A 115,343-nucleotide genomic window follows, 5' to 3' on the forward strand; every position below is an offset into this window, starting at 1 on the left:
GCCGGGCCGTCGCCGCGTGCGAGGCGTTCGCGCCGGAGTACTCGTCCGGGTGCGCGGCGACCTCGGCGCGCACCACGTCGAGCGGGTTCACCCTGTGGATGTCGTCGCCCGGCGCGGTGACCCCCTTGACCGTCTCGGTGTCGGCCTCGCCGTAGTCGAGGGCGGGCGTCGACGCGGGAGGCAGCTCCGGCCAGAGCCTGGCCGGGCCGACGGCGGTGGGCGTCTCACCCGCGGCGCGCAGGGCACCGGAGTCGCCACAGCCGGCCAGGACCGCCACCAGCGCGGCGGCGAGGGCGGCGAGCGTGAGGCGGCTGGGCCGAGTGGGGGTCACTGCTCTCCTGCGTGCGGGCCCGCCTCGGTCCGGGGCCGGGGACGGCTCGGTGCGCGAGGCCGGCGTGAAACCGACGGAACCGACGCGCTACACCTTATTCGTACGGAAGTCCTTTTTGTTCGCGAGCGGACCGCCGACCGGACTCCTGTGTTCCGCCGACCGCACCCCACCGTTCCGCCGACCGCACCCCACCGTTCCGGCGACCGCACCCCACCGTTTTCGCCGGCCGGGAGCCTGCCGTTTCGCCGACCGGACTCCCTCGGTTCCGCCGCTGCTCCTGCTGCTCCTCCGTCCCCGCTGGCACGCCCGCCGGTGCCTCCGCTACTCCGCCAGTTCCTCCAGCAGCCGGGCGGTGGGGAGCCCGGCCCGCAGGTACTCCACGAACAGTTCGTTGTGCAGGGCCCACGGCGAACGGCGGCTCCGGATCAGCCGTATCGCCTCGTCGGAGCTGTGCCCCGCGAGGACCAGCGCGTGCGCCACGACGAGCCCGGAGCGGTTGTAGCCGTGGTAGCAGCGGACCAGGACCCGGCGTCCGTCCTCCAGCGCGTCGTCCGCGGCCCGCGCGAGACGGATCACGCCCGCCAGCTGCGTGCCGTCCAGGGGGCCGTCCGGGATCGGCCACACATGGTGCTCGACGCCCGGGTCCGGACCGTGCCCCGGTAGCCGCAGCAGCGTCAGGACCAGGTCGAACTCGTCGTGCACGACGGCGAATTCCGGCTCCCCGGAGCGCCCCGCGAAGGCGTGCCCGCCCATCCACAGGCCGGGCACGATCTCGCTCCACGGGTTCTGCGGAGCGGGTACATCGGGTTGCTTTCTGCGAGTCCGCAACGGCGCCTCCCACAACTCCCCCAACTGCTCACAAAGGTAACCGGGTTCTTGCCCCTGGAGCACCCCGCCTGTTCCCATGGTCATGGGGTGATGGTGCATGAACGGACTGCGGGTCGTACCGGCCTGGCGCCACGGACAGGAGCGCCTCTACGTGTGCCTGACCGACGGGAGGAACGTCGCCTGGTACGACCGTGACACGGCCCGGGTCAACCTGCTCAGCGAGGCCCGGCGGGAGGACGTGCTCGACACGCTCGCCCCGTTTCTCACCGGCCCTGTGACCGTGGGGCCGCCCCCGGTCCCCACCCCGGCGGAGCTGGCCCGCCTCGCCCTCCACCCGGACGACGACCTCGCGCCCAACCGGCCCGGCGAGGCACTGGTCGTCGCCCTCGACCGGGACCCGGGGCCGGCCCACCGGCTGCGGCCCGACCCGCGGCGCCGCGCGCTCGCCGCCGAGCAGGCCGTCGGCGACGCCCTCGACCGGCTGGAGGGGGCGGGCTGGCACACCGTGCACTCGGTTCCCCTGCCCGGCGGTGACCGTATCCACCACCTGGTCATCGGTCCCGGGGGCCTCTTCTCGGTCCGTGCCCTGTACGCCCGCAAGCAGCGGGTCCTCGTCACCGACCCCATGGTCACGGTCGGCCGCCGCGAGCCGCGCCCACTGATCCGGCAGGTCCGCGCCGACGCCGGCCGGGCCTCGTACGCGCTGACCGCCGAGGTCCGGCCCGTCCTGGCCCTGGCCGGGGCCGCCGCCCTCGATGTCCTCTCGCCGCTCCGTGAGCTGCGCGTGCTGCAGGACACCGAGCTGTCCTCGCTGGCCCGGCTGGGCGGCGTCCTGAAGCCGGCGGACGTGGAGGCACTCCACGCGATGGCCCGCGACCGGCAGACGTGGCTGAGGGTGTGAGGCCCCCGCCGCCCGCCGCCCGCCGCTCGTCGCGCGTCCCGGTACGGCCGGGTCACGGGTGCACGACCGCCGGGGTCACGGGCGCTCGACGGTCGGGGCACGGGCGCTCGACGGTCGGTGTCGCGTCCGTACGCCACATCCGCACGTGACGCCAAATCCGTCCGTACGGTCACATCCGTCCGTACGCCACATCCGCACGTGACGTCACATCCGTCCGTACGCCACATCCGCACGTGACGTCACATCCGCACGTGACGTCACATCCGTCCGTACGGTCACATCCGTACGTGACGCTCGATGTCCTCCTCGAACTCGGTGAGGGCCTGCGCGGTGAGGGTCGGGCGGGTGTCGGCGACCGCCGCCAGGTAGTCCTCGGTTCCGGCCGGTGTGCCCCGGCGGTCGGTGATCTCGCGCTCGAACGCGGCCTGGGCACCCTTGCGGGCGGCGAACTCGATGTCGGCGGGCGTGAACATCTCACTCGCCGCCACCAGCCGGTGCAGCTCGACCCGGTCGGCGGCGGGCCCGAGATAGCGCCGCCAGATGGCTTCCCGGGCGGCCGGATCGGGAGGGCCGACCGGGATGACGTAGTCGAACCGCCCGGGCCGCAGGAACGCCGGATCCAGTGAGCGCACGGAGTTCGTGGCGCAGATCAGCAGCCGCTCGTCGTGGTCGCGGAAGCCGGGGATCAGTTTGAGCAGCTCGTTGGTGACACCGTGGCCGGGGTCGACGGCCAGACCGGACCGGGCGCCGGCGATCTCCTCGACCTCGTCGATGAACAGCACCACCGTCTCCAGTTCCGCCAGCTCGGCGAAGGTGTCCCGCAGCGACGCGGCGAGCCCCTCGGCGCCCGCGGCCAGCCGGGACGGGAAGAGCTCCACGAACGGCCACTCCAGCCGGGAGGCGACCGCCTTCGCGAAGCTGGTCTTCCCGGTGCCCGGAGGCCCGAAGAGGATGACCGCCTTCGGCGGCGCCACCCCGTACCGCTCGGCCAGCGCGGGCTCGGCCAGCGGCAGCACGATCCGCCGCTCGATGGCGTCCTTCTCCCGTTCCATCCCGGCGAGTGCGTGCCAGAGTCCCTGCGGCTGCAGCCTCCCGCCGAGTTCCGCGAGCAGACCCGCCTCGCCCGCGCCGAGATGCTCGACCTTCTCGTAGAAGACCAGCCCGGTGCGCACCCGGTAGCCGGAGTTCTCCAGCGCCGTCGTCCCGGTGGCCCCCGGGGCGAGCAGCGCCCCGATCCGCCGTACGTCCTGGGTCCGCAGCCGCCGTTCGAGTTCGCCGATCAGGGCGCTGCCGATGCCCCGGTCGCGCCACGCGGCGGAGAGCGCCACCAACGTGATCCAGGCCCGATCACCCCGGGCCTGTGCCACCGCCATGCCCACCACCATGTCGTTCCCGGCCACGGCGACCACGGCCGGGCCACCGCCCCGGGCCGCCGCCATGACCTCGGAGACCGGGAACACGGTGGCGGCGTCGTCCGCCTGCCTGTTCTGGTCCCACATCTGGATCGCCTGGTCGAGATCATCGTCGTGGAAGTCCCGCAGTCGCCACGTCGGCATCATCGCCACCTCGCCGGCAGGCCGCCACCACCCCTGGTGGCGCGTGGCCACACACCCTGCGCTGCCTTGTCCCGTCCCGCCTTGTCCCGCCCTGTCCTGCCCTGCTGTTTCACCCCTGCCCCCGTGACTCGTTGCAGTTCATTGTCCGCGCGGGCCGGACGCCCGGCGACCCGAGGCCCGGCAGTCCGAGGCCTGGCGACCCGAGGCCCGGCGACCCGAGGCCCGACGCCCGGCGGCCCGAGTCTCGGTGTCCCGGGCCGTCGACCCGTCGACCCGGCGACCAACGGGGCCTACGGGCCGATGGCGGTTCGACAGGACGCGCGAGCCGGTGGGCACCGCGCGCCATGAACGGCGTCCGGCGTCCGGCGTCCGGCGTCCGTCGCTCACGGCAAGCGGTGCGCGCGGCCCCGATCCAGCAACGGCGCCAGCAGATCGCCGTACCGCTCCAGCCGCGGCGCGATGTCCCAGGCGTGGAAGACGAGCCGCCCCGGCTCGTCGCAGTCCGCGACCTCGTCCCAGGTGACGGGCGCGGAGACGGTGGGCGTGGCCCGGGCCCGCAGGGTGTACGGCGTCGCCGTGGTCTTGCGCGCGGCGTTCTGGCTGTGGTCGACGAAGACCTTTCCCGGCCGCAGGCTCTTCGTCATCCGGTGCGTGACGAGGCCCGGCAGCGCGCGCTCCGCCTCTACGGCGAGCTCCTTCGCGTACGCGCTGACGTCCTCGGACGCCACCGGCACCAGCGCCGCCAGCAGGTGCAGCCCCTTCGAGCCGGACGTCTTCGCGTACGCGGCGATGTCGTCCGCCGCCAGCCGCTCCCGCAGCCACAGGGCGACCTGGCAGCACTCGACGACCGTCGCGGGCGCGCCGGGGTCGAGGTCGAACACCAGCCGGTCCGCCTGGCCGGGCGCGTCCGCCCGCCACTGCGGTGTGTGGAACTCGGTGACGAGGTTCGCGGCCCACATGAGCGAGGCGAGGTCCTGGATCAGGACCATACGGGCGGGTCCCTCCGTCCGGGGGACCTCGGCGGTCCGGACCCAGTCGGGGGTGCCGGGCGGCACGTTCTTGCTGAAGAAGACCTGGCCGTCCGGTCCGTCGGGATAGCGCAGGAAGGAGACCGGCCGGTCGTGGAGGTGCGCCAGCAGGGGGGCCGCGGCCGTCGCGCAGTAGTGCAGGACCTCGCCCTTCGTGAAGCCGGTCGCCGGGTAGACGACCTTCTCCAGGTTGGTGAGCGCGAGCCGCCGTCCCTCCACCTCGGTGATCGGCGTCATGGGTCGAGCGTCGCACGAAAACGTGGGCGAGGCGCTCGACCGCCCGCCTGCGGATGTGCTGTCGCGAACACGCGTCTAGCCTGACTTGCAACCGCACCTCTCGAATTCCGTGTCGGACCTCTCGCCTCTCCCCTCCGTGTCAGGAAGGTGCTGCACGTGCGATCCATCTGGAACGGCGCCATCTCCTTCGGGCTGGTCAGTATCCCGATCAAGCTCGTGAACGCGACGGAGAGCCACTCGATCTCCTTCCGCCAGATCCACCTCGAGGACGGTGGCCGGATCCGGTACCGGAAGTTCTGCGAACTGGAGGACCGCGAGGTCACCTCCGGTGAGATCGGCAAGGCGTACGAGGACGGCGACGGCTCGCTCATCCCGATCACGGACGAGGACCTGGCCGCACTGCCGCTGCCGACCGCCAGGACGATCGAGATCGTGGCCTTCGTGCCGGCCGACCGGATCGACCCGCTGCAGATGGACACGGCCTACTACCTGTCCGCGAACGGCGTCCCCGCCACCAAGCCGTACATCCTGCTGCGCGAGGCACTCAAGCGCAGCCGGAAGGTCGCCGTCGCGAAGTTCGCGCTGCGTGGGAGGGAGCGGCTCGGGATGCTGCGGGTGGTGGACGACGTCATCGCCATGCACGGGCTGCTCTGGCCGGACGAGATCCGCGGTACGGACGAGGTGGCCCCGGACGCGAGCGTGACCGTCCGTGACCAGGAGCTCGACCTGGCGGACGCCCTCATGGACACCCTCGGCGAGGTCGACCTCGCGGACCTGCACGACGACTACCGCGAAGCCGTGGAGGAGCTGATCGCCGCCAAGGCCTCCGGCGAACAGATGCCGGCCGCGCCCACCGGGGAGAAGGCGGGCGGCAAGGTGCTCGACCTGATGGCCGCCCTGGAGAAGAGCGTGCGCGCGGCCAAGGAGTCCCGCGGCGAGGAGCCGGACGGGTCGACCGGCGGGAAGGCCGAGGAGCGGACCGGTGGGAAGGCCGAGGAGACCGGCGGGACCGCCGAGGTCACCCCGCTCCCGGCCCGCAGGTCTGCCCGTACGGCGCCGAAGGCGGTCGGGGGGAAGAAGTCCACGTCGACCGCGAAGAAGACGGCGGCGAAGAAGGCGGCGACGAAGAAGACCACGGCGAAGCAGTCCTCCGGGTCCACCGCCCGGACGGCGACGAAGTCGACGGCCCAGGGGTCCGCCAAGGGCGCGGCCAAGAAGACGGCGGCCAAGAAGAACACCGCGACCGCGAAGAAGGCGACCCCGCGCAAGCGTGCCTCGGCCTGAGCCACGGCGGGACCGCGAGCCGCCGGTAGGCCCGCCCGTACGCCCGTACGCCCGTACGCCCGTACGCCCGTACGCCCGCAGGCCCGTACGCCCGTACGCCCGCAGGCCCGTACGCCCGCAGGCCCGTGGGCCGGTCACCCCGTCCGGCGAAACGCCAACACCGCGTTGTGGCCGCCGAATCCGAACGAGTTGCTGAGGGCGAGGTCGCCGGACGCGGGGAGCGGGCGGGGGCTCTTGGTCACCAGGTCCAGGTCGATGGCGTCGTCCTGGACGTCGCAGCCGATGGTGGGCGGGATGAGGCCGTGATGGAGGGTGAGCACCGTGGCGACGGCCTCCACACCGCCCGCGGCTCCCTGAAGGTGGCCGAGATGCCCCTTGAGCGCGGTGACGGGCACCCGCCCGCCGAGCACGGTACGCAGCGCGCCCGCCTCGGCGAGGTCGCCGTCGACGGTGGCGGTGGCATGCGCGTTGACGTGGACGACGTCGACGACGTGGGCGCCCGCGTCCTGGACGGCCCGGCGCAGCGCCAGTGCCACGCCGCTGCCGGACGGGTCGGGCGCGGCCATGTGGTGGGCGTCCGCGGACAGGCCCCAGCCGGCGGCCTCGCAGTAGACGCGCGCCGCGCGTGCCCGGGCGTGCTCCTCGGCCTCCAGGAGCAGGAACCCGGCGCCCTCGCCGTTCACGAAGCCGTCGCGGTCGCCGGCGAACGGCCGGGAGGGGCTGGTGGATCCGACCGGGTGGGCGGACAGCGCGCGCATCGCGGCGAAGGAGGCCATGATCGCCGGGGTGACCACCGCCTCGGCGCCCCCGGCGAGGGCGACGTCGACCCGCCCGTACCGGATGCGGTCGATGGCCTGCCCGATGGCCTCGGTGCCGGAGGCGCACGCGCTCGTCACGGTGCGGGCCTCGCCGGTGATGCGCAGGACCAGCGACACCTGCGACGCGGCCTGCGAGGGCACTGTCATCGGCGTGGTCAGCGGGGAGACCGCGCGCGGTCCGCGGTCGCGCAGCCTCCGGTCGCCGCCGACCAGGACGGAGGCGTCGCCGAGGATGGCGCCGACCGAGACGCCGACCCGCTCGGGCGCGAGCCCGCTCTCCCTCGTGCCCGCCGGGTCGAATCCGGCGTCCTGCCAGGCCTCGCGGGCGGCGAGCACCGCGAACTGGGCGGACCGGTTCATCCGCCGTGCCTGCGGCCGGGGCAGCAGTCCGACGGGGTCCACGGGCACGGTCCCCGCGATCCGCACCGGCAGTCCGGCGAACTCCTCGCTCTCCAACTCCCGTATCCCGCAACGGCCTTCTATCAGCCCCTGCCACAGTTCCCCGACCCCGACACCGAGGGGCGTCACGGCGCCGAGCCCGGTGACGACGACCCGGCGCGGCGCACGGACCTCGGCGGAAAGGCGCGGACGCGGGTGATGACGTACGACGTGTCCCTGCCGGACGGCTCGCGCGGCCCGCTCCCGCAACTCCGCGTCCGTGACGGGCTCCTGGGCCCTGCTGTCCAGGTCCCGGTACCACCGGCCCCACCTACGGGTGTACGACTCCTCGACGGCGTCGGGGTCCACGACGCGCAGCGAACCGACGCGGTCCCCGTCCCGGAATTCCACCTCGTGGAGGTCGGACGAAATGATCTCGGGAATTGCCGCCACGTCCATCCGGCGGCACCCGACGGTAACTCGGTGACTCCGCTCGAACACCGCGTCGTGATCTTTCCCGCCGAGTGGCGGCCGCAATGTCAGTCGAATGGTGTGCGGGGTCTCGGGCAACGTGTGCATCACCACGGACCAGGTGTTCTCCGCCACGTCCTGCGCCGAGAGGGCGAGAAGATCACCGGGGACCACTTCGGCAACGGTGACGGCGTGCGGCTGTACGGGAACGTCGGATGAGTTGTGCATATGAGCGATTGCTTCCTGTGGGGCTTTCCGTCATCAACTGTCCGCGAAGAAGTACGGATTGCCTAGATGCGTGCACCATTTACGTGGGCAACGCCGCCGAAAGCAATTGAGCCCTCTCAACGCGGCCAATGATCGGGTGACGTCGAGGAGATAGGCAACGCACGAGGATTTCGTGCCGTCGGGGAAGGTGCCCGAAGTCTCAACCCATGGGCGCAGAGGCCGCGTTGGCCCCCGTTCTGCCGCACTCGACTGCCTCACGCCTTCGCCGGGCGGGTCACCCTGTTCATCGTCACCCGCGGGGGTGACCGCCGCCGCGAAATCCCGCCGCACCACGGTCGGCGTCCACCTCACCGACGACGTGCAATGCCCTCCGAGGCGACGCTCACCCCTGCCAGAGGAACTCGTGCGCCATCGCGATCATGGCCCGTGCCGCAGCGCGGGGCGCGCGTCCGGACGGAGCGGCCAGGGAGAACTGCCACTCCAGGTCGGCGTCGTCGACGGTCAGCGTGGCGACGTCCTCTCCCTTGCCGAGGGCGACCCGTGGCAGCAGCGCCACGCCCAGGCCGTTGCGGACGTAGGCCACGCCCGTGGTGAGGTCGGTGATCTCGATGGCGACGCGATGGGGAACGGAGGCAGCGGCGAAGGCCCGGTCGGCCACGGTCCGGTTGCTGTAGCCCGCGGGGAAGTCGACGAAGTCCAGGCCGGCCAGTTCGGCGATCGACACGGTGCGGCGTTCCGCGAGCGGATGCGTGGCAGGCACGACGAGGTCGAGCACCGAGGTGGCGAGGTCGGTCAGCGTGATGCCTGCCGGGCGCGGTCCGGGCCCCGAAACGAAGGCGAGGTCGAGCCGCCGCTCGAGGAGGGCTTCGACCAGGCCCTGGGAGCCGGAGGGGGCGGCGCTGGTCTGGAGGAACACGCCGGGATGACGTCGGTGGAAGTCACCGAGGAACACGGGAAGGTCGATGAGCCCGACCGTGGCTATCGCGCCCAGCCGCAGGGTGCCGCGCAGTCCGCCGCGGACCTCGCCCACCGCGTCCGCGGCCTCCCGGGCGGCGTCCAGAGCGGCATGGGCGCGCGGCAGCAGGGCAGCACCGGCATCGGTGAGCAGCACGCCTTTGCGGGTGCGTTCCAGCAGCGGCGTGCGGAGTTCTCGCTCGAGGGTCTTGATCGTGGTGGAGACCGCGGACTGGACGACGTGCAGCCGTGCGGCGGCACGGGTGAAGTTCGCTTCCTCGGCGACGGCGACGAAGTACTCGAGCTGGCGCAGTTCCACCCTCCGAGTATCCCTCAGCGAGCCCTCGAGGTATCTCTCGGCGAGATGGCGGCGGTCTCCGACTTTCGTTGGACAGTGCCCGTTGCGTCCAGCAATTCTGTTAGAAGTTCAACCGATGACGTTCAACCGATGACGTTCAACCGAAACAGGAGGATGAAATGACCTACAAGACGCCACCGACATATCTGGGAAGCGGCGACCCGGCGCGACAGCGCAAGGACTACTACCCCCCTTGGCTGGACAATCTCGCCGACGATGTGACGCTGGAGGCCGGGGTCTTCAGGGGTACCATCCACGGGGCCAAGGACGTCTTCGCGATTCTGTCCTATGCGCGCACTCTGTATGACTTCCAGGACTTCATCTACATCGGAAAGTACGGAGAGAACGGCTTCGTCGAGGACTACGCGGCGACGGTGGACGGCAGGCCGATCGGCAACATCGCCGTCGTCTACTTCAAGGAAGAGGGGAAGACGCAGCATCTCGTGATGAACCACCGTCCGCTGCAGATGCTCAACTACTTCTCCCGCAAGCTGGGCGAACACTTCGCCGGGACAGAGTACGCACGGTACGTCGCCGACCCGTCGGATGCCGACCGCGACTGACCGGACTCCCACTCATTTCTGCCGCGATCAGGAGGAAACATGTCGCGCAACCAGGAAATCGTGGACGCTTGCCGGCGAGCATATTCCGGATTCGAGGAGAACGACTCCTCGGACCTGGTGGCCCTCATGTCGCCCGAGGTGGTATTCGACTTCCCCACCTCCCTGCCATACGGCGGGACATTCCATGGGCCCGAGGGGTTTCTCGCCTTCTACCGGGACATCTACGATCACTACTACGAGACCTTCAACTACGACGCACACACAGTGCTCGACGCCGGGTCGCACGTGGTCGTTCCCGTCAGGGCCAGGGCGGAGGCGAAGACCGGCCGCACCATGGAGAACGAACACTGCCTGCTGTTCACCGTGAACGACGGGCTGATCGTCGCGGCCCGACTGTACGCGGACACCGCCAAGGGGCGTGACTCGATCGACGGCCTCCAGGTGGCACCCCGGGCCTCTTGAGCCCCGCACCGGCGCAGCGGGCATTCCCACCTCGCGGAATTACCCGCCACCGGGAATTTTCCCGGGACCGGGCGTACCGATCCCGAAATGACAGATTCATCATCCGAAATTAGAGTAGTGCGCCCGCGGCGAGCGGTCCTGATCGCGGACCTGTGGGCTCGCTGTTTTGTCCAGAACGCCCGCCGCCGAGTTCGTCGGGCACTGAGAGGCGAAAGGTCACTCATGCCTCAATCCATGCGCGCGCTCGTAGCCGGAAAGATCGGCGAGCCCGTCGATGTACTGCGGCTGGAATCCCGGCCTGTTCCCACGCCGGAAGCCGGTCAGGCGTTGATCCGGGTGACGGCGACTCCGATTCACGCCAGCGATCTGCACGTGCTGCGCGGCCGCTACGGTTTCTCCCCCGAGTTTCCCACGGTCGGCGGTCACATGGAATGCGTGGGCCGTATCGAGGCCCTGGGTCCGGATACCGAGGGGCTGAAGATCGGAGAGCGCGTGGTCGCCGTCGCGGTCCCGGCGGTACCCGGGCCGCCGGTGTCCGGCACTTGGCAGGAATACCTCGTCGCCGATAAACGACGGCTCCTGCCGATCCCCGACAGCCTGAGCGACTCCGACGCCTGCCAACTCGCCGTCAACCCGTTGACCGCGCTGCTCCTCGTGACGCGCGAACTCGACGTAAAGCCAGGTGAATGGCTGTTGCAGACGGCCGCGGGCTCCACCGTCGGCCGGCTCGTCATTCAGCTGGCCAGGCATCTGGGTATGCGCACGATCAATGTCGTGCGGCGGCGCGAGGCCGTCGAGGAGATCAAGGCGCTCGGCGGTGACGAGGTCATCTGCACCGAGGACGAGGACCTGTTGAAGCGAGTGGCGGAGATCGCGGGACCGGTCGGCGTGCGCAAGGCCACCGACTGCGTCGCGGGCCACGTCGGTGCCCAGGTGTCCCAAGCACTGGCCCCGGGAGGAGAGGTCGTGGTCTACGGCGCGCTCTCCACGCATCGGCAGACCGACCCGGCAGCGCTGACGATCCCGCTGCAGGCACGTTCGGTCATCTACGAGACCAAGACGGTCCGTGGCTTCTGGCTGAACCGCTGGTTCGGCACGGCCTCACCCGAGGACGCATTGCGCGCGCTGTCCGAGGTCCTCGGTCTCGTCACCGACGGAGTGCTGAGCATCCCCCAGGGCCGGCCGTACCCGCTCGAACGCTTCCCGGAGGCCCTCGCGTTCGCCGAAACCCCCGCACATGGCGCCAAGCCGTTCTTCGTCTTCAACACCGAGAGATAGGACGCGGCCCTGCCGGTGCCGATGCCGGTGCCGGCAGCGGTGGCGGTGTCGTCGGTGGCGGTGGCGGTGGCGTCGGCGGCGGGGCTGGGGGTCCGCCAAGGCCCGGGCCGCCGACACCCCGGCCAGACCACACCGCCCGGTCAGCCGACAAGGAGGGGGCATCGAGCCGACATCCGCATCAGGTTCGGCTCGTCCAACGGGTCGCTTCGATCGACTCGTCAGATCCGCTCCCACCAGAAGGAGCCGGCCCCGCCAGGAAGGCTGCAAGCAGGAAGGCTGCAAGATGGCTGACAAGACGAAACCGATGTACCTGGGCGCGGCGACCCGGCCCGACAGCGCACGGACTACTACCCCTCCTGGCTGGACGACTTCGCCGACGACATGACGATTGGAGGGCTCGGTCCTGAACGGGGTCGTAGGCGGGGCCGAGGACGTCCGCACGGTGCTGTCCTATGCGCGCACCCTGTACGACCTTCGCCACTCCGCTCTGTCGACACGGCTCAACGCGGGGGTCGACCCGACCGAGGTCGCCGAACGGGCGGGCAACAGTGTCGAGATCCTGTTGGGCCGCTACGCCAAGCGCATTGACGGGCGGCAGGAGATCGCCAACCGGAGATCGAGGAACTGTTGCGCGAGTACGAGTGAGGCCGGAAGGTGTGCCTTGTCGCTGGCCCGCATCCCTGTCAGGCTCCTGAGCGCGCTTTCAGGGACTGGCGGAAGTCGAGGTACGAGAGCGCTATGACCAGAAGCGGAACAATAATCCATAGCAGGGCGTAGCGGAGCCGGCCTTCGGTCAGAGCAGCGACAAGAACCACTGCGAAGGCGCTTCCGACGAAGCCGAAGAACTGCCGGTAGGAGCGGAAACCACCGACCATGGCCGCGTGGCTTGCGGCGGGATCGTCTTCTTCGGCGAACGCGGTACGCATGGGGTGGCTGTCGTCCTCACGCCTGGCTCGCTGCCAGGCGAAGAACCAGCGTCCGAGCGCGTAGAGGACGAACGTTCCCAGAAAGATCCACCACTCGGTGGCATTGTCGGGCAATGAGCGCGCCAGTGTCATGGACGCCGGATTCCCCAGGCTCGGGGGAGTAGACGGTTCCGCGTTCGCGCTGGAGCCGACGCTGCGGGCTCCTCTTGGACAATCGGGCAGTTGACCAGGGAAGTTGCTCCAAGATCCTTTCCCCGAGTAGTCCACAGACGCCGACACGGGGCCGCTCAGGGCGGCATTCGGCTGCACATGGCTGTAGATACGCGAAGACCCCGGCCTCAGCGTTTCCGCTGGTGACGGGGTCTTTGGGCACCTCATAAGGGGTGCCCCCGGCAGGATTCGAACCTGCGCACACGGCTCCGGAGGGCCCTTCAGGCTTCGGTAAAGACGCTGGTCACACGGACGAAACCAGTGGGTCGAGTTCGCGCCGTCCACGGATGGTCCACGGCCTGGCGTCGCTAGCTGCGCCAGGCCGTGCGCTCAACCACGGTTCTTCTCAGAGGAGGAACCAGTAGTTCCCGCCCGCGACACCGACGGCCGCCGCCAGGAGCATGAGGAAGGCCGGCGACACCGACAGAGAAACGGACAGGTCGAAATGCTTGCCGACGGAAACGCGAACATGCCGGAGGGTGGCAGCCTGGCGAGCCGGGGCCTGCAGACCGGCCTGGCTGTTCTGGCTCGCGTTGACGGACGTGTCATGCTGGTCGTTCATAGGTAACCCCCTTCGCGGTGGGGCGTCGCCGCTCTCGCGGCCTACGAACCTGATGTCGGCGACGCCCCCGCCCACCCCGCCTGCTTGTGCAGAAGAGGACAAAAAGGGGCCCCACTCCGGTAAGCCGGAGTGGGGCCCCTCAATGCTACTGAGACGGTAGCGAGTTACCGAGAAGTAGGTCAACTCGCCGTACTTCCGCCGAAGTTGCTGACCCCCACCTGCAACGGCACGGCCTCTGCGGCGACGCAAAAGCCGGGAACTCCACTCTCCCGTAGGGCCTGAGCGAAGGCGATTGCGGTGAGGTTCCTGCAGTGCGTGGAGGACAGGTTGGGGCGGTCAGGCGATAACGCGGGAGCGGCGACGCAGTAGCGCCAGGACTACGACGGCCGCGAAAGTCATCCACGCTTTGCCGAGGATTTGCCCAGGAAGGTAATTGAAGGAGCCGAAAGCAAGGTGGAGGAACAAGAGACTGTCGGCCAGAAGTCCGACGGCGTTCGAGGCCAGTATCGCGACCAGTAGTCCTCGCTTGCGCAAGGGCTCGTAGACGACGAAGTCCATGGTTTCAGCGACGGCGAAGGCGACCGCTGACGCGGTGGCGAGGCTGGGGTCAGCGAGAAGGTAGGAGAGGACCGTGCCGATGGCTATGGCGGCGAGGACGGCGCCTCGGCCGACCGCCTCCCGTGCAAGGTCGCGCAGTACAAGCGCCAGGCCGACGAGGTAGACGCCGGCTGGCGCGACGTAACCGAAGCCGACGGGTACCGCGCCGAAATGAGTGACGGCCAAGTTGGCGGCCGGAATAGTAGCGATGTAAGCGATGAGTGTGGCAATACCGGCAGGAGCGGGAGACTTCACGATCTACTTTCTGTCTCGGTAGTGGGGTGGTGCGCTCGGCTCCAGCGGGGAACGGGCGGTGGGGCGAACGTGCAGACAGCACAGCACACGGCACTGACATGCCTAAGGCGTCGGTCCGTGCTGCGGTGCTGGGGCAAGTGCCTGATTCCGGCGGTGCAAGGTCCGCGTGGGGCAGGCGGCGATGCCGCGCTGAGGGGCTCGGGTGGGTCCCTCTACGGCGGGCGCGCCAGACAGGGGGCGGGTGCCGGGCCGCTGTAAGGATTGCCGGGCGCGTGCGTAACCGCCAGTGGGGGCGTCCCACGGGCTCGGGTGGAACCAGGCGCCTTGCCGACGCAGGCGCGGCGCGGGAAGGGGGATGGCACCCCCCTTCCCGTCCTGGGGCGCGTGCGTGGGTTCAGCCAGAGAAGGTCAGGCTGGCAATGGCGTCGTGGCTATGAATGCTTTCCAGATTCTTCGCCCTGATCACATGCTTTAGACCCTTTTCACGGCATACCAGGCTTATGTCGCGGATGATGTCTTCGACGAAAACGGGATGGTCGTAAGCCTGCATAGTGACGACGCGTTCGTCGGGCCGCTTGATGAGGGGCAGGACGGGGGCAGAACCGGAACTGCGCAGCAGATCGACGATTTCGTGGATCGCCAGGGGGTAGGGCGCGTCGGCGGTCCCAGTGACCGTGAGGGTGACTTCGCTGCGTTGGTTGTGGGCCCCGTAGTCGGAGATGGCCTTCGAACACGGGCACAGGCTGGTGACGTCGGTGGTCACTGTGGTCGCGATGGTGCAGGTGTCGGCTGTGATGCGGCCGGCGATGGTGACGTCGTGGGTTTGCCACGACTGCCGCTGACTTGCGGGTGCGGTCACGGCCGTGGCGACGGGTAGAGACAGAGCGATGGCCAAGGTCGGGGCTTCGAGCAGAGCGAGCCCTCGTTTGAGGGCGATGGGCAACTCCTGCGGGGCGAGGGTGGCCACCTCCTCGTGCACCAGGGCGATCATGCGGCTCATGTGGGTGCCGCGCCGGTCGGCCTGCAGGCCGACGGTGACGCTGATGTCGGCGATACCGTGCTGGCGCGTGTGGCCGTCATCGAACGTGACGGGATAGCGCAGGCCGCTGATCCCTACTTCGTCGATGGCTACGCCGCGATGGTCGACCTCGTTTTGGATGTCGTGCATCCTGCTACTCGCCTCGGTAGGTGCAACCGGAGGTGCAGGTCTCGCGCACGGTGATCGCCGACAGAGCAGGGAGTTCTGCGGTCATCCGGTCCCAGATCCAGCGGGCCAGGTTCTCGCTGGTGGGGTTTTCCAGACCGTCGATGTCGTTCAGGTAGTAATGGTCGAGTTGTGCATCAATCGGCTTAAAAGCCTGCTTGATGTCGCCGAAGTCCATCACCCAGCCCGCTTCCGGATCGACGGGTGCCTCCACGTGCACGGTGACCTTGTAAGAGTGGCCGTGCAGTCGGGCGCACTTGTGGCCCTCGGGCACGCGCGGCAGGCGGTGGGCTGCTTCGAAGGTGAACTCGCGAAAGATTTCCATTACTGAATTCCCAGATACTTGTGCGTCTGGAGAGAGAGTGTCCAGCGCGGGTTCTTCATGCAGTACTCGACAGCGGCGCGGGTGTGGTCCTCGCGGTGGGCGTCATCCAGCGGTTGTAGTCGGAAGTGCTGGAAGTCGAGCCCTTCGAACTGGGCCGGGTCGCCGCCGGCCTGGGGGTAGACCAGTTTCAGTTCATCCCCGCTGGTCAAGATCAGGTCGGAGCCGATCTTGGGGCTGACGCACAGCCAGTCGATGCCGTGGGGAGCCGGCCGGGTGCCATTGGTTTCCACCGCTACTTCGAAGCCACGGCCGTGCAGGGCGGCGATGGCGTCCTCGTCCAACTGCAGCAGGGGCTCGCCGCCGGTACACACCACGAACCGGTGGGCACGATCGGTGCTGGGCCAGGCGGCCTCGACGGCATCGGCGAGATCCTCCGCAGTGCCGAACCGGCCGCCACCTTCTCCGTCGGTGCCGACGAAGTCGGTGTCGCAGAACTGGCAGATGGCGCGGGAGCGGTCTGCTTCCCGGCCCGTCCACAGGTTGCAGCGGGAAAAGCGGCAGAAGACCGCCGGGCGGCCGGCGTGACTGCCCTCTCCCTGCAGGGTGTAGAAAATCTCTTTGATCAGATAGGTCATGTTCAGGCGCTCTGGTACCGGACAGGGTCGGTGACGCCGGCTTCGGCGAAGCCCTTCAGGCGCAGCAGGCACGTGTCGCACTTACCGCAGGCCTGACCCTGGTCATCGGGGTCGTAGCAGGAGGAGGTGAGGGAGTAGTCCACGCCCAGGCGCAAGCCTTCGCGCACGATGTCGGCCTTGGACATGGCGATCAGGGGGGAGTGCAGCGTCATCCGGGAGGTGCCCTCCACGCCCGCCCGGGTCGCCAGGTTCGCCATGGTGGCAAAGGCGTCCATGTACTCGGGGCGGCAGTCGGGGTAGCCGCTGTAGTCCACGGCGGTGACTCCGGTGAAGATGTCGCTGGCGCCTACGGTCTCGGCGAAAGCCAGTGCGAACGACAGGAAGATCGTGTTGCGGGCCGGCACGTAGGTGATCGGCACCCCGCCGTCCTCGACGTCATCCAGCGACTCGTGCTTGGGAACCTCGATGTCGGCGGTCAGGGCAGAGCCACCGAAGACCCGCAGATCGATGTCGGCGATGACGTGCCGGGCCACCCCCTGGACCTCGGCAACGCGCTTGGCGGCTTCCAGTTCGATGCTGTGCCGCTGGCCATAGCGGAAGCTGAGCGCATAGGGAGTGAACCCCTGGTCCTTGGCGATGGCCAGCACCGTGGTCGAGTCCAGGCCGCCGCTCAGCAACACGATCGCGGGACGGTCCATGCTGTCACTCCCTTATCCGAAGTCCAGTTGCCTCAGTCGAGGCAGACGCAGCCTACCCCTCTAACTAGCGGCTACAGTAATCACAACAACAAACGAGTTACCGGAACCCAGGGGTCTAGCCGCAGTGAACGAGTTGCCGATCGTGGTCACCTGCACGGACCGGAAAGCGTCCCCTCCCACGGCAGACCTGCAGGCCCGCACCCTGATGGCTGCCGACCTGCCCCAGCGGGCCGAGGAGTGGGCGCACCGACTGCACACCACGCCGAGCAGGCATACGGCGCTGGAGGACCTGTACCGGGGAGACCAGTGGAAACGCGCCCTCGCGCTCACCCGCGCTGCATCCCAAGCAGGCTTCACCCCCCGCCTGTATGCAGCCTCCGCAGGCCTGGGCCTACGTCCAGTCTCCAGCCCCGCCCCCTCCTACGCCGCGACTTTCCTGCCCCGGCACGCAGATTCCGTGGCTTCCTCCAACGCCCAGACCTCCCAGTGGTGGGATCATCTGCAACGCTTGGACGGCACCCGCGACCTGCCCCAGATCGCCGGCGCCGCAGGACGCGCCCTCGTCGTGCTGTCCGCGCCCTATGCCCAGGCCATGCACCACGACCTGCTCGCCCTCGCTGATACCGCCACCGACGTCGTCCTGATCGGTGGCGCCACCGACATCGAGGGCATACGGCGCGTGCCCGCCAACGCCGGCCTGCGCCACGCCCTGGGCGGCACCCTGACCAGCCTCAACGTGCGCATGGCCGCCTCCTGGCTCGAGCACTGCACACCCGGACGCCTCACCGACCCCTCCGCCCAGCTGCGCTGGGAGGACTGGGCTGCCCAGACTGCCCGGCCTGAGCGCTACGACCGCAGACCGGTTACGGACGAGACCGTCATCGCCTTCATCGAAAAGGCGAAGGTCGCCTATCCCGGCGCTTCCCGTACCGGCCTGCTGCGCCGGTTTCGAGACGAGGGGATGGCCTGCGAACAAAAGCGTTTCGCAGGCCTGTACGAATCAACGATTGGCCGCTGATGACTTCCATCGTGCTGAAACGCCGAGCCCTGCGGATCGAGCAGCACCCCACGATCCCGCTGTACGTGTTCACGTTGGCGGCAGAAGAGGTCCATCAGGTCGCCGATGTCGCCCGGATCTCCCGCGACGAGGCCGGTAAGCTCATCGGCTACCAGCGCCCCGAGAAGAAGCAGCACGTACGGCAGATCCTGGAATACCTCGACAGCGACGAGGTCCTCTTCCCCAACGGTCTGATCATGGCTCTGCCCGCCAGTGTGCGCTTCAAATCGAGCCCCGGCCCCAGCAGCAGCGACGGCCTGTGCACCTCCGGCACGTTGGAGATCACGCTGCCAGATTCTCCCGATGCCCCCCGGCCTGCCTGGATTGTCGACGGCCAGCAGCGCAGCCTCGCTCTGGCTCGCACCCGCAATACCCGCCTGGCCGTCACCATCGCCGGCTTCGTCGCCGAGGACCTCGAAACCCAGCGGGACCAGTTCCTGCGGGTGAACACGGTCTCCCCTCTGCCGACCAACCTGGTCACCGAACTCCTCCCCGAGGTCGGCACCGCGCTGCCCACCAAGCTCTCCGCCCGTAAACTCCCCGCCGTCCTGGTCGAAGCCCTCAACCACGACAAGGACTCACCGTTTTGCGGACTGGTGCGCCGTCCCTCCACCACCGCCGAGCAAAAAGCCGACGCTGTCGTCACTGACAACAGTCTCACCACGGCTATCCAGGAGGCCCTCAACTCTCCGTCGGGCGCCTTCTTCCCCTATAAAAACCTCTCCAACAACACCGTCGACACCGCTACTATCCGCCAGATTCTCGTCACCTACTGGACCGCGGTACGCGACACCTTTCCTGACGCCTGGGGCCTGCCGCCCACACAAAGCCGCCTCATGCACGGTGTGGGCATCCGTTCCATGGGACGCCTGATGGACCGCGTGATGATGGCCATAGACCCCGCCTCCCCCCGCGCACTGCAGCAGGCACGCGACGAACTTGCCCTGATCGCCCCGCATTGCTATTGGACCAAGGGGCGCTGGCCCGACCTGAACATCCCCTGGAACGAACTCCAGAACAATCCGCGTCACATCAGCACCCTGTCGAACTACCTCCTCCGTATCTATGTGCAGGAAAAGGCAAAAGCCGCGTGAAATTCTATTTCCCTGACAGCCAGGACCTGGTGAGCCCCACCTATGACTTCGTCAACGACGAGTACTCGCCTTACCGAGTCCGTCAGCGCGACGACGTCTACGCCCACCAGGCCGTGACGCCGATCCCGTATGACGGGATCCTTGTCAGCAAGGCTGTTGTCGACGGATCCATGAAGGGTGCAGGGAAATACTCCACTCCGCAACGCGAGCGGCTTTACCGCCTGGGTGTGCGGAACTTCTTCCGCCTTCCCAAAACCTGCTCCACCATCGGTGACTGTGGCGCCTTCAACTACATTGACGAAGAACGTCCTCCGTACGAGGTCGATGAAGTCATCGATTTCTACGGCCGTTGCGGATTCGACGCCGGCATCAGCATCGACCACATCATCTTCGGCTACATCCCTCAAGAATCTGATACAGAACCAGAACCGGCCTGGCTGGAACGCCAGCAGATCTCCCTGGAGCTCGCCGAGAACTTTCTCGCCGCGACCAAAAAGAACGACGCCCGCTTCGAACCTGTTGGCGCCGCCCAGGGATGGGGGCCGGACAGTTACGCCCACTCCGTCGCGCAACTGCAGAAAATGGGATACCGGCGTATCGCTCTCGGAGGCATGGTCCCTCTCAAGTCCCACGAGATCCTGGCCTGCCTGCGAGCCATCGACGAAGTGCGCAATCACGACACCGAACTACACCTGCTCGGCATCAACCGCGTTGACAGCATGGAGCAGTTCGCCCGCCACGGCGTGACCAGTTTCGACAGCACTTCCGTCTTCCGCCAGGCCTTCATGGACGACCGCAACAACTACCACACCGCCACCAGTGCCTACACCGCCATCAGAGTTCCCCAGGTCGACGGCAACCCCGCACTCAAACGCCTCATCCTCTCCGGAAGCGTCTCCCAGGCCGAGGCCATCACCGCAGAACGGGCCTGCCTGCGCGCCCTGCGGGAATTCGACCGTGAGGAAACCTCCCTCGAGGACGTCCTGACCGCACTCCAGGCGTACGAGTCCCTCGTACTCGGCCCGAAGAAGAAGAGCTATCTCGAACTCTACGAGCGCACCCTCAGCGACGCGCCCTGGCGCGCCTGCCCCTGCGCCCTGTGCGAGAAGCATGGCATCGAGATTGCCATATTCCGCGGAAGCGAACGCAACAAGCGCCGAGGATTCCATAATCTGACCGTACTCGAGGCCAAGATGCGCTCCCTAACCTTCGGGTAACCCCCTACTTTTCGTCTTTTTGATATGTCTGGAGAGGCAATGGCCGACCGTTACGAACTCAGGCTCCCGGCGCTTGAAGTGCGCCAGGGTGACAGAAGGATCTACTGCTTCGCCGTTGACGGCAAGAAACTCCACAGCTTCGCCGCCGTCTCCCGCGTCCGACGCGACGACGACAGCAATCTCCAGGGCTACCAGCGCCCCGAGGTCCTCAGCCACATCCGCGGCATCCGTCGCTACCTCGAGTCCGACAACGCCATGCTTCCCAACGCCCTGGTGCTGGCATTCGACGAGAACGTCCGCTTCGAGACCGGAGCGCGGCGCAAGGACGGAGTCGACTACTCCGTCCCTGGCGAACTGGTCATCCCCGTCGACGAATCTCTTCCCGACGAGGACAAGCCTGCCCTGATCGTCGACGGCCAGCAGCGCAGCGCCGCCATCCGCGACGCTGATCTGGTCGAATTCCCTGTCGCCGCCGTTGGGTTTATCGCCGACAACCACGACGACCAGCGCTCCCAGTTCATCCTGGTCAACTCCACCAAGCCGCTGCCCAAGGGCCTCATCCACGAACTCCTGCCCGAAACCAGTGGCCACCTCCCGCCCACCTACGCCCGCAAGCGCCTGCCCGCCCAGTTGATGACCCGCCTCAACACCGACGGTCAGGGCCCTTTCTACGGCCGCATCGCCAGCCCGACCTCACCCGACGGCAACATCAAAGACACGGCCGTCCTGCGCATGCTGGAGCACAGCCTCTTCGAGGGCGCCCTCTACCAGTACCGCAACCCCGAAGATGGCTCCGGCGACGTCGACCGCATGCTGCTGCACCTGCGCTCCTTCTGGACCATGGTCAAGGACACCTTCAGTGACGCCTGGAAACTGCCGCCCCGCCAGTCCCGCCTCACCCACGGTGCCGGCATCCAGGCCATGGGCTTCGTCATGGACAGCCTCACCGACGGCATGCAAGCCAAAGAGGTCGACTGCGACGCCGTACGCAACGCTGTTTTGGGTTTGATGCCGGTCACCGCCTGGACCTCGGGCATGTGGCGCTTCCCCGACGGAGAACAGCGCCGCTGGAACGGCCTGCAGAACACTCCCAGCGACATCCGCCTCCTGACCGACCTGCTCGTCCGCGCCGTACACAGCTGACCTGACCGTTCGCGGGCCCGACTCTGGGGCACCGCGAAGGACGGCAATTCGCCCGCTACCGGTATCCGGTGGCGGGCGAATCCGTTTTCAGGCTGCAGCAGTCGACTGCTCGTGCGGTGCTGCCACCAGCGCTCCACCGCCGTACACCAGTCGATGAAGATGCCGATTGACTCTGGTGAGTGTCGGCCTGGGCTGTCCGCGGGACCGAGGCCCTGGTTGCTGGTGTTGATGAACCTGCAGCAAGATCTGGTAGCGATCGTCAACTCGATGACGGGCAGTTGGGTCACTCGAACGTAGCTGCCTACAGGTTGACGCCTCGTCCTGCCTTGCTTGCATCTATCCGTACGACAGGTCTTGCGCTACCCCTTCTTCTTTCGGTCCCGCTGGACGGGGCAGGTCAGGTCTTCTCCTCGGCCCGCAGCCCCTGCGGTGTCACGGCATCGCAGGCGTCGCGGTGTTCCCGCAGCTTCAGTTGCTGATCGCTTGCGCTCGGTATTGACCGGACCAACCGTGTGGGTTATGAAACTAAGTGATCATCTTGGATTGTGATCTCATTCCCGGCATCCCGGCGGGGCGGCGTGGAAGGGTGGCGGCAGGGCGGCGCCGGATGGAGTGGTGGCAGGCGGCCCGGGTTGTGGCTTCGGTGCGGTGACCCGGCGTCGACGTATCGCGATTGCCCAGGGTGGTCCACCCGGCGGGGGCGTTGTCAGTGGCTCGGTTTACGCTTCAGCCGGCTGGATGTGAGCATCTTGTGAAGGAAGTGCGATGTCGGGGCTGAGGGTGGGGGATTTCGTCCGGTTCGCCAGCTGTTCGGCGTGCGGGTGCAACGCAATGCCCGAGGGAGGGAAGGGCATATTCATCCAATTTAAGCTGATGGAGGACTACCTGAGGCGGTGCCAGCGCGCGGTTCTCCATAGGGGATTGGTGATGCAGAGCCGCCACATGCCGCTGTGCCCGAAGGCGCCGCAGTGCTCCGCGTCAGGCGGCAGGCTGCACGGCGGAGTCGACCCGTGTTCAAGGGCCCTGCCGTCGTGGTCCGCAGGCAGCACCTTGAGTCGCTGGGGTCGAGCCCACCTGCCGGCACTGCTGCTGTGCACCACTGGCCGAGAAGGGGTTGCGGCATGACGGACGAAGCTGTCGTGTGCCCCCGGTGCGGCGCCAATATGGTCATGCAATTCGCGTCGCGGGGCGCCAACGCAGGCAACTGCTTCTGGGGCTGTTCACGGTTCCCGCAATGCCGCGGATCGCGAACCATCGACGGCAGCCCGGGCAAGGCGGCGCCGGCCCGACCCCGCACGCCGAAGGCGAGCCGCCCGGTTCGCAGCAGCGACACCTCCCGCGGCCCGTCGCTGAGCCAGGGTGACCTGCTGGTGTCCAACGCCAACACGCTCGGGGCGGGGAAACTCGTGGGCAAGGACGGCGATGGCCTGATCCTCGAGTACTTCGATACCCCAGGACAGCATCCAGGCGAGCGCCGTCGCCACACCGTCCCGAGGGAGGGGCTCAAACGGTTCGCGCTGGCACCCGAGACGCGGGTGTTCTGGTCCACGGGCACCGCATGGCGCTCGGGGCGCGTCATCGCCATCTCAGCCCATCGGGACATCCACGTACGGGCGCGCAACTGGGAGGGATACCTTCCCGAGAAGGACTTGTATGTCCGCTGGGACGAGCCGCTGGCAGACCCCGTCGGCTTTGCCAGCGCCGGACTGCTGGAGTCGCCTCTGCTGGCGGACATGCGGCGCCCCTTTCTGCAGAGCACCCTGACTCAGCGCTCGGCGGCCCACGGCATGCGCGGTGTGCTCTCGAGCGGTATCGAGTTGTACGAGCACCAGGTCGAGACCGTGTGGCGTGTGTTGCAGGACCCGGTGCAGCGCTACCTCCTGGCCGATGAGGTCGGTCTGGGCAAGACGATCGAGGCCGGCCTTGTCGTGCGGGAACTTCTGCTGGATCAGCCCGACCTCACCGTGCAACTGATTCTTCCGCCGTTTCTCTTGGAGCAGTGGCGCCGCGAACTGTCGGGCAAATTCCGCACCGGCGACTTCCCGGGCGCCCGAATCGTGTACTCCCGCGACGACGCACCCGACACGTGGGAGCCGGCGGATCTCGTCGTGGTCGACGAGGCGCATCATCTGGCCCGCCTCGCGCACAGCGAGCAGCCCGAACTGTCTCGCCGCTACACGCGCCTTGCCGAGGTCGCCGAGGCCAGCCCGCGCCTGCTGCTGCTGTCCGCGACGCCCGCGTTGCACAACGAACGCGCCTTCCTGTCCATGCTCAAACTGCTCGACCCGGCGGTGTACCGGGACACGACGCCTGAGGACCTGCGCCGGCGCATGCAGGCGCGATCCGCGCTGGGCCGACTGTTCCTCGGACTGCAGCCCCACTTTCCTGGCGTGCTGCTGAACAAACGCCTCACCGAGATCGGCGCCGCGTTCCCTGAAGACGCTGAAGTTGCCGCCCTGATCGACGAGGCCAGGCAGGCAGTGGGCGGACCGGACCGGCGGGTGCTGGCCGTGGCGATCGGCGCGCTGCGCACCTACGTGTCCGAGGTGTACCGGGTCCACCGCCGGATGCTGCGCACCCGCCGTACTGCTGCGCTGCACGAGTCGTACCGGGTCACCGGGCGTCTGCGCCCTCAGCAGGTTGTTCTCCCCTCGTCCGCTTTTGCCGGCCTTGCCTCCCTCTTGGACAACTGGCGCCAGGAGGCCCTTGCCGCGTGCGAGTTCGACGAGGAGGCCCGCCGCGAGGCAGCGTCGGCGTTTGCGACGGCCGTGGCTTTGTCCTTGGACCCGGACGCCCTGTGCGGGTGGGCCCAGTCCAGGGTGGCCGCCACGCCGGGCGAGCAGGACGCGCTCGACCGCATCGAGAGCGACCTGCGGTTCGTCAGCCGCCGCCGCGACCTGGCACGCCCGATGGCCGATGCACTGACCGACCTGTTCAAAGCACGCGAGCGGGTGGTCGTCTTCTGCCCGACCCCGCAGGTGGCAGGGGAGTTGGCCGACGTGTTCAAGGACGTGCTCCCCGGGGCTGTCTACCAGCACCTGGCGAGCGACTCGCCCGCAGCGTCCGAGCAGGCGGTGCGGGATTTCGAGCAGAGCCGGATGGCAGCCGTTCTCATTGCCGACCACTCGGCGGAAGAGGGACGCAACCTCCAGTTCGCCGATCTCCTCATTCATGTGGGCCTGCCGCCCAGGGCGAACCGCCTCGAGCAGCGCATTGGCCGGTGCGACCGCTGGGACGCCCGTCGCGAAGGCGGAGCATGGCGCTCCTACTGGGTGGCCGAGACGACCGACCCGCAATCGTTTGCGGCAGCGTGGATGCAGATCCTCGGCGAAGGGTTCGCCGTCTTCGACACGTCGATAGCCAGCCTGCAGCATGCGGTGGACGCCGCCACAGACGCCGCCTGGGACCTGCTGTTTGAGCGCGGCGCCGATGCCGCACCCGACGCCATCCACATGGTCCGTACCATGCTCGAGGACGAGGTCAAGCGCGTACAGGAACAAGACGCCCTGGACAGCATCGAAGCCCCCACCGACGAGCGCTCGGTGTACGGACGGATGATGGCATCGGAGAGCCAGGCAGACTCCTTTGCCGACGTCACCGATGCACTGCTGTCCTCGCGGCGGGAGGCCGGGAACCTGCGGTTCGCCCCCGCCGGCGACCCTACCCATGCGATCGGCAGCTACGAACCCGTCAGCCGGCGGACGGCCGGACAGGTCCAGATGCCTTTGGTGTCGGCTGCGCGACTGCAGCGCGACTTCGTGCCGCTTGCAGGACACCGCGGCACCTTCGTGCGCAAAGTGGCCGTCGAGCACGAAGACGTCCGCCTCTACCGCTACGGCGATCAGTTCATCGATGCCGTGTCCGACTTCCTGTGGAACGATGACCGGGGGAGAGCCTTCGGCATGTGGCGGTGGATCCCCACCTGGCCCTGGGCAGAACGCCTCGCCTACCGCTTTGACTACGCCGTAGAAGCGCAACCTCTGCAGGGCAGCCCGGAAAGCGACATGCTCGACCAGTTGGCTGCAGCCTGGAGCAGCGACCTGGTGGACCTGCCGTCCCTGCGACGCCGCGCCGACGCGCTCTTCCCGCCGCTCATCGTGACCGTGTGGACCGACGCAAACGGCACACCGATCACCGACGGGCGCCATTTCGACGCCCTGCAGGCACGCTATGCAAAGCCTGCACCCGGGCAACTGGGAGGCGACTACGCACTCAACTCCGAGCGCATCAAACACGCATACGAACTCATTCCGGCCGCCCAATGGGGGACGCGCTGGCGTGCTGCTGAGCGCAGTGCCCAGCGCCTGGCCCACAGCGACGACGTCGTAGAGGCGACCCGCACCCGGGCCCTGGACCTCGCCGGGACCGACATCGCCACCCGACTGCGGCAGTTGCAACTGCGGGCCGCGCGGTCAGAGGGAAACGAGCGCGCTGAACTGGAGGAAGAAGTGGAAACGGAAGCGCTCGCGGGCCAGGAGTTGCTGATGGCCCTTCAAACGCCTTCGCTCCGCCTGGACAGCACCGGTGTGGTCGTGGTCTCGGGCCGCAGCCTGGAGCAGGACGGCAGCGCGTGACCGCTCAACTCGACATCGTTCAGCGCATAGTCCTGGGTGGCAAGGAGGCATCGGCAGAACAGCTCACCGGCCCGCACCGGCGGTTCGCCGATGCCTGGCGCTCCGGCCTTGCCGGGCCCGCCCTCAGCGGCGACATTGCCGCTCTGCTGGCTCAGATGCTCCGCCATCAAGCCGGCGTGACGGGCCAGCGCCACCACGAACTGGAGATCAACCTCCACGAACGTGGAATCGACCTGCAGGCGCTCAAGCGTGCGCACCTGCGTGTCGAACGGTTCGGCGCCACCCGGCACACCGTGCGCCTCGGTGATGCCTGGACGCCTGACTGGCTCCGCGGCGACCCCCGCTGGATCGACCTCGCCTGCGCAAGCCCAGGCCCGTTCGTCTTCGCCGACAACACGACGGTGGAGACCAGCGCTCGCCCGAACAGCCCGGTGCCCGTCGATCCAGCCCTGCACGCGATCGCTCCCGACATCGACCGCTACCGCTCACGGAGTCAGGCCAGCGCAGTGCGCACCGCTTCCCTGGCGGACCCGGCCTCCACCCTGCACGTCGTCCTGCCCACCGGCACCGGCAAATCCCTCGTCGGGCTGGCCCCGGGACTGCTTCGCACACGCGGCACCACCATCGTGGTGCTGCCAACCATCGCCCTGGCACTCGACCAGGAACGCCACCTGCGCAAGCGATTCCCGGCCTCCGTGCTCCCTCGCGAACTGGCCTATCACAGCGACCGCGTCAGCGAGGAACGCGCAGCCATCAAGGAACGCCTGCGTGAGGGAACTCAGCGGATCCTTCTCACCTCACCCGAAGCCCTCGTACGTGGATTCACCACGACGCTGCGCACGCTTGCAACATCCGGCCAACTCACCAGCCTGGTCATCGACGAGGCGCATTTGGTGCGCCTGTGGGGCTTGAGCTTCCGTCCGGAGTTCCAGATCGTCGCCTCGCTCGTAGGGGAACTGCGAGAACTCGCCACCGGTGCCGGGCATCCCCCGCCACGCATCACACTCCTGTCCGCAACGCTGTCGGCACCCAGCCTCCAACTCAACGATCGACTCTTCGCAGGCAGTGCCGAGTCACTGTTCGTCGGATCGACCTTCCTGCGCTCCGAACTGCGCTACCTGCTGGGCGCCACCACATCAGCCGACGTCCGGTTGGACCGTCTTACCGAGGCGATGCACCACCTTCCGCGGCCGGCGATCATCTACACCACCAAGAGGGAGCCCGCCAGGATCATCGCTGAGCGCCTGCAGGCTGCCGGGTTTGCACGTACCGCCGTCTTCCACGGAGACCTTGGTTCTGCCGAGCGTCTGGGCATCATGCGCGGATGGTCCGGCGACGACGGACCGACCACGACCGACATCGTGGTCGGCACCAGCGCCTTCGGTCTGGGGGTGGACCAGAGCGACGTCCGGACCGTGGTGCATGCGTGCGTCCCGGCCTCGGTCGACCGCTTCTACCAGGAAGTCGGCCGCGCGGGACGTGACGGCCACGCGGCGCTGTCGGTCTGGCTTCCCGCCGTGCCTGACGCGGCCGAAGGCCAGCAAGTCGAAAACGCGACCGTGATCGGGGACGTCAAGGCGTGGAACCGGTGGGAAGCCATGCGGGATCAGGACCGGTCCCCGAAGGGAGCGGGCAACGGTCTGGTCCTGGACACCACGGTGGTACCCGAACATGGCGATGGACCCTCGGACGCCAACCAGTTGTGGAACCGCAACACGCTAGTCCTCATGGAACGCGCCGACCTCATCACCATCGCAAGGCTGGCCCCCCCTGTGGTCGAGCGCATACCCGGCGAGTCCGAGCAGGCATGGCAGGCACGGTTCGACAAGGAGTGGACTGCCTTCGTGAGCCACGTCCCGGTACGGCTCAGACCGCACGTGGCCAACCTGGACGAGAGAACTTTTGAGGCTGCCCTGCAACGGACCCGCACGGAGATCAAGAATGCTGAAGCCGCCTCAACTGCGCGCATCACCCGCCTGCTGGCAAGAAGAGAATGTTGGGGACGCGTACTGAGCGAGGAGTACACCTACTCGGACATAGGCGCGATGCGGGCCAGCCAGAACGTGGCGCACGCGTGCTCCGGATGCCCCGCTGAGGGGCATGTGCACCAGCCCACCCTGCACACCGCACGTCCCCTCGTTGCAGAAGCGCTCATGTCCGATCTCGGAAGAAGCCCCAGTACGGCCCTGGCGGCCCTGGCTGCCGGTCACCGCAGCATCGTGGTCACCTACCCCAGCGGACGCCTCAGAACTGCCCTGAGCAACCTTATCCAGTCATGCGTCACCAACGGCGTACGCGGCATCGTCGCCCCCGCCGCGCTACTTGGACTCCCGGCCATCCGTACGGCCTCGCGGTACGCCGACGAGGGCCTGGTCGTCGTGGACCCCCTGCACACCGGAGGGGTACCTGCGCGCCTCTTTGTACCGAGTCTGATCCTGATGGACCACGGGCAGACGCCGCCCCTCTCATGGCTCGCCCCCACCAGCGGACCGCTGCGTGTCGTCGTCGTTCCCGAAGACATGCCCGACCCGGCCTACCCAGATGCCCTCATCAAGAGCATCCGCAGCCCTCACTGGACCATTGACGACTTCCTCAGGAGACTCTGATGGCTGTTCTGAACCCACCGCGAAGCCTTCCGGCTCTTGGCCGCTCCATCATCAACTTCCTGACCGGATCCCGAACCGGATCTCGACGGGCCTGGACAGAGCCAGAGTTGATCGAGGCGTTCAGACCGCCAGGCCTGAACGAGGACAGTTCCTCCGCTGAAGGCGTCGCGCACACTGTTTACACCTTCCGGGCGATCGGGATGCTCTGCAGCGACACCGACGGTGTGATCACCGTGAGCGACACCGTCGCTGCCACGGGGGACACCCTGTCGCCAACTGCGTTCCGCCGCGCGCTCCAAAGCCACGCCCTCGATCTGGACCGCGACGGTGACCCGTGGCAGACGGGTCCGGGGGAGAGTCTCACCGGCGGGGCGCGTGATCTGCTGAGGGCGATGTCGTGGTTCCTTGCGCAGGACGCGCTGGGCCGGCCCCTGTCGTGGGCCAGCGGCGTTCAGGCTCTCCAGCAGGCGCAGTTCCCGGACCTGGGCAATGAGACCTGGGCCATCACCAACGACACCCGATGGGGTGCCGTCACTCGATGGGGACAGGCACTTGGCCTCGCTGCGCCGCCACTTGTACAGGCCAGATCGGGACTTGTGCCCCTCCCCGTCGTGGCGATCAACGACGTTTTGGATGAACTGCCTGTCGGACAGATGCCCATCGGCGATTTCTTGAGCCAGTTGGCGGCCAAACTGCCTGTGTTGCATGGTGGCCTCGTCCGCGCCTCCCTCGTTACGTACCTTCCCGGTGGAGACCCCGACCCGGGCATCGCGCAAGACTGCGCCGACAGTTCGGTAGGCCAGGCACTGCGCATCCTGCAGGACCGCGGCCGCCTTGTCTTCGACACCCTGCCGGACGCCGACGGCATCCGACTGTCGCGATTCGACGGCCAACGCCAAACGCACGTCACCCTGGTTCAAGGAGGAAAGCGATGACCTGGCGGGGCACTCTTCCTGCTGCATGCTGGGAAGCCCATGAGGCCCCGGCCATCATTCCGGTCGAGGCGGAGAGCACTTCCAACGGAGTCTTCCTCGCTACACACACCTCGATCCCGATCCTCCTGCGCGACCGGGTGGACAGTGCTGTCGGCGGCACCATCGTCAACGAACACAACCTGCGGCGCGCCGTCGAGGAACTGCCGGCAGATCAACCCATCATCCCCATCCTCGGTAAGTCGGGCACAGGCAAGTCGCACCTGATCCGCTGGCTTCGCATCAACTTGAAGCCCAACGGCGCGACCCGGCTGATCTTCGTCCCCAAACACCGCATGTCGTTGCGCGGGATCCTCGAACTCATCCTGGAACACGCCACCAGTGAACGCGCCGCGGAGTTGCGTGCCAAGGTAGCTGCTGCTTCGGACGCCGCCGCGGACGAAACCACAGCACAATTGCGCCTGCGCAACGAGTTGGCGGTCCTGGTCGAGACCCGCGGAGCAGACAAGGACGGCACGCCCGAGGAGAACGATCTCCGCGCCTTCCTCGCCTCAGCGGAGGGCCTGCCCGCACTGCTGGGCGACCCCGTCTTCCGCAGGCGGTTGCTCGCTGACAACGGTCCCATCGCGCGTCTGGTCCGAGAAAAGCTCTCCGGCAAGGGTGCGGAGGACAAGGAGGACGCGTTCGGTTTCACCGCGGCAGACCTGGACCTGTCGGTCGACGATGTCAGCAAGGCTGGCGTCGACGCCGCCAGTGTCGCTAGCGCACTCGCCAGCGACGCCCCTCTGCGGGACCTGGCAGCGAAGATGCTCAATGAGCAACTCGGACCGGCGGTTAGCGAGGTCTTCGGCATCGGGGGAGACGACCTCAAGCAACTCCTCGTCGAACTGCGCCTCGACCTGCAAAGGCAGGGGCTGGAACTCCTCCTCCTGATCGAGGACTTCTCGATCTTCCAAGGCATCCAGGGCGGCCTCATCGACGCCATCACCCTGCTGCCCACCGAGACGCTCGCCCTGTGCCCGATGCGTGTCGTCATGGCCGTCACCACTGGTTACTTCGTCAACCAGATGCCGGAGACGGTGTACACACGGACCTACAAGGTCTTCGATCTCGAACTTCCCGCGGACAAGACAGCCCCGTTCGACCCCGCACGATTCGCCGCCCGGTACCTCAACGCGGTACGCGTCGGCTCCCAGGAGATCGACAAGCACCGCACGCACGATGGCCCGGAGCCAAACCACTGTCTGCGATGCCCCGTTCAAGAGAAGTGCCACCAGGCGTTCGGGGAGGTTGAAGGCGTCGGCCTGTTCCCGTTCAGCAGGACAGCACTCGACCGGGCCATCCGCAGCCAGTCCAAGAGCGATGCCTTCATCGCCCGCGACGTGCTGACCCGCGTCCTGCGCCCCGTCCTCCACCGCGACCAGACCGAACTCGATGAAGGCCGCTTTCCCAGCACCGGATTCGAGAGCGACTTCCGCACCGGCGCGCTGGACATCCTCGACAACGTCGAGGACCAGGTCCGGTTGCGCACGCCAGGTGACCCCGAACTCTCCGAGCGCCGCGTGCGGATGGTGCGATTCTGGGGGCCGGGCCACGGACCGCAGAACCTGCATCCGACGATCCACGAAGCATTCGCCATCCCGCCCCTGCCTGATCTCATCACCGAGAAGCAGACCCACCTGCATGAGACGGTGCGGCCGGGTTCCATCTCGCCCTCGGACGAAACGGAAGAGGCCCCTGCGGGCTCGCCGTCTCTGCCCCCGTCGTCCCCGCTGCCGGCGGCTTCGAAGCCGCCTTTGGTCCGGGCCGTCGACGAATGGCACAAGACCGGCGAACTTCTTCAGAGACACCGCAACGATCTCAGGAATATCGTGCACACCGCCGTCATTGGCTATCTGGGACTCGAAGACGGCTACGGAGGCGACAACGGAGACTGGACCAAGGGAGGGGCGGAACTTGCGCCGAGTTTTGATGCCAAGACTTCGATCGCACTGGACGGAAGTGCCCTGCAGACTGCGCTGATCTCGATCGACCACCGCAATGTGGAGGATGTCCGCGTTCTTCGTGCTCTCGCCTGGCTGAATGCGAAAGAGTCCTGGGAGGACGTGCCGCAAGGAGACGCGCTGCAGATTTTGTGCGTGAACAGGGTCCAGGAATGGGCGGACAGCGTGTCCACTGTCCTCCTTCCATCGGAAGGCGACGATGCTGAACTGGGTCGGCTCGCGCACGCTCTTCTATCCGTTAGTAAGGCCCTGGGAATTGCCGACTCGTACAAGGGTGACGCACTCAGCCGGGTCAAGGCGCTCTTCGCTGGCTCGCCGAAGCTTGCCGATCCTGTGCAACGGCCCCACATGCGAAAGCTGCAGGACCGCTTGGTCGACCCGAAAGCAGATCGAAATCTCCTTCAGCAGCGACTGCTCCGCTTGACGTCCTACCGCCAAGGTGCAGGAAAGCCGCTGGCCATTGATCTGCCCCGCCTTGTGCGCGCAATGCGCGACGACATTGCAGAGGCGCCCTGGCCCGAGCATGTCCCCGAGCAGATCAGAAAAGCGGCGGATGACATTCAGAAGCGAACCACCATGCTGGATCCGATGCTCGACGAAACCCGACGACTGGCACCCGACGTGAGCGATCTCGGCGGTGACGTCGCTCAGGTGGCCCAGGCCCTTAACACCCTGCTCTCCGACCTGGCGGCGCTTGGCCAGTCAGCCAACTCGATCAACCTGCTCGCCCTCCATGACGCGGCGAAGTCGGTGAAACCCAGCGATCTGAAGAAGGTGACAGACCTGCGTGAGGGTCTTGACGCCTGGCCCGATCTCACCGTCGATCAGCGCCTGCGCCTGATGAACCTGGACGAAAGGCCGGCCCTGCGCATCCGCGCCTGGCTCGACCCTACGTTGCAAGCTGTGAACGCCCTGGAGCTGAAACTCCAGGCCGGACCCGCCTCGGAAGCTCAGCGTGAGTACGACGAGACCATCGAGCGGCTCGTTTCCGGGCTGGCGACCTTGAGCCGTGAGGTCATGGACGTGACCGGACCCGAGGGGGGCGTATGACGCTCATCGAACAAGTTCAGCGGCTGCGTGTGGCAGCGGTCGCTGCCCACGACGAGGACAAGATCAAGCGCCGCACTGGCGAGTTGGCTGGGCAGGCCGAGAGGGTCGAGACGCTCATCGAAACAATTCAACGCCTCAGCCGAGGCGCGGCAGAACTGCGCGCAGCCCATGCCGCCTTGGACCCAGACCTCGGTCCGCAGGCCGCGCAACTGTCCGCAGATCTGCACGTGCTCGCTGAAACGCTCCCCAGCCAGGATGCCGATACCCCACCGCAAGCACTGAAGGCGCAGGTCAAGGCGGCCGATGGTTTCGTCAAGAGCCTTCGCGAGTCCGTCGAGCAGGCATGGGCTGCTGAACGCAGCCGTGAAGTACCGGTGATCAATGAGGATCTCGTCGCTACGCTGAGCAAGAGTGGGATCGACGTGGAAGAGATCAGCATCAAGATCGAGAAGGCGCATGGCGTGCTCAACGTCCTGAAGACCCGCGACGTCCCCCATTTGGGCGACGTCGCAAGGCTGGCCGCGGCGCTGGAGAGCCTCCAGGCGTGCGGCCAGCAGATCTCCGAACTCGTTGACCCGGTCCTCGGCCGAGTGATCACGGGCGCTCAGGAAGTGAACGGGACGCCGTTGAACTCCTTCACCCCCGATGTCCTTGCCGGGCTGTCGAAGCTGGGAATCCTGGACCGCTTCTGGGTGAGGCTGCGGTGACTCCTGAGACCGAGAGTGAAATCGTCGGTGCCCTCGAAGCACATGAGGACCCCCTGTTGTCCTGGGGCGTTGTCGACGGCGGATTCACCGACGACGAACTGCACACCCACATCGATGACGTCCTCATGGAGCGCGGCGAACTCGACACCGCCCAGGAGGCAATCGAGGCCCTCGAGGACAAGGGCCTGATCATCCGCGATGATGCGGTCTCGCCGTCACGGTGGCGTACCCGCAACGGCGAGACGCTGCGTCTGCTGGCCCGACTGCGCCAGATCTTCCCTTCCGGCGACCCCGCGGCCTGGCGCCAAGGCGCCGCGCTCGTCTCGGACTTCCGCTACGCGCGGCGCCCCCGTGCTTACCCCCGGCGCGACCAGTCCAGACACGCAGTCATCGACGGCACTGATGCGCTCCACGATCTCTACCGCCAGGTCATCGATGCCATGACTCGCCGGGGGACCCAACACGCCGACCTCAGTGGGTTCCAGGTCCGTGCCAGCCGCCAGATCTTCACGGCCCTGCAGTCCAACATCACCACCGCCACTGTCGTGGGTGCCGGCACAGGTAGCGGCAAGACACTCGCCTTCTACCTGCCGGCCTTCGCCTACCTGACGGGACTCCAGGACAAGTCGGCATGGACGCGTGCGCTGGCCGTCTATCCGCGCAATGAACTCCTCAAGGACCAACTCAACACCGCCTTCGCGAACGCCCGGCGGCTCGACCACCTGTGGACGAAGACTAACGGCCGGCCCATGACCATCGGGGTGCTCAACAAGGACACCCCGACCAGCACGAAGAGCCTGACGGCCTCCTATTCCGCATGGACGAAACGGGCCGAAGGCTTTCAGTGCCCTCACTTCACCTGTCCCGGTGACGGGTACACCGTGTGCGGGGGCACACTGTTCTGGTCCGAGCAGGACGCCAAGGCTGGAATGGAACGCCTGACCTGCGGCACTTGCCCGCGTGTGTTCGACGACTCCGTGCTGGTTCTGACCCGGAACCGGATGAGCCGACGGCCTCCGGACGTGCTGTTCACCACCACCGAGATGCTCAACCGCGGTCTGTCCGACCTGTCCCTGGGCACACTGTTCGGTGTCGGCGCGGCCAAGAAGCCCCGCTTGATGCTGCTCGACGAGATCCATACCTACAGCGGCACCACCGGCGCCCAGGCAGCCCTCGTCCTGCGACGCTGGCACCACTCTCTGCGCAGTCCGGTCACCTTCGTCGGCTTGTCCGCGACGCTGTCGAACGCCGTTCGCCACATGGCCGATCTGACGGGCGTTGACGACGGACTCGTCACCAACATCGAACCGGGCGCAGACGAGATGGAGTACGAGGGCGCCGAATACATGGTCGCCGTACGCAGTGACCCCACCAGTGGTGCCTCCGTGCTGTCCACCACCATCCAGACGGCGATGCTCCTCCCGCGCGTCCTTGACCACCCGGCAGAGCGCACATCCCAGGGACTTCTGGGCACCAAGGCGTTCGTCTTCACCGACGACCTCGACGTCACCAACCGGCTCTTCTTCTACCTCCTCGACGCGGAAGGCCAGCGCTATCGCGCCCCGCGTACCCAGCAGTTCAAAGACCCCTTGGCATCCCTGCGACGTCCTGGGCAAGACAACCTCACCGACCAGCGGCGCGCCGGCCAGGTCTGGGACCTGCCGGTGAAATTGGGCCACAAACTCGACCGCCCGGGTCTCAACGTGAGCCGGACCACCTCGCAAGATGCGGGAGTTGACACCGCGTCCCAACTCGTCGTCGCAACTGCCTCGCTTGAGGTCGGCTTCGACGATCCGGACGTTGGCGCCGTGCTGCAGCACAAGGCGCCCCGCGGCGTCGCGGCATTCCTGCAGCGCAAGGGCCGAGCCGGGCGAAGCCGCCGCATGCGCCCGTACACCGTGGTGGTGCTATCCGACTACGGACGTGACCGCGCCACCTACGAGGCATGGGACGCGCTGTTCGATCCCGTCCTGCCCGAACTGGTGCTTCCCATCCGCAACCGGGCGGTCCTGCGTATTCAAGCCACTCTGGCGATGCTCGACTGGCTGGCGGATCAATTGTCGTCCGATCACCGGTACGCAAAGTTGTGGCGAGACCTGAAGGGCCTCGTCGATCCGAAGTACCCGGACAACCGCAAGGTCCAGCAGACAGCCGTCGACGTCCTGCGCGACCTGCTGCGCGATCCCGGCCGCCAACGCAGCCTCCGTCTGTGGATCGAAGGCGCACTCCAGGTACCCGAGGAGTTGGCCGCCGAGATCCTTTGGCACCCACCTCGCTCGCTCATCCTCGCAGCAGTGCCCACGCTGGCTCGACGGCTGGACAGCGAGTGGGCCGTTGCGGAGGACCATACGTACGTCAAGGGCAAGGATTTGATGGGCAAGAATCCGCTGCCCGACTTCTTCCCCGAGAACCTCTTCAGTGAACTCGCACTTCCCGAAGGGTATGTGGTCATACCGCCGCAGCAGTCGTGGGAGAAGGAACCTGAACTGCAGGCGATGGGCTTGGCTCAGATGCTGCGCGAGTACGCGCCAGGACGAGTGTCACGGCGCTTTGCTACCCGCAACCTCGAGCATCGGCACTGGATCCCCGTTCCCTACGGGCAGCGCGAGACTGTCATGGATCTCGCCCCTGTCCTCCAGGCGCACCATAGGGAGGAGGCCGCCACAGTCGAAGTCGGCGGAGTGCCCACCCTCATTCCCATCGTCCGCCCCGACAGGGTGGAACTCCAACTCGCACCGCCAGAACTCAAGGATGCTTCCAACGCGGCTCTGGTCTGGCGATCCCAGTTCCTGGAGAGGGGCCTCGGCCTGGTCGCCCGCCTTCCCCTGTCGGACCCCATCGGCGGCCTCGTCGATGAAGCACGCTTCTTCCTGCACGCTCAAAACGCTCACGTCGAGGTCCGCCGTCTTGCCGTCCAGAGCGAGGCCAGTTTGGTCTTCGCCCGCGGCGGTGAAGCTCGGGTCAAAGCACAGTTCTCGCTCGATGACGAGCGGGTCGGTCTCGGAGCCACCTACGACGTCGACGGCCTGCGCCTGACCATCACGGTGCCGGACGTGATTGCTCCATCCGGTGACCTCGACCCGGCCCTGCGCAGCGCCTGGTTCCAGCACGTTCTGACAAGCGACCCCGAACTGCTGGAACAGATGAACAAGTTCCAGTTGGAATGGTTGCACCAGACCATCGAATGCATGCTGCTGATGTCCGCCGTGAGTGACGGCACGCCGCTTCCCCACGCCTACCAGACGGTGCGGAAAACCTTCGCCGACCGACTGACGGACACCCTGAGGGCAATGTTCCGCAGTTCGGACGTTGAGGAGAGCGAAAGCGCCACACTCGGCCGAGTGGGCGAGCGACTGCGTCAACTCCTCGCCGACAAGGACATCATTGCCCGCTTGGACCATCTGACGGACCAGGTCTGGAACCCTGACCCGGCACAATTCCAAGCCTGGCTGCGCCAGCGCGTCCTTGCCACCCTTGGACAGGCGGCCTTGTGGGCTGCCCGGGAGATCTGCCCCGAGCACGACCCCGAAGGCGTCATCGTCGACATAGAACCCGGCTACGCCCCCGACGGCACATGGCGCCATGGCGAGGTCTGGCTCACCGAAGCCTCTATCGGCGGCGGCGGCTTCATCGAAGCGCTGGCGACGCGCGTACGTCCGGACCCGCGGCGGTTCTTGCGGCTGATCATGAGAGCCGTCCAGCCCTCCACCAGTGAACTGGTCGACGCGCACATGCGGCGGATCGTGCGCTACACCACCGAGCGCAGCGACTGGCTCGACCTCGTTGCTGAATACAGGGGCTCGGCGACACAGGCGGACCGGGTGAAGAGCCTTGACCGCATACGGGCACAGTTGCGCGACTCAGGCATCCACGGCGCGGAGCAATCCGTCGTCTCGAGCCTGGCGAACCGCATGCTCCGGCCCGGATCGACCGCACAGACGGACCAGGCACTACGTACTCTCATTGACGAGTGGGAGATCCAAGAACAGCGCCTGGGTCTTGAAATCTCGCCGCGTACCTGGGCTTACCTGATGCGCCAGCGGCACGACCTGGACGCCGGACTGAACCTGTCCGCGAACTCCTCAGACCGTCAGCGTATCGACGCCATCCAAAGCGCACTCTGGCCACGCGGATGGGCCATACGCGCCGGAGCACTGCAGTCGTGGAACCCCTACTTCGACAATCCGCCGGCCGCACCCGATCTCATCCGGGGACTGTTCACGTCCACAGACGACCTCATCAGCGTGACAGATCCCGACGCGGACAACCTGGTACGCACGCGCCTGGCCCAGCAGGGATCCGCCCAGCTCATCGCGCCTCCCGAGGACGTACCCGCCCTGGCAGACATGCTGGTGGATCTGTCGATCCGCGCCATCGAAACGGACTTCCTCCAGGTGTTCCCACGAGTCGTCGAGATCGACCACCGCTCCGAGGGCAGCGTCGTGGCCACCCTCGAACTTGCCGAGGTATCCGCATGAGAAGGATCACCACCGCCGGGGCCGGCGAGACCCGGCAACTCACCGATCTGCTGCAGAACCTGTTGGTGTCTGAACTGCTGGCCCCGTCAAGTCGCCTGTGGGTACTGTCCCCGTGGATCTCCGACATTGTCGTCATAGACAATGCATCCGGACAGTTCAAGAGCGTGCTTCCCGCCTTGCCAGCCCGACCCATCCGGCTGACGGAGGTACTCATCGAACTCGCCCGTCGTGGCTCGGATGTCCGAGTGATCATGCGGGACGAGCCGCGCAACGCCGTCACAGGACAACGCCTCACTGACCTCGCCCCGGTGGGGCCACGGCCGACCCTGCTCATCCGGAACACCCTGCACGACAAGGGCATGGTGAGCGACAGATTCCACGTTCACGGTTCGATGAACTTCACCTTCTTCGGCCAGAGAGTGAACCAGGAAGGCGTCACCGTCGTATCCGACCCCGACCAGATCGCCCGCGCTTGGGTCGAATACCAGAACAGGTACCAGTTGCCATGAGCGTTGATTTCAAGAAATTCTTCGGTCCAGGCAACGACATCACGCCCACACGGGTAGGACCGGACTTTCAACTCATACTCGATAATTTCATGTCAGGTATCCAGCAGCGCCAGATCGGATTCCTGCCGCGAAGTTCTCAAGGCCGTCTGTGGTGGTACGGCTTCGCACCCACTCCGCGCCAGCAGCGCGAGACACTCGCCATCCTCGACAGTTGGATCGGCCCCACCTTCAGCGACCTGCCCCGCCAACGCGGTGCCCTCAACCCGACTGATCCATTCGACGCCGTACTTGCAAACGCATCCGTCAAGCCCCTGCGCTTTGAAGTACTGCCCCGCCGGACAGCGGACTCGGAGGAGTGGATACACGCGCGAAGCCAGGTACGTGACGCCCTGCTGGTGCTCACTAGACTCCTCAACGGCCGACCGCCCTCGGAGTTCGACGCCCCCCGTACGACTGTCGAGGTCCTCGACGACCTCGGACACGCCATCGCTGCCCGCGACCGCACAGTGGCCTTGGTCTGCCTGCGCGAACTCGAGGCGACCGCCGATCTCGACCAGGCGAACCTAGCCTTCCTGCGACTACGACTCTTCGCCGGGCTCGAAGACTGGAAGGCCGTCCTCGCGGACCGGGACCTCGACCACGTCCTCGCCATGCGCCGCCCCCTGAGCGTCACTCAAGTGATCCAGCAGGCGGCCTACGCCAGATGGTTCGCCCCGTACGACGCAGCAGGCAAAGAGGAAGAACTACTCGGTGCCGTCACCGCGCTCCCTACAGCGTTCCGGCCACTGTTCTCGGGCACACCGAGAACGAGTCGGGCGCAGGCTGTCGTGGAATTCCTCATCGAGGTCGAAAACGACGCCGGAGACGACACACTCAACCGACTCCTCGACGAAGCCGGCACGATCGAACCCGGTCTGCCCGCCCACCTGCGCAATGTGCTGCACCTGCACCGAGAACAAAGCCCTCAGCACACCGCCCCGTCCGAGCTGTCCGCCCCTGAGAATCAGTTCGACTCCTCGAGCGAATCGCCCCTGGAGCGCGCGACCGGGCTGATGGCCCGGGGCGAACTTCAGGCAGCCATCGAACTAGTGCTGACGCTCGAACCGAGCCTGCACGCGGCATACCTGCTCCTGACCTGTGCGCGCGACTTGCAGTCACCACAGCAGGCAGCGTTGGCACTTGAGTACATCTCCACGCATCACCTCCAAGGCTTGATCGACGGAGCGAGCGCACGCCTGCGCGATGATCTCGCCTGGTTGGAGCAGTTCACCCAAGCCGGGCCCCGCTTGGACTGGCGCACCTGGCTGGATGCTCTGGACGGCGACCATGGCAGCGCAGCGCTGGCGGCCGGCCCCGAAATCACCGACGGCTGGACGCCGCTGAGCAGCAGTGCGCTGACCGCGTGGCTTCACGACGCGTCCGACGAGACACTGGGCAAACTCGGTGAACTCGGAGGCCAGTTCATGGCAGCGCACCGCGACATCTTTACTGAAGACGGAGCGGCCGAACTCAGTGAACGCATCCTCGCCGGTCTCGCCCTCAGCGGTAAGAACTCGGCCGGCGTCCGGGTGCAGACCCAAGCCCTGCTGGACTATCTACTGTCTGCCAACCCTGCCTCCGCGGTGTTCGCGTCCGCGCTCGAGTGGACCGAGTTGATCGTCTCCGCGAACGTCTCCGCTGTGACCACAACGTGGGCGATCGACATACTGCAGGCGGCGACGGCTACATCGGCAGCAGTAACGAGCCCCGCCACCATTGAACTGTTCTACAAAATCACCGACACGGTCAGGCCGTTCAAGTCAGCACTGAACCCAACCGACCTTGAAGCCATCAAGCTCATAGCCGGCGAACTGGGAGCCGGTGTCCCGGAAGACTTGCTCGCCGACCAAGTACAGGACGCCGACCCCGGAGCGCCCTACCGCTACCTGCAAGACTCAAAGGTGGTGCTGTACTCCCTCACCGAGTCGGCCACCACCCGGGCTGCACAGATATTGCGCATCCTGGTACCCAAGATCGACATCGAGACGAGCGCCGAACACGATGGCAGCAGTAAACTCGCCGCACAGGCAGCCAACGCTGACGTCTTTGTCGTGGTGACCGCATCGGCAAAGCATGCCGCCACTGACTTCATCGCTGCCAAGCGTGGGGCACGACCGGTAGTGCTCGTCAACTCGCGTGGCTCATCGGCGATTTTGCGTGAACTGGCGGAAGGGTAACGGTTCGCAACGTGGCTGGCTAACGCTTCTCCCGCAACGTTCAGAACCCCAGTCCGAGGCGACCGCCTCGGACTGGCTCTGGGGTATCCCGGGAGGGCTAGTTTGTGCAGGCGTGCGATGCCGAGCATCGCACGATGAACCTGCAGCCTTGGGGAGCGTGTCCGGAGGGCCCGTGCGTTGTGAGGGAAGTAGCAGCTCAGCGTCACTGGCATAGCTCGCTGGATTGCTCCCGTCCACAGATAGTCCAGGAGTAGGTTGCTAGCCGGCAGGCTGATTCGCGCCGATCGAGACCCCCGGCCCTTTCGCGTCCAGAGCCACAATGCCTCCCGCGCGGCAAGGATGCGCGCGCTGCTGACGCCATAGTATTGGGCTGCGGCCGATAGCGAATAGTGCTCACGGTCACAGATACCTGAATTCGCCTCGGTGTGCGCGCCATAGAGCAGACCGTTAGCTCTGTTTCTTAGTTTTTTCGCATGTCTCTACAGGGCCGACGGATGCAACGTCAGATAGCTTGACTCGACCGGAAGTTCCGATATCGGTCTCAATAATCCAGAAGCCCTGAACTATCCTAGCCGAATTGCCGCAGTAACGGGTACCGGACTTGTCGGTGATAGTGATTTGCGGGGGCTTATCGCTGGCCTGGGGGGCGTATGCCATGATAGCCACTGCAACCAGGTAGAGAGGAATGACAAACAAAGAAAGGAAGCGGCTCAACTGGAGTCGGTTGTGGGCGAGCTCGGCGCCTTCCAAAGACTCCCGGCGGAATTGATCGCCGGTTGGATGTATGCGTACAGCCTGTCCTTGGGCCGCCAATGCCGCTAGAACAACGCTGGCCAAAGCAACCAACAGAGCACATAGTGAAGCAATACCTACGGCAATCTTGAAATTAGTGTCCCGTAGGGCGGCCAGGTCGCTTGGCCCTCGCACCACCGTTAGTGCTGTTAGTAGCCCTGTGATCACCAGGATCGTAGCGCCCCAGCGCTCAGCCGAGGCCTGAACTGCTGCCAGGCCGCTGAATCGCGCTTCTTCGGCTCGCTGATCCCACTTCAGGTCCTCCTGGGTTACCAGAAGGTCCACCGGCTCAAAGATAAGATTGCCGACGGGTACCTTACTTAGATCTTCGACGTTTCGTCGCTTCCTGAAGATTCTCATAGGCTACTCAATGCTTAATCTTGAAGAAAGCCATTGCGCCGCATCCTGAGCCTTGCGCAGGACGTCCGGGGTGTTCTTCAGTGCAGGAACAGCGAATCAGGTAGTTGGGAGCCGGGTCGGTGAGTCCTCGCCCCGCCGATTGTCCCGTCAGTGAACTGCCTGGAGTCACCAACTGAGGTTCGTAAATAATCGAAAACGTAAAAATGTGAGAGCAGGTAGGACAGGGACCCGTTACCGCGACGCCACCCTCGATAGGCTTCCTGATGAATGTGGCCAGCGATCGCGCCAGCTGCAGTTCGGTGTGCTCCACATACGCCATTTGAGGTTGCGCCATGCGTCCATCGCCCCCGTGCCGAATCCGAGGTACCCGCCCAGTTGGAAAGAAGGGCTGGCCTTCTCCTATCTCTCGTGCAGGCGAGGGTATTTCGGGTGCGGTTAAGCCCGAGATGATGGTCGCAGCAGGGACGCTTGCTCAAGAACTCGGATCCTGGGGTCTTCGTGAGGTGGACGAAGCCAAGCTCCTTGTCGCTGATGGTCGGCCAAGTTCCACCGGTGTCCTTACCCATGATATTGGATCGAGCTTTGCGGCACCGGTAGTGGCTCGCCTAGGAGCGGGTGTCCAATCCCTTTACCCTGAGGCTTCCGCCAACTTCATTCGTGCTCTCATCTTGCAATCGTGCGCTCCTGCCACAGATTTCACTCAAGGTGTCTCTGGTTTCACCGCTGGCGAGCGGGAAAAGGTCGTTCGTAAAGCGTCCGGATACGGCACTCCTTCGTTGAGTACCTCGTTGACAAGTGAACCACGAGGGGCTGTTCTCTATGCGGAGGACGAGATCGATATGGACGACGTACATTTGTACGCTCTACCGATACCTGATTCCTTCTTCCAAGGAAGACGTGCCGACCGAGGCATTTCTGTTTCCCTCTCCTATGATCCACCCGTTCGCGCGAGACGGCTCGACTACCTGGGTAGCCGAATGGAATTTGAAATGGTGCGGGGCCTATCTCCTGACGACGCTGTTCGTCTGTTCCTCGATGAAAAGATCTCTGGCGCTGCTGCCGGCGCGGGCTCTCGTTTGTCGCAACTCAGCCCGAGGAATCGGATCAGGTTTACCCCGAACAAGACCGTCAGGTCTCAAGGCGTGAATCAGCTCGGTCGCTATACGTGGAAGCAGTCGCTCACGCGCTTGGGGGACGGGCCGCAGGAGTTTCTGCTGGCTGTCCAGAACACTCGCCGATGGGCGCCGAAGCGTAGTAAGCAGTCGTATGCCCTTGCTGTCCGATTTTGGGTTGATGAATTGCTCCCTCCCGTTTACGCAGAGATTCGCAGTCGTGTGCCGAGAGTCCAACAGCGTGGCCGCATTCGACCGTGATTTACCTGCAAGGCTCAAGGCAGCCGGACTACGATTACTCTCATGACTGAGGAGACGATCGTCGCCCTACGCAACTATGACTACCTGGTGCGCAATCACGGTTTGGATGATGTTGCGCTTGATTGGCAGTCGGATACTTTGGTCCATGGTGAGGGAGGCTACGAAATCAGTCTTTTGACTGAGCGCGGTTTTACTCCTGCCACTCGCTGACCGCAACGTTTCCACCTCTAGCCACCACTGACCCAGGCTTCCATCCCGTCCGCCGTCGACCCACACGTCTGTGGAGTGGGCGTGGTTCATGGCGTCCAGGTGGAGCGCGCCACTGTACGAGCGACCTGGACGCCATGGGCCGCGTCTGCTCGGCTCTGCCTGGGTCGACGGTGGACGGGATGGAAGCCCACCACGCTCGCGACGATGTGCCCGCGGCCGGGAACGGCGCCCCCTCCATCCCGGTGCCGGCCGATCCCCCGCCGGAGGCATCGTCTGTGACCGTGAACGTGCCGGGTGCTCGCCTCATGCCTTCCGGGCCTATCTACGGTGGGCGGGCGTCGGCGCAGCCGGGGCGGAGCGGGCCGAAGGCAGGAGCGGTGCCCCGAGCAGAGCCGGGAAGCCCGCCCGGCGGAGCGGAGCCGGGTGCTTGAACCAGTAGAGAAGGTTGTAACTCACCGACGGGTGCGCTCATGATCACGGTCCGGCCGGAGCTAGAACGGTGGCCTTTCGCCGTAGCTCTCGCCGAGGCTAGGGCCTGTGGGCAAAGGGAAGCTGTCCGCCGTTAGGTCGCTGTCGCAGAAGAGGAAAGGATTCCGTTGGCCTTCCAGCCCAGACGAGTCCTCGCCCCAAGCGTCGAGTGCATCGATGGCCCGTTCCCGGTGCTGCCACCGCTCGCTGGTTCCGAGGACCTCGCGGAGCAGGGGTACCAGCGTCGCTCGGTGGGGCAGCAACTCCGCGTCGTCCAGGAGCGGGATGCATGCTGCGATCGCCGCTTCGCTCACATGCCGGTCGGCGTCATGGACGTACGCGAATGCGGCGGCGAACAACTGCGGTCTGGTTTGCCGGATGGCCGCGGCGGGCGGATAGCTGTCGAGAGGGAACCCATGGAGGCGGCTCGCGGCATCGATCTCGTCGGTCACCTCGTCGGCAACAGAGCCGATCCAGGCCAGTAGTTCGGCCCGCATGCAGCCGGGGGCGTCTCGGCGGTTCTTGTCGACCGGGAGTGTCGTTCTCGGGTCGGTCAGGATCGCGGCCAGGTAGAGCGCCGTGGGGACTGTTGCCTCATAGATCGTGTTCTGGTGATGCAGGATGCCGTGAACGTAGGCAAGGGCCTTCGTCCTCGTGGTCTGATCTGTGTCCAGCAGCGCTACCAGCATCTTGGGCGCGTCCGTCGCCAGTCCGTAGGCGTGGTTCAGCTCTGCCCAGTTGGTCTGGGTGAGAATCCGGTGCGGGTCGGGCAGACGAGCGACGATGGGAGGTACCTGGTCGTTCCTCACGTGATTCGCCACAGGGGTGCTGTGTAGCGCTCCGGGCGGGTGCTGATCAGTAGTCGGCGCAGATCACCACGTTGGGAGCCGCTGAGGTTCAGCACCTCCGTAAGCCGGCGGAACGTCGTATGGCTGACTCCGCGGCCCCGGGCCTCGTTCTCGAACTCGCCGAGCTGGGAAAGCACCGTGTCGGGATCGAGCGTGACCGCCGGCTGGTCCTTGAGCCATGCCGCCTTGTTGCGTTCGTAGTCGATCTCCGAGTAGCCGCAAATCTCCCGGCTGAGTGCCTCGGCCTCGTCCAAGGTGTTCGTCGACAGGATGGCGCGGGCCAGTTCGTTGCGGCTCAGCGCGTCGTCCAGGTCGACTACGTGGACCGTGGGGCCCTCGTCCGTGAGCGGGATGGGGAGCCCGGCGTCCCGGACTTCGCAGGTACCTCGGACGCCTCGTGCCGTGGCGGCGAGCATCCCGGTTGCCTCGGAGGGGTGCCATTCCAGGACCGAGCTAATCGGTTCCGTGTCCTGTGCGGTGAACCTGTGTACGAGGGGGCCGAGCAGGCTCCGCAGGTCGTCGAGTGGGAGTTCGCCGTCCAGGCCTGGGCCGGCGACCAGCAGTCGCACGGGGGCGTTCAGCTGGGAGCACGCTGCCAGTGTCAGGGCGTCTCCGAGCGGGCTCTTGAGGGTCGGCTCATCGCCTCGCGCGAGGATGTCGCCGCCGACGTCGAGAAGATCGATCGAGGTCGGACGGAAGTGGCCCACCAGTTCATCTAGTTGGCGCGCGATGCCCGCGGCGCCGTGGTGGGGGTCGATCAAGGCGAACGTGTGCGGGAGCTCTGCGGCCAGTCGGGGGAGCGTGGATCCCGCCGGCGGGATCGGACGGGCTGTGGCCGGTACCGACCAGACCGCGGGTGTCACGGGTTCGAGGCCCGAGAAGTTGTCGGGCCCTCGTGGGCCCGGCACCGGGTCGATCAGCAGGCGGTCCCACGCGTACGTGAAGATCACCGCCCGGTCGTCCTCGTCGCCGTACAGGGCGGCGTCAAGCATTGCGGCGGCGACAGCGTCGCCCCCTCCTCCTGCTGCGACGATCAACCGCGTCATGTCCCCAACACTACGGGTTCGGTAATTGACCAGTCACCCTATAGTGGCCAGAGGCCATAGCCACTTGAGAAGGAGGGGACATGCCTCAGATCGAGGAAGCGCAGCCGAAGTATCTCCAGATCGCCCACTACATCCGCGATCAGATCCTTCGAGGCGACCTGCGGCCAGGGGACGAGGTCCCGTCGGAACGGCAGTTGGCTTCCACCTGGAAGGTTTCCAGGCCGACAGCCGCACGGTCGTTGGAGGCTTTGAGTCATCAGGGGCTCGTCGAGAAGCGGCAGGGGTCCGGAACGTACGTACGCAGTCTGGAAGTCAACCGGCGGGCGCGGGAGTTGTACGGCAGAGCCCGGCAGACGGGGAAGATCTACACCTCCGGTGAGTACGCGATCATCACCTCGGCCGGTTGGCTGGACGCTCCGGATCACGTCGCTGAGGCGCTGGGCTTGACGAAGGATCGGCGGGCCGTGCACCGCCGGCGCGTGACCAACGATCAGAGCGGACCCATCACCTTGTCCACTTCGTGGTTCGCGCCCGACGTGGGAGAACGGGCGCCCAAGCTCCTTGAGCCCGAGCGGATCCAGGAGGGGACCCTGATGTACGTCGAGACCATGACGGGACGGCAGGGGAGCTACGCCGAGGACCGTATGTGTGCTCGCCAGGCGACGGACGAGGAGTCGCAGGACCTCCAACTGGAGGCGGGTTCAGCGGTCTTGATCGTGAACCATGTGGTGTTCGACCTCCAGGACCGGCCTTTGGAGTTCGCCGAAGCCACCTACCCTCCGCATCGCTGGGCGTTCGAGCAGGGGTATCCGCTCACCTGACTGTCGAACGGTTGGTCGTTTCGGCGAACCGCTTGCACTCCCCAGGTGGCTAATGCCACTATCCAGTAAGTGGCTAAGGCCACTTACTGAAGGGGGCGCGGTGTGACGAGTCGGCGGCCGGATCAAGGCGCGCACTTACCTTGCCGGGGATGTCGTGGGCGCGGCTGGAAGCGAGTCGGCTCCCGCACGGCCCTGGCGCTCACCACCGTCAATGACCGTGTCCGTCCCACATCGAAACGGCGCTGCCTCGATTGCGACGGCAGCGGCAGGGAGTGAACGCGGATGAGTTACCTGATCGACCGCCATCCCTCTGCGGACTCGCCGCGGCTCGGTGCGATGACCTTGCACCCCGTCGCGGAGTCTGTGCCCCGGGCCCGGCGCTGGTTCCGGAAGTTCATCGCTCCGTACAACCCGGCCTGCTCGGTGGACGACTGCGTACTGATGGTCTCCGAGCTGGTGACCAACGCCATCGTCTACGGGCACTCGGACGACCCGTGGATCGTCCAGATCGAGTGGTTCCGCGAGGGGGCCTCACTCCGGGTCGATGTGCACAACCCGGGGTATCCGGCGAACGTGCGGCTGCGGCGCCCTGGGGCCAATGAGGCGCATGGACGCGGCTTGCTGCTCGTAGATTCCATCGCGGAGTCCTGGCGGTCGGGTCCCAGTCGCTTCGGTGGCACGGTCGTCTCCTTCGTGATGGCCGATGCCTGGCCCGACAGCTGAGGTGGCCGCAGCGCAGCAGTACTGCGCAACAGGATTTCTCGCTAGTCTGGTTGACCAGTTGACTTGGCCAATCTCGACAGGCGGCGTTCATGGCGTATGAAGTGGCGGCACCTAAGTACGTCCGCCTCGCCCAGACGATCCAGAGCCGCATTGAGGACGGCACGTACGCGCCAGGCACTCGGGTGCCCAGCGAGAACCAGTTGGTCCAGGCGTTCGGGATGTCGCGGCCTACCGTCGTCCGGGCTCTGGAACTGCTGAAGCGTGATGGCTGGCTGGAGTCCCGGCAGGGCTTCGGCACGATCGTGCGGGGTCGGCCGGCTGTCGTCGAGCAGAAGAGTCGGCGCGGGCGGGAAACGCTGGAGCGTGACGAGTCGCAGACTCCGGGGCGGTTGGTCGCTGTTGATCGAGTGTTCGTTCCGGCGCGAGTCGCCTCGGTGCTCGGGCTGCCCAAGCGCGCCGAAGTCCTGATGCGCCGGTTCCTGGTCGAGGACGAGGGGGAGGCGGTCGAACTCGTCTCGTCGTACTTCCCCGCCGGCCTGGTCGACGGCACCGACCTCGGGAGCTCCGAGCCGTTGGGCGTCGGGATCCGGGAACACTTGGAGGGGCGGAAGAAAGTCCGCTACGACCATGTGATGGAGCGGGTCTCCGCCCGGCTGGCGGATGCCGGCGAAGCGGAGCTCCTCGGCCTGCCCGACGGTGTGCCCGTCCTCAGCGTTCTGGTGGCCGCCTTCGATGCCGCGGGCCAGGCGCTACAGGTTTCCGACGTGCTGCTTCCTGCCGATCGGCAGGAGCTCGAAGATACGTACCGCTTGAACTAGCCCCAGGATGGCGGCCGTTGGGGCGGAATCGCACTTGACAAGTCAACCTGGCAACTCTAATTTTGAACTTGCTAAGTCAACCTGTCAGGTGATGGGTTGATCATCCTCAGAAGGAGACTCTCTGTGCGTGTGATCCGTATCGATGCCTCGTCCGCCACGATCCTGCTCACCGAAGCGCCGGCGCCGAAGGTGCGTGACCGGCAGACCGGTGAGATCGCCAAGGACGCCGTGAGCGGCGAGACCCTGATGACCCTGGGAGTCGTCTACATCGACGACGGCGAATCGGCCCTGATTCAGGTCACGGTCCCTGAAAGCGGCGTCACGGACGGGCTGACTGTCGGAGCCCCGGTCGCGCTGCCCGGCCTGGTGGCCCGCCCTTGGCAGAGCGTGTTCAACGGCCAGCAGCGCCACGGCATCGCCTACCGGGCGACCGCCGTCATGCCGGGGGCCTTCTCGATGGCTGAGGCGGGCTGATCGCGTGACCGACCTGGTGACGGTGGCCGAGCTGGGCGGGGCCTTCGCCGCGATAGGCGGCACGGCCTACCTCAAGCATGCTCACCCCGCCGCGTACTGGTCCACGGTCGGGCTGCCGGTCTCGGTGGCTCGGCTGCTGGGCTCCTACTCCTCGACCATGGACGCATGCGGTCTGACCGTCGAGCCTCCCCGCTGGCGGGCCCTGGCGGTCAGGGCGACCACTCGACGTGAGGTCCGTCCGGTACCGCCCCGCCGGGGCGTCATCCGGCCCACCTCGACCGGTCTGCGTATGCGGCTCAGGCTCGCCCCGGGTCAGGAACCCGCGGACCTGGCGGCCTCGGCCGAACGCCTCCGGCACGCCTGGGGCGTTCACGCCGTGTACGTACGGGACATCAAGCCCGGAGTCGTCGAACTGCGGCTCGTCGGCTTCGACGTCCTGCGGAGAGTGCGGATGCCGCGCCGGACCGGGACCGATCTCTTACGGGTGCCGGTGGCGCTGCGGGAGGACGCGACCGCGTTCGTCCGTGACTACCGGGCCGTACCGCACGAACTCGTCCTCGGCGCGACGCTCTCGGGCAAGTCCATGTACCTGCGCAACCTGATCGCCGGCCTGGCCGCGCAACCCGTCGTCCTGGTCGGTATCGACTGCAAGCGGGGTGTTGAACTCTCTCCGTTCGCCGCCCGGCTCTCCGCCCTGGCGACCGACCCTGAGCAGGCGGCCGAACTGCTGCCGGTGCTCGTGAAGGAAATGGAGGACCGGTACGACCTGATCAAGGCCCGACAGGGCACCGCCCCGGGCACCCCCGACGAACTGATCACCTCCGACATCTGGGGTCTGCCGGAAGACGAACGCCCGTCCCCGGTCGTGCTGTTCGTCGACGAGGTCGCGGAGCTCTTCCTCGTCGCGACACGCAAGGAAGAGGAACGACGGGACGAGATGGTCACCCACCTCATCCGACTCGCCCAGCTCGGCCGCGCGGCCGGCATCTACCTGGAGGTCTGCGGGCAGCGCTTCGGCGCCGAGCTGGGCAAGGGCGCCACCATGCTCCGCGCCCAGCTCACCGGCCGCGTCTCCCACCGCGTCAACGACGAAGCCTCCGCGAAGATGGCACTCGGCGACATCGCGCCGGAAGCCGTGTCCGCCGCTTGCTCCATTCCCGCCGAGCGCCCCGGGCTCGCCGTCGCCGGTGACACCTCCGGCGGCTGGTCCCGAATCCGGACCCCGCACATCTCGCTGGCCGACGCCGCCGCTACCTGCTGCGGCACGGCTCACCTCGCCCCGGACGTACCGGCGCTCTCTCCCTTCAAGCCCTACGTCCTTCCGCCACCGGCCGCGAAGCCTGCCGAGCCGCTGAGCCACCCCCGGCCGGTCGTCGAGTAGGACCAACCCGCCCCGACTCGACGCGCCCAAGCGTCAGGTCCCTACCCCGCCATGCCCGAAAGGAGGAGTGCACCCACCATGTGCCCCGACTGCGAGGACTTCGCCCGAACCGTCGTCCTGCTGGGACAACTCGCCCTGTACGCCGACCGGTCGGACGCCGACGCGACATTCGTGGACGCCGTGGGCGTGTCCCTGGCCGCGTCCCTCCCGGAGCCGCCGCCCGGCATCTTCCCGCCCGGCTACGACCCCGACGACGGCCCGGCCTACCCCGGTGAAACGCCCCGATGACCCGCCCCGTCTTCCGTGCGGACGCGGTCCTGGTCCAAGCCGTCATCGCCGGGGCCCTGTCCTTCGCCCACCTGCACGACCTCGCCGCCGCTGCCGGACAGAGCGGATGGAAGGCCTGGGCCTATCCGGTCTCGGTCGACCTGCTTCTCGTCGCCGCCTGGCACCGACTCCGCACCGGAGGACCGAAAGCCGCGGCGTGGGTCTGGTTCCTCGTCGCTCTGACGGCCTCGCTCGGAGCCAACGTTTCGACCGCCGGCCTCCTCGACCTGGACCACGTTCCCGCCTGGCTGCGGATCCTTGTCGCCGGATGGCCCGCAGTCGCCTTCCTCGGCGGAACCCTGCTGGCCCACCGAGGCCACGTCGCGGCGCCGGAACCGGAACCGGAACCAGGACGGGAAAGCACACCCGCCCGGATGGACGAGAACGAACCGATCGCCCCGGCTCCCCAGCCGTCCACCGCCCATTCCCCTCTCAATGCCGCCGTGCCGCCCGCCCTCGTCGCGCTGGCCCACAAGGTCGCCGACGAACACCGCACCCGGACGGGCACGGCCATCGACACCTCGACCCTGCGCGCCCGCCTCGGCGTCCCGCTGCCGCTCGCCGAAGCCATCGCCGCCCAACTCGCCTGACCCGGAGGACATCCCACCGTGCGCCCGTCCACGCTCCGCGCGCTGAACCGCGCTGCCGAGCTCACCCGACAGAACCGGCTCACCGAAGCCATGTTGATCGCCGAGCCGGTCATCCTCGCCGCCGACTTCTACGAGGGCGAGGAGATCAAGGCCTGGCTGGTCAGCCACGTCGCCGACTTCACCGGAGAGAACAGGAAGGGAACCGACTGATGCCCGCGAACCCGCGCTTCCGCCGCGTCGTCCGCATCGGCCCCGTCCAGGTCGCCACGTACTACGACGGCCGTGGCCGAGAGAAGCACGCCGCCGCCTGCACCGCACCGCGCTGCGGCTTCTCCACCGACTACGACAGCCGCGCCGCCGCCGAACTCGCCGCGCGCACCCACCGCTGCGCCACCCGCTGAGGGAGCTCCCATGACCGTCTCGCTGCCGCTCGTCCTCGTCCTGGGGCTCATCGCCTGGGCCGCGATCAAGTTCCTGGGCGTCCGCGTCTGGATCGTCGTCGTGGTCGCCCTGTTCGGTTTCCTGCTCTCCAGGACCTTCCTCGGCCCGGTCATCGACTCCGGCACCCGCTCCGGTGTCGACGTCGTCAACGGCACCCACGACTGAGAAGGAGACCCGCCGTGTTCCGCCCCAAGCTGCCCGACGTCCCGACGCTGCCCGGCTCGAACGCGCTGAGCCCTCACCACACCCACACCCCGGCACCCTCCGCCGGCCGCCACTCCCTGAGCCCGTACGTGGGCGCGGTCGCCGCGGTGGTCGTCGTCGGGGTCGTCCTGACCGCACTCCTCGCAGTCGTCGCCGTCACGGCCGTGTCCGTGGCCATCGCCGCCGTGGTACTGCGCTCCCTGGTCACCGGCGCGAACAAGCGCTGACCGGCCGCCGGGGCGGCAACAAGCCGCCAAGCATCCCGCCGCCCCGGGGCCGTCCCTCCGAACCACCGAAACAGCCGAGAGGAACTCTCATCATCACCCGGCAGCCTCCGCCCCCGCTGGCGGAACTCTCCACGCTGGCATCCATAGGCACCCTGCCCGAACTGGCCCGCCAGCTTTCCACCTTGGGCGGTTGCACTCGCCCTGTCCGCCTCGACGGTCACCGCACCGAGTACGCGGTCGACACCACGACCGGCGAGATCGGCCCTGCCCTGCACCACCTCGACTCGACCGCCCTCCCGGCCGGCAACCTCCTCGTCCGCTGCAACAACCGACGCGCGACCCGCTGTTCGGCCTGTGCCGAGACCTACCGCCGCGACACCTTCCACCTGATCACCGCGGGACTCCGTGGCGGTAAGGGCACTTCGGACCAGGTGGCCACACACCCACGCGTCTTCGCCACATTCACCGCACCCGGCTTCGGCCCCGTCCACAACCGCCCCACAGGCGGCCGGGCCTGCCGCTGCGGCACCCACCACGACGACCAGGACCCGATCCTGGGGACGCCGCTCACTCCCGACTACTACGACTACGAAGCGGCCGTTCTCTGGAACGCACATGCCGGAGCCCTCTGGCGTCGCTTCTCGATCTACCTCCGCCGGGAGGTCGCCAAGCGCGCCGGTCTCACTCAACGAGCCCTTCGCCATCACGCCCGTGTCTCCTTCGCGAAGGTGGCCGAGTACCAGAAGCGCGGCGCGGTCCACTTCCACGCGGTCATCCGCCTGGACGGCCCCGAGGGCGGTGACACCGCGCCTCCGGCCTGGGCGACTGCCGAGCTGCTGACCAACGCGATCCGTGCCGCAGCGGCCGCCGCCCGCGTCGACGGGCCGGAAGTCGACGGCCGTCAGCACTGCTTCGTCTTCGGCCGGCAACTCGACGTGCGCCCGATCCGCTCCGCCGACTTCGACGGCGGCCAGGAGCTCACCGAGCGGGCCGTCGCGTCGTACATCGCGAAGTACGCGACCAAAGGCGCGGAGACCACGACCGGCACCCTCGACCGCCCGCTCAGGTTCCTCGCCGAGCTGGCCCAAGCCAGGCTCAGCGAACACGCCCGCCGTCTGATCCGCACCGCGTGGACGCTCGGGGCCCGCAAGGACCTGGAACACCTCCGCTTACGCGCCTGGGCTCACATGCTCGGCTTCCGCGGCCACTTCTCCACCAAGTCCCGCCGCTACTCCACCACCCTCGGCGCGCTCCGCACCGCCCGTGCCGACTGGCGTCGAGCCCAAGCAGCCGCGGCGCTGCCCGAGCGTGAGTGCGAGACGACGTACGTCCTCGCGCACTGGGTCTTCGCCGGAACCGGCCTCTCGGCCGCCGAAGCCTGGCTGTCCGTGTCGCTCGAACCCGCCCCTGGTACGGAAGGAGAACCGACGTGAACCCGCAGCGCGATGAGCTGATGACCGTGCGCCAGATCCTGAACGAGCTGGGTGGGGTTTCTCGCCGGACGTTTTATCGCTGGCGTGAGCTGGGGCATGGGCCGGCCGCATTCAAGCTGCCCAACGGGGAGCTCCGGGTGTGGCGAAGTGATTTCTCCACGTGGCTGCGAGAGCTGGAGGCCGCGGCGTGAAGTCTCTTGGCGTGAAGGTCTGGGCCGTTCGGAAGCGTGACACGAAGACGCCCTCGTACGGCGTTCGGTGGTCTGTGGCGGGCAACGTCTTCTCCGACTCGTTCCGCACGAAGGCACTCGCGGACCACTACCGCTCGAAGCTGATGCGGGCGATGCGCGACGGCGAGGAGTTCTACAAGGCATCCGGGCTTCCGGACTCGATGGAACCGAAGAAGTCGGCTGTTTCCTGGTACGACTTCGCCCTCCGGTACCTCGCCATGAAATGGCCCCACGCCGCTCCCAATACGCGCGATGGCATCAATGAGTCGCTTACCAGCGTGACGGTGGAGCTCCTCGACGAGCGGGCTGGACGGCCGTCCGACCAAGCCATCCGTAAGGCGCTGCGCAACTGGGCTTTCGTCCTGCCGGGGCCGGACGACCGAGACGTCCCGGACGACGTACGGAATGTTCTCCACTGGGTGTCCAAGGCATCGCGACCGCTGGCCGATCTCGCTGAACCGGCCACGGCGCGTGCGGTGCTGGACTCGCTGAAGCTCAGGCTCGACGGCACGGCCGCGGCAGCCGAGACCGTGCGGCGGAAGCGGCGGACCCTCGTCAACGCTGCCAACTACGCGGTCGACCTGGGGGAACTGCGCGAAAACCCGATCACGGCTGTCCGCTGGCAGAAGCCGAAGGTCTCCAACCAGGTCGACCCTCGCGTCGTCGCGAACCCCGAGCAGGCCCGGAATCTCCTGGCGGCCGTCTCCTACGTAGGCGGCTACCGGCGGGCTCGTGGTCGGCGCCTGGTGGGTCTCTTCGCTGCGATGTACTTCGGCGGTCTCCGGCCGGCTGAAGCGATCGGCCTCGTCGAGACGGACCTGAGCCTTCCCGAACAGGGCTGGGGAGCGGCGCTGCTTCACCGGACTCGTCCGTCGGTCGGCAAGCAGTGGACCGACTCGGGGGAGACTCACGACGACCGCGGTCTGAAGAACCGGCCGGTTGAGGACGTCAGGCGGGTGCCGATCCCGCCCCATCTCGTGGTCGCACTTCGCGAGCACCTGGCTACCTTCGGCACTGCGGACGACGGGCGCCTCTTCTTCAGCGAGAAGGGTTCGGTAGTCCCGTCCTCGACGTACTACCGCGTGTGGCAGGAGGCCCGTCTCCTCGCGCTCCCGCCGGCCGTGGCGTCCTCGCCGCTCGCGAGTCGGCCGTACGACCTCCGTCATTCGGCGCTGTCGACATGGCTCAATGCCGGCGTCGACCCCACAGAGGTGGCCGAGCGCGCCGGCAACAGTGTCGAAGTCCTACTGACTCGCTATGCGAAGTGCCTCGACGGACGGCAGGACGTCGCCAACCGGCGTATCGAGGACCTGCTTCGCGAGTACGAGTAAGTCACAGCGACCGCATCGACGCCCTTGGCAGCGTGCCGGGGGCGTCGTCGTTTGCCTGGGCCGTCAAGCTGAGCGAGTGGCCTGGGCTTGCTCCGAGGCGAGCAGACGTCTAAGGCTCCTTCGCTCGCTATTGAGCTCAGCGAGCATCCGAGAGCAATTTTGCGCGAAGTCGGGCTGGACTTCGACGCCGAGGTCATGACGCAGGGTGACCCGTAGGAGGTACACACCTTCGGACAGTGGACCGTTGAACCAAGTTCCGGCACGGGTGTACGCCTCTATGAGATCGGGACTGGTCGGTAACTGCTTGACGACGGTGTACCCGACGCCGAGCGCCCGGTTGAGGGCCGAGGCGATCTCGTGGACGTCTTTCGGTAGAGCCATCTGCGCCACCGAGTAGTTCTCCAACCAAGCGTCCTTGGCAGCGTCAAGGATTGCAGGTTCCGCTGGCTGACCGCGCTCAGCCGCTCGGACTGCGTCTTGGGCAGCGACGCGGTAGGCGCGAGCCGTGGTGTTCAATCGTGCATAGAGATCCCGTCGGGCCTGCTGCGCTCGGTCGTGCCGGTCTTCTGCCCGTTCACGATCGGCCCGCTGGTTCTGCTCGCGGGTGACGCGCTGGCTGAGCACCGCCCCGCCGAGAGTTCCACCCAGTGTGCCCGCAACTCCGATGAGTGCGACGGCAAGCGTGGTCACGTCCACGAGGTCCCCCAACTCGTCCATTCATCTGCCTGCGGACGGCCTAAGACGGCGTGACAGGCACATCAAGGCTTGGGCTCCTCACCCGAGCACCGTCCGACACCCGGACGAAGATAGCGGGGGCGTCGACTGTATGGCGTGTAGGTGACGCGCCACCTGCGACGATGCTCCAAGATCCCGTCCACGCCTCGTCCACAGACCCCGACATACGGCCGCTTCGGGCTACATCCGCCTGCACATACGCGAAGACCCCGGCCTCAGCGTTTCCGCTGGTGACGGGGTCTTTGGGCACCTCATAAGGGGTGCCCCCGGCAGGATTCGAACCTGCGCACACGGCTCCGGAGGCCGTTGCTCTATCCCCTGAGCTACGGGGGCGTGTCGGCCGTGGTGTGCGGCGACGGGTAGAACCCTACCAGCTCTTTCGAGGGCGACTGGCATGGGTTTATGTGGGGGAGGGGCGGTGTGTTGGGGTGTGAGGGGAGCGGGGCGCGAGTGGCGGTGGCGGCGGCTCGGGGGTGTGGGCCGAAGGGTCCAGGAGCCTCGAGGCGAGTCCCGGATGCGGGCGAGAGGGGGGCGCGGCCGGGCCGGGGCGGGTTCCGGACCCCCGTCCGGGGTGGAAGTGGGGAAAACCCGGACGCGGTGCCGGGCGCGGACCTACTCTCGAGTTGTGTCAGGCGCGTCCGGTCGGGTGCTTGTTGTGGACGACAACAAGGTCATCCGGCAGCTGATCAGGGTCAACCTCGAGCTGGAGGGCATCGAGGTCGTGACCGCGGCCGATGGTGCCGAATGCCTGGACGTGGTGCATCACGTGCGGCCCGATGTGGTGACCCTGGATGTGGTCATGCCCCGGCTCGACGGGTTGCGGACCGCCGCTCGGCTCCGTGCCGATCCGCGGACGCGGAACCTTCCCCTCGCCATCGTCAGCGCCTGTACTCAGTACGAGGTCGAGAGCGGGCTAGACGTGGGCGTCGACGCCTTTCTCGCCAAGCCCTTCGAGCCTTCCGAACTCGTGCGACTCGTACGGCAGTTGATGGAGCGGCGGGGGAGTCGGGGCGGCGAAGGTGGTGGTGACGACGACCGCGGGTCGCCCTTCCAAGGTGCCTTCGAGGGTGCGGTCGAGGGCGACGCCTTCGGCTCGGACGGGTTCGGTACGGACGGTTTCCGTGCGGAGAGGTTCGGTGCCGAGCGGTTCGGGCCTGACGGGTTCGGGGTCGACGAAGCCGAGCGCGCCGGCCGCTCCGGTCATTGACGAGAGCTGTTGATCTACCCGCCCACACCGTCCCATACCGGCACATATCGACCGTGGGGCACTGGGTGGTGAGTGGCTGGTGGCCTCTCCGGCGGCATTGGATCAGTCGTTCGGGTCAGTACGCCGCGTTGTCTCGCCTCCTCGCCTCTTTTCCCCTCGCCTCACCTTTCCCTCGGATTCGAGCGCGTACGGCCGTACGCCCCGTACCCCGTCCACATCCCGGACCTCCGGACAAACCGACTCGCATACCCACCCCCCTCCTCCCCTACGCTGGTCACGTGACCCCCGTCGAGCTCTCCCGTACCGTGCTGCGCGCGGTGCGTCGTGCTGTGGACGCGGGTGAGCTGAGTGTGGCCGTGCCGGTGCGGGCGGTGGTGGCGCCCCCGGGACCCGGCGGATGCGGGGACTACGCCACGAACATCGCGTTGCAGCTGGCCCGGCCCGCCGGGCGCTCCGCGGTGCAGGTCGCCGAGATCCTGCGGCCCCACCTCGTGGGCACCGACGGTGTCGCCGACGTCGCGATCACCGGGCCCGGGTTCCTCAACATTCGCCTCGGCGGCGCGGACTCCGCCGTCGCATCCCTCGTACGGGAGATCGGGCGCGGTTCCTACGGCCACGGCGACGCCCTCGACGGGCAGGCCGTCCCGCTTCTGATCCCGGTTCCGTACGACCTCCGTGCCGAGGTCGTCGCCGACGCGCTCGTACGGATCATCGCCACCCAGGGCGGACGGGCCCTGGTGCGGTACGCCGAGCCGCCCCGCACGGACGTCTCGGACACGGACCTCTCGGACACGGACCTGCCTGACAGGGACTGCTCCGGCACCGCCCCCTCACGCACCGCCCCCTCGCGCACCGCCCTTTCACCCCGCGACGCCCGCCACCTCGATGAGACGCACCTCGTCCACCCCGCACCCGGCGCCCCTGGCATCCCCAGTACGCCCAGCGCCCCCGGCACCCCCACCACTTCCGTAACCCCCACCACCCCCACCACCCCCGTAACCCTCCGCCCCGTCCCCGCCCCCGAAGACCCCACCCCCCTCGGCCCCGACGCCGCCCGATGGGCGCTGCTGCACCCGGCCGGGCACGATCGGCCCCGGATCGGTGCCGGGCATCTTCTTCAGCGGGAGAGCAACCCGCTCTACCGCGTCCGGTACGCGCACGCCCGCACCCGGGCTCTCACCCGCAACGCCGCCGCTCTCGGCTTCACCGGTACCCCCGGTGACGTCCCGGGGGCCGGCGAGCTGCTCGGCGCCCTCGCCGAGTACCCCCGTGCCCTGCGCGTCGCCGCGACCCATCGCGCCCCCGACCGCCTCGCCCGGCATCTCGTCACCACCGCCGACGCCTTCCTCGCCCTCCAGCACCTGGTGCTGCCGCTCGGCGACGAGAAACCCTCGGCCGCCCACCGCGCCCGGCTCGCGCTCGCCGAAGCCACCGGGACGGTGCTGGCCGGCGGCCTGTCCCTGCTCGGCATCAGCGCCCCTGACTATCTGTGAGAGAAGAATGAGCCGTTCCGCACACCCCGCCGGGCCCCGTCACGCCGATGTGCTGCCCGAGGGGCACTACAGCGCCCCGCCCACCGACCTCAACGCCCTCGATCCCAAGGTCTGGGCCCACACCGTCACCCGTACCGACGACGGGGTCGTGAGTGTCGGCGGTGTCGAAGTCACCACCCTCGCGGAGGAGTTCGGCACACCCGCCTACTTCCTCGACGAGTCGGACTTCCGGGCGCGCGCCCGCGCCTGGCGCACCGCCTTCGGACACGACGCCGACGTCTTCTACGCGGGGAAGGCGTTCCTCTCGCGTGCCGTCGTGCGGTGGCTGCACGAGGAGGGGCTGAACCTCGACGTCTGTTCGGGTGGTGAACTGGTCACCGCCCTCTCCGCCGGCATGCCCGCCGACCGCATCGCCTTCCACGGCAACAACAAGTCCGCCGAGGAGATCACCGCCGCCGTCCGGGCCGGCGTCGGGCGGATCGTCCTCGACTCCTTCCAGGAGATCGTGCGCGTCGCCCACATCGCCCAGTCCCTCGGCACGCGGCAGCGCGTACAGATCCGGGTGACGGTCGGCGTGGAGGCGCACACGCACGAGTTCATCGCCACCGCCCACGAGGACCAGAAGTTCGGGATCGCCCTCGCCGACGGGCAGGCCGCGGAGGCCGTACGCCGTGCGCTCTCCCTCGACGGTCTCGAAGTGGTCGGGATCCACTCGCACATCGGCTCGCAGATCTTCGACATGGCCGGGTTCGAGGTCGCCGCCCGGCGGGTCGTGGCGCTGCTCGCGGCCGTCCGTGACGAGCACGGGATCGAACTGCCGGAGATCGACCTCGGCGGCGGCCTCGGCATCGCGTACACCAGCGACGACGACCCCCGCGAGCCGCACGAGATCGCCAAGGCCCTCAGCGAGATCGTCACCCGGGAGTGCGAGGCCGCGAAGCTGCGGACGCCTCGGATCTCGGTGGAACCCGGGCGCGCCATCGTCGGGCCGACCGCCTTCACGCTCTACGAGGTCGGCACGATCAAGCCGCTCGACGGGCTGCGGACGTACGTCTCCGTGGACGGCGGCATGTCCGACAACATCCGCACCGCGCTGTACGACGCCGAGTACAGCGTCGCCCTGGTCTCGCGCACCTCCGACGCCGAGCCCATGCTCGTGCGCGTCGTCGGCAAGCACTGCGAGAGTGGTGACATCGTCGTGAAGGACGCTTTCCTGCCCTCCGACCTGGCCCCCGGCGACCTGATCGCCGTTCCGGCCACCGGCGCCTACTGCCGGTCGATGGCCAGCAACTACAACCACGCGCTGCGGCCGCCGGTCGTCGCGGTCAACGACGGCGAGGCGCGGGTCATCGTCCGGCGCGAGACGGAGGAGGACCTGCTCCGGCTCGACGTGGGGTGAGGAACGGCGGCCACGGGCGGTGTCCCGGCGGGCGGAGAAAGATCTCCGGTTCGTCGGCCCCGCGAGAATGAAATAGACATCTCACGATCCGGACGAGGGACAGAAACCCCCGTCCGGTGAGTGAGACTGGTCCCACCGTAGACGGTATGAGGAAACGAGGTCGGATGATGCGTACGCGTCCGCTGAAGGTGGCGCTGCTGGGCTGTGGGGTTGTCGGCTCAGAGGTGGCTCGCATCATGACGACGCACGCCGACGACCTCGCCGCGCGCATCGGGGCCCCGGTCGAGCTGACCGGCGTCGCGGTGCGGCGGCCCTCCAAGGTCCGTGAGGGCATCGACCCCGACCTGGTGACCACCGACGCGACCGCCCTGGTCAAGCGTGGGGACATCGACGTCGTCGTGGAGGTCATCGGGGGCATCGAGCCCGCCCGCTCCCTCATCACGACCGCCTTCGAGCACGGCGCCTCCGTCGTGTCCGCCAACAAGGCGCTGCTCGCCCAGGACGGTGCCGCGCTGCACGCCGCCGCCGAGGAGCACGGCAGGGACCTCTACTACGAGGCCGCCGTCGCCGGTGCCATCCCGCTGATCCGGCCGCTGCGCGAGTCCCTGGCCGGCGACAAGATCAACCGCGTGATGGGGATCGTCAACGGGACCACGAACTTCATCCTCGACAAGATGGACTCCACGGGTGCGGGCTACCAGGAGGCGCTCGACGAGGCCACCGCGCTCGGGTACGCGGAAGCCGACCCGACCGCCGACGTCGAGGGCTTCGACGCCGCCGCCAAGGCCGCCATCCTGGCCGGCATCGCCTTCCACACCCGGGTGCGTCTCGACGACGTCTACCGCGAGGGCATGAACGAGGTCACCTCCGCCGACTTCGCCTCGGCCAAGGCCATGGGCTGCACCATCAAACTGCTCGCCATCTGCGAGCGCGCCGCGGACGGCGGCTCGGTGACGGCGCGCGTGCACCCGGCGATGATTCCGCTGAGCCACCCGCTCGCCTCCGTGCGCGGCGCGTACAACGCCGTGTTCGTCGAGTCGGACGCCGCCGGTCAGCTCATGTTCTACGGACCGGGCGCCGGCGGCGCCCCGACCGCATCCGCCGTTCTCGGCGACCTCGTCGCCGTCTGCCGCAACAAGCTCAGCGGCGCGACCGGGCCCGGCGACTCCGCGTACACCCAGCTGCCCGTGAGCTCCATGGGCGAGGTCGTCACGCGCTACCACATCAGCCTCGACGTGGCCGACAAACCGGGTGTTCTCGCCCAGGTGGCCACTGTCTTCGCCGAGCACGGCGTCTCGATCGATACGGTTCGCCAGCAGGGCCGGCAGGACGGAGGCGGCGAGGCCTCTCTCGTCGTAGTCACCCACCGTGCGTCCGACGCGTCCTTGAACGGGACCGTCGAGGCGCTGCGCAGCCTCGACACCGTGCGGGGTGTCGCCAGCATCATGCGGGTTGAAGGAGAGTAACCAGCAATGACCCACCAATGGCGCGGAATCATCGAGGAGTACCGGGACCGGCTTCCGGTGTCCGAGAACACGCCGGTCGTGACGCTGCGTGAGGGCGGTACGCCGCTCGTGCCCGCGCAGGTGCTCTCCGAGCGCACGGGCTGCGACGTCCACCTCAAGGTGGAGGGTGCGAATCCGACCGGGTCCTTCAAGGACCGCGGTATGACCATGGCCATCACGCGGGCGAAGGAGGAGGGCGCCAAGGCCGTCATCTGCGCCTCCACCGGCAACACGTCGGCCTCCGCCGCGGCCTACGCGGTGCGGGCCGGGATGGTCTGCGCCGTCCTCGTGCCGCAGGGCAAGATCGCGCTCGGCAAGATGGGGCAGGCCCTCATCCACGGCGCGAAGATCCTCCAGGTCGACGGGAACTTCGACGACTGCCTCACCCTCGCGCGCTCGCTGTCCGACAACTACCCGGTGGCGCTGGTCAATTCGGTCAATCCGGTGCGTATCGAGGGCCAGAAGACCGCGGCCTTCGAGATCGTGGACATGCTCGGCGACGCGCCCGACATCCACGTCCTGCCGGTGGGCAACGCGGGCAACATCACGGCGTACTGGAAGGGCTACACCGAGTACGCCGCCGACGGCATCGCCACGCGGACCCCGCGCATGTGGGGCTTCCAGGCCTCCGGCTCCGCGCCCATCGTGCGCGGTGAGGTGGTCAAGGACCCCTCGACCATCGCCACCGCGATCCGTATCGGCAACCCGGCCTCGTGGCAGTTCGCGCTGGCCGCGCGGGACGAGTCGGGCGGCTTCATCGACGAGGTGACGGACCGTGAGATCCTGCGCGCCTACCGGCTGTTGGCCGCGCAGGAGGGTGTCTTCGTCGAGCCGGCGTCGGCCGCGTCCGTCGCCGGTCTGCTGAAGGCCGCCGAGCAGGGCAAGGTCGACCCCGGCCAGCGGATCGTCTGCACGGTGACCGGCAACGGGCTCAAGGATCCGGACTGGGCCGTCGCCGGCGCCCCGCAGCCCGTCACCGTCCCGGTGGACGCGGCCACGGCGGCGGAGCGGCTCGGACTGGCGTAAAGCCGCCTGGCGCGAACCCGCCGCCGCCCCGTGGGAGTCCCTGGCGGGAGTCCCCGGGAGTACGCGGGGGCGGGGGCGGAGCCCTGGGCGACGGGTGGAAAGTACCGGAAACGGGCAGAAAGCCTCCGCCGCCACGGGCGGTCCCGAGGCAAATCGACGGGGGGTGCACAGGGGGCTTACGACACGCATCGTGCGCCTCCTGTGCGCCCTATGTCGCCACAGAACCTTCCTTCGATAGGCTGTACCGAACCCGCCCGCCGCATATGCCGCGGTGCCGCGCCGTCCTTGCGGCCTCCGGGTCTTCTCGTAGGCATCGCAACCCGTCGCAGTTCCTCGCAGCAGCCACCGCAGCAGTTCACCGCAGTTCATCGAGAATCTCGCACATCACGCAGCTCAAGGAGAGTCATCGAGCGATGGCCGGTCCAGCGTTCCGCGCCGCCGCCGTCCGGGTGCGCGTCCCCGCCACCAGCGCCAATCTCGGGCCGGGCTTCGACGCCTTCGGCCTGTCACTGGGGCTGTACGACGACGTGGTCGTCCGGGTGGCCGACTCCGGGCTGCACATCGACATCGCGGGTGAGGGCAGCGAGACGCTGCCACGCGACGAGAGTCATCTCCTCGTACGTTCCCTGCGCACCGCCTTCGATCTGCTGGGCGGACAGCCGCGCGGCCTTGAGATCGTCTGCGCCAACCGCATTCCGCATGGACGGGGTCTCGGTTCCTCCTCGGCCGCCATCTGCGCCGGAATCGTCGCCGCGCGTGCCGTGACCATAGGCGGCGACAGCAGGCTCGACGACTCCGCGCTGCTGGAACTCGCCACCGAGATCGAAGGGCATCCCGACAATGTCGCGGCCTGTCTGCTCGGTGGTTTCACGCTCTCCTGGATGGAGGCCGGAGCCGCGCGGGCGATCCGGATGGAACCCGCCGATTCCATCGTTCCGGTGGTTTTCGTACCGGGAAAGCCGGTACTCACGGAGACCGCGCGCGGCCTGCTGCCACGCACCGTCCCGCACGTCGACGCCGCCACGAACGCGGGCCGCGCCGCACTGCTCGTCGAGGCCCTCACCCGGCGCCCCGAGCTGCTGCTGCCCGCCACCGAGGACCGTCTGCACCAGGACTACCGCGCCCCGGCGATGCCGGAGAGCACCGCACTGGTGGAGCGGCTGCGGGCCGACGGCATTCCCGCGGTGATCTCCGGCGCCGGCCCCACGGTCCTCGCGCTCGCCGACGCGGAATCTGCCGACAAGGTCGCCGACCTCGCAGGTCAGGGGTGGGCCGCCAATCGACTGGACCTCGACGCCACGGGGGCGAGTGTGCTGCCGCTCGCGCCGACGGGTGTCCATTAAAAGCGCGCGGTTGCCGGATTTCGAGAGGGGGAATGTTTGTTGGATCCGGTAGTGTTAACCTCAAGTCTGCACCCGACCCCACCATGGCGAGGTGCATCGTGTCCCCGTCCGGGACAACCTTTCTTCCGGGAGCCTCCCAAACTGCTTTGTGCCATGCATTGGGTGCTATGCGCTGAGCAGTGCTGAGCACGCTCCGGAACCGGCGTGACCGTGCCGATGACACCGCAATTCAGTGCCTCGGCTCCGGAATCGTCATCACCAGATATGTCTTCCGCCGCTTAGGCGGACCACCGCCCCGGCGCGGTCCACACCACAAGGACCAAAGCCGGACAGCACAACCGGTCGCCGAGCCAGACAGGCCGACGTCCGCTCCAGGGAAGGACCCTTCGTGAGCGACACCACCGATCTGATGGGCGCGCGTGTCGAGGAGACCGCTGCCGCGCCCGCCACGGACGCCTCTGCCGCGCCTGCTTCCGGTGCCGGCTCCCGGCGGCGCCGCGGTACCGGCCTCGACGGCATGGTGCTGGCCGAGCTTCAGCAGGTCGCGTCCGGCCTCGGTATCAGGGGCACCGCGCGGATGCGCAAGAGCCAGCTGATCGAGGTCATCAAGGAGGCGCAGGCGGGCGGTGCCCCCGCCCAGACCGCCGACACCGCCACCGAGGCCAAGCCGAAGCGCCGGGCCACCTCCAAGGCCCGTACCGGCGACGAGGCCGCTCCGGCCGAGAAGGCCGCCGAGAAGGCCGTGGCCCAGCAGCAGATCGAGATCCCCGGCCAGCCCGCCGGAGGCCCCTCCCGCGCGAGCGAGGCCGAGCAGGACGACGCCCCCGCCGTGGAGCGCCGCCGCCGTCGCGCCGTCGCCGAGGCGGGCAGCCCCGAGACGGTCGCCGTCGAGGCGAAGAGCGAGCCGAAGGCCGACACGGCCGGCGAGGCCAAGGGCGACGCCGGTGACGGCGCCGACGGCCGCCAGGGCCGCCGTGACCGGCGTGACCGCGGTGACCGCGGTGACCGCGAGCGTGGCGGGCGTGAGCGCGACCGCCGCGGCGGCAAGGGCGACGAGCAGCAGCAGGGCCAGGCCGGCGGCGGACAGCAGCGCCCGGAGCGCCAGGACCGTCAGGACCGCCAGCAGCAGGGCGGCGGCCGTCAGGACCGCCAGGACCGCCAGCAGCGTGACAACGGCCCGCAGGACGACGACGACTTCGACGGTGGCCGTCGCGGCCGTCGCGGCCGTTACCGCGACCGCCGTGGCCGTCGTGGCCGCGACGAGTTCGCGACCAACGAGCCGCAGCTCGCGGACGACGACGTCCTGATCCCCGTCGCGGGCATCCTGGACATCCTCGACAACTACGCGTTCATCCGCACCTCGGGCTACCTGCCGGGTCCGAACGACGTGTACGTGTCGCTGGCCCAGGTCCGCAAGAACGGCCTGCGCAAGGGTGACCACGTCACCGGCGCGGTCCGTCAGCCCAAGGACGGCGAGCGCCGCGAGAAGTTCAACGCGCTGGTCCGCCTGGACTCGACCAACGGCATGGCCCCCGACTCGGGGCGCGGGCGACCGGAGTTCAACAAGCTGACCCCGCTCTACCCGCAGGACCGGCTCCGCCTCGAGACCGACCCCGGCGTGCTGACGACCCGGATCATCGACCTCGTCGCGCCGATCGGCAAGGGCCAGCGTGGTCTGATCGTGGCCCCGCCGAAGACCGGCAAGACCATGATCATGCAGGCGATCGCCAACGCGATCACCCACAACAACCCCGAGTGCCACCTGATGGTCGTCTTGGTCGACGAGCGTCCGGAAGAGGTCACCGACATGCAGCGGTCGGTCAAGGGCGAGGTCATCTCCTCGACCTTCGACCGCCCGGCCGAGGACCACACCACGGTCGCCGAGCTCGCCATCGAGCGCGCCAAGCGTCTGGTGGAGCTGGGTCACGACGTCGTCGTGCTGCTCGACTCGATCACCCGTCTGGGCCGTGCGTACAACCTCGCCGCCCCGGCCTCCGGCCGCATCCTGTCCGGTGGTGTCGACTCGACCGCGCTCTACCCGCCGAAGCGGTTCTTCGGCGCCGCGCGCAACATCGAGGACGGCGGCTCGCTGACCATCCTGGCCACCGCGCTCGTCGACACCGGCTCGCGCATGGACGAGGTCATCTTCGAGGAGTTCAAGGGCACCGGCAACGCCGAGCTCAAGCTCGACCGGAAGCTCGCCGACAAGCGCATCTTCCCGGCGGTGGACGTCGACGCGTCCGGTACCCGTAAGGAAGAGATCCTGCTCGGCAGCGACGAGCTCGCGATCACCTGGAAGCTGCGCCGCGTGCTGCACGCGCTCGACCAGCAGCAGGCGATCGAGCTGCTGCTCGACAAGATGAAGCAGACGAAGTCGAACGCGGAGTTCCTTCTGCAGATCCAGAAGACGACGCCGTCGCCGGGCAACGGCAACGACTGACCTCCGCACGACCGACCACCGCACGACTGAGGGCCGCCCCCGATCCGGGGGCGGCCCTTCGTGCTGACCGGCACCGGCCGCGGGTGGCCGCGTGCCTCCTGCACAACGCGTCGATCCCGGCGGGGACTTGACCGTCGACGCGGACGTCCTCACCGAGCATGCGAGAGCACGACCACGACCACGAGCACGCGAGCGCGGACACAAGCGCGAGCACAGACACGGGCTACGGCTACGGGCGGACACAGGCACCGACGCGGGCGCGGGCGCGGGTGCGACTCCCGGCCCGTACACCGTCGGCACACCGTGTCCGTACCCGGGCACCGGCATGGACGCCGGCGAGACCTTCGCCACAGGGATCAAGGTCCGTACCGATTTCGAGCGGGACGACATCTTCGGGCGAAAGGCCAGGTGAGCGCGTTTCCGACCGGACGTGTCGAGCGTCCGGAGTGCCCGTCGCGGCCGGCGGTGGACCCGTCGCGTTGTGCAACCCTTTGCCGAGTTTCCCCGTCTGACGGTACGGAGTGACCATGGAGAAGTACGTGTCACGACCGCAGACGGGCCTGGCCCTGACAGACAGGGGTAACCGACAGTACGAGGACTGAGGGAGCACATGCCTGCCGAGAGCACGCCGGGACCCGGGACACCGGGCGAGTCCGGCACGAGCCGCCCGCGCCGCCGTGCGAAGGGCAGCCGCCGCAAGCCGCGGGGAACGCGTCGCAAGGCGTTGCTCATCACGGCCTGGAGCGCGGCCGGCATCGTCGTGCTGGGCGGCACCGGCGTCGGAATCCTGTACTTCAAGCTCAACGACAACCTCAAGACCGTCGACATCAACCAGGCACTCGGTTCGGACCGGCCCACGAAGGCCGACAACGGCTCCGAGAACATCCTGGTGCTGGGGTCCGACACACGCGCCGGCGGCAACGAGAAGCTCGGCGGCGGCGCCGACGACGGCAGCGCCCGCTCGGACACGGCGATGGTCGTGCACATATACAAGGGCCACAAGAAGGCCAGCGTGGTCTCCATACCCCGCGACACCCTCGTCCGGCGCCCCTCCTGCACCGACGCCAAGGGCGTCACCCACGACGCCTCCACCGGCGTGATGTTCAACTCCGCGTACTCCACCGGTGGCGCCACCTGTGCCGTGAAGACCGTCGAGTCGATGTCCGGTATCCGCATGGACCACTACGTCGAGGTCGACTTCAGCGGCTTCCAGAAGCTCATCGACGACCTGGGCGGTGTCTCGGTCACCACGACCAAGGACATCAAGGACCCGGACAGCCACCTGAACCTCGCGGCCGGCCCGCACACCCTCGACGGGCGGCAGGCGCTCGGTCTGGTCCGCACCCGGCACGGCGTCGGCGACGGCTCCGACCTCGGCCGCATCCAGCTCCAGCAGGCGTTCATCAAGGCACTGGTCGACCAGGTCAAGCACCTCGGCGTGCTGACCAGCCCCACGAAGCTCTACCAGCTCGCCGACACCGCCACCAAGACCGTCACCACCGACTCCGACATCGGTTCGGTCAAGGACCTCGCGTCCTTCGCCGACGGCCTCAAGGGCATCGGCTCGTCGCACATGAACATGGTGACGATGCCGGTCCAGTACGACAGCGCGGACGCCAACCGTGTCCTGGTCGACGAGGCCAAGTCCAAGCTGGTCTGGAACGCGCTCAAGGACGACCGGGCGATTCCCGCGGCGGCCACCAAGGGCACCGCCACGGGCTCCGCGAAGGGCGTCGTGAACGCCTCCTGAGCCCCGTACACGGGCCCTGAGCGGTCCGTACACACGCCCGGGAATAGATAATCCATCCCCCCGGTTTTGGGGGATGCGCCCAGTCCTGGCAGACTGGTACGTCGGCTCCGGTTCACGCTCCCGCATCCCGCGGCGGCGACCCGGCGCCCTCCCGAAACTAGGAGACACCTTGAAGCGCGAGATCCACCCCGAGTACGTCGAGACGCAGGTCAGCTGCACCTGTGGCGCGTCGTTCATCACCCGCAGCACGATCGAGTCCGGCACCATTCGTGCCGAGGTCTGCTCCGAGTGCCACCCGTTCTACACGGGCAAGCAGAAGATCCTCGACACCGGTGGCCGCGTGGCCCGCTTCGAGGCCCGCTTCGGCAAGGCTGCCGCTGCCAAGAAGTAGCGAGCCCACAGCGCCGGTCTCCGGCGTCCCCGGCACGGGGGCGCCGGGACCGGCGCTTTGCGGTGCAGCCCCTTCCCCCGGGCTTCCGACCTCGTTCGGGCCGGGGGACCCCCACGCCGTACCTACGTCCCCGAGCCCGTCACGGAGCGGGGGACAGTCCATTGGAGCCGGAGATGTTCGAGGCGGTCGAGGAACTCATCGGTGAACACGCCGATCTGGAGAAGAAGCTCGCTGACCCGTCGGTCCACACCGACCAGGCCAACGCGCGCAAGCTGAACAAGCGCTACGCCGAGCTGACCCCGATCGTCGCGACGTACCGCTCCTGGAAGCAGACCGGGGACGACATCGGGACCGCGAAGGAGTTCGCGGCCGACGACCCCGACTTCGCCGCCGAGGTCAAGGAACTGGAGAAGCAGCGCGAGGAGCTCACCGAGAAGCTCCGGCTGCTGCTGGTCCCGCGCGACCCCAGCGACGACAAGGACGTCATCCTGGAGATCAAGGCGGGCGCCGGCGGCGACGAGTCCGCCCTCTTCGCCGGCGACCTGCTGCGCATGTACCTGCGCTACGCCGAGCGGGTCGGCTGGAAGACCGAGATCATCGACTCCACCGAGTCCGAGCTCGGCGGCTACAAGGACGTCCAGGTCGCGGTGAAGACCAAGGGCGGCCAGGGCGCCACCGAACCGGGACAGGGAGTCTGGGCGCGCCTGAAGTACGAGGGCGGCGTGCACCGCGTGCAGCGCGTGCCGTCCACCGAGTCGCAGGGCCGCATCCACACCTCCGCGGCCGGCGTGCTCGTCACACCGGAGGCCGAGGAGGTCGACGTCGAGATCCACGCGAACGATCTGCGCATCGACGTCTACCGCTCCTCCGGACCCGGCGGCCAGTCCGTGAACACCACCGACTCCGCGGTGCGCATCACGCACATTCCCACCGGAGTCGTCGCCTCCTGCCAGAACGAGAAGAGCCAGCTGCAGAACAAGGAGCAGGCGATGCGTATCCTGCGCTCCAGGCTCCTCGCGGCGGCGCAGGAGGAAGCGGAACGGGAGGCCGCGGACGCCCGCCGCAGCCAGGTCCGTACCGTCGACCGCTCCGAGAAGATCCGTACGTACAACTTCCCGGAGAACCGCATCTCGGACCACCGCGTCGGATTCAAGGCGTACAACTTGGACCAGGTCCTCGACGGCGACCTCGACGCGATGATCCAGGCCTGCGTCGACGCGGACTCGGCGGCCAAACTCGCCGCCGCGTAAGAAGCTCACGACAACAGCTCAGCCCCGGAGGACCAGCGTGCAGCAACATCTTGGGGGGCGACCCCCAAACCCCCGCGGCGTGCTGCTCGCGGAAGTGGCCCAGGCCACCCAGCGGCTGGCCGACGCCGGCGTGCCCTCACCGCGCAACGACGCGGAGGAGCTCGCCGCCTTCGTGCACGGCGTGAAGCGGGGCGAGCTGCACACCGTCAAGGACGCGGACTTCGACGCCCGCTACTGGGAGGTGATCGCGCGCCGGGAGGCCCGCGAGCCGCTCCAGCACATCACCGGGCACGCCTATTTCCGCTACCTGGAGCTCCAGGTAGGCCCCGGCGTCTTCGTGCCCCGCCCGGAGACCGAGTCCGTGGTCGGCTGGGCGATAGACGCCGTCCGCGCGATGGACGTCGTCGAACCGATGATCGTCGACCTCTGCACCGGCTCGGGCGCCATCGCGCTCGCCCTCGCGCAGGAGGTCCCGCGCTCCCGCGTCCACGCCGTGGAGCTGTCCGAGGACGCCCTGCGGTGGACGCGCAAGAACGTCGAGGGGTCCAGGGTCGACCTGCGCCAGGGAGACGCCCTGGAGGCCTTCCGCGACCTCGACGGGCAGGTGGACCTGGTGATCTCCAACCCGCCGTACATCCCCCTCACCGAGTGGGAGTACGTGGCGCCGGAGGCCCGGGACTACGATCCCGAACTCGCCCTGTTCTCCGGCGAGGACGGACTCGACCTCATCCGCGGCATCGAGCGCACCGCGCACCGGCTGCTGCGCCCCGGCGGCGTCGTCGTCATCGAGCACGCCGACACCCAGGGCGGACAGGTGCCGTGGATCTTCACCGAGGAGCGGGGCTGGGCCGACGCGGCCGACCATCCGGACCTCAACAACCGGCCGCGGTTCGCGACCGCCCGCAAGGCGATGCCGTGAGTACGCGCATCCCGTTCCCCAGCCAGCAGTACGTGTACGAGGAGGCCCGCTAAATGGCACGGCGATACGACACCAACGACGCCACCGACCGCACGACCGGTCTGCGTGAGGCCGCGTCCGCCGTCCGCCGTGGCGAACTGGTGGTCCTCCCGACGGACACGGTCTACGGCATCGGTGCCGACGCGTTCACCTCGGAGGCCGTCGCCGATCTGCTCGACGCCAAGGGCCGCGGCCGCAACATGCCCACCCCTGTCCTCATCGGCTCCCCGAACACCCTGCACGGGCTCGTCACGGACTTCTCCGAGATGGCCTGGGAGCTCGTCGACGCGTTCTGGCCGGGCGCCCTGACGCTCGTCGCCAGGCACCAGCCGTCCCTGCAGTGGGACCTGGGGGACACCCGGGGCACGGTGGCCGTGCGCATGCCGCTGCACCCGGTCGCCATCGAACTGCTCACGGAGGTCGGCCCGATGGCCGTCTCCTCCGCGAACCTCACCGGCCACCCGGCGCCGGAGAACTGCGACGCCGCGCAGGACATGCTCGGGGACTCCGTCTCCGTCTACCTGGACGGCGGTCCGACCCCGGGCAACGTGCCCTCCTCCATCGTGGACGTGACCGGCAAGGTGCCCGTGCTGCTGCGCGCCGGGGCGCTGTCGGCGGAGGAGCTGCGGAAGGTCGTACCCGACCTCGAGGTGGCGAATTGACAGCCCCCGTCTCCCCCAGGCTCCCGGGCCCCCTCGACCAGGGGGCACCCCCATGCGTGGCATAGGTACGGGGAGCGCGGGGTCCAATGGTTCCCCCGGGGGGTCCTTCCGCATCCTCCACGTCAGCACCGGCAACGTGTGCCGCTCGCCGATCACCGAGCGGCTGACCCGTCATGCCCTCGCCGACCGGCTCGGCGACCCGCTGTGGGGCGGCCTGATCGTGGAGAGCGCCGGCACCTGGGGCCACGAGGGCGCGCCCATGGAGGCCAACGCCGAGACGGTCCTCGCGGACTTCGGCGCGGACGCCTCGGGCTTCGTCGGCCGCGAGCTCCTCGACGACCACGTCATCAGGGCCGACCTGGTCCTGACGGCCACCCGCGACCACCGCGCCCAGGTCATCTCCATGGGCCACTCGGCGGGTCTGCGCACCTTCACGCTGAAGGAGTTCACGCGTCTCGTACGGGCCATAGACACGGCGACGCTGCCCCCGCTGGAGGACGGCGTGGTCGAACGCGCTCGTGCCCTGGTGCGGGCCGCGGCGGCGCTGCGCGGGTGGCTGCTGGCGCCGACGGCGGAGGCGGACGAGGTGTACGACCCCTACGGTGCGCCGCTGCCCTTCTTCCGGTCCATCGGGGACGAGATCAACGAGGCGCTGGACCCGGTCGTGACGGCGCTGACGGGCGTGCGGGCGAGCGCCTGACACGAGCGGGCGGGCGACCGTCCGACACGGGCGTGGGACGCGGGCGCGTCCGGCACGGGCGGGGCACGCGGGCGCCGGGCCGGCCCGCGCTAGGCCGACGGGGGTACGGGTCCGGGCGAGACCGGGCGGCCTCGGGACCGCGGTTCTACATTGGACGTAGCGCATCCCGCCGCCGAGGACGTGGCGCACCACCTGCCGAGGTCCGGAGACCACCATGCCGGTCACACACACGCTGGAAGCGGATGTCCTGCGTCGACAGGACCCGGAACTCGCCGAGGTCCTGCTCGGGGAGCTGGTGCGGCAGTCGACGTCGTTGCAGCTGATCGCGGCCGAGAACTTCACCTCGCCGGCCGTGCTGGCCGCCCTCGGGTCGCCGCTCGCCAACAAGTACGCCGAGGGATACCCCGGCGCCCGTCACCACGGCGGCTGCGAGATCGTCGACGTCGCCGAACGGATGGCCGTGGAGCGCGCCAGGGCCCTGTTCGGCGCCGATCACGCGAACGTGCAGTCCCACTCCGGATCGTCGGCCGTACTGGCCACGTACGCCGCCCTGCTGCGCCCCGGCGACACCGTGCTCGCCATGGGGCTGCCGTTCGGCGGTCACCTCACGCACGGGTCGCCGGCGAACTTCTCCGGCCGCTGGTTCGACTTCGTCGGCTACGGGGTGGAGCGGGAGTCCGGGCGGATCGACTACGCGCAGGTGCGGGCGCTGGCCCGGACGCACCGCCCCAAGGCCATCGTCTGCGGCTCCATCTCCTATCCCCGGCACATCGACTACGCCCTCTTCCGGGAGATCGCCGACGAGGCGGGCGCCTATCTCATCGCCGACGCCGCCCATCCCATCGGGCTGGTCGCCGGGGGAGCGGCGCCCAGCCCGTTGCCGTACGCCGACGTGGTCTGCGCGACGACCCACAAGGTGCTGCGCGGGCCACGCGGCGGCATGATCCTGTGCGGCGCGGAACTGGCGGAGCGCGTCGACCGCGCCGTCTTCCCGTTCACCCAGGGCGGCGCGCAGATGAACACGATCGCCGCCAAGGCCGTCGCGTTCGGCGAGGCGGCGACGCCCGCGTTCACCGCGTACGCCCATCAGGTGGTGGCCAACGCGCGGGCGCTGGCCGAGCGGCTGGCGGCGGAGGGACTCGCCCTGACCACGGGCGGCACGGACACCCACATGCTGACCGCCGACCCGGCGCCGTTCGGCCTCGACGGGCGGACCGCACGCGGTCGGCTCGCCGCCGCCGGAATGGTCCTCGACACCTGTGCGCTGCCGTACGGGGAGACGCGGGGCCTGCGGCTGGGCACCGCGGCGATGACCACGCAGGGCATGGGCGAGATGGAGATGGCGCAGGTCGCGGCGGTGTTCGCGGCGGTGCTGCGGGGTGGGAAGGACAGCAGGACCGCGCGTGAAGAAGTGCGGGAGCTCACCGGAAGATTTCCGCCCTATCCGGACCTCTGAGGGGTACACGCGCTCGTGTGCACAGTCAGTCGTGCAACCATCGTCGCTACCCGGAAGTCCTCAACCGTATGCGCGCATCGCTAGGGTGTGGGGCTGAGATGGCCAGCGAGACCTGTGGGGAAGCCCGTGCGTGAATATCTGCTGACGCTCTGTGTCACGGCCGCGGTGACGTATCTGCTGACCGGGCCGGTACGGAAGTTCGCGATCGTGGCCGGAGCCATGCCGCAGATCCGGGCACGGGACGTGCACCGGGAACCCACACCGCGGCTCGGCGGCATCGCGATGTTCTTCGGTCTGTGCGCCGGACTGCTGGTCGCCGACCACCTGACGAACCTCAACGCGGTCTTCTCCAACTCCAACGAGCCGCGCGCGCTGCTCTCCGGGGCGGCACTGATCTGGCTGATCGGTGTACTGGACGACAAGTTCGAGATCGACGCCCTGATCAAGCTGGGCGGTCAGATGATCGCCGCGGGTGTGATGGTCATGCAGGGTCTGACGATCCTGTGGCTGCCGATCCCCGGTGTCGGCCTGGTGGCCCTCACCCAGTGGCAGGGCACCCTGCTGACGGTGGCGCTGGTGGTCATCACGATCAACGCCGTGAACTTCGTCGACGGGCTCGACGGGCTCGCCGCCGGCATGGTGTGCATCGCCTCCGCCGCGTTCTTCCTGTACGCCTACCGCATCTGGTACAGCTACGGCATCGAGGCCGCCGCCCCGGCGACGCTGTTCGCGGCGATCCTGATGGGCATGTGCCTGGGCTTCCTGCCGCACAACATGCACCCGGCGCGGATCTTCATGGGGGACTCCGGCTCGATGCTGATCGGGCTGGTGCTGGCCGCCGGCGCGATCAGTATCACGGGGCAGATCGACCCCGACGTGATGAACCTCTTCACCGGCTCCCCGCGCAACACCGTGCACCAGACGGTGCCCGTCTTCATCCCGCTGCTGCTGCCGCTGACGATCATCGCCATCCCGGCCGCCGACCTCGTGCTCGCCATCGTGCGGCGCACCTGGCGCGGACAGTCGCCGTTCGCCGCCGACCGCGGGCATCTGCACCACCGTCTGCTGGAGGTCGGCCACTCGCACAGCCGGGCCGTGCTGATCATGTACTTCTGGTCGGCGCTCATCGCCTTCGGAGCCCTCGCCTACTCGGTGAACTCGGGAGCCATGTGGAGCGTGCTCGGTATCGCCGCGTTCAGCGCGGTCGGGCTGGTGCTGCTCCTGTTGCCGCGCTTCACACCGCGCGCTCCGCGCTGGGCCGAGCACCTCGTGCCGCCGCGCTACCGGCGTCGTCGCGCCGCCACCTCGGCGGTCCCGGTCGACGGGGCCGAGGCGGCGCAGGACGCCGACCACGAAGAGCGAGCGCCGGTCGTCGTCGGAGTCTCAGGAGTCAACGGGGCGACGGCAATTGGCACTCGTCCGCGCGTCCTGGACCGTCGCGGGGCCGAAAGTTCACGCTGATGCAAAGTAAGAATTGTGCAAGAGGCGACAACGGCAAACCGTGCCAATAGCAGACAAGTTGCCCGCTATTTTGCACAGACGCGCAGGTTCACTCTCATGTGTGACAGCGAGCACACCATCTAGGTAAAGACCGCATCAAATAGTTTGTGATACGGTTCACGAGAACCCGGGGTGGAGCCGAAGGACCGTCGTGAGACGGCCCCTTGGCGTGAGGATCCCTCTCCACCCGGGACTACGCTCGTCCATGACGACACCCTGCCCCCCTTAGCAAGCGGAGTTGCCGCCATGCCGTCCAATGACGCCCGGATTCTCCTTCAGGCCGCCGTGCCCACAGCTGCCGTCGGCGCGATCGCCGCCGTGGTCAGCGGTGTGGTCGCGGGTGGCAAGGGAGCGCTCGGGGCGGTCGTCGCGACGCTGGTCGTGATCCTGTTCATGGGCATCGGGCTCTACGTTCTGCAGCGCACAGCCAAATCGCTTCCGCACCTGTTCCAGGCGATGGGCCTCCTGCTCTACACGGCACAGATTCTTCTGCTGTTCATCTTCGTCGCCGCGTTCAAGAACACGACGCTGTTCAACCCCAAAGCCTTCGCGATCACCCTGGTCGCCGCCACGCTCGCGTGGATCGGCGCACAGGCGCGTGCCCACATGAGCGCCAAGATCCTTTATGTCGAGCCCGAGTCCGCGAAGGGCGACAAGCCCGAAAAGACGGGGCACTCGTCGTGAGGGGTAGGGCCGGGATAAGTGCCTGTAGGAGATCCTGCTATCGTCCGGTGCCAACTGCGGCATCGCGGGCGCGGGCATCTGAGCTGACGCCTGCTCAATCGCGAGGCTTGATGCCCCACAGCCGCCCTCCCATCCGTAACACCAGTCCAGTGCCGAACCGCGGCTGCGCGCCGCGCCGACACAACGAGGTTGCCGTACCTATGCGCCACGCTGAAGGAGCCCGCGGTGAGTGCTGACCCGACGCAGGTGCTCGCCTTCGAGACCGACTGCCACATCTTCGACGGCTGTGGCTTCCCGGCTCCCGGCCTGCACTCGTTCCTGTTCAAGCCCCTCTTGGGCGACGGGGACAGCAACTTGTACTTCAACAAGACGATGCTGCTGGCGCTGCTCGGCTCGATCATCATCGTCGGCTTCTTCTGGGCGGCCTTCCGCAAGCCGAAGGTCGTCCCGGGCAAGCTCCAGATGGTCGCCGAGACGGGTTACGACTTCGTCCGGCGCGGCATCGTCTACGAGACCATCGGCAAGAAGGAAGGCGAGAAGTACGTACCGCTCGTCGTCTCGCTCTTCTTCTTCGTCTGGATGATGAACCTCTGGTCGATCGTGCCGGTCGCCCAGTTCCCGGTCACGGCGATCATCTCGTACCCCGTGGTGCTGGCCCTGATCGTCTACGTCCTGTGGGTCTCGCTGACCTTCAAGCGTCATGGCTTCGTCGGCGCCCTCAAGAACTTCACGGGATACGACAAGTCGCTCGGCCCCGTGCTGCCGCTGGCCATGCTCATCGAGTTCTTCTCGAACCTGATCGTCCGGCCCTTCACGCACGCGGTGCGACTCTTCGCGAACATGTTCGCCGGCCACACCCTGCTGCTGCTGTTCACGATCGCCAGCTGGTACCTGCTCAACGGCATCGGGATCGCCTACGCGGGCGTCTCGTTCATCATGGTCATCGTCATGACGGCCTTCGAGCTGTTCATCCAGGCCCTGCAGGCGTATGTGTTCGTGCTGCTGACCTGCTCCTTCATCCAGGGCGCGCTGGCCGAGCACCACTGAGCGCCCGCTTCTCGACCCCGCAGTCGTCCGGTGGCCAACCCCCACCGGTCCGTAAAGAAAAGGAAGAACTGGCATGTCCCAGACCCTTGCCGCTGTCTCCGGCTCGCTCGGCTCGATCGGTTACGGCCTCGCGGCCATCGGCCCCGGCGTCGGCGTCGGCATCATCTTCGGTAACGGCACCCAGGCGCTCGCCCGTCAGCCTGAGGCCGCCGGTCTGATCCGCGCCAACCAGATTCTCGGCTTCGCCTTCTGTGAGGCGCTCGCCCTCATCGGTCTGGTCATGCCGTTCGTCTACGGCGTGTGACGTCGGATCGACGACAGCCCCCTAGACGAAAGGCACTGATATGAGCCAGCTGCTCATTCTGGCGGCCGAGCAGGAGAACCCGCTCGTCCCGCCGATCCCTGAGCTTGTCATCGGCCTGATCGCCTTCGTCATCGTCTTCGGCTTCCTCGCCAAGAAGCTCCTTCCGAACATCAACAAGGTTCTGGACGAGCGCCGCGAGGCCATCGAGGGCGGTATCGAGAAGGCCGAGGCCGCTCAGACCGAGGCCCAGAGCGTGCTGGAGCAGTACAAGGCCCAGCTCGCCGAAGCCCGGCACGAGGCCGCGCGGCTGCGCCAGGAGGCGCAGGAGCAGGGCGCCACGCTCATCGCCGAGATGCGCGCGGAAGGCCAGCGGCAGCGTGAGGAGATCATCGCCGCCGGCCACTCGCAGATCGAGGCCGACCGCAAGTCCGCTGCCCAGGCGCTGCGCCAGGACGTGGGCAAGCTCGCCACCGACCTGGCCGGCAAGCTCGTCGGTGAGTCCCTCGAGGACTACGCCCGGCAGAGCCGCGTCATCGACCGCTTCCTCGACGAGCTCGAGGAGAAGGCCGAGGCGACTCGATGACAGCGCACGGAGCGAGCCGCGAGGCATTCGCTGCAGCCCGTGAGCGTCTCGACGCGCTGACGGACTCGACGTCCGTGGACGCGGCACAGCTCGCCGACGAGCTGGCCGCCGTCACCGCACTGCTCGACCGCGAGGTGTCGCTGCGTCGGGTCCTGACCGACCCGGCGCAGCCCGGTGAGGCCAAGGCCGAGCTGGCCCAGCGCCTGCTGGGCGGCCAGGTCAGCGGTCCGACCGCGGACCTGGTGGCCGGCCTGGTGCGCTCGCGCTGGTCGCGGTCGCGCAACCTGGTGGACACGCTGGAGGAACTGGCGAACATCGCCGACCTCACGGCCGCCCAGCGGGCGAACACGCTCGACGACGTCGAGGACGAGCTGTTCCGGTTCGGCCGGATCGTCTCCTCGAACACCGAGCTGCGTGCCGCGCTGACCGACCGCGCCGCCTCGAAGGCGGCCAAGAGCGAGCTGGTCCACAGCCTGCTCGGCGGCCGTGCCAACGCGACCACCGAGCGTCTGGTGACGCGCCTTGTGACCGCGCCGCGTGGACGTAGCCTGGAGGCGGGACTCGAGTCCCTGTCCAAGCTCGCCGCCGAGCGCCGGGACCGCATGGTCGCCGTCGTCACCTCGGCGGTCCCGCTGAGCGACGGCCAGAAGCAGCGCCTCGGCGCCGCCCTGGCGAAGCTCTACGGCCGCGCGATGCACCTCAACCTCGACGTGGACCCCGAGGTCCTCGGCGGGATCCGGGTGCAGGTCGGTGACGAGGTCATCAACGGCGCCATCGCGGACCGGCTCGACGACGCCGGCCGCCGCATGGCCGGCTAGCAGCAACTCAATACGCGCAACACGTTGTACTTACGGCCCTGGTTGGGCCGTGCAGAGGATTCCTGGGGGCTGACCCCAGACCCCCAAGAACACTTCGGGCCCAACAAGGAGAGCAGGGAACCCAGATGGCGGAGCTCACGATCCGGCCGGAGGAGATCCGGGACGCGCTGGAGAACTTTGTCCAGTCGTACCAGCCGGACGCGGCCTCGCGCGAGGAGGTCGGTACGGTCACCGTCGCCGGCGACGGTATTGCCAAGATCGAGGGTCTTCCCTCGGCCATGGCGAACGAGCTGCTGAAGTTCGAGGACGGGACCCTCGGTCTCGCGCTGAACCTGGAAGAGCGCGAGATCGGTGCGGTCGTCCTCGGCGAGTTCAGCGGCATCGAGGAGGGCCAGCCGGTGCAGCGCACCGGTGAGGTACTGTCCGTCGCCGTGGGCGAGGGCTACCTCGGTCGCGTCGTCGACCCGCTCGGCAACCCGATCGACGGCCTCGGCGAGATCGAGACGTCCGGCCGCCGCGCCCTCGAGCTGCAGGCCCCGGGCGTCATGGTCCGCAAGTCGGTGCACGAGCCGATGGAGACCGGCTACAAGGCCGTCGACGCGATGACCCCGGTCGGCCGCGGCCAGCGTCAGCTGATCATCGGTGACCGTCAGACCGGCAAGACCGCGCTGGCCGTCGACACGATCATCAACCAGCGCGACAACTGGCGCTCGGGCGACCCGAAGAAGCAGGTCCGCTGCATCTACGTCGCCATCGGTCAGAAGGGTTCGACCATCGCCTCCGTGCGTGGCGCCCTCGAAGAGGCCGGCGCGCTCGAGTACACGACCATCGTCGCCGCCCCGGCGTCCGACCCGGCCGGCTTCAAGTACCTGGCGCCGTACACCGGTTCGGCCATCGGTCAGCACTGGATGTACGAGGGCAAGCACGTCCTCATCATCTTCGACGACCTCTCGAAGCAGGCCGACGCCTACCGCGCCGTCTCCCTGCTGCTGCGCCGTCCGCCGGGCCGCGAGGCCTACCCCGGTGACGTCTTCTACCTGCACTCCCGTCTGCTGGAGCGCTGCGCGAAGCTCTCCGACGAGATGGGCGCCGGTTCGATGACGGGTCTGCCGATCGTCGAGACCAAGGCGAACGACGTGTCGGCGTTCATCCCGACCAACGTCATCTCCATCACCGACGGCCAGTGCTTCCTGGAGTCCGACCTGTTCAACGCCGGCCAGCGTCCGGCCCTGAACGTCGGTATCTCGGTCTCCCGTGTCGGTGGCTCCGCCCAGCACAAGGCGATGAAGCAGGTCTCCGGCCGGCTCCGCCTCGACCTGGCCCAGTACCGCGAGCTGGAGGCGTTCGCCGCCTTCGGTTCCGACCTGGACGCCGCGTCGAAGTCGCAGCTGGAGCGCGGTCAGCGACTGGTCGAGCTGCTCAAGCAGGCTCAGTACCAGCCGATGCCGACCGAGGACCAGGTCGTCTCCGTGTGGGCCGGTACCACCGGCAAGATGGACGACGTGCCGGTCTCCGACGTCCGCCGCTTCGAGAAGGAGCTCCTGGAGTACCTGCACCGCAAGGAGCAGGGCCTCATGACCTCCATCAAGGAGGGCGGCAAGATGTCGGACGACACCCTCACCGCCATCGCGGACGCCATCGCGGACTTCAAGAAGCAGTTCGAGACCTCGGACGGGAAGCTTCTCGGCGAGGACGCCCCGGCCGCTGCCAAGTGACGTAAGGAAGGGACCTGACTCATGGGAGCCCAGCTCCGGGTCTACAAGCGTCGCATCCGATCCGTCACCGCGACCAAGAAGATCACCAAGGCGATGGAGATGATCGCCGCCTCGCGCGTCGTCAAGGCGCAGCGCAAGGTGGCGGCCTCCGCGCCGTACGCGACCGAGCTCACCCGCGCGGTCACGGCGGTCGGTACGGGTTCGAACACCAAGCACCCGCTGACCACGGAGGCGGAGACGGCGACCCGTTCCGCGGTGCTGCTCCTCACGAGCGACCGCGGACTGGCCGGCGCCTTCAACTCCAACGCCATCAAGGCGGCGGAGCTGCTGACCGCCCGTCTCGAGGCCGAGGGCAAGGAGGTCGACACGTACATCGTCGGCCGCCGCGGTCTGGCCCACTACAACTTCCGCGAGCGCAAGGTCGCGGAGTCGTGGTCGGGCTTCACCGACGAGCCCACCTACGCGGACGCGAAGAAGGTCGCGGGTCCGCTCATCGAGGCCATCGAGAAGGAGACGGCGGACGGCGGGGTGGACGAACTCCACATCGTCTACACCGAGTTCGTCTCGATGATGACGCAGACGGCCATCGACGGCCGGCTGCTGCCGCTTCGCCTCGAAGAGGTCGCGGAGGAAGCGCCCACGGGCGAGATCCTTCCGCTGTACGAGTTCGAGCCATCGGCGGAGGACGTCCTCGACGCCCTGCTGCCGCGCTACGTCGAGAGCCGTATCTACAACGCGCTGCTCCAGTCGGCTGCCTCCAAGCACGCCGCCACGCGCCGCGCGATGAAGTCGGCGACCGACAACGCGGGAGACCTGATCACCACGCTCTCCCGCCTTGCCAATGCGGCCCGCCAGGCCGAAATCACCCAGGAAATCAGCGAGATCGTCGGTGGCTCCGCAGCCCTTGCCGACGCGACCGCGGGGAGTGACAAGTAATGACGACGACTTCTGAGACGGCCGTTGCCACGGGCCGCGTCGCCCGGGTCATCGGCCCGGTCGTCGACGTGGAGTTCCCCGTCGACGCGATGCCGGACATCTACAACGCCCTTCACGTCGAGGTGGCCGACCCGGCCAACGCCGGCGAGAAGAAGACGCTGACCCTGGAGGTCGCCCAGCACCTGGGTGACGGCCTGGTCCGCACGATCTCCATGCAGCCCACCGACGGTCTGGTCCGCCAGGCCGCGGTCACCGACAGCGGTACCGGCATCACGGTCCCCGTCGGCGACTTCACCAAGGGCAAGGTCTTCAACACCCTCGGTGAGGTGCTGAACACCGACGAGAAGTACGACGGCGAGCGCTGGACCATCCACCGCAAGGCCCCGCGCTTCGACGAGCTCGAGTCGAAGACCGAGATGTTCGAGACCGGCGTCAAGGTCATCGACCTTCTCACCCCGTACGTCAAGGGTGGAAAGATCGGTCTGTTCGGTGGTGCCGGTGTCGGCAAGACGGTGCTCATCCAGGAGATGATCTACCGCGTCGCCAACAACCACGACGGTGTCTCCGTGTTCGCCGGTGTCGGTGAGCGCACCCGTGAGGGCAACGACCTCATCGAGGAGATGTCGGACTCGGGCGTCATCGACAAGACCGCCCTTGTCTTCGGCCAGATGGACGAGCCCCCGGGCACCCGTCTGCGCGTGGCCCTCGCGGGTCTGACCATGGCGGAGTACTTCCGCGATGTGCAGAAGCAGGACGTGCTGTTCTTCATCGACAACATCTTCCGCTTCACGCAGGCCGGTTCCGAGGTCTCGACCCTGCTCGGCCGTATGCCCTCCGCGGTGGGCTACCAGCCGAACCTGGCCGACGAGATGGGTCTCCTCCAGGAGCGCATCACCTCGACCCGTGGTCACTCGATCACCTCGATGCAGGCGATCTACGTCCCCGCGGACGACCTGACCGACCCGGCCCCGGCCACCACGTTCGCCCACCTCGACGCGACGACGGTTCTCTCCCGTCCGATCTCCGAGAAGGGTATCTACCCGGCCGTGGACCCGCTGGACTCCACGTCCCGCATCCTGGACCCCCGCTACATCGCGGCGGACCACTACGCGGCCGCGATGCGCGTCAAGTCGGTTCTTCAGAAGTACAAGGACCTTCAGGACATCATCGCGATCCTCGGTATCGACGAGCTGGGCGAGGAGGACAAGCTCACCGTCCACCGTGCCCGTCGCGTGGAGCGCTTCCTGTCCCAGAACACCCACGTCGCCAAGCAGTTCACCGGCGTCGACGGGTCGGACGTCCCGCTGGAGGAGTCGATCGCGGCCTTCAACGCGATCATCGACGGTGAGTACGACCACTTCCCGGAGCAGGCGTTCTTCCTGTGCGGTGGCATCGAGGACCTCAAGGCCAACGCCAAGGAGCTCGGCGTCTCCTGAACCTCGTGTTCGTGAGTGAGGGGGGCGGGCCCGCACCTCGCGGGGTGCGTCCCGTCCCTCTCCGTACGCCCATTAGACTTTGACCCAACACCCGGCGGCAACGGCCGGGTGGTGACCCGAGGAGCCCACCTTGGCTGCTGAGCTGCATGTCGAGCTCGTCGCCGCGGACCGCAGTGTCTGGTCCGGCGAGGCCACCCTGGTCGTCGCGCGTACCGCGTCCGGCGACATCGGCGTCATGCCCGGTCACCAGCCGCTTCTCGGTGTGCTGGAGTCCGGCCCGGTGACCATCCGTACGAGTGATGGTGGAACGGTCGTCGCCGCGGTGCACGGCGGTTTCATCTCGTTCGCGGACAACAAGCTGTCGCTGCTGGCCGAGATCGCCGAGCTGTCGGACGAGATCGACGTCCAGCGCGTGGAGCGGGAGCTCGAGCGCGCCAAGGCGGAGGGCGATGCCTCCGCCGAGCGTCGGGCGGATGTCCGACTCCGGGCGGTGTCGGCGCGCTGATCCGGGGGCACCCCCCAGAGCCTTAGGGTACTGGGGGAGTGCCGTGTGATGCTTTGCCTCAGCCGCGGCTGGGACCGGATGATTCCGGCCCCGGCCGCGGCTGAGGCGAATGCGGAGGTTTTTTCTTTTCCGTTACCTAGGAGACGAGGAGGTCGGTGTCGATGGTCCTCGCTCTGACTGTGTGCGGATTGGTAGTGGCTCTCGTGGTGGTGGGGCTGTTCGTCTTCGGCCTCCGCCGCCGGCTCATCCAGCGTTCCGGCGGCACGTTCGACTGCAGCCTGCGCTGGGACGTACCCGAGAAGAGCGACACCAGCGGCAAGGGCTGGGGCTACGGCGTCGCCCGCTACAACGGCGACCGCATCGAGTGGTACCGGGTCTTCTCGTACTCCCCCCGCCCGCGCCGGGTGCTGGAGCGCTCGGCGATCGAGGTGGCCGGCCGGCGTGCCCCGGACGGTGAGGAGGAGCTCGCGCTGCTCTCCGACGCGATCATCCTGGCCTGTGTCCACCGGGGCACGCGGCTGGAGCTGGCGATGAGCGAGGACGCGCTGACCGGTTTCCTCGCGTGGCTGGAGGCGGCCCCGCCCGGACAGCGAGTGAACGTCGCCTGACCCTCGCCCGTCGTCGCCCGTGAACCGGGAAGACCGCCGCGGACGGACCCGGAGGTCCGCCCGCGGCGGCTGTGGGGGGTGGTGCGAGGTCAGCTCAGGCCGGTGTTGACGGCGCTGACCAGTTCACCGTTGCTGGTGTCGCCGCTGAAGTCCCAGAAGAACGCGCCGCCCAGACCCTGGCTCTTGGCCCACGACATCTTCGTGCCGATGGTGGCGGGGGTGTCGTAGCTCCACCAGTTGCTGCCGCAGTGCGCGTACGCGGTTCCGGCGACGGTGCCGGTGGCCGGGCAGGACGTCTTGAGGACCTTGTAGTCCTCGATGCCCTGCTCGTACGTGCCCGCCGCGGGTCCGGTCGCCGTGCCGCCCGGCGCGTCCTGGGTGACGCCCGTCCAGCCGCGGCCGTAGAAGCCGATGCCGATCAGCAGCTTGCTCGCGGGCACACCCTTCGATTTGAACTTGGCGATCGCGTCGGCCGTGGTGAAGCCGGGCGTCGGGATGCCGCTGTACGAGGTGAGCGGCGAGTGCGGGGCGGTCGGGCCCTGTGCGGCGAACGCGCCGAAGAAGTCGTACGTCATCACGTTGTACCAGTCGACGTACTGCGAGGCGCCCGCGTAGTCGGCGGCGTCGATCTTGCCGCCGGAGGTGCCGTCGGCCGTGGTGGCCGCGGTGACCAGGTTGCCCGTGCCGAATTTGGCGCGCAGGGCCTGCATCAGGTTCTTGTAGGCCGCGGCGCCGCTGGTGTCACAGGACAGACCGCAGGCGTTCGGGTACTCCCAGTCGATGTCGATGCCGTCGAAGACGTCCGCCCAGCGCGGGTCCTCCACGAGGTTGTAGCAGGACTGCGCGAAGGCGGCCGGGTTGGCGGCGGCCTGGGCGAAGCCGCCGGACCAGGTCCAGCCGCCGAAGGACCAGAGGACCTTGATGTTCGGGTACTTGGCCTTCAGCTCGCGCAGCTGGTTGAAGTTGCCGCGCAGCGGCTGGTCCCAGGTGTCGGCGACGCCGCTGACCGACTGGTCGGCGGTGAAGGCCTTGTCGTAGTCGGCGTAGGAGTCGCCGATCGCGCACTGGCCGTTGGTGACGTTGCCGAAGGCGTAGTTGATGTGCGTGATCTTGGCGGCCGAGCCCGACGTCACCAGGTTCTTGACGTTGTAGTTGCGGCCGTAGATGCCCCACTCGGTGAAGTAGCCGAGTTTGACGGCGTTGCCACTGGCCGGCGGGGTGGTGGTGCCGCCGGTGGTGTGCACCGAGACCGCGCCGCTGGCCGGTCCGGTCTGGTCGGCGGTGTCACGGGCCTGGACGGTGTACGAGTAGTCGGTGCCGGCGGTCAGGCCGGTGTCGGTGTAGGTCGTACCGGTCACGGTGGCGACCTTGGCGCCGCCGCGCAGGACGTCGTAGTTCTTGATGCCCTTGTCGTCGGTGGCCGCGCTCCAGGAGAGCTTCACCGAGGTGTCGGTGAGGGAGGAGGTGGTGGGAGTGCCGGGCGCGGAGGGCGGGTTGTCACCGGGGACGGTGGTTCCGCCGTCGCAACTGCCGCCGTTGAGGGTGCAGTTGGAGGGGGAGCCGGAGCCGGCGCCGTTGAAGCCGAAGGAGACGGAGGCGCCCGCGGCGAGGGTGCCGTTGTAGGACTTGTTCTTGGCGGTCCAGTGGGTGCCGGAGTTGGTGACGTCCGCGTCCCAGGCCGAGGTGACGGACGTACCGGAGGGGAAGTCCCACTGGATCGTCCAGGAGCTGATGGCGGTGGTGCCGGTGTTCTTGACGGTCCACTGGCCGCCGAAGCCCGTGCCCCAGTCCTGGGTCTTGGTGTAGGTGGCGGTGGCGGAGGTGGCCGCATGGGCGGGGCTCGCGAGGCCGACGAGGGCGGCGAGGGGGAGGAGCAGGGTGGTGAGACCTGCCACGGTTTTCTGTCGGGCTCTGTGCCGGAAGCGCATGATGCCTCTCCTCGGGGGTGTCGTGGGCATGACTGAGCGCAGTGCGGTGAGAATAGAAAGGTCTGGACCATAGGTCAATAGGTCTGGACCAGTGAACACAGCACTGTGCGAAGCCCCAACTCCCCCGCCGGAAAGGCGGCTTGGGCCCGGCGATCAGATGCCGGGCCCGCCCTGTCCCGGGCCGGGGTGGGTCAGCGCTCCCCGCCGGGCACCCACAGGACGTCGCCGGTCGCCTTGTTCGCCGTCCGCGCCAGGATGAAGAGCAGGTCGGAGAGGCGGTTGAGGTAGGTGGCGGTCAGCGGGTTCATGAGCTCGCCGTGCACCTCGAGCGCGGCCCACGTCGAGCGCTCGGCCCGCCGTACCACCGTGCACGCCTGGTGCAGCAGGGCCGCGCCGGGCGTACCGCCGGGCAGGATGAAGGAGCGCAGCTTCTCCAGCTCGTCGTTGAAGCGGTCGCAGTCCGCCTCCAGCCGGTCGATGTAGAACTGCTCGACGCGCAGGGGCGGGTACGCGGGGTTCTCGGCCACGGGGGTCGACAGGTCGGCCCCCACGTCGAACAGGTCGTTCTGCACGCGGGTGAGGACGGTGACGACGTCCTCGTCGAGCCCGCCGAGCGCGATCGCCGTACCGAGCACCGCGTTCGCCTCGTTGGCGTCCGCGTACGCCGAGATCCGCAGATCGGTCTTGGGGACCCGGCTCATGTCCCCGAGGGCGGTGGTGCCCTGGTCGCCGGTCCTGGTGTAGATGCGCGTCAGATTGACCATGGGGCCAGCGTAGTTACGCCCCGGCCTTCCGGTGAGCACGTGTGCCCACCGTCACGGCGGGCGCCGCGGGGCCGAGGGTGACCGGGGCGCCGTACGGCCCGCGCCAGGTGGGGAGGGCGCTCGCGCACCGGTCCCGTACCCGGTCCACCGGACGGCGCAGCGATATGTGGGGGAGGGCGCCGCCGGACGGCCGCGGCGGTCGGCGGGCGGAAGGTGCGGGGCGGTCGCATTCCGGACGAAGTGTCACGCGAGGTGGTCGTCCTCCTCGGCGGGACACAGGACCCGTTGAGCGGGAAGGGGCTCAACTACGGGGTACGCGACGCGGGGTGAGCCATCCGGTGTGATGTCCGTCAGATGAGACGTGACGCGCATTACTTACCGGTCACACAGGCCCTCACGAGCGCTAGTGTCCGCCCGAGAGGCAGACATATACAGCGCGTCAGGGGAGTCGCACAGTGGCACGGAAGCTCGCCGTCATCGGAGCCGGCCTGATGGGGTCCGGCATCGCCCAGGTGTCCGCGCAGGCGGGCTGGGACGTCGTCCTGCGCGACGTCACCGACGAGGCGCTGAAGCGTGGCACGGACGGTATCAAGGCCTCCTACGACAGGTTCGTGAGCAAGGGCAGGCTGGAGGCGCACGACGCCGACGCCGCGCTCGCCCGGATCACCGCGACCACCGACCTCGACGCCGCCGCGGACGCGGACGTCGTGGTCGAGGCGGTGTTCGAGAAGCTCGAGGTCAAGCACGAGATCTTCCGGACCCTGGACAAGATCGTCCGTCCCGACGCGGTACTCGCCTCCAACACCTCCGCGATCCCGATCACCAAGATCGCGGCGGCCACCGAGCACCCGGAGCGGGTCGTCGGTGTCCACTTCTTCTCGCCGGTGCCGATGATGCAGCTGTGCGAACTGGTGCGCGGTTACAAGACGAGTGACGAAACCCTCGCCGCCGCGAAGGAGTTCGCCGAGTCCGTCGGCAAGACCTGCATCGTCGTCAACCGGGACGTGGCCGGCTTCGTGACGACCCGTCTCATCTCGGCGCTCGTCGTCGAGGCGACCAAGCTGTACGAATCCGGCGTGGCGAGCGCCGAGGACATCGACCTGGCCTGCAAGCTGGGCTTCGGACACGCCATGGGACCGCTGGCCACGGCCGACCTGACCGGCGTCGACATCCTGCTGCACGCCACCGGCAACATCTACACCGAGACCCAGGACGAGAAGTTCGCCCCTCCGGAGCTGATGCGCCGGATGGTTGACGCCGGTGACATCGGGCGCAAGAGCGGGCAGGGCTTCTACAAGCACTGAAACCGCGTGCACCTCTGGAGCATCACCCCATGAGGTGAATTCGGTATCGGTTCGCTTACAGACGGCAACCTCTGAGCCCTCAGGGCAGTCAGACGGTGCACACGGAAGACGCAGGCTGACGCAGCGTACGAGACGCACTCCCGGGGAGCGCATATGTACATCAGGGGCGACCACGTCGAGGTGGTCGTCGGGGGCCGCCTCGACGTACGCAGCGCGGCGGACGCCCGTACGGTCCTGCACTCGGCCGTCGACGGCGGAGCCGGCGACCTGGTGCTGGACCTGTCCGAGCTGGACTCGTGGGACGCCACCGGACTCGGCGTCATCATGGGGGCCCACCGACGGGCCGGGCGGTGCGGCCGTCGGCTCGTACTGCGCGGCGTACCTCCGCAGATGCAGCGTCTGCTGGTGGCCACCCGGCTGCACCGGATCCTCGCGATCGAGGGCGGCATCGGGGTCGAGTCACTGCCCCGCGTGTGACCCGGTGGCGGCCCCTCGTGCGGAGCCGGCCGGGTGCGCCCCGGCGCGCGCGCCCCGAGCGACGTACCGCCTGAGCGGCGTACGAAACGTACGACGCGCACAATCCTCATGAAGCTGTGACGTCTCGGGCGGCGCGGTACCCCGGCTGTTCCTAGATACTGTGCGAAGGTTTAGGGTTCGGCTGCCCGCCGCCCGAAACCCTGAGAGCGGGCACCGGACCAGAAGCGACAGCGCGGTGTGCAGCAAGGCCGGGAGGGGCTCGGCACACGACGCTTTTGGGGGGCTTGGAACATGGACCCGAACACCCGGGGATCCGAAGAGTACGTCCATGACGACGACGGTCGGGCGCCTCGCCCGCGTCCGCCACGCGATCCGCTCACCGCGGACCTGGGGCAGCACACGCCCGCACTGGCCCGTACCGTCCAGCTGGTCTCGGGCGACTTCCTGCTCACCGTCAATCCCGTCGACGGCAGCGAGATAAAGACCTGCCCGCCGGACGAGCGTCCGCAGCGGCCCGTGAAGTTCACCGCCGCGGAGCGCGCCGAACTGAACCGTGCCGCCCAGCCGCCCGTACCGCCGGGACCGGCCCAGCCACGGCTGCCGCTCCTGGAGCGGCAGGAGGAGCGCGAGAAGCTGGTCCGTCTGCTGGCACGCGGGCGCTCCGTACGCCTCACCGGCCCCGCCGGCTCCGGCCGCACCAGCCTGCTCGAAGCCGTCGCCGAGGACTGCGCGGACCTCGCGCCCGACGGTGTCGTCCGACTCTCCGGCTACCGGCGCGGCGCGAACGACCTCCTGCACGACCTCTTCGCCGCCGTGTACCGCGCGCCCCTGCACCGGCCGGAACGGGACGAGCTGAGCGAGCTCGTCCACGCGATCGGCGCGGTCGTCGTCCTCGACGACGCGGAGATCGGCGGCGCCGCGCTGGACGAGCTCCTCGAGGCCACGCCCGAGTGCGCCTTCCTCGTCGCCGCGACCCCCGACGTCCCCGCGCCGTCCGCCGACTCCCTCCTGGAAGTGGTGCACCTCGGCGGCCTCGGGCGCGCCGGCGGCCTCGAACTGCTCGAGCGGGCCGTCGGACGCGCGCTGACCGAGGAGGAGTCGAACTGGGCGGGCGACCTCTGGTTCGAGTCCGAGGGACTTCCGCTGCGCTTCATGCAGGCAGGCGCCCTGCTGCGGCAGCGCGACCAGCTGAGCGCGGACCCGAACGCCTTCGACGCGTACGGCTACTTCGAGGACGCCCCGGTGGACGCGCCCGCGGACGACGAGGAGCGCACCGCGACACCGCTGCCCTCGCTCGCCGAGGGCGCCGCACCCGCCTCGCTGCTCGCGTCCCGGCTCAGCGAGTCGGCCCGCGCCACGCTGCGGTTCGCCGTCGCCCTCGGGGGCGAGGTGCCGCACCAGGCGCATCTGCCCGCCCTCATGGGTGACACCCATGCCGACGCCGCGCTCGCCGAACTGGCGAACTGTTCGCTGGTCTCCCCGGTCGGCTCCCGCTACCGGCTCGCGGCCGGTGTGCAGGCTCAGCTGGAGACCGCCGGATACGCCGACGACATCGAGGAGCAGGCCCGCACCGCGGCCCAGCACTACACCTGGTGGGCCGGACATCCCTCGGTCACCCCGGAGCGGGTCTGCGCCGAGGCCGACGCCGTGCTCGCCGCGCTCGGGGTGCTCGTCCCGCTCAGCACGGCCCCCGCCGACGAGCAGGACGAGAACGCCGCCGTGCTGCTGGCGCGCACGGCCGCGCCCGCGTTCGCCGCCGGGCTGCACTGGAGCGCCTGGGAGCGGGCCCTGCGGGCCGGCGCCGAGGCCTCCCAGCTCGCCGGAGAGGTAGGCGAACAGGCCTACTTCCACCACGAGTTGGGCATCCTCGCGCTCTGCGGCGGCCAGCTGGACCGGGCCCGCGCCGAGCTGGAGGCCTCCATCGGGCTGCGCGGCGCCCTCGCCGACAAGCGTGGCACCGTGGCGGGCCGCCGCGCCCTCGCACTGGTCGCCGACCGATCGGGTGAGGTACTGCCCGGCGCCCGTGCGACGGCGGGCGAGGAGGTGCCGGACGCACGGCACGAGGAGTCCGCCTCGCCGCCCGGTGGTGTACCGGCCGCGTTCCCCGCGGTGGCGCTGTCCGATCCGTACGGCGAGGTCTCGACGCTGATCACCCATCGGTCGCAGCCGGGTCCGGACAAGCACGTCGGGGTCGCCGGGCGTCTGGTCAGCGGTACCCGGCGCAATCTCGTCGCGGCGGGCGCGGGCGCGCTCCTGGTGGCCGTGCTGGGCACCGTGGTGACGCTCGGCGCGACCTCGAACAACAACAGCGACACCCCGTCCGAGAAGGTCGGCGTCAACCCCTCGGCGAGCCAGGGCTCCGACGACGACAGTCTCGGCGCGGACAAGGCGAAGAAGGGCGAGGGCGACGGCCGGAGCGGCTCGGGTGTGGTCAGCACGCCGACCGATCCCGGTCCCGACGGTACGTACGGGACCTCGGACGACCCGACGCCGCCGGCCGACGGGAAGCCGTCGGACAACCCGAGCGGAACGCACGGGTCGGGCACCGGGCCGTCGAAGTCGCCGTCCAGGCCGCCTTCGAAGTCGCCGACGACCAAGCCGCCGTCGTCCTCGTCGAAGCCGCCGTCGAGCCCTTCCACGTCGAAGCCGCCGACGAGTTCCGGGCCGCCGTCTCCCTCCGACAGCCCCACCCCGTCGATGTCGCCGTCCACCTCGGACACCGCGAGCGGCCCCGCCTCCAGCGCGCCGGCGAGCAGCGCCACCGTCGGCGCTCCGGCGAGCAGTTCCGCGGGTGTGCCGGCCGGCGGGGGCGTCGACGGTTCCCCGAGCGGCGCGGTGATCTGAGACCGCGCACAGCGAGGAGGGCCGGGTCCGTCAGCGGACCCGGCCCTCCTCGCTGTGCGCTCGTGCGCGTCGCGGTGATGCGCGTCAGAACAGGCGCAGTTTGTCGTCCTCGATGCCGCGCAGCGCGTTGTAGTCCAGGACCGTGCAGCCGATGCCGCGGTCCGTGGCGAGGACGCGGGCCTGCGGCTTGATCTCCTGGGCGGCGAAGATGCCGCGGACCGGCGCGAGGTGCGGGTCGCGGTTGAGGAGTTCGAGGTAGCGGGTGAGCTGCTCCACGCCGTCGATCTCGCCGCGCCGCTTGATCTCGATGGCGACGGTCCGGCCCTCGGCGTCGCGGCACAGGATGTCGACGGGCCCGATGGCCGTCATGTACTCGCGGCGGATGAGCGTGTAGCCCTCGCCGAGCGTGTCGATGCGATCCGCGAGGAGCTCCTGGAGGTGCGCTTCCACGCCGTCCTTGATCAGGCCGGGATCCACGCCGAGTTCGTGCGAGGAGTCGTGCAGGATCTCCTCCATCGTGATGATCAGTTTCTCGCCCGCCTTGTTGATGACGGTCCAGACGCCCTCCTCCTCGCCCGTGCCCTCCTTCAGGGTGCACGGCGGCGACATCCAGTTGAGGGGCTTGTAGGCGCGGTCGTCCGCGTGGATCGAGACGCTGCCGTCCGCCTTCACCAGGATGAGGCGGGGGGCCGACGGGAGATGGGCGGTGAGCCGGCCCGCGTAGTCAACGGAACAGCGGGCAATGACGAGACGCATGGTCGGCAACGCTACTCGACGGGCACAGGTCCACGCGATTCGCCCTGGAAGACGCCTGTTCGGTCGTGGCTGATTGTGGGCCTACTGGGAGTTCACCATGTGCGCATTCTCCTGGTGCCGTCACGGTCCGTTGCTTACCGTATAAACGGGAGGTCGCGATGCGTGTACTCAGCGTGTTGGAGATCGCGAGTTCCCTCATCTGTCCGGCAACCCCCGCGCTCTGGGGGTGCGAGAGGAGAACCCATGTCGCTCGACGTCTCACCGGCCCTACTCGAAAAGGCCGAGCGAGGCGAGGTCGACGAAGCTGAATTCGTCGACTGCGTCCGGACCTCCCTGCCCTACGCATGGGAGATGATCAGCTCCCTGGTGGCTCAGCTGAAGGTGGACGGCGGCAACTTCGCCGACAACCAGACGCCTCCGCCGGACGAGCAGGCACGTGGCCAGCTGCTGCGTGCGCTCGCGAGTGACGCGATACGCGGCGCGCTGCAGCGGCACTTCGGTGTGCGGCTGGCTTTCCAGAACTGCCACCGGGTGGCGGTGTTCCCACTGGACGCCTCAGTGGACGACACACTGGCACGCTTCACCTCGGTGCGCAGTCAGTTGCTGAACCAGTCGCCGGAGTTCCGCGACTGCTGACGCCTTGATGCCGCACTGCTTGCCGCTCCGTACGCGGGAGGTGCATCTGTACCGGGGCGGCAAGCTTCCCGCGTGCGGGGCTCAGCCGAGGTGGGGGAGCACCTCGGCGCCGAGCCTGCGCACGTTCTCCTCCGTCGCCGCCAGATCGCCCGAGCCCTCGACGAGCAGCGCGAAGCGGGAGATGCCGGTCCGCTCCGAGGTCGCCGCGAGCCGGTCCGCGCACAGCCGCGGGGTGCCCACCGGGTGCAGTCCGCAGAGCAGTTCGGTGTACGCGTGCGGGTCCCTCATCGAGCGCGCGCGGCCGTCGACCGTGACATGCGCGTCCAGTCCCTGCTTCAGCCAGCCCGGCATCGCCTTGAGGAGCGTCTCCACGGCGTCGGTGCGGCGGTCCGCGATCTGGCAGACGCCGGCGGACACATGGGCCGCGGCGCGGATCTCGTCCGCGGAGCGTCCCGCCACACGCGCGTACTGCCGCCACAGGGTCACCATTTCGGCCTTCTCCTCGTCACCCACGTGCATGCCGAGAAGCATCGGCAGTCCGCGCTCGGCCGCCAGTCGCACACTCGCCGGTGAGGTGCAGGCGACCACGACCTCGGGACCGGGGGAGCCGCTCAGTGTCTCCGAGGGCCGGGGGACGACGGGGACCTCACGGAAGGCGAACCGCTCGCCGTGGGCCTCGACGGACGGTTCGCGCAGCCAGCGCACCAGCAGATCGAGTGATTCGGGGAACCCCTTCTCGTACGCCTCCAGGCCCGAACCGAAGACCTCCAGGTCGACCCAGGGGCCGCCGCGTCCCACGCCCAGCGAGAAGCGGCCGCCGGAGGTCACGTGCAGCAGCGCGGCCTGCTCGCCGAGAGCCACCGGGTGGACGGTGGGCAGTACGCTCACCGCGGTGCCGACGCGGATGCGGCTGGTGCGGCCGAGCAGCAGGGCGGCGAGGGTGACGGCCGACGGGCACGTCCCGTACGGCACGAAGTGGTGCTCCGCCAGCCACACCGCGTCGAGGCCGGCCGCCTCCGTGACCTCGGCCGTCCGCACCGCCCGGTGCAGTGCCTCTCCCTGGCCCTGTCCGGGGAACTGGGCTGCCAGTACAAAACTTCCAACGTGCATGGTGCTTCCTGCTTCCTCGGCTCCGACGCGGAGCTCCCCCGACCGGCATAACCGTCCGACACGTGCCGAAGACACGGCCTGTCGGAGGGATTTCCGGATTGTCTGCAGAATGCTCCGACGGGTGGTCGATCCGAGCGGGTTCGAGGGACGCCTACCCCTGCGTGTGCCGCGTAGGCTGGATGGGGTCCCTGCCCCCTGTACAGCTCCGTGAGGTGTCCTGTGTCCCCGCGTCGCAACCGTTCCAAGGGTTCCGACCCCTCCGGCCGGAGCGCGGAGGACGACCGCTCCGGGCGGTACGGCGGCTGGCAGTCCACGGAGAGCTGGCAGGGCGATGAGTGGAGCGTGCGTCATGTGGCGGGCGCCGGCGCGCAGGGCAAGACCTATCGGTGTCCGGGCTGCGACCAGATGATCCCCTCCGGCCTCCCGCACGTGGTGGCCTGGCCGGAGCACTCGGGCGTCGACGAGCGCCGTCACTGGCACAAGGCCTGCTGGAACGCGAAGGACCGCCGCACCACGCGGGTGCAGCGGTCCCGTAACGCGCCCAGGTTCTAGGTGTATTGATCACGAGCGTTGTTGACACTCGCTGGTGCTTGATCATGGCGAAGACCTCCGGTGTGGTGGAGGTGTCGAGTCTTCACCGCACGGAGGTCTTCGTGTCCCACCGTAATGCCCGGCTGACCGTTCACGGCAGGCGGCTGCTGGTCGAACGTGTTCGCGCCGGCCGTCCTGTCGCGCATGTGGCCGCCGAGATGGGTATCTCCCGCGCCACGGCCCACAAGTGGATCCGCCGCTGGCGGGCGGAGGGCGAGCAAGGACTGCACGACCGCCCCAGCCGTCCCCGCACGACACCGCACCGCACCGCTGCAGCGGTGGAGGCCCGGGTCTGCCGGCTGCGGCAGGACCGCAAGCTCGGACCTGCCCGCCTGGGACCGGTCCTGGGCCTGCCCGCCTCGACCGTGCACCGGATCCTGGTCCGCCACGGCCTGAACCGGCTGGCCTTCCTGGACCGGCCCACCGGGCAGGTCATCCGCCGCTACGAACGCGACCGGCCCGGCGAGCTGGTCCACGTGGACGTGAAGAAACTCGGCCGGATACCCGACGGAGGCGGCCACAAGGCGCTGGGCCGCCAGGCCGGCCGGGCCACCCGCGCCAACATGGGCTTCGACTACGTCCACTCCGCCGTCGACGACCACTCCCGCCTCGCCTACAGCGAGATCCACCCGGACGAGAAGGTCGCCACCTGCGCGGGCTTCCTCACCCGCGCGGCTGCGTTCTTCCACACACACGGCATCACCCGCATCGAACGCGTGCTCACCGACAACGCCTGGGCCTACCGCAAGGGCCTGGCCTGGAAACAGGCCCTCAACCAGCTCGGCGCAACCGGAAAGCTGACGCGCGCCTACCGGCCGCAGACCAACGGCAAGGTCGAACGCTTCAACCGCACCCTGCTCGACGAATGGGCCTACCTGCGGCCCTACACCAGCAACGACGAACGCACGGCCGCCCTGGACGACTTCCTCCACGGCTACAACTACCATCGCTGCCACACCGCCCTCGGAGGCCAGCCACCCATCAGCCGTGTGAACAACGCTGCGGGTCAATACATCTAGGGCGTGTTGCGAAAGTCCCGTCGTCCGCCCGGAGGGCGGGCCTCGCGGCGTCTGGTGCGTGCTCTCGGCGTGCCGGGCGGAAGCCCGCGTACTGGACGTACCCGGGTTTTCGCCCGGTGCGGCGAGAGGGCGTGCCAGGCGCCGCGAGGCAGGCGGGACTTTCGCAACACGACCTAGGGCGGGTCGCGGCTCGCGACGGGGTGAACGCCGCCTGCCGCGGCCCGGGGACGTCAGACGTCTCGGCGCTCCAGCAGGACGAACGCGCCGACGATCGCCGCCGCCGTCACCCCGACGAGCAGGCCGAGTTGCGCGCCACCGGCGCTGTTCTCGCTGTCCAGCCCGAAGATCTTGGCGAGGGAGTTGGGAGCGTTGTACTCCTGCATCTTCTCGCCGATCGTGCGCATGCTCTGGGACATCATCAGGAACGCGGGCATGATCGCGGGCACCAGGACGACGCCGAGCATCGTGGTGATCGCGCCCGCCGAGTGCCGCAGCATCGAGCCCACCGCGAGCGCGAGGACGCCGAGCAGCGAGACGTAGAGCGCGCCCTTGAGGACCGAGCCGCCCCAGGAGACGTTCGAGGCGCCACTGTGCATGCCCGAGGTGAACAGGCCGACCAGGCCGATCGCGAAGGCCGAGGCGGCGAACGCGACGGCGAAGAAGATGATCAGCTTGGCGGCGAGCACCCGGTGGCGCTGCGGCGAGGCCGTGAAGGTGGTCCGGATCATGCCCGTGCCGTACTCGGACGAGACCACCAGGACGCCGAGGGTGATCAGGCAGATCTGACCGAGGATCAGCCCGAAGAAGGCCGGGATCGTGTACGGCACGTCGCCGAAGTCGGTGTCCCGGGTCTGCGCGGCGACCAGGAAGCCGATGCCGATCACCAGGAGCAGGAAGATGCCGAGCGTCCACAGCGTGGAGCGCACCGACCTGATCTTCGTCCACTCGGAGGTGAGCGCGTGCCCGAGGTGGGTGCGGGTGATCGGGATCGGCGAGGTGTACGACGCGCCGGGCGCCCCCTGCCAGTGGGGGGCAGCGGCGGTCTGCTGCGGCATCGGCGGCTGGGGCGTGCTCATCGGGCGTCCTCGGGCTTGGTGAGGTCGGGGGCGGCGGGGGCCGTAGGCGGCTGTGCGGGGGCCTGCGGCGCGGGCTGCGCGTACGGGTTGGCGTCCGCGCCGCCGGAAGCGGCCGGGGCGCCGTAGGGACCCTGGCCGGCGGCCGGGGCGGCCGGGGCGCCGTACGGGCCCGCCTGAGGCGCTCCCTGCGGCATCGCGAACGGCTGCCCGCCCTGCTGAGGCGGCGGCGGTGCGTACCAGCCCGGCTGGCCCTGTCCCGGCACCGGTATCTGCGGCGGCGGCATCGCGCCGGGCGGCAGCTCCTGCTGGAGTCCGGCCCGCTGGTCGATCGTCGAGCGGTAGTCGACGGCGCCCTGCGTCATCCGCATGTACGCCTCCTCCAGCGAGGCCTGGTGCGGCGACAGCTCCCACAGCCGTACGTCGGCGGTGTGCGCGAGGTCGCTGATGCGGGGCAGCGGCAGCCCGGTGACCCGGAGGCCGCCGTCCTGCTCGGGCAGTACCTGGCCGCCCGCCTCGGTCAGCACGGCCGTCAGCTTCTCGCGCTGCTGCGGCTCCGTGTCCGGGGTACGGACCCGGGCGAAGTCGGCCGAGTTGTGCGAGATGAAGTCCTTGATGTTCTGGTCGGCGAGCAGCTGGCCGCGGCCGATCACGATCAGGTGGTCGGCGGTCAGCGCCATCTCGCTCATCAGGTGCGAGGAGACGAAGACCGTACGGCCCTCCGCCGCGAGCGCCTTCATGAGGTTGCGGACCCAGAGGATGCCCTCGGGGTCGAGGCCGTTGACCGGTTCGTCGAAGAGCAGCACCTGCGGGTCGCCGAGCAGCGCGGCAGCGATGCCCAGCCGCTGGCCCATGCCGAGCGAGAAGCCCTTGGAGCGCTTCCTGGCCACGTCCTGCAGACCGACCACGCCCAGCACCTCGTCCACCCGGCGGGCCGGGATGCCCGACAGCTGGGCGAGGCAGAGCAGGTGGTTGCGGGCGTGCCGGCCGCCGTGCACGGCCTTGGCGTCGAGGAGCGCGCCGACCTGGCGGGGCGCGTTCGGCAGCTTGCGGTAGGGGAAGCCGCCGATCGTCACCTGGCCCGAGGAGGGGTTGTCGAGGCCGAGGATCATCCGCATCGTCGTCGACTTGCCGGAGCCGTTGGGCCCGAGGAAGCCGGTGACGGCGCCCGGCCGCACCTGGAAGGAAAGGTTGTACACGGCCGTCTTGGCGCCGTAGCGCTTCGTCAGGCCGACTGCCTCGATCATGCTCCGCACCCATCGAAAGGTTCAGGACGTCGGGGCGCACGCCCCCGTAAGGGTTAGGAGGATATCGGGGCGCTGACGGTTCCGCTCAAGAGAAAGTAAAACCGCGCAGGTCACGCGAGGGAGAGACACGGGGAAGATCGACGGGGAGGTCCTGTCCCCGCCCCGGTCCTTGTCAGGTACCCGTCGTCCCAGGTCAGGCCGGAAAGGGAACTCCGGAGCCGACCGCGCGCACCCCCGGCCCCGGCGCGTCCTCAGCCCCGGTGCGGCAGTGAGTCGTCCAGGGGCGGCAGGTCGTCGTACAGCCGCAGTTCGCCCGCGTCGTCGACGTACGGCAGGAAGTCCGTCTGCGGCAGTACCCAGCCCTCCTCGCCGAAGACGAGCGTGCCCCGCTCGCGCAGCGCGCGGTGCGCCCCGGCCTGCCGCACCCAGGCCGCCGGATCGGGCCCGAGCAGCTCCCGCAGCCGGGCGGAGCCGGCGAGCAGCGCGGCGAGCAGCTCCGCCTGGTCGCCGCCGCCCGGCCGCGGCTGTCCGGTGGCCGGGTCCGCCAGCACACCGTGCCCGCTGAAGTAGATGTACGCGCCGCCGAGCCGCTCCCCGGACGGCATCGTCATCTCGAACGCGTCGCCGGGCAGTATCGCCCGTCGGTAGTCCGGGAACTCGGTGTCGTCGACCGCCTTCAGCTGCGTCGGGTCCAGCCAGGTGACGACCAGCGTGGTCGCGGCGCCCCGGTCGACGTACGGCGTCCCCGCCACGTAACCCGCCGGACTGATGTGCCCCGAGCAGCCCACCCCGATGCCGCGCACCCGCACCGGCACCATCGGCACGGTCGCCGGGATGCCGAGCCGGGTGAGCTTGTGGGCGACCTGGCCGGGGGAGGCGTTCGAACCGACCGCGATCACCGGGTGGCGGTTTCCGGTGCCGGCCTGACCGAGGTCGGCCAGCGCCTCGTCCAGCCGTTGCTGCGCCTGGCGCTCCTCCACGTACCACTCGCCGAGCCGCAGCGGCCGTACGTCGAGCTGGAGCAGCTCGCCGCCGGTGAGCAGGGACGGCTCGGGGGTGGGCCGGCCCGGATAGGTGAGCGGCTGCTTGGCGGGCACGTCGTCCAGGCCCAGCGCCTGGAGGCTTCGGTCCTTCGTGGTCACGGTGACGCCCTTCGGGGGTGGTCGCGCGATACGGGCACAGCCTTTCACGCGAGATGTACCCGGGGCGGTGCCCGCTCTCGCCCGCCGCGGCAGGGTTGGCCGGAACGGACACCGGGAATCATGCCGTCCCATTCTATGAGTGGGGGCCAAGTCGGTTACGGGGGATGCAAGTTGAGGCGCACGAGGCAAGGGGCGGACGCCAGGGGAGCGGCGGGGCGGGGCCGGACGCATCCGCGCTTCCGTACGTCCGTTCGCTGGTGGATCGCCGGACGTACCGTCCATGCTCTGCTGTTGATGACGCTCGGCGCGCTGGCCGGGCTCTCCGTCGTCATCGCGACGGCCTGGACACTGACCGAGCACTCCGCACGGTCGATGGCGGAGCGGTTCTCGAACGGGGAGCGGCTGCTCGACCTCAGTCTCGCGGTGCTGCGGGCCAGCGTCGGCACGGACAGTCTGGCGCCCGAACCGGACAGCACCGCGCACCAGTTGCTCGCCACGGTCGCCTCCGTCACCGGAGCCATGGTGCCCGCGGTGCTGCTGGGCATCGTACTGATCAAGATGTTCGCGCTGCGGCCGTTCGTCTGGCGGCAGCGGGCCAGCATCTCGCACGCCTGGACCGCCGACTTCCCGGGCTACTCGCGGCAGCACGCGCACAGCGAGGACGCGATCATCGCCGTCCGCTTCTACAACCGCTTCGACAACCTGTCCGTCGTGGACCTGCGCGCCCGGGTCCATCTGCGCTATCTGGAGCGCTCCCCGCACGACGGCAGCCTGGTCATCTACAAGCAGTGGCTGAAGGTCCTGGACGCCAGGGGGGAGCCCGCCGACGAGCGGTACTGGCTCGCCGTCGAGCGCGGGGCGCCGTTCACCGTGTGGATACCGGTCCAGGCGCCGGTGGCCGAGCTGCCGTTCCGGCACATCCAGGGCAAGGACCTCACCGGTTCGCACGGCGTGAAGCTGCTGGTGCGGCTGACGGCGCGGACCGTGGGCCTGGGCACCGAGGTCGCCGACGAGCGCTGGTTCGATCTGGAGGGCGGCGACTTCGAACTCGGCCGCTTCGTGCCGCTGCAGCCCGACCTCGACAGGGACGTGTGGCGCTGGGAGGGCTGGACGGACTTCGACGGACTGATCCCGGGGCCGTCGCCGGCCGGCGACGACGAGGTCACGCGCCCCGTTCCCTGAACGCGCGCACCTCTCGGCCGGCCGGGCGCGCGACCCGTACGTGTCCCGCGCGTTCCGCCCCGGGCGCGCGCCTTCCGGCCGGGCGCCTTCCGGTCAGGCGCCTTCCGGCCGGGCGCGTTGCGGCCGGGCGCCTTGTGCCCCGTGCGCCTTCCGGCCCGCGGCCCCCGCCTCTCCTAGGCGTCCCGCCTCTTGAGCAGCACATAGCCGCCCAGGAGTGCCGCGACCACCCACAGCACCATGATCGCGAGGCCGCCCCAGGGGCCGTACGGGGTGTCGTCGCCGATCGGGGTCACCACCCGCATGATCTTGCTGCCGGCCTGGTCGGGCAGATAGCGGCCGATCTTCTTGGTCGCGGAGACCGCGCCGAGGATGTTGGAGATCAGGAAGAAGAACGGCATCAGGATGCCGAGCGAGAGCATCGGACTGCGCAGCATCGTCGCCACACCCATCGAGAACACCGCGATGAGTGTCATGTACAGCCCGCCGCCGATCACCGCGCGCAGCACCCCGTGGTCACCGATCGACGCCCGGTGCGCGCCGAGCGTCGCCTGCCCGAGGAAGAACGCGACGAAGCTGGTGATGATCCCGACCACGAAGGCGAGCCCCGTCGCCACCGCGACCTTGCTGAAGAGGAATGTCGCACGCTGCGGGACCGCGGCGAGCGAGGTGCGGATCATGCCGGTGCTGTACTCGTTGCCGACCACGAGCACCCCGAACACGATCATCGCGAGCTGACCGAGACTCATGCCGGCGAAGCTGATGTACGTCGGGTCGAAGGAGAGCCGGTCCTTCGCGTCCATCTTGTCGAACTCGTTCTTGGACAGCAGCGAGATCAGGATGCCGAGCGCGATCGTGACGACGGCGGCGAGGCTGAGTGTCCAGACCGTGGAGGCAACGGACCGGATCTTGGTCCACTCGGACCTGAGGACCTGGGAGGCCGCCATGCTCAGGATTCCTTCCGCCAGTCGCCGCCCCACTCGCGGGGCGGGGTGTCGGAGTGCGCGTGGTATTCCACCGACTCCGCGGTCAGCTGCATGAAGGCCTCCTCCAGGGAGGCCTGCTGGGGACTCAGCTCGTGCAGCACGAGCTGGTGACGTGCGGCCAGCTCACCGATCTGCTCGGACTTGCCGCCGTCCACCTCCAGGGCGCCGCTGCCGCTCTCGACGACGGTGATCCCGGCCTCGTGCAGTACATCGAGCAACCGCTCGCGCTGCGGGGTGCGGATCCGGACGTACGACCGGGAGTTGCGCTGGATGAAGTCGGCCATGGAGGTGTCGGCCAGCAGCCGGCCCTGCCCGATGACGACGAGATGGTCGGCGGTCAGCGCCATCTCGCTCATGAGGTGACTGGACACGAACACGGTCCGTCCCTGGGAGGCCAGCGACTTCATCAGGTTGCGGATCCAGTGGATGCCCTCGGGGTCGAGGCCGTTGACCGGCTCGTCGAACATCAGGATCCGCGGGTCGCCGAGCAGCGCGCCCGCGATGCCGAGCCGTTGGCCCATGCCGAGCGAGAAGCCCTTGGCCTTCTTCCGCGCGACCGCGGTGAGCCCCACCGTGTCGAGGACCTCGTCCACCCGCGCCCTCGGGATGCCGTTGCTCTGCGCGAGACAGAGCAGGTGGTTGAAGGCGCTGCGGCCACCGTGCATGGCCTTGGCGTCCAGCAGGGCGCCGATGTACTTCAGCGGGTCCTTGAGGTGGTCGTAGTGCTGTCCGTCGATGCGTACGTCGCCCGCGGTGGGCCGGTCGAGCCCGAGCATCATCCGCATGGTGGTCGACTTGCCGGCGCCGTTGGGCCCGAGGAACCCCGTCACGATGCCGGGTCTGACGGCGAAGGAGAGCTGATCGACCGCCACCTTCTCGCCGTACCGTTTGGTCAGCCCCTCGAGCTCGATCATGCGGCCACGGTAGGGCGGACCCCTGGGCCGCGCTACTTGAGCGAGCGGGCCTTTGCCGCTTGTTCACCGGGGTTCACCGCCGCGCCGCCGGGGCTTGTCGCGCGGTTCCCCGTACCCCTGCCGGCGCCCACGGCTGCGGCCCGCACCCGAGGAGGGTGCGGGCCGCAGCCGCGGGCAGGAACCGGTTACCGGGTCTGCTGGGCCGGAACCCCGCGGGAGATCGGCTCGTCCTCGGCCGGCGTGCTCGCGGCGGCCACCGCGGCGCCCGTGAGCGTCGCGAGCATCTCGCGGACGTTCGTGAGCTGGGCGTTGATGGAGTCGCGACGGTTCGTCAGCGCCGCCAGCTCGCGCTCGGATTCCGAGCGGATGCGGTCGGCCTTGGCGTTCGCGTCGGCGACGATGTCCTCGGCCTGGCGCTGGGCCGTCTCCACCGTCTGGCGGGCGCGGCGCTCGGCGTCCGTGCGCAGCTTCTCGGCCTCCAGGCGGAGCTGCTCCGCGCGGTGCTCGATCTCCGCGAGGCGCTTCTCGGCCTTGGCCTGACGCGAGGCCAGGTCACGCTCGGACTGCTCACGGCGCTTGGCGAGGTTCGTCTCGAAGTCGGCGGCGGCCTGCGCGGCCTTGGCGCGGGTCTCCTCGAAGAGGGCGTCCGCCTCCTCGCGCTTCGACTGGGCGTCCTTCTGCGCCTCCTGGCGCAGCTGAGAGGCGTCGCTCTTGGCCTTCTCGACGATCCGGACGCCCTCGTCCTCCGCCTTGGACTTGCGGTCCGCAGCGAACGATTCTGCATCGTTGCGGACCTGCTGCGCGGCCGACTCGGCGAGCTCACGGTGCTGCTCGGACGCGCGACGGGCCTCATCGCGCAGATCCTTCGCCTCCTCCTCGGCGAGGCGGAGGATCTTCTCGACCCGCGCGCCGAGACCCGCGTACGACGGTTCGGCGTCGGTGACCTGGGCCTGGGCGTTCTGCGTTTCGAGGTGGAGCTCCTCGATGCGCTTCTCGAGAGCGGTGATACGGGCCAGAGCGCTGTCACGGTCGGAGACGAGCTTCGAAATGCGTTCGTCCACCTGAGCGCGGTCGTACCCACGCCGCACAAGCTCGAAGCCGTAGGGGGAAGTGTCGCTCATGGGGTTCCTGTCGAATGAGACCGGTGAGGTGATAGGGGGAATCCTAGGGGCCAAAGCGGTGTGTCATCGAGCGGATACGTGTTTGATCTGGAGAATGACACTCCTTTTGGGTGGCTGGCTGCCAGAGTGCTTGCCAGAGTCCGCACCAAAGGTCCGAAAGGTGCGGAATGGGAGCTTCTGGCTAGCCCTCTGACGACTTGCCACCCGATCGGGGTGCGCCGACGGCGGCGCCCGCCTTGACCCCACCGTCCTTGTTGCCCGACGGGGCCTCAAAGGATTCCAACGCCTCCAGGACGTCCTGGACACGGGAGATCTCGGCGTTGATGTCCTCGCGCCGGCGGACCAGCACCTCCAGCTCGTGCTTGCCCTCCTCGACCGCGCGCCGTGCCTCACGGATGGCCTCGGCCTTGATCTCCGTCGCCTCGGCGACGAGCGAGGTCTTCTTCTGCTCGGCCTCCTTGAGGAGACCCTCGGCCTTCTTGACGGCGGCGATGCGCACCTTGCTCGCCTCGGAGTTGGCCTCCGAGACCAGATCCTTCGCCTTCGCCTCGGCCTCGGCGAGCTGGTCCTCGGCCGCCTTCACGAGCGCGTCGCAGCGCTCGCCGGCGTTCTTCATCGTCTCGGCCGACTCGCGGCGGGCCCGCTCGTGCAGCTCCTCGATCTCGGAGGTGACGCGGTCGCGCAGCTCCTCCGCCCGTTCCCTTATGGCGGTCGCGTCCCGGCGGGCACCGACCAGCAGCTCGTCCGCGTCCGTACGGGCCCGCTCCACAAGGGAGTTGCCCTCCACGGTCGCCTCGGAGACAAGGCGCTCGGCCTCGTTGCGGGCCGCGCCCACCATCGTGTCGGCCTGGCTCTCGGCGTCCGCCGTGGTCTTCTGCGCGCTCTGCTGAGCCTCCGCCAGCAGCTTGTCGGCCTCCGACGCCGTCTCCGAGATGAGCGTGTCGACCTGCTCGGCCGCCTCGGAGCGCCGCTTGTTGGCCTCCTGGCGCGCCGCGTCCAGCGTCCGGTCGGCCTCCTCGCGCGCGGCCGCGGTGAGCCGCTCCGCCTCCGCCTCCGCCTCGGACTTGACCCGCGCGGCCTCGGTACGGACCCGCTCGGCGTGCTGCTGCGCGGAACCGACCGTGTCGGCGGCCTCGGCGCGCAGCCGCTCCGCCTCCCCGGTCGCCTCCGCGAGCAACTGATCGGCCTTGGCGGTGGATTCGGCGCGGACCCGCTCGGCCTCCGCGTTCGTCTCGTTCGTCAGCCGCTCCGCCTCGGAGCGTGCCTCGTTGATGAGGGTGTCCGCCTGCGTGGCCGCGTCCGAACGGATCCGGTTCGCGTCCTCCCGGGCCTCCGCGCGGGTGCGCGAGGCGTCCTGGTCGGCGTTGGCGATGGCGTCCGACACCTCGGTGCGCACCCGCTGGGCGTGTTCCGAGGCCTCCGAGCGCAGCCGCTCGGACTCGGTGATGGCCTCCGAGACCGTGCGCTCCGCGAGGGACTTGGCGGCTTCCGTCTCCTCGGCCGCCTCGCGCCGGACCCGGCCGGCGTCCTCGGAGGCGCGTTCCCGCTCGGCGTACGCGTCGGCGCGGACCCGGTCCGCCTCCTCCTGCGCCTCGGTGCGGGTACGGTCCGCCGCGTGCTCGGCGGCGGAGCGCAGGCCCGAGATCTCCTCCTGGGCCTGCTCGTGCAGGCCGGCCACGGAGTCGCGCACCTGCTGTGCGGTCTGCTCGGCGTTCGAGACCATCTCGGTCGCGCGCCGGTCGGCCTCCTCGACCAGCCGTACGGCCTCGGCCTGGGCCTCCTCCACACGGTTGCGCGCGGAGGCGAGGAGCTCCTCGCTCTGCTCGCGGGCCCGCTCGCGCTCCTGGTCGGCCTCCTGGCGTGCCGAACCGAGCAGTTCCTCGGCCTCGCGGCGGCGCCGGACGGCCTCCTCCTGGGCGGCGGCCAGCGTCTCGGCGCCCTCCGTCGCCAGCCGCTCGGCCGCGGCCTGGGCCTCGGCCCGTACCCGGTCGGCGCTGTCCTGGGCCTCCGACTTCAGCCGCTCGGCCTCCGCCGCGGCCTCCGAACGCAGCCGTACGGCGATGTTCTCGCCCTCGGCCCGTGACGCCGAGGCGTCCGCGGCGGCCTCGTTGCGCAGCCGGTCGGCTTCCGCCTCGGCCTGCGCCTGCAGCGTACGGATCCGCTCGGCGGCCTCGCCGCGCAGCCGCTCGGTCTCCTCGGCGGCCTCGCGGCGGATCCGCTCGGCCTCCGCCCGCGCGTCGCTCAGCGCCTGCTCGGCCGAGGCGAGCCGCTGCTCGGCCTCGGTGTGCAGCCGGGTCAGCTCCTCGGCGGCCTCCGTCCGGCGGGCCGCTATGGCGCGCTCGGAGTCCTCGCGCACCGCCTCGGCGGCCCGCTCGGCCTCCGCCTTGATCGTCTCGGCGAGCTCGACGGCCTCGGCGCGGTTGTTCTCGGCCTCCTTGCGGGTGCGCTCCAGGGTCTCCTCGGCCTGCCGGCGCAGCGCCGTGGCGCGCTCGATGGCCTCGGTGCGCACACGCTCACTGTCGGTGGTCGCGGTCGTCCGCAGCTCGTCCGCGTCCGCCTTGGCCTTCGCGAGCAGTTCCTCGGCGGTCTTGGCCGCCTCCTCGATCTGCTGGACGGCCTCGCGCCGGGCCTCGCTGCGGATGCGTTCGCCCTCGGCGTTCGCGTCGGCACGCAGCTGCTCGGCCTCGCCGCGCAGCCGGCGCGCCTCCTCCTGCAGCTCGACCGTCTTGGCGCGGTACTCCTTGGTGTCGTCCTTCGCCGTGCCCTTGAGCTGCTCGGCGATGTCGTGCGCCTCGGCGCGCAGCCGGTCCGCCTCGGACTCCGCCTCGGTGCGGATCCGCTCGGCCTCCTCGGCCGCCGCCTTCGTGGTCTTCCTGGCGTCCTCGGACGCCTTGTTGAGCACGTCCTCGGCGGTACGGGCCGCCTTGGACAGCTGGGAGGCGGTCTCCTCCGCGGTGAGACTGCGGGCGTTCTCCTCGGCCTCGGCGACGATCTTCTCGGCCTTGGCACGGGCCTCCGCGACGACCTGCTCGGCCTCGGACCTGGTGGTCTCGGCCTCCTTGGTGGCCTCGCTGACCAGCCGGGCGACCTGCTCCTTCGCCGTGCGGGTGCGCTGTTCGTTCGCCGACTCGGCGCCGGCCAGGGCCTTGGCCGCGGCGTCCTTCGCCTCGGTGACGACCTTGTCCGCCTCGGCCCGTGCCTCGCGCAGCGCCGTCTCGGCGGCCGTCATCCGCTGCTCGGCGGCCCGGCTCAGCTCGGTGGCCTGGCGGCGGGCGCTGTCCGACTCGTTCGCCGTGGAGCTGCGCAGTTGCTCGGCGTGTTCGGTGGCCTCCTGGGCCTGGGTGGACGCGGCGTTCAGCAGCCGTTCGGCGTCCGTGCGGGCCCGGCGCAGCAGCGCCTCGGCCTCGGCACGGGCCGACTCGGCGTCGTTCGTCAGCCGCTGGCGGGCCTCGGCCGCGATCCGCTCGGCCTCCGCGCGAGCGGCGCTCAGCGCCTGGTCCGCCTCGACCCGCGACTCGTCGAGGAGACGGCGGGCCTGCTGCTCGCTGCGGGCGCGCAGCTGCTCGGCCCAGGCCACGTTCTCGTTGACGTGCGACTCGACGGTCTGACGGCGTTCGGCCAGCTCCTGGTCGAGCTGCTGACGCCGCGCGACCGCCTCGGCGTGCAGCTCGGCCTGCAGGCGGGCGGCCTGCTCGGCGTGCTCCTGGAGGATGCGCTGCGTCTGCGCCCGGGCCTGGCTCATCTCGCGCTCGGCATCGGCGCGCAGCTGATCTGCCTGGATCTGGGCATTACGGAGCAACTGCTCGGCCTGGTAGCCGAGGTCGCCGCCGCTGTCGTAGGCAGGCCGGGTCGCCAGACTGCGGCGCGCCTCGTGCAGCTTGGCGCGCAGCACCTCGACCTGATAGCCGAGGTCCTCGGCGTGCTGGACGGCCTTCTCCCGCTCGGTCTTCAGCCGCTCCATCTCGGCCTCGAACCGAGAGAGGTGGTCGACGTCAGCCGCCGGCTCTCGCTCCTGGCGTTCGTAGCCCCGCACTGCGCGGTCCCATCCGTCCCCTGGTCGCAAGTCTCTCCAAACGAGCCCCGTCCATCCGCCGAACGGTGCCCCCGGGGAATGGTGTCAGATCAACAGCGGAGCACGGGCTGCTGCCCCGACGCTCGTCCCCCGAAAACCTGGACCCCGGCCCTCGGCCGCGCCGTCGTCACGACGGCACGACCTCGGAGCCCGTCGCCGGACAGGCCCCGGGCCGCCCCGAAATGGCAGCGGCCGCCTCCAACCCTACCGGCCCAGATATACGGAGGTCAGTGCTCAGGTGACTCAACAGCCGCCGAAGTGACCAGTTCTGTCAGCACACCGTGGCAATCCTTGGGGTGAAGGAAGGTGATTCGTGACCCCATGGAGCCGCGTCGCGGCTCGTCGTAGAGGACGCGTACGCCTTTGTCCCTGATGTCGCCCGCGTCGGCGTCGACGTCCGCCGTGCCGAAGGCGATGTGATGGACACCCTCGCCGTTCTTCGCCAGCCACTTCCCGACGGCCGAGTCCTCGCGGGTCGGCTCCAGGAGCTGGAGGTAGGAGGCGCCGCCGTCGGACGTCTCGTTGATCTTGAGCATGGCCTCGCGCACGCCCTGCTCCTCGTTGACCTCGGAGTGGAAGACTTCGAAGCCGTACGTGGCCCGGTAGAACTCGACGGTCCTGTCGAGGTCGAAGCAGGCGATCCCGATGTGGTCGATTCGCGTCAGCATGGAGCCAGTGCAGCGCTCCCGCGGCGGTTACGCAACGTGCGCGCGATCACACTGACAGCCGGATGACGGGTGGCCTACCGCTCAGTACATTCAAGTAAACCCTCGTTCACTCCTCAGCTGTGCAAGCTGGAAGGGGATCGCACCTCATGTCTGGAACGAACAGCACGACCTCCGTGATCGTCGCGGGTGCCCGCACCCCGATGGGGCGGTTGCTCGGCTCGCTGAAGTCCTTCTCCGGAGCCGACCTCGGAGGATTCGCGATCAAGGCCGCCCTCGACCGTGCGGGGATCGGCGGTGACCAGGTGCAGTACGTGATCATGGGCCAGGTGCTGCAGGCCGGGGCGGGGCAGATCCCGGCGCGGCAGGCGGCCGTCAAGGCGGGCATCCCCATGAGCGTCCCGGCGCTCACGATCAACAAGGTGTGTCTGTCGGGCCTGGACGCCATCGCCCTCGCGGACCAGTTGATCCGGGCCGGTGAGTTCGACGTCGTGGTCGCGGGCGGCCAGGAGTCCATGACGAACGCGCCCCACCTGCTCCCGAAGTCCCGTGAGGGCTTCAAGTACGGCGCCATCGAGATGCTCGACGCCATGGCGCACGACGGTCTGACCGACGCCTTCGAGAACATCGCCATGGGCGAGTCCACGGAGAAGCACAACACGCGCCTCGGCATCGCCCGTCCGGCGCAGGACGAGGTCGCCGCCCTCTCCCACCAGCGTGCGGCGGCCGCCCAGAAGAACGGCGTCTTCGAGGCGGAGATCACGCCGGTGGAGATTCCGCAGCGCAAGGGCGAGCCCGTCGTCTTCAGCCAGGACGAGGGCATCCGCGCCGAGACCACGGCGGAGTCGCTCGGCAAGCTGCGTCCCGCGTTCACCAGGGACGGCACGATCACGGCCGGCTCCTCCTCGCAGATCTCGGACGGCGCGGCGGCCGTGGTCGTGATGAGCAAGGCCAAGGCGCAGGAGCTCGGCCTGGAGTGGATCGCCGAGATCGGCGCGCACGGGAACGTGGCCGGACCGGACAACTCTTTGCAGTCGCAGCCGTCGAACGCGATCCTGCACGCCCTGAAGAAGGAGGGCCTGGACGTCTCGGACCTCGACCTGATCGAGATCAACGAGGCGTTCGCGGCGGTCGCCGTGCAGTCGATGAAGGATCTCGGCGTGACCACGGAAAAGGTGAACGTCAACGGTGGCGCGATCGCCCTGGGTCACCCGATCGGCATGTCCGGCGCCCGTCTCGTACTGCACCTGGCGCTGGAGCTGAAGCGGCGCGGCGGCGGCGTGGGCGCGGCGGCGCTGTGCGGTGGCGGCGGTCAGGGTGACGCGCTGATCGTGCGGGTACCCACGGCGTAGGTACCGCGCCGCGGATGTGCCGCCGCGTTGTTTCGTACGACTCTGAACGGAGCTGTGATGCAGGACGTCTCCTCGCTGGTGGCCCAGGCCAGGGAAGGCCGGCCGCGGGCCGTGGCCCGGCTGATCTCCCTGGTGGAGGGGGCGTCCCCGCAGCTGCGTGAGGTGATGGCGGCGCTGGCTCCGCTGGCCGGCGGGGCGTACGTGGTCGGGCTCACCGGGTCGCCGGGAGTCGGCAAGTCGACGTCGACCTCGGCGCTGGTGACCGCCTACCGGCGACAGGGCAGGCGGGTCGGTGTCCTGGCCGTCGACCCCTCGTCCCCGTTCTCCGGGGGCGCGCTGCTCGGCGACCGGGTCCGGATGTCCGAGCACGCCTCGGATCCCGGTGTGTACATCCGCTCGATGGCGACCCGCGGTCACCTCGGTGGGCTGGCCTGGGCGGCCCCCCAGGCGATCCGCGTCCTGGACGCGGCGGGCTGCGACGTGATCCTGGTCGAGACCGTCGGCGTGGGCCAGTCGGAGGTCGAGATCGCGTCCCGGGCGGACACCTCGGTCGTGCTGCTCGCCCCCGGCATGGGGGACGGCATCCAGGCGGCGAAGGCCGGAATCCTGGAGATCGGCGACGTGTACGTGGTCAACAAGGCCGACCGGGACGGCGCCGACGCGACCGCGCGCGAGCTGAACCACATGCTCGGCCTCGGTGAGTCCCGCGGGCCCGGGGACTGGCGCCCGCCGATCGTCAAGACGGTCGCGGCGCGCGGCGAGGGCATCGACGAGGTCGTCGAGGCCCTGGAGAAGCACCGCGCCTGGATGGAGGAGCACGGCGTCCTCGCCGAGCGCCGGCTCGCCCGGGCCTCCCAGGAGGTCGAGACGATCGCGGTCACGGCCCTGCGCCGGCGCATCGGCGACCTGCACGGCGACCGCCGCCTGAGCGCGCTGGCGGAACGGATCGTCGCCGGGGAACTCGACCCCTACCGAGCCGCCGACACGCTGGTGGAGGGCCTGACCGAGGCCTGACCGAGGCCTGACGGAGCCTCCGGCGGCTTGGCCGCGGGACCCTCCGGCGGCTTGGCGGCGGGACGGCAGACCTTGTGCTCCCGCCGCTCTCGGGACGGTCGGGGTCTGCGACCGCGGCGTTCTCGGGACGGTGGGCTTTCTGATCCCGCTGCCCTCGGGACGCCCGGGTCTGCGACCGCGCCGCTTTCGGGACAGCCGGGTCTGCGACCGTGCCGCTTTCGGGCGCCGGGCCTTCGGGCCCTGAGGCCCCCGGAGCGGTCGGTCTTTCGAGAGACGTCCCTAATAGGGCTTCGTTAGGTCCTGTGGTGGGGTGTGGGTGTGGGTTGGCCGCATATCGAGCAGGCGCCGGTCCAGGTGGCCAGGATCTTCTGTAACTCGCGGAGGACCGCGTAGAGGGTCAGGCCGGCGCAGGGACTTTTGGGTCGAGGCGGAGCATGGTACAGAAGGCCTGGGCGAGGGCTGTGAGGGTGACGTGGCGGTGCCAGCCGAGGTAGGTGCGGCCTTCGAAGTGGTCCAGGCCCAGGCCGTCTTTCAATTCCCGGTAGTCGTGCTCGATGCGCCATCTGATCTTGGCGATACGGACCAGTTCGCGTAGCGGGGTGTCGGCGGGCAGGGTGGAGAGCCAGTAGTCGGTCGGCTCGGCGGCGCCGGGTGGCCATTCGGCCAGCAGCCAGCACTCGGGCAGACTGCCGTCGACATCACGGGGGATGTCGCGGTTGGCCGGGCGCACGCGCAGGGCCACGAAGCGCGAGCGCATCTCGGCGCGCGGGTTGCGCGGGCCCATCTTGCTGCCCTGACGCCAGGTGACGGTGCGAGCGGCTCTTCGTCCCGCGGCCAGGACGAGATCGCGCAGGCTGCTGTGCGGCATCGGGTAGGCGGGCCGGGGCGGGCGGCCCCGGCCGCTGTAGGGCGGGCGCTCGGGCCGCACGTCACCCGGGTAGGCGCTCGTGGTGCCCTTGACGGCGACCGCGTAGGCCAGGCCACGCTCGGTCAGGCCCAGGCGGAAGCCGGTGGTATCGCCGTAACCGGCATCGGCGACCACCGGCAGATCCGGCAGTTCCCACTGATTGCGAACTTCGTCGAGCATCTCCAGCGCCTGGCGCCACTTCTCGCGGTGTCGGACCCGGTCAGGGATGCCCGCCCTCGCCCGCCGACGCCGGATCGCCTCCGCCAGCAGCGTATCGCCGCTGTTTTCGGCATCGTCCCAGCTCTCAGGGATGAACAACCGCCAGTCCACCGCCGCCGAGGCGCGGTCGGACACCAGGTTGACGCTCACCCCTATCTGGCAGTTGCCGCGCTTGCCCAAGGCGCCGCAATACATCCGGGCCACCCCTGGGGAGTCGTAGCCGTCCTTGGGGAAACCGGTGTCGTCGATCGCGTACGCCTCCGGGGCGATGTGCGCCGCCGCCCACCGGGCCACCCGCCGTCGCACCTCGACGTAGTCCCAGGTGGAGGAGGAGACGAACTGCTGCAACTGCTGGTGGTCCACACGCAGGCGCTCAGCCATCGGCTGCATCGACTTCCGTTTGCCATCCAGCATCAGCCCGCGCACATACAGCTCGCCCTTGGCCCGCTGGTCCCGCCGCGCGAGCGAGCCGAGCATCTCGGCCGCGAACGCCTCCAAGCGCGGACGGACCTCGTCCATCTCCTCAGGTGTCACACCCGATACAAGATCACACGCTACCCAACAGGCGGCAGTTGGGGTACCTAACGAAGCCCTACTAAGAAGGTGGGTCTTTTGCCGCGCGGTCCGCCGGAGCGGTCGGTCTTCCACCGTGCCCCCGCGACGGTTGGTCTTTCGCCCTACCGTCCCCGGGATGATCGGCCTTCCAGCCCGTCGATTCCGGGACGGATGGGCCCATGGTGGGTCGATTCCGGGACGGTAGGGCGCTTTCCTTGCGGTGTCCCGGGGCGGGTGGCCGTTCGGCTCGGCCGGGTCCAGGACGGGTGGTCGCATCCTTCGTCGTGCCGGGACGCCGGGTCCGGGACCGTTGGTCTCTCCGTTTCGCCGTGCCCCGGACGGGTGGCCCCCTCCCGCCCCGCCGCCTGCGGAAGGAGGGCCACCCGCCCTGCCCGCGGCCCCGCCAGGACCCCGTACGGGACGACCGTGGAGTCAGTCGTCCCGGCCGCCCCGGTGCCCCGGCTCCGTGCGGGAGGAGACGACCTTGCCCGTGCCCGCGTCGACGCGTACCTCGTACCAGGTGCCGCCGGTGGCGAGGATCCCGATCTCCCACGTCGGGGTGGAGCGGTCGTCGTCCAGGTCGGCGGAGGCGGCGGTGCCCGGCGTGTGGCGCAGCGCCGTGGCGAGGGCTTCGGCCGCCGTCACCCGGGCGGACCTCAACCGTGCGGCGTCGTCGCCGTGATCGTCCGTGCCGGAAGCGTGATGCCCCGTTCGGGTGCGGTCGTCCGGGTGAGGGTGGTCGTCCGTCCGGGTGGGATCGTCCGCCCCGGTCCGGTCGTCCGCCCCGGTCCGGTCGTCCGTCCCCGTCCGGTCGTCCGTACGGGTGTCGCCGTCGTGGCGCACGTGGTCCGCTCGGTCGTCGTCCGCCGCCCGAGGCGACGACCGGAGGGCGGGGGCCGTGCCGTCGTCCGTGACGGCGAGCGCCGTCGCCGTGCCGCCCCCGATCAGGGCCGCGGCCGCCACGGTGGCGATGACGATGTTGCGCTTCATATCGGTTCCTCCTGATGTGCCGGACTTCTTCGGGCGATCCGGGTGAGACCGGCCCCAAGTCGTCCGGTGCGTTGCTGCGTTGCCGACGGGAACCAATGTCGGCGAGGGTCGCTGAACGCAGCCTGAAGCCGCCTGAAGACTTCTTCAGGTTCGGTTTGGGACGCTGGGCGCATGCGCCTGTTGATCGTGGAGGACGAGAAGCGGCTGGCCCTGTCGCTCGCCAAGGGACTGACGGCCGAGGGGTACGCCGTGGACGTCGTCCACGACGGAGCCGAGGGACTGCACCGGGCGAGCGAGGGCGCCTACGACCTCGTCGTCCTCGACATCATGCTGCCCGGCATGAACGGCTATCGCGTCTGCGCCGCACTGCGCGCCGCCGGACACGACGTGCCGATCCTCATGCTCACCGCGAAGGACGGCGAGTACGACGAGGCGGAGGGGCTGGACACGGGCGCCGACGACTACCTGACCAAGCCGTTCTCGTACGTGGTGCTGGTGGCCCGGGTGAAGGCGCTGCTGCGGCGCGGGCGGGCCGCCCACCCCCCGGTGCGGGTCCTGGGCGAGCTGACCGTCGACACCGCCGCCCGGCGCGTCTTCCGCGGCGCGGACGAGGTCGCCCTCACGGCCAAGGAGTTCTCGGTCCTGGAGCAGCTCGTGCTGCGGGCCGGACAGGTCGTCTCGAAGGCCGAGATCCTCGAACACGTCTGGGACTTCGCCTACGACGGGGACCCGAACATAGTCGAGGTCTACGTGAGCACCCTGCGGCGCAAGCTCGGGGCGGCGTTCATCCGGACGGTGCGCGGGGCCGGCTACCGGCTGGAAGCGCGATGAGACGGCTCTTCGGATCCGTCCGGGCCAAGGCCACGCTCGGCGCGACCGTCGTGGTGGCCATCGCGCTCGTGGCCGCGGGCACCGCGGTCCTGCTGTCCCTGCGGTCCAACCTGAACGGCCAGGCCGGCACCCAGGCGGAGCGCAGCGCCCGCGAGGTCGCGGCGGACCTGTCCGGCGGGGCGTCCTACGACCGGCTGCGGCTGGACGACGACCAGCGTCCCGTCCAGGTGGTCGACGCGAAGGGCGTACTGGTCGCCGCCAGCGAGGATCTGCGGCGGATCAGCGGCACGGGGACCCTCGCGGTGAAGCCGCGGCCCCGGCAGACGGCCCCCGCGGGGAGCGCCGGTGACGCTGCGGACGACAAGAGCGGCGACGACCACGGAGGCGAGGACAAAGGCGGCGACACGAGCGGGGACGACGAAGGCGGCGACGGCCGGGGGAAGGACGGGCGGGGGCGCGGCGGCGGCGAGGACGACGACTACTCCTCTCTCGAACCCGGCCAGATCGGCGCCGAGGTGAGCTTCAGCGAGGGGTCCGCCACGCTCGACGGGGACACGGCGGACTACCGGTTCGCCGCCGTCGAGGTGAGCGTCAAGAGCAAGGGCGCGCTGACCGTGTACGCCGGCGCACCGCTCTCCGCCGAACAGGGCGCCGTACGCACGGCCCTGACGGTCATGCTGATCGGGTTCCCGCTGTTGCTGGCGGTGGTGGCCGCCGTGACCTGGCGGGTCACCCGGCGCGCACTGCGGCCCGTCGAGGGCATCCGGAGCGAGATGGCCGCCATCACGGCCTCCGAGGACCTCGCACGGCGCGTGCCCGTGCCGGATACCCAGGACGAGGTCGCCGGCCTGGCACGGACCACCAACGAGACGCTGGCCGCGCTGGAGACGTCCGTCGAGCGGCAGCGCCGGTTCGTCGCCGACGCCTCGCACGAACTGCGCAGCCCCATCGCCTCCCTGCGCACCCAGCTCGAAGTGGGCGCCGCGCACCCGGAACTGCTGGATGTGACAGGGGCCGTCGAGGACACCGTACGGCTGCAGCGGCTCGCCGCCGATCTGCTGCTGCTCGCCCGGCTGGACGCGGGGGAGCGGCCCTCGGGCACCCGGTTCGACCTGACGGCGCTCGCCCGGGAGGAGGTGTCCCGGCGCCCGGGGGTGACGGTGGAGGGCGCGAGCGCCGAAGTCGTCGGATCCCGGGGGCAGTTGGTGCGGCTGCTCGGCAATCTGCTGGACAACGCCCGGCGGCATGCGCGCAGCCGGGTCGCGGTCACCCTGCGTACCGAGGGCCCGTGGGCCGTTCTGGAGGTCGCCGACGACGGCGCGGGTGTCCCCGCCGACGATCGCGAGCGGATCTTCGAGCGGTTCGTGCGGCTCGACGAGGCCCGCAGCCGGGACGACGGCGGGGCCGGTCTGGGCCTCGCCATCGCCCGCGATGTGGCACTGCGCCACGGCGGCACACTCACCGTCGGCGAAGCCCGGGGAGGCGGAGCGCTCTTCACACTCCGGCTGCCCGGCCCCGCCGCCTGACGCGGAGCGGAACCGGGAAGCGGAGAGCGGCGTCCTGCCGCTGCCGCTGCCGCTGCCGCTGCCGCTGCCGCCGTTCCGCTGACTCCGACGCTGTGATCCCGCGTCCGAGGCTCAGGTGTCCGCGCTCACGCCGCACGTGTCCGGCCCCTACGGGGCGTGCGCTCACGCAGCGCGCGTCCCCGCGTTCCCGCGTCCCCGCGGAGCGTCACGGCTTGCCGCGTTGCCCCCGCAGGTGTTCCGCGATCGGCTGCAGGGACTTGTGCAGTTCTTCCAGGGCCTCGGGGGACAGCAGGTCCATGAAGTGCCTGCGGACGGACGCCACATGGTGCGGGGCGACCTTCTTCATCGTCTCCAGGCCGTGCTCGGTGAGGACGGCGTACAGACCCCGGCGGTCGGACTCGCAGTTCTCCCGCCTGACCAGGTCCGCGTTCTCCATGCGGGTGATCTGGTGCGAGAGGCGGCTCTTCGACTGGAGGGTGGCGGCCGCGAGGTCGCTCATCCGCAGCCGGACGCCCTCCGATTCGGAGAGGTTCACCAGGATCTCGTAGTCGTTCATCGTCAGCCCGAACGGCTGCAGGTCCCTCTCGAGCTGGTACGTCAACAGCCTGTTGACCTCCAGGTGGGTGCGCCAGGCGCACTGCTCCGCATCGGTCAGCCAGCGCGTGGCCGTCTCGGTCTCCATGAATGAAGTCTACCTAAAATGTTGAAATGCGAACTAGTGAGGGTGGTGTGACGGTGCGCACGCGTTCGATGTCACACTCCGCAGACTACCGCTCACAGCCCGAAGCGACGCTGGAGGTCTCCGAGCTGTCCGGGAAGGCGCGGTGCCGCGGACTGCTGTCCGTGCTGGCCCTGGTGACCGGGTGTGCCGCCGGCGCCGGGCACTCCCGGCTCGTGCGG

The 115,343-nt window shown here is 68.8% G+C and carries 102 protein-coding genes, 1 tRNA gene and 2 pseudogenes (2 of these 105 running past the window's edge); 71 read left to right on the forward strand and 34 right to left on the reverse strand.

Annotated features, from left to right (window positions below):
* On the reverse strand, positions 1–331 hold the start of the coding sequence (locus OHB41_RS30750) for a hypothetical protein (protein WP_266701341.1). 452 nt of this gene lie to the left of the window's left edge; the window shows 331 of its 783 coding nt (coding positions 1–331); the start codon lies at positions 329–331; the stop codon falls past the left edge of the window.
* 321 nt (positions 332–652) lie between these two features.
* Positions 653–1,159 carry a protein-tyrosine phosphatase family protein gene (locus tag OHB41_RS30755; RefSeq protein WP_266706254.1) on the reverse strand — a complete coding sequence of 169 codons (507 nt, stop codon included), beginning with the start codon at positions 1,157–1,159 and terminating at the stop codon, positions 653–655.
* 97 nt (positions 1,160–1,256) lie between these two features.
* On the opposite strand from OHB41_RS30755, the gene OHB41_RS30760 reads away from it, so the two are divergent.
* The gene (locus OHB41_RS30760) at positions 1,257–2,060 is read left to right on the forward strand and encodes a nuclease-related domain-containing protein (RefSeq protein ID WP_266701342.1); all 804 of its coding nucleotides are present in this window, start codon (positions 1,257–1,259) and stop codon (positions 2,058–2,060) included.
* 275 nt (positions 2,061–2,335) lie between these two features.
* Here the strand turns inward: OHB41_RS30760 and OHB41_RS30765 are convergent, their stop codons facing one another.
* On the reverse strand, positions 2,336–3,616 hold the full coding sequence (locus tag OHB41_RS30765; protein WP_266706256.1) for an ATP-binding protein: 1,281 nt from the start codon (positions 3,614–3,616) through the stop codon (positions 2,336–2,338).
* Positions 3,617–3,999: 383 nt separating this feature from the next.
* A complete protein-coding gene (gene ligD / locus OHB41_RS30770) occupies positions 4,000–4,881 on the reverse strand; it encodes a non-homologous end-joining DNA ligase (RefSeq protein WP_266701343.1) in 882 nt (293 codons plus the stop codon).
* A 156-nt stretch (positions 4,882–5,037) separates the two neighbouring features.
* Between ligD and ku the strand changes: the two genes are divergently transcribed.
* Positions 5,038–6,165, forward strand: a complete 1,128-nt coding sequence (gene ku / locus OHB41_RS30775; protein WP_266701344.1) for a non-homologous end joining protein Ku — start codon at positions 5,038–5,040, stop codon at positions 6,163–6,165.
* Between the two features lie 134 nt (positions 6,166–6,299).
* Here ku and OHB41_RS30780 read toward each other — a convergent pair whose 3' ends face one another.
* A complete protein-coding gene (locus tag OHB41_RS30780) occupies positions 6,300–8,060 on the reverse strand; it encodes a beta-ketoacyl-[acyl-carrier-protein] synthase family protein (RefSeq protein ID WP_266701345.1) in 1,761 nt (586 codons plus the stop codon).
* A 382-nt stretch (positions 8,061–8,442) separates the two neighbouring features.
* On the reverse strand, positions 8,443–9,333 hold the full coding sequence (locus OHB41_RS30785) for a LysR family transcriptional regulator (protein WP_266701346.1): 891 nt from the start codon (positions 9,331–9,333) through the stop codon (positions 8,443–8,445).
* Between the two features lie 158 nt (positions 9,334–9,491).
* Between OHB41_RS30785 and OHB41_RS30790 the strand changes: the two genes are divergently transcribed.
* The 4 genes and pseudogenes from OHB41_RS30790 to OHB41_RS30805 all read left to right on the forward strand — a co-directional run.
* The gene (locus tag OHB41_RS30790; RefSeq protein WP_266701347.1) at positions 9,492–9,935 is read left to right on the forward strand and encodes a hypothetical protein; all 444 of its coding nucleotides are present in this window, start codon (positions 9,492–9,494) and stop codon (positions 9,933–9,935) included.
* Positions 9,936–9,974: 39 nt separating this feature from the next.
* Complete coding sequence (locus OHB41_RS30795; protein ID WP_266701348.1) at positions 9,975–10,397, forward strand: nuclear transport factor 2 family protein; 423 nt, start codon at positions 9,975–9,977, stop codon at positions 10,395–10,397.
* Positions 10,398–10,631: 234 nt separating this feature from the next.
* Complete coding sequence (locus tag OHB41_RS30800) at positions 10,632–11,675, forward strand: zinc-dependent alcohol dehydrogenase family protein (RefSeq protein WP_266701349.1); 1,044 nt, start codon at positions 10,632–10,634, stop codon at positions 11,673–11,675.
* Positions 11,676–12,141: 466 nt separating this feature from the next.
* Positions 12,142–12,320, forward strand: a pseudogene (locus OHB41_RS30805) (tyrosine-type recombinase/integrase); the annotation flags it as partial.
* A 38-nt stretch (positions 12,321–12,358) separates the two neighbouring features.
* On the opposite strand, the gene OHB41_RS30810 reads toward OHB41_RS30805, so the two are convergent.
* The 7 genes from OHB41_RS30810 to queC form a co-directional block, all read right to left on the reverse strand.
* A complete protein-coding gene (locus tag OHB41_RS30810; protein WP_266701350.1) occupies positions 12,359–12,733 on the reverse strand; it encodes a hypothetical protein in 375 nt (124 codons plus the stop codon).
* A gap of 424 nt (positions 12,734–13,157) precedes the next feature.
* Positions 13,158–13,373 carry a hypothetical protein gene (locus OHB41_RS30815; RefSeq protein WP_266701351.1) on the reverse strand — a complete coding sequence of 72 codons (216 nt, stop codon included), beginning with the start codon at positions 13,371–13,373 and terminating at the stop codon, positions 13,158–13,160.
* Between the two features lie 336 nt (positions 13,374–13,709).
* Positions 13,710–14,225 (reverse strand): VUT family protein, encoded by a 516-nt coding sequence (locus OHB41_RS30820; protein WP_266701352.1) that lies wholly within the window; start codon positions 14,223–14,225, stop codon positions 13,710–13,712.
* Between the two features lie 394 nt (positions 14,226–14,619).
* The gene (locus tag OHB41_RS30825; RefSeq protein WP_266701353.1) at positions 14,620–15,393 is read right to left on the reverse strand and encodes a GTP cyclohydrolase I FolE2; all 774 of its coding nucleotides are present in this window, start codon (positions 15,391–15,393) and stop codon (positions 14,620–14,622) included.
* Between the two features lie 4 nt (positions 15,394–15,397).
* Positions 15,398–15,754 (reverse strand): 6-carboxytetrahydropterin synthase QueD, encoded by a 357-nt coding sequence (queD, locus tag OHB41_RS30830; protein ID WP_266701354.1) that lies wholly within the window; start codon positions 15,752–15,754, stop codon positions 15,398–15,400.
* Entirely contained in the window at positions 15,754–16,389 is a 636-nt protein-coding gene (queE, locus tag OHB41_RS30835) for a 7-carboxy-7-deazaguanine synthase (protein WP_266701355.1), read from the reverse strand. The genes queD and queE overlap by 1 nt, the downstream gene beginning before the upstream one ends.
* Before the next feature lie 2 nt (positions 16,390–16,391).
* Entirely contained in the window at positions 16,392–17,087 is a 696-nt protein-coding gene (gene queC, locus OHB41_RS30840; protein WP_266701356.1) for a 7-cyano-7-deazaguanine synthase QueC, read from the reverse strand.
* A 124-nt stretch (positions 17,088–17,211) separates the two neighbouring features.
* On the opposite strand from queC, the gene OHB41_RS30845 reads away from it, so the two are divergent.
* The 12 genes from OHB41_RS30845 (at position 17,212) to dpdD (ending at position 40,673) form a co-directional block, all read left to right on the forward strand.
* Entirely contained in the window at positions 17,212–18,105 is an 894-nt protein-coding gene (locus OHB41_RS30845; RefSeq protein WP_266701357.1) for a hypothetical protein, read from the forward strand.
* Complete coding sequence (gene dbpB / locus OHB41_RS30850; RefSeq protein ID WP_266701358.1) at positions 18,105–19,238, forward strand: DGQHR domain-containing protein DpdB; 1,134 nt, start codon at positions 18,105–18,107, stop codon at positions 19,236–19,238. Before OHB41_RS30845 ends, dbpB (OHB41_RS30850) begins: the two co-directional genes overlap by 1 nt.
* The gene (gene dpdA, locus OHB41_RS30855; protein WP_266701359.1) at positions 19,235–20,455 is read left to right on the forward strand and encodes a tRNA-guanine transglycosylase DpdA; all 1,221 of its coding nucleotides are present in this window, start codon (positions 19,235–19,237) and stop codon (positions 20,453–20,455) included. Before dbpB (OHB41_RS30850) ends, dpdA begins: the two co-directional genes overlap by 4 nt.
* A 39-nt stretch (positions 20,456–20,494) precedes the next feature.
* The gene (gene dbpB / locus OHB41_RS30860; RefSeq protein ID WP_266701360.1) at positions 20,495–21,598 is read left to right on the forward strand and encodes a DGQHR domain-containing protein DpdB; all 1,104 of its coding nucleotides are present in this window, start codon (positions 20,495–20,497) and stop codon (positions 21,596–21,598) included.
* Between the two features lie 1,121 nt (positions 21,599–22,719).
* Positions 22,720–26,172, forward strand: coding sequence for a protein DpdE (gene dpdE, locus OHB41_RS30865; RefSeq protein ID WP_266701361.1), 3,453 nt, complete (start codon positions 22,720–22,722; stop codon positions 26,170–26,172).
* Positions 26,169–28,778 carry a protein DpdF gene (gene dpdF, locus OHB41_RS30870; protein WP_266701362.1) on the forward strand — a complete coding sequence of 870 codons (2,610 nt, stop codon included), beginning with the start codon at positions 26,169–26,171 and terminating at the stop codon, positions 28,776–28,778. Before dpdE ends, dpdF begins: the two co-directional genes overlap by 4 nt.
* Positions 28,778–29,713 carry a protein DpdG gene (dpdG, locus tag OHB41_RS30875; RefSeq protein ID WP_266701363.1) on the forward strand — a complete coding sequence of 312 codons (936 nt, stop codon included), beginning with the start codon at positions 28,778–28,780 and terminating at the stop codon, positions 29,711–29,713. Before dpdF ends, dpdG begins: the two co-directional genes overlap by 1 nt.
* Positions 29,710–32,763: a protein DpdH gene (gene dpdH / locus OHB41_RS30880; protein WP_266701364.1), complete on the forward strand. Its 3,054-nt coding sequence runs from the start codon at positions 29,710–29,712 to the stop codon at positions 32,761–32,763. The genes dpdG and dpdH overlap by 4 nt, the downstream gene beginning before the upstream one ends.
* The gene (locus tag OHB41_RS30885) at positions 32,760–33,470 is read left to right on the forward strand and encodes a hypothetical protein (protein ID WP_266701365.1); all 711 of its coding nucleotides are present in this window, start codon (positions 32,760–32,762) and stop codon (positions 33,468–33,470) included. Before dpdH ends, OHB41_RS30885 begins: the two co-directional genes overlap by 4 nt.
* The gene (dpdJ, locus tag OHB41_RS30890) at positions 33,467–37,948 is read left to right on the forward strand and encodes a protein DpdJ (protein WP_266701366.1); all 4,482 of its coding nucleotides are present in this window, start codon (positions 33,467–33,469) and stop codon (positions 37,946–37,948) included. The genes OHB41_RS30885 and dpdJ overlap by 4 nt, the downstream gene beginning before the upstream one ends.
* Positions 37,945–38,457, forward strand: coding sequence for a phospholipase D-like domain-containing protein DpdK (gene dpdK / locus OHB41_RS30895; protein ID WP_266701367.1), 513 nt, complete (start codon positions 37,945–37,947; stop codon positions 38,455–38,457). The genes dpdJ and dpdK overlap by 4 nt, the downstream gene beginning before the upstream one ends.
* Complete coding sequence (dpdD, locus tag OHB41_RS30900) at positions 38,454–40,673, forward strand: protein DpdD (RefSeq protein ID WP_266701368.1); 2,220 nt, start codon at positions 38,454–38,456, stop codon at positions 40,671–40,673. Before dpdK ends, dpdD begins: the two co-directional genes overlap by 4 nt.
* Positions 40,674–41,120: 447 nt before the next feature.
* On the opposite strand, the gene OHB41_RS30905 is transcribed toward dpdD, so the two are convergent.
* On the reverse strand, positions 41,121–41,750 hold the full coding sequence (locus OHB41_RS30905) for a hypothetical protein (protein WP_266701369.1): 630 nt from the start codon (positions 41,748–41,750) through the stop codon (positions 41,121–41,123).
* Positions 41,751–42,157: 407 nt separating this feature from the next.
* Here OHB41_RS30905 and OHB41_RS52365 point away from each other — a divergent pair, with 407 nt between their 5' ends.
* Together OHB41_RS52365 and OHB41_RS30910 are read left to right on the forward strand one after the other, a co-directional pair.
* A complete protein-coding gene (locus OHB41_RS52365) occupies positions 42,158–43,198 on the forward strand; it encodes a S8 family serine peptidase (protein WP_353962907.1) in 1,041 nt (346 codons plus the stop codon).
* A gap of 42 nt (positions 43,199–43,240) precedes the next feature.
* On the forward strand, positions 43,241–43,408 hold the full coding sequence (locus tag OHB41_RS30910; RefSeq protein WP_266701370.1) for a hypothetical protein: 168 nt from the start codon (positions 43,241–43,243) through the stop codon (positions 43,406–43,408).
* A 491-nt stretch (positions 43,409–43,899) separates the two neighbouring features.
* Here OHB41_RS30910 and OHB41_RS30915 read toward each other — a convergent pair whose 3' ends face one another.
* Positions 43,900–44,685: a hypothetical protein gene (locus OHB41_RS30915; RefSeq protein WP_266701371.1), complete on the reverse strand. Its 786-nt coding sequence runs from the start codon at positions 44,683–44,685 to the stop codon at positions 43,900–43,902.
* Positions 44,682–45,770 carry a DUF1152 domain-containing protein gene (locus tag OHB41_RS30920; protein ID WP_266701372.1) on the reverse strand — a complete coding sequence of 363 codons (1,089 nt, stop codon included), beginning with the start codon at positions 45,768–45,770 and terminating at the stop codon, positions 44,682–44,684. Before OHB41_RS30920 ends, OHB41_RS30915 begins: the two co-directional genes overlap by 4 nt.
* An 80-nt stretch (positions 45,771–45,850) precedes the next feature.
* Here OHB41_RS30920 and OHB41_RS30925 point away from each other — a divergent pair, with 80 nt between their 5' ends.
* The 14 genes from OHB41_RS30925 to OHB41_RS30990 all read left to right on the forward strand — a co-directional run bounded on the left by OHB41_RS30925 (position 45,851) and on the right by OHB41_RS30990 (position 54,770).
* Complete coding sequence (locus tag OHB41_RS30925) at positions 45,851–46,591, forward strand: GntR family transcriptional regulator (protein WP_266701373.1); 741 nt, start codon at positions 45,851–45,853, stop codon at positions 46,589–46,591.
* A 282-nt stretch (positions 46,592–46,873) separates the two neighbouring features.
* On the forward strand, positions 46,874–47,314 hold the full coding sequence (locus tag OHB41_RS30930) for an ATP-binding protein (protein ID WP_266701374.1): 441 nt from the start codon (positions 46,874–46,876) through the stop codon (positions 47,312–47,314).
* Positions 47,315–47,403: 89 nt separating this feature from the next.
* On the forward strand, positions 47,404–48,132 hold the full coding sequence (locus OHB41_RS30935) for a GntR family transcriptional regulator (RefSeq protein ID WP_266701375.1): 729 nt from the start codon (positions 47,404–47,406) through the stop codon (positions 48,130–48,132).
* Between the two features lie 123 nt (positions 48,133–48,255).
* The gene (locus tag OHB41_RS30940; RefSeq protein WP_266701376.1) at positions 48,256–48,606 is read left to right on the forward strand and encodes an SCO3933 family regulatory protein; all 351 of its coding nucleotides are present in this window, start codon (positions 48,256–48,258) and stop codon (positions 48,604–48,606) included.
* A gap of 4 nt (positions 48,607–48,610) precedes the next feature.
* Positions 48,611–49,987, forward strand: a complete 1,377-nt coding sequence (locus tag OHB41_RS30945; protein ID WP_266701377.1) for an FtsK/SpoIIIE domain-containing protein — start codon at positions 48,611–48,613, stop codon at positions 49,985–49,987.
* Positions 49,988–50,065: 78 nt separating this feature from the next.
* Entirely contained in the window at positions 50,066–50,275 is a 210-nt protein-coding gene (locus OHB41_RS30950) for a hypothetical protein (protein ID WP_266701378.1), read from the forward strand.
* Positions 50,272–50,904, forward strand: a complete 633-nt coding sequence (locus OHB41_RS30955) for a DUF2637 domain-containing protein (RefSeq protein ID WP_266701379.1) — start codon at positions 50,272–50,274, stop codon at positions 50,902–50,904. The genes OHB41_RS30950 and OHB41_RS30955 overlap by 4 nt, the downstream gene beginning before the upstream one ends.
* 18 nt (positions 50,905–50,922) lie before the next feature.
* Entirely contained in the window at positions 50,923–51,114 is a 192-nt protein-coding gene (locus OHB41_RS30960) for a hypothetical protein (RefSeq protein ID WP_266701380.1), read from the forward strand.
* On the forward strand, positions 51,114–51,305 hold the full coding sequence (locus OHB41_RS30965; RefSeq protein WP_266701381.1) for a mobile element transfer protein: 192 nt from the start codon (positions 51,114–51,116) through the stop codon (positions 51,303–51,305). The genes OHB41_RS30960 and OHB41_RS30965 overlap by 1 nt, the downstream gene beginning before the upstream one ends.
* Before the next feature lie 10 nt (positions 51,306–51,315).
* Positions 51,316–51,510, forward strand: a complete 195-nt coding sequence (locus OHB41_RS30970) for a hypothetical protein (protein WP_266701382.1) — start codon at positions 51,316–51,318, stop codon at positions 51,508–51,510.
* A 14-nt stretch (positions 51,511–51,524) separates the two neighbouring features.
* Positions 51,525–51,776, forward strand: coding sequence for a SpdD protein (locus tag OHB41_RS30975; protein WP_153292900.1), 252 nt, complete (start codon positions 51,525–51,527; stop codon positions 51,774–51,776).
* Between the two features lie 116 nt (positions 51,777–51,892).
* Positions 51,893–53,209: a replication initiator gene (locus tag OHB41_RS30980; protein ID WP_266706260.1), complete on the forward strand. Its 1,317-nt coding sequence runs from the start codon at positions 51,893–51,895 to the stop codon at positions 53,207–53,209.
* Positions 53,210–53,229: 20 nt separating this feature from the next.
* Complete coding sequence (locus OHB41_RS30985) at positions 53,230–53,400, forward strand: helix-turn-helix transcriptional regulator (protein ID WP_266706262.1); 171 nt, start codon at positions 53,230–53,232, stop codon at positions 53,398–53,400.
* Positions 53,397–54,770, forward strand: coding sequence for a tyrosine-type recombinase/integrase (locus OHB41_RS30990; protein WP_266701383.1), 1,374 nt, complete (start codon positions 53,397–53,399; stop codon positions 54,768–54,770). The genes OHB41_RS30985 and OHB41_RS30990 overlap by 4 nt, the downstream gene beginning before the upstream one ends.
* 63 nt (positions 54,771–54,833) lie before the next feature.
* Here OHB41_RS30990 and OHB41_RS30995 read toward each other — a convergent pair whose 3' ends face one another.
* A complete protein-coding gene (locus OHB41_RS30995; RefSeq protein ID WP_266701384.1) occupies positions 54,834–55,460 on the reverse strand; it encodes a hypothetical protein in 627 nt (208 codons plus the stop codon).
* 306 nt (positions 55,461–55,766) lie between these two features.
* A tRNA-Arg gene (locus tag OHB41_RS31000) sits at positions 55,767–55,838 on the reverse strand.
* Positions 55,839–56,019: 181 nt separating this feature from the next.
* On the opposite strand from OHB41_RS31000, the pseudogene OHB41_RS31005 reads away from it, so the two are divergent.
* The 26 genes and pseudogenes from OHB41_RS31005 to OHB41_RS31130 form a co-directional block, all read left to right on the forward strand.
* Positions 56,020–56,529 (forward strand): annotated as a pseudogene (locus OHB41_RS31005) (response regulator); the annotation flags it as partial.
* Between the two features lie 461 nt (positions 56,530–56,990).
* Positions 56,991–58,205, forward strand: coding sequence for an ArgS-related anticodon-binding protein NrtL (nrtL, locus tag OHB41_RS31010; protein WP_266701386.1), 1,215 nt, complete (start codon positions 56,991–56,993; stop codon positions 58,203–58,205).
* Positions 58,206–58,212: 7 nt separating this feature from the next.
* The gene (lysA, locus tag OHB41_RS31015) at positions 58,213–59,604 is read left to right on the forward strand and encodes a diaminopimelate decarboxylase (RefSeq protein ID WP_266701387.1); all 1,392 of its coding nucleotides are present in this window, start codon (positions 58,213–58,215) and stop codon (positions 59,602–59,604) included.
* A 167-nt stretch (positions 59,605–59,771) separates the two neighbouring features.
* Positions 59,772–61,070 (forward strand): homoserine dehydrogenase, encoded by a 1,299-nt coding sequence (locus OHB41_RS31020; protein ID WP_266706264.1) that lies wholly within the window; start codon positions 59,772–59,774, stop codon positions 61,068–61,070.
* A gap of 6 nt (positions 61,071–61,076) precedes the next feature.
* Positions 61,077–62,135 (forward strand): threonine synthase, encoded by a 1,059-nt coding sequence (gene thrC / locus OHB41_RS31025; protein WP_266701388.1) that lies wholly within the window; start codon positions 61,077–61,079, stop codon positions 62,133–62,135.
* Positions 62,136–62,548: 413 nt separating this feature from the next.
* Positions 62,549–63,478 (forward strand): homoserine kinase, encoded by a 930-nt coding sequence (gene thrB / locus OHB41_RS31030; protein WP_266701389.1) that lies wholly within the window; start codon positions 62,549–62,551, stop codon positions 63,476–63,478.
* A 388-nt stretch (positions 63,479–63,866) separates the two neighbouring features.
* A complete protein-coding gene (gene rho, locus OHB41_RS31035; RefSeq protein ID WP_266701390.1) occupies positions 63,867–65,918 on the forward strand; it encodes a transcription termination factor Rho in 2,052 nt (683 codons plus the stop codon).
* Between the two features lie 91 nt (positions 65,919–66,009).
* The gene (locus OHB41_RS31040; protein ID WP_266701391.1) at positions 66,010–66,330 is read left to right on the forward strand and encodes a hypothetical protein; all 321 of its coding nucleotides are present in this window, start codon (positions 66,010–66,012) and stop codon (positions 66,328–66,330) included.
* 198 nt (positions 66,331–66,528) lie between these two features.
* A complete protein-coding gene (locus OHB41_RS31045; protein ID WP_266701392.1) occupies positions 66,529–67,668 on the forward strand; it encodes an LCP family protein in 1,140 nt (379 codons plus the stop codon).
* A gap of 169 nt (positions 67,669–67,837) precedes the next feature.
* Entirely contained in the window at positions 67,838–68,059 is a 222-nt protein-coding gene (gene rpmE, locus OHB41_RS31050) for a 50S ribosomal protein L31 (RefSeq protein ID WP_266701393.1), read from the forward strand.
* Between the two features lie 173 nt (positions 68,060–68,232).
* Positions 68,233–69,309 (forward strand): peptide chain release factor 1, encoded by a 1,077-nt coding sequence (gene prfA / locus OHB41_RS31055; RefSeq protein ID WP_266701394.1) that lies wholly within the window; start codon positions 68,233–68,235, stop codon positions 69,307–69,309.
* 79 nt (positions 69,310–69,388) lie between these two features.
* Positions 69,389–70,228, forward strand: a complete 840-nt coding sequence (gene prmC, locus OHB41_RS31060) for a peptide chain release factor N(5)-glutamine methyltransferase (RefSeq protein WP_266701395.1) — start codon at positions 69,389–69,391, stop codon at positions 70,226–70,228.
* Positions 70,229–70,281: 53 nt separating this feature from the next.
* The gene (locus OHB41_RS31065; RefSeq protein WP_266701396.1) at positions 70,282–70,929 is read left to right on the forward strand and encodes an L-threonylcarbamoyladenylate synthase; all 648 of its coding nucleotides are present in this window, start codon (positions 70,282–70,284) and stop codon (positions 70,927–70,929) included.
* Positions 70,930–70,981: 52 nt separating this feature from the next.
* Positions 70,982–71,629, forward strand: coding sequence for an arsenate reductase/protein-tyrosine-phosphatase family protein (locus OHB41_RS31070; RefSeq protein ID WP_266701397.1), 648 nt, complete (start codon positions 70,982–70,984; stop codon positions 71,627–71,629).
* Positions 71,630–71,843: 214 nt separating this feature from the next.
* The gene (gene glyA, locus OHB41_RS31075; RefSeq protein WP_266701398.1) at positions 71,844–73,085 is read left to right on the forward strand and encodes a serine hydroxymethyltransferase; all 1,242 of its coding nucleotides are present in this window, start codon (positions 71,844–71,846) and stop codon (positions 73,083–73,085) included.
* A gap of 126 nt (positions 73,086–73,211) precedes the next feature.
* Positions 73,212–74,546 carry an MraY family glycosyltransferase gene (locus tag OHB41_RS31080; RefSeq protein WP_266701399.1) on the forward strand — a complete coding sequence of 445 codons (1,335 nt, stop codon included), beginning with the start codon at positions 73,212–73,214 and terminating at the stop codon, positions 74,544–74,546.
* A 285-nt stretch (positions 74,547–74,831) separates the two neighbouring features.
* A complete protein-coding gene (locus OHB41_RS31085; protein WP_266701400.1) occupies positions 74,832–75,269 on the forward strand; it encodes a Cg1360 family ATP-synthase-associated protein in 438 nt (145 codons plus the stop codon).
* A 225-nt stretch (positions 75,270–75,494) separates the two neighbouring features.
* Entirely contained in the window at positions 75,495–76,316 is an 822-nt protein-coding gene (atpB, locus tag OHB41_RS31090; protein WP_168530264.1) for a F0F1 ATP synthase subunit A, read from the forward strand.
* Positions 76,317–76,389: 73 nt separating this feature from the next.
* Positions 76,390–76,620, forward strand: coding sequence for an ATP synthase F0 subunit C (gene atpE, locus OHB41_RS31095; RefSeq protein WP_031039373.1), 231 nt, complete (start codon positions 76,390–76,392; stop codon positions 76,618–76,620).
* Positions 76,621–76,660: 40 nt separating this feature from the next.
* Entirely contained in the window at positions 76,661–77,203 is a 543-nt protein-coding gene (locus OHB41_RS31100) for a F0F1 ATP synthase subunit B (RefSeq protein ID WP_266701401.1), read from the forward strand.
* Positions 77,200–78,021: a F0F1 ATP synthase subunit delta gene (locus OHB41_RS31105; protein WP_266701402.1), complete on the forward strand. Its 822-nt coding sequence runs from the start codon at positions 77,200–77,202 to the stop codon at positions 78,019–78,021. Before OHB41_RS31100 ends, OHB41_RS31105 begins: the two co-directional genes overlap by 4 nt.
* Before the next feature lie 125 nt (positions 78,022–78,146).
* The gene (atpA, locus tag OHB41_RS31110) at positions 78,147–79,736 is read left to right on the forward strand and encodes a F0F1 ATP synthase subunit alpha (protein ID WP_266701403.1); all 1,590 of its coding nucleotides are present in this window, start codon (positions 78,147–78,149) and stop codon (positions 79,734–79,736) included.
* Positions 79,737–79,757: 21 nt separating this feature from the next.
* Positions 79,758–80,672, forward strand: coding sequence for a F0F1 ATP synthase subunit gamma (locus tag OHB41_RS31115; protein WP_266701404.1), 915 nt, complete (start codon positions 79,758–79,760; stop codon positions 80,670–80,672).
* A complete protein-coding gene (gene atpD / locus OHB41_RS31120; protein WP_266701405.1) occupies positions 80,672–82,108 on the forward strand; it encodes a F0F1 ATP synthase subunit beta in 1,437 nt (478 codons plus the stop codon). Before OHB41_RS31115 ends, atpD begins: the two co-directional genes overlap by 1 nt.
* Positions 82,109–82,238: 130 nt before the next feature.
* Positions 82,239–82,613: a F0F1 ATP synthase subunit epsilon gene (locus tag OHB41_RS31125; protein WP_054233220.1), complete on the forward strand. Its 375-nt coding sequence runs from the start codon at positions 82,239–82,241 to the stop codon at positions 82,611–82,613.
* A 161-nt stretch (positions 82,614–82,774) separates the two neighbouring features.
* On the forward strand, positions 82,775–83,221 hold the full coding sequence (locus OHB41_RS31130; protein ID WP_153288573.1) for a DUF2550 domain-containing protein: 447 nt from the start codon (positions 82,775–82,777) through the stop codon (positions 83,219–83,221).
* 89 nt (positions 83,222–83,310) lie between these two features.
* Here the strand turns inward: OHB41_RS31130 and OHB41_RS31135 are convergent, their stop codons facing one another.
* Positions 83,311–85,149, reverse strand: coding sequence for a glycoside hydrolase family 18 chitinase (locus tag OHB41_RS31135; RefSeq protein WP_266701406.1), 1,839 nt, complete (start codon positions 85,147–85,149; stop codon positions 83,311–83,313).
* Positions 85,150–85,340: 191 nt separating this feature from the next.
* Positions 85,341–85,913 carry a cob(I)yrinic acid a,c-diamide adenosyltransferase gene (locus OHB41_RS31140; RefSeq protein WP_266701407.1) on the reverse strand — a complete coding sequence of 191 codons (573 nt, stop codon included), beginning with the start codon at positions 85,911–85,913 and terminating at the stop codon, positions 85,341–85,343.
* 455 nt (positions 85,914–86,368) lie between these two features.
* Between OHB41_RS31140 and OHB41_RS31145 the strand changes: the two genes are divergently transcribed.
* The 3 genes from OHB41_RS31145 to OHB41_RS31155 all read left to right on the forward strand — a co-directional run bounded on the left by OHB41_RS31145 (position 86,369) and on the right by OHB41_RS31155 (position 90,538).
* On the forward strand, positions 86,369–87,217 hold the full coding sequence (locus tag OHB41_RS31145; protein ID WP_266701408.1) for a 3-hydroxyacyl-CoA dehydrogenase family protein: 849 nt from the start codon (positions 86,369–86,371) through the stop codon (positions 87,215–87,217).
* Between the two features lie 153 nt (positions 87,218–87,370).
* Positions 87,371–87,694 carry an STAS domain-containing protein gene (locus tag OHB41_RS31150; RefSeq protein ID WP_266701409.1) on the forward strand — a complete coding sequence of 108 codons (324 nt, stop codon included), beginning with the start codon at positions 87,371–87,373 and terminating at the stop codon, positions 87,692–87,694.
* A gap of 291 nt (positions 87,695–87,985) precedes the next feature.
* A complete protein-coding gene (locus OHB41_RS31155; RefSeq protein ID WP_266701410.1) occupies positions 87,986–90,538 on the forward strand; it encodes an ATP-binding protein in 2,553 nt (850 codons plus the stop codon).
* An 84-nt stretch (positions 90,539–90,622) separates the two neighbouring features.
* Here OHB41_RS31155 and nucS read toward each other — a convergent pair whose 3' ends face one another.
* Entirely contained in the window at positions 90,623–91,294 is a 672-nt protein-coding gene (nucS, locus tag OHB41_RS31160) for an endonuclease NucS (RefSeq protein ID WP_266701411.1), read from the reverse strand.
* A 243-nt stretch (positions 91,295–91,537) separates the two neighbouring features.
* Between nucS and OHB41_RS31165 the strand changes: the two genes are divergently transcribed.
* On the forward strand, positions 91,538–91,930 hold the full coding sequence (locus OHB41_RS31165) for an SCO5389 family protein (RefSeq protein WP_101400700.1): 393 nt from the start codon (positions 91,538–91,540) through the stop codon (positions 91,928–91,930).
* Between the two features lie 81 nt (positions 91,931–92,011).
* Here OHB41_RS31165 and OHB41_RS31170 read toward each other — a convergent pair whose 3' ends face one another.
* Complete coding sequence (locus tag OHB41_RS31170; protein ID WP_266701412.1) at positions 92,012–93,040, reverse strand: LLM class flavin-dependent oxidoreductase; 1,029 nt, start codon at positions 93,038–93,040, stop codon at positions 92,012–92,014.
* Between the two features lie 219 nt (positions 93,041–93,259).
* On the opposite strand from OHB41_RS31170, the gene OHB41_RS31175 reads away from it, so the two are divergent.
* Together OHB41_RS31175 and OHB41_RS31180 are read left to right on the forward strand one after the other, a co-directional pair.
* Positions 93,260–93,592 (forward strand): Rv1322 family protein, encoded by a 333-nt coding sequence (locus OHB41_RS31175; protein ID WP_266701413.1) that lies wholly within the window; start codon positions 93,260–93,262, stop codon positions 93,590–93,592.
* Positions 93,593–93,693: 101 nt separating this feature from the next.
* Positions 93,694–94,650, forward strand: a complete 957-nt coding sequence (locus OHB41_RS31180; RefSeq protein ID WP_266706266.1) for an IS481 family transposase — start codon at positions 93,694–93,696, stop codon at positions 94,648–94,650.
* 230 nt (positions 94,651–94,880) lie between these two features.
* Here the strand turns inward: OHB41_RS31180 and OHB41_RS31185 are convergent, their stop codons facing one another.
* The 3 genes from OHB41_RS31185 to OHB41_RS31195 form a co-directional block, all read right to left on the reverse strand.
* Positions 94,881–95,726 (reverse strand): ABC transporter permease, encoded by an 846-nt coding sequence (locus OHB41_RS31185; protein WP_266701414.1) that lies wholly within the window; start codon positions 95,724–95,726, stop codon positions 94,881–94,883.
* The gene (locus tag OHB41_RS31190) at positions 95,723–96,970 is read right to left on the reverse strand and encodes an ABC transporter ATP-binding protein (RefSeq protein ID WP_266701415.1); all 1,248 of its coding nucleotides are present in this window, start codon (positions 96,968–96,970) and stop codon (positions 95,723–95,725) included. The genes OHB41_RS31185 and OHB41_RS31190 overlap by 4 nt, the downstream gene beginning before the upstream one ends.
* Before the next feature lie 251 nt (positions 96,971–97,221).
* Complete coding sequence (locus OHB41_RS31195) at positions 97,222–98,112, reverse strand: hypothetical protein (RefSeq protein ID WP_266701416.1); 891 nt, start codon at positions 98,110–98,112, stop codon at positions 97,222–97,224.
* Between the two features lie 171 nt (positions 98,113–98,283).
* On the opposite strand from OHB41_RS31195, the gene OHB41_RS31200 reads away from it, so the two are divergent.
* Positions 98,284–99,294, forward strand: coding sequence for a hypothetical protein (locus OHB41_RS31200; RefSeq protein ID WP_266701417.1), 1,011 nt, complete (start codon positions 98,284–98,286; stop codon positions 99,292–99,294).
* A 173-nt stretch (positions 99,295–99,467) separates the two neighbouring features.
* On the opposite strand, the gene OHB41_RS31205 is transcribed toward OHB41_RS31200, so the two are convergent.
* The 5 genes from OHB41_RS31205 to mce all read right to left on the reverse strand — a co-directional run bounded on the left by OHB41_RS31205 (position 99,468) and on the right by mce (position 107,052).
* The gene (locus tag OHB41_RS31205) at positions 99,468–100,238 is read right to left on the reverse strand and encodes an ABC transporter permease (protein WP_266701418.1); all 771 of its coding nucleotides are present in this window, start codon (positions 100,236–100,238) and stop codon (positions 99,468–99,470) included.
* A 2-nt stretch (positions 100,239–100,240) separates the two neighbouring features.
* A complete protein-coding gene (locus OHB41_RS31210; RefSeq protein WP_266701419.1) occupies positions 100,241–101,191 on the reverse strand; it encodes an ABC transporter ATP-binding protein in 951 nt (316 codons plus the stop codon).
* Between the two features lie 185 nt (positions 101,192–101,376).
* A complete protein-coding gene (locus OHB41_RS31215; protein WP_266701420.1) occupies positions 101,377–102,312 on the reverse strand; it encodes a coiled-coil domain-containing protein in 936 nt (311 codons plus the stop codon).
* Positions 102,313–102,493: 181 nt separating this feature from the next.
* Complete coding sequence (scy, locus tag OHB41_RS31220; protein ID WP_266701421.1) at positions 102,494–106,345, reverse strand: polarized growth protein Scy; 3,852 nt, start codon at positions 106,343–106,345, stop codon at positions 102,494–102,496.
* 266 nt (positions 106,346–106,611) lie between these two features.
* Positions 106,612–107,052 carry a methylmalonyl-CoA epimerase gene (gene mce, locus OHB41_RS31225; RefSeq protein ID WP_266701422.1) on the reverse strand — a complete coding sequence of 147 codons (441 nt, stop codon included), beginning with the start codon at positions 107,050–107,052 and terminating at the stop codon, positions 106,612–106,614.
* A 146-nt stretch (positions 107,053–107,198) separates the two neighbouring features.
* On the opposite strand from mce, the gene OHB41_RS31230 reads away from it, so the two are divergent.
* Both OHB41_RS31230 and meaB read left to right on the forward strand, forming a co-directional pair.
* Positions 107,199–108,401, forward strand: coding sequence for an acetyl-CoA C-acetyltransferase (locus OHB41_RS31230; RefSeq protein WP_266701423.1), 1,203 nt, complete (start codon positions 107,199–107,201; stop codon positions 108,399–108,401).
* 57 nt (positions 108,402–108,458) lie between these two features.
* Positions 108,459–109,415 (forward strand): methylmalonyl Co-A mutase-associated GTPase MeaB, encoded by a 957-nt coding sequence (gene meaB / locus OHB41_RS31235; protein WP_266701424.1) that lies wholly within the window; start codon positions 108,459–108,461, stop codon positions 109,413–109,415.
* 397 nt (positions 109,416–109,812) lie between these two features.
* Here meaB and OHB41_RS31240 read toward each other — a convergent pair whose 3' ends face one another.
* Together OHB41_RS31240 and OHB41_RS31245 are read right to left on the reverse strand one after the other, a co-directional pair.
* Positions 109,813–111,075, reverse strand: a complete 1,263-nt coding sequence (locus OHB41_RS31240) for an IS701 family transposase (protein ID WP_526024982.1) — start codon at positions 111,073–111,075, stop codon at positions 109,813–109,815.
* 453 nt (positions 111,076–111,528) lie between these two features.
* Positions 111,529–112,086: a PepSY domain-containing protein gene (locus OHB41_RS31245; RefSeq protein WP_266701425.1), complete on the reverse strand. Its 558-nt coding sequence runs from the start codon at positions 112,084–112,086 to the stop codon at positions 111,529–111,531.
* Positions 112,087–112,257: 171 nt separating this feature from the next.
* Between OHB41_RS31245 and OHB41_RS31250 the strand changes: the two genes are divergently transcribed.
* Positions 112,258–112,917, forward strand: a complete 660-nt coding sequence (locus OHB41_RS31250) for a response regulator transcription factor (RefSeq protein WP_148010506.1) — start codon at positions 112,258–112,260, stop codon at positions 112,915–112,917.
* On the forward strand, positions 112,914–114,443 hold the full coding sequence (locus tag OHB41_RS31255; protein ID WP_266701426.1) for a sensor histidine kinase: 1,530 nt from the start codon (positions 112,914–112,916) through the stop codon (positions 114,441–114,443). Before OHB41_RS31250 ends, OHB41_RS31255 begins: the two co-directional genes overlap by 4 nt.
* A gap of 205 nt (positions 114,444–114,648) precedes the next feature.
* Here OHB41_RS31255 and OHB41_RS31260 read toward each other — a convergent pair whose 3' ends face one another.
* Together OHB41_RS31260 and OHB41_RS31265 are read right to left on the reverse strand one after the other, a co-directional pair.
* Positions 114,649–115,125, reverse strand: a complete 477-nt coding sequence (locus tag OHB41_RS31260) for a MarR family winged helix-turn-helix transcriptional regulator (RefSeq protein ID WP_148010508.1) — start codon at positions 115,123–115,125, stop codon at positions 114,649–114,651.
* Between the two features lie 92 nt (positions 115,126–115,217).
* Positions 115,218–115,343, reverse strand: partial view of an AIM24 family protein gene (locus OHB41_RS31265; protein WP_266701427.1) — the final stretch only. The gene runs 684 nt beyond the window's last position; the window shows 126 of its 810 coding nt (coding positions 685–810); the start codon falls outside the window, past its right edge; its stop codon occupies positions 115,218–115,220.

It is taken from the genome of Streptomyces sp. NBC_01571 (genome assembly GCF_026339875.1).
GTDB lineage: Bacteria > Actinomycetota > Actinomycetes > Streptomycetales > Streptomycetaceae > Streptomyces.

What these genes read in the sequence shown, in the direction of transcription:
- thrC (WP_266701388.1), top strand. Translation starts at nt 61,077, where the DNA reads ATGACCCACCAATGGCGCGGAATCATCGAGGAGTACCGGGACCGGCTT.
- ligD (WP_266701343.1), bottom strand. Translation starts at nt 4,881, where the DNA reads ATGACGCCGATCACCGAGGTGGAGGGACGGCGGCTCGCGCTCACCAAC.
- OHB41_RS30790 (WP_266701347.1), top strand. Translation starts at nt 9,492, where the DNA reads ATGACCTACAAGACGCCACCGACATATCTGGGAAGCGGCGACCCGGCG.
- OHB41_RS30810 (WP_266701350.1), bottom strand. Translation starts at nt 12,733, where the DNA reads ATGACACTGGCGCGCTCATTGCCCGACAATGCCACCGAGTGGTGGATC.
- OHB41_RS30950 (WP_266701378.1), top strand. Translation starts at nt 50,066, where the DNA reads ATGTGCCCCGACTGCGAGGACTTCGCCCGAACCGTCGTCCTGCTGGGA.
- OHB41_RS31255 (WP_266701426.1), top strand. Translation starts at nt 112,914, where the DNA reads ATGAGACGGCTCTTCGGATCCGTCCGGGCCAAGGCCACGCTCGGCGCG.
- OHB41_RS31250 (WP_148010506.1), top strand. Translation starts at nt 112,258, where the DNA reads ATGCGCCTGTTGATCGTGGAGGACGAGAAGCGGCTGGCCCTGTCGCTC.
- OHB41_RS30795 (WP_266701348.1), top strand. Translation starts at nt 9,975, where the DNA reads ATGTCGCGCAACCAGGAAATCGTGGACGCTTGCCGGCGAGCATATTCC.
- OHB41_RS31070 (WP_266701397.1), top strand. Translation starts at nt 70,982, where the DNA reads ATGCGTGGCATAGGTACGGGGAGCGCGGGGTCCAATGGTTCCCCCGGG.
- OHB41_RS31190 (WP_266701415.1), bottom strand. Translation starts at nt 96,970, where the DNA reads ATGATCGAGGCAGTCGGCCTGACGAAGCGCTACGGCGCCAAGACGGCC.
- dpdK (WP_266701367.1), top strand. Translation starts at nt 37,945, where the DNA reads ATGAGAAGGATCACCACCGCCGGGGCCGGCGAGACCCGGCAACTCACC.
- OHB41_RS52365 (WP_353962907.1), top strand. Translation starts at nt 42,158, where the DNA reads ATGCGTCCATCGCCCCCGTGCCGAATCCGAGGTACCCGCCCAGTTGGA.
- OHB41_RS30765 (WP_266706256.1), bottom strand. Translation starts at nt 3,616, where the DNA reads ATGCCGACGTGGCGACTGCGGGACTTCCACGACGATGATCTCGACCAG.
- OHB41_RS31065 (WP_266701396.1), top strand. Translation starts at nt 70,282, where the DNA reads ATGGCACGGCGATACGACACCAACGACGCCACCGACCGCACGACCGGT.
- glyA (WP_266701398.1), top strand. Translation starts at nt 71,844, where the DNA reads ATGCCGGTCACACACACGCTGGAAGCGGATGTCCTGCGTCGACAGGAC.
- dpdG (WP_266701363.1), top strand. Translation starts at nt 28,778, where the DNA reads ATGGCTGTTCTGAACCCACCGCGAAGCCTTCCGGCTCTTGGCCGCTCC.
- OHB41_RS31020 (WP_266706264.1), top strand. Translation starts at nt 59,772, where the DNA reads ATGCGTACGCGTCCGCTGAAGGTGGCGCTGCTGGGCTGTGGGGTTGTC.
- OHB41_RS31170 (WP_266701412.1), bottom strand. Translation starts at nt 93,040, where the DNA reads ATGCACGTTGGAAGTTTTGTACTGGCAGCCCAGTTCCCCGGACAGGGC.
- OHB41_RS30935 (WP_266701375.1), top strand. Translation starts at nt 47,404, where the DNA reads ATGGCGTATGAAGTGGCGGCACCTAAGTACGTCCGCCTCGCCCAGACG.
- OHB41_RS31210 (WP_266701419.1), bottom strand. Translation starts at nt 101,191, where the DNA reads ATGATCGAGCTCGAGGGGCTGACCAAACGGTACGGCGAGAAGGTGGCG.
- OHB41_RS30800 (WP_266701349.1), top strand. Translation starts at nt 10,632, where the DNA reads ATGCGCGCGCTCGTAGCCGGAAAGATCGGCGAGCCCGTCGATGTACTG.
- meaB (WP_266701424.1), top strand. Translation starts at nt 108,459, where the DNA reads ATGCAGGACGTCTCCTCGCTGGTGGCCCAGGCCAGGGAAGGCCGGCCG.
- OHB41_RS30760 (WP_266701342.1), top strand. Translation starts at nt 1,257, where the DNA reads ATGAACGGACTGCGGGTCGTACCGGCCTGGCGCCACGGACAGGAGCGC.
- dbpB (WP_266701358.1), top strand. Translation starts at nt 18,105, where the DNA reads ATGACTTCCATCGTGCTGAAACGCCGAGCCCTGCGGATCGAGCAGCAC.
- OHB41_RS31185 (WP_266701414.1), bottom strand. Translation starts at nt 95,726, where the DNA reads ATGAGCACGCCCCAGCCGCCGATGCCGCAGCAGACCGCCGCTGCCCCC.
- OHB41_RS30815 (WP_266701351.1), bottom strand. Translation starts at nt 13,373, where the DNA reads ATGAACGACCAGCATGACACGTCCGTCAACGCGAGCCAGAACAGCCAG.
- mce (WP_266701422.1), bottom strand. Translation starts at nt 107,052, where the DNA reads ATGCTGACGCGAATCGACCACATCGGGATCGCCTGCTTCGACCTCGAC.
- OHB41_RS30825 (WP_266701353.1), bottom strand. Translation starts at nt 15,393, where the DNA reads ATGCACGACATCCAAAACGAGGTCGACCATCGCGGCGTAGCCATCGAC.
- OHB41_RS31260 (WP_148010508.1), bottom strand. Translation starts at nt 115,125, where the DNA reads ATGGAGACCGAGACGGCCACGCGCTGGCTGACCGATGCGGAGCAGTGC.
- queC (WP_266701356.1), bottom strand. Translation starts at nt 17,087, where the DNA reads ATGGACCGTCCCGCGATCGTGTTGCTGAGCGGCGGCCTGGACTCGACC.
- OHB41_RS30910 (WP_266701370.1), top strand. Translation starts at nt 43,241, where the DNA reads ATGACTGAGGAGACGATCGTCGCCCTACGCAACTATGACTACCTGGTG.
- OHB41_RS31205 (WP_266701418.1), bottom strand. Translation starts at nt 100,238, where the DNA reads ATGGCGGCCTCCCAGGTCCTCAGGTCCGAGTGGACCAAGATCCGGTCC.
- OHB41_RS31140 (WP_266701407.1), bottom strand. Translation starts at nt 85,913, where the DNA reads ATGGTCAATCTGACGCGCATCTACACCAGGACCGGCGACCAGGGCACC.
- dpdE (WP_266701361.1), top strand. Translation starts at nt 22,720, where the DNA reads ATGACGGACGAAGCTGTCGTGTGCCCCCGGTGCGGCGCCAATATGGTC.
- OHB41_RS31215 (WP_266701420.1), bottom strand. Translation starts at nt 102,312, where the DNA reads ATGAGCGACACTTCCCCCTACGGCTTCGAGCTTGTGCGGCGTGGGTAC.
- OHB41_RS31045 (WP_266701392.1), top strand. Translation starts at nt 66,529, where the DNA reads ATGCCTGCCGAGAGCACGCCGGGACCCGGGACACCGGGCGAGTCCGGC.
- OHB41_RS31100 (WP_266701401.1), top strand. Translation starts at nt 76,661, where the DNA reads ATGAGCCAGCTGCTCATTCTGGCGGCCGAGCAGGAGAACCCGCTCGTC.
- queE (WP_266701355.1), bottom strand. Translation starts at nt 16,389, where the DNA reads ATGACCTATCTGATCAAAGAGATTTTCTACACCCTGCAGGGAGAGGGC.
- OHB41_RS31130 (WP_153288573.1), top strand. Translation starts at nt 82,775, where the DNA reads ATGGTCCTCGCTCTGACTGTGTGCGGATTGGTAGTGGCTCTCGTGGTG.
- atpE (WP_031039373.1), top strand. Translation starts at nt 76,390, where the DNA reads ATGTCCCAGACCCTTGCCGCTGTCTCCGGCTCGCTCGGCTCGATCGGT.
- OHB41_RS31165 (WP_101400700.1), top strand. Translation starts at nt 91,538, where the DNA reads ATGTCGCTCGACGTCTCACCGGCCCTACTCGAAAAGGCCGAGCGAGGC.
- OHB41_RS31150 (WP_266701409.1), top strand. Translation starts at nt 87,371, where the DNA reads ATGTACATCAGGGGCGACCACGTCGAGGTGGTCGTCGGGGGCCGCCTC.
- OHB41_RS31135 (WP_266701406.1), bottom strand. Translation starts at nt 85,149, where the DNA reads ATGCGCTTCCGGCACAGAGCCCGACAGAAAACCGTGGCAGGTCTCACC.
- atpA (WP_266701403.1), top strand. Translation starts at nt 78,147, where the DNA reads ATGGCGGAGCTCACGATCCGGCCGGAGGAGATCCGGGACGCGCTGGAG.
- OHB41_RS30925 (WP_266701373.1), top strand. Translation starts at nt 45,851, where the DNA reads ATGCCTCAGATCGAGGAAGCGCAGCCGAAGTATCTCCAGATCGCCCAC.
- OHB41_RS30885 (WP_266701365.1), top strand. Translation starts at nt 32,760, where the DNA reads ATGACGCTCATCGAACAAGTTCAGCGGCTGCGTGTGGCAGCGGTCGCT.
- OHB41_RS30920 (WP_266701372.1), bottom strand. Translation starts at nt 45,770, where the DNA reads ATGACGCGGTTGATCGTCGCAGCAGGAGGAGGGGGCGACGCTGTCGCC.
- OHB41_RS30955 (WP_266701379.1), top strand. Translation starts at nt 50,272, where the DNA reads ATGACCCGCCCCGTCTTCCGTGCGGACGCGGTCCTGGTCCAAGCCGTC.
- OHB41_RS30930 (WP_266701374.1), top strand. Translation starts at nt 46,874, where the DNA reads ATGAGTTACCTGATCGACCGCCATCCCTCTGCGGACTCGCCGCGGCTC.
- OHB41_RS31085 (WP_266701400.1), top strand. Translation starts at nt 74,832, where the DNA reads ATGCCGTCCAATGACGCCCGGATTCTCCTTCAGGCCGCCGTGCCCACA.
- OHB41_RS31245 (WP_266701425.1), bottom strand. Translation starts at nt 112,086, where the DNA reads ATGAAGCGCAACATCGTCATCGCCACCGTGGCGGCCGCGGCCCTGATC.
- OHB41_RS30780 (WP_266701345.1), bottom strand. Translation starts at nt 8,060, where the DNA reads ATGCACAACTCATCCGACGTTCCCGTACAGCCGCACGCCGTCACCGTT.
- thrB (WP_266701389.1), top strand. Translation starts at nt 62,549, where the DNA reads ATGGCCGGTCCAGCGTTCCGCGCCGCCGCCGTCCGGGTGCGCGTCCCC.
- lysA (WP_266701387.1), top strand. Translation starts at nt 58,213, where the DNA reads ATGAGCCGTTCCGCACACCCCGCCGGGCCCCGTCACGCCGATGTGCTG.
- OHB41_RS31230 (WP_266701423.1), top strand. Translation starts at nt 107,199, where the DNA reads ATGTCTGGAACGAACAGCACGACCTCCGTGATCGTCGCGGGTGCCCGC.
- OHB41_RS30970 (WP_266701382.1), top strand. Translation starts at nt 51,316, where the DNA reads ATGACCGTCTCGCTGCCGCTCGTCCTCGTCCTGGGGCTCATCGCCTGG.
- prfA (WP_266701394.1), top strand. Translation starts at nt 68,233, where the DNA reads ATGTTCGAGGCGGTCGAGGAACTCATCGGTGAACACGCCGATCTGGAG.
- dbpB (WP_266701360.1), top strand. Translation starts at nt 20,495, where the DNA reads ATGGCCGACCGTTACGAACTCAGGCTCCCGGCGCTTGAAGTGCGCCAG.
- atpD (WP_266701405.1), top strand. Translation starts at nt 80,672, where the DNA reads ATGACGACGACTTCTGAGACGGCCGTTGCCACGGGCCGCGTCGCCCGG.
- queD (WP_266701354.1), bottom strand. Translation starts at nt 15,754, where the DNA reads ATGGAAATCTTTCGCGAGTTCACCTTCGAAGCAGCCCACCGCCTGCCG.
- dpdD (WP_266701368.1), top strand. Translation starts at nt 38,454, where the DNA reads ATGAGCGTTGATTTCAAGAAATTCTTCGGTCCAGGCAACGACATCACG.
- OHB41_RS31155 (WP_266701410.1), top strand. Translation starts at nt 87,986, where the DNA reads ATGGACCCGAACACCCGGGGATCCGAAGAGTACGTCCATGACGACGAC.
- OHB41_RS30965 (WP_266701381.1), top strand. Translation starts at nt 51,114, where the DNA reads ATGCCCGCGAACCCGCGCTTCCGCCGCGTCGTCCGCATCGGCCCCGTC.
- nucS (WP_266701411.1), bottom strand. Translation starts at nt 91,294, where the DNA reads ATGCGTCTCGTCATTGCCCGCTGTTCCGTTGACTACGCGGGCCGGCTC.
- dpdH (WP_266701364.1), top strand. Translation starts at nt 29,710, where the DNA reads ATGACCTGGCGGGGCACTCTTCCTGCTGCATGCTGGGAAGCCCATGAG.
- OHB41_RS31105 (WP_266701402.1), top strand. Translation starts at nt 77,200, where the DNA reads ATGACAGCGCACGGAGCGAGCCGCGAGGCATTCGCTGCAGCCCGTGAG.
- OHB41_RS31115 (WP_266701404.1), top strand. Translation starts at nt 79,758, where the DNA reads ATGGGAGCCCAGCTCCGGGTCTACAAGCGTCGCATCCGATCCGTCACC.
- OHB41_RS30985 (WP_266706262.1), top strand. Translation starts at nt 53,230, where the DNA reads ATGACCGTGCGCCAGATCCTGAACGAGCTGGGTGGGGTTTCTCGCCGG.